The sequence below is a fragment of the Paraburkholderia sp. J41 genome (assembly GCF_905220235.1).
Classification (GTDB): Bacteria; Pseudomonadota; Gammaproteobacteria; order Burkholderiales; family Burkholderiaceae; genus Paraburkholderia.
Genome location: NZ_CAJMZE010000003.1, coordinates 229,984 through 334,006 on the forward strand (window position 1 = coordinate 229,984; position 104,023 = coordinate 334,006).

At 64.3% G+C, this 104,023-nt stretch carries 92 protein-coding genes and 2 pseudogenes (1 of these 94 cut by a window edge); 68 read left to right on the top strand and 26 right to left on the bottom strand.

The features are described from left to right. The 7 genes from U5805_RS04630 to U5805_RS04660 form a co-directional block, all read right to left on the bottom strand. Positions 1-602: the 5' portion of a HAMP domain-containing sensor histidine kinase gene (locus tag U5805_RS04630; protein WP_322102260.1), read on the bottom strand. It extends 883 nt beyond the left edge of the window; 602 of the gene's 1,485 nt are visible here — the first part of the coding sequence; the start codon lies at positions 600-602; its stop codon lies off the left edge, out of view. Between the two features lie 206 nt (positions 603-808). After that, positions 809-1,828 (bottom strand): phytanoyl-CoA dioxygenase family protein, encoded by a 1,020-nt coding sequence (locus U5805_RS04635; protein WP_322102261.1) that lies wholly within the window; start codon positions 1,826-1,828, stop codon positions 809-811. A gap of 108 nt (positions 1,829-1,936) precedes the next feature. Beyond that, positions 1,937-3,019, bottom strand: a complete 1,083-nt coding sequence (locus U5805_RS04640; RefSeq protein ID WP_322102262.1) for a porin — start codon at positions 3,017-3,019, stop codon at positions 1,937-1,939. Between the two features lie 45 nt (positions 3,020-3,064). Continuing rightward, positions 3,065-4,141: a porin gene (locus tag U5805_RS04645; RefSeq protein WP_415914535.1), complete on the bottom strand. Its 1,077-nt coding sequence runs from the start codon at positions 4,139-4,141 to the stop codon at positions 3,065-3,067. Between the two features lie 145 nt (positions 4,142-4,286). Further along, complete coding sequence (locus tag U5805_RS04650) at positions 4,287-5,594, bottom strand: MFS transporter (protein WP_322102264.1); 1,308 nt, start codon at positions 5,592-5,594, stop codon at positions 4,287-4,289. 253 nt (positions 5,595-5,847) lie between these two features. Further along, the gene (locus tag U5805_RS04655; protein WP_322102265.1) at positions 5,848-6,486 is read right to left on the bottom strand and encodes a TetR/AcrR family transcriptional regulator; all 639 of its coding nucleotides are present in this window, start codon (positions 6,484-6,486) and stop codon (positions 5,848-5,850) included. Positions 6,487-6,490: 4 nt separating this feature from the next. Continuing rightward, positions 6,491-7,096, bottom strand: a complete 606-nt coding sequence (locus U5805_RS04660; protein WP_322102266.1) for a TetR/AcrR family transcriptional regulator — start codon at positions 7,094-7,096, stop codon at positions 6,491-6,493. Between the two features lie 137 nt (positions 7,097-7,233). Between U5805_RS04660 and U5805_RS04665 the strand changes: the two genes are divergently transcribed. From U5805_RS04665 to U5805_RS04725, 13 genes are all read left to right on the top strand, one after another. Then, positions 7,234-8,538: an aromatic ring-hydroxylating dioxygenase subunit alpha gene (locus U5805_RS04665; protein ID WP_322102267.1), complete on the top strand. Its 1,305-nt coding sequence runs from the start codon at positions 7,234-7,236 to the stop codon at positions 8,536-8,538. A 23-nt stretch (positions 8,539-8,561) separates the two neighbouring features. Then, complete coding sequence (locus tag U5805_RS04670; RefSeq protein WP_322102268.1) at positions 8,562-8,969, top strand: hypothetical protein; 408 nt, start codon at positions 8,562-8,564, stop codon at positions 8,967-8,969. 29 nt (positions 8,970-8,998) lie between these two features. Further along, positions 8,999-9,406, top strand: a complete 408-nt coding sequence (locus tag U5805_RS04675) for a cupin (protein WP_322102269.1) — start codon at positions 8,999-9,001, stop codon at positions 9,404-9,406. A 9-nt stretch (positions 9,407-9,415) separates the two neighbouring features. Beyond that, complete coding sequence (locus tag U5805_RS04680; RefSeq protein WP_322102270.1) at positions 9,416-9,766, top strand: cupin domain-containing protein; 351 nt, start codon at positions 9,416-9,418, stop codon at positions 9,764-9,766. A gap of 8 nt (positions 9,767-9,774) precedes the next feature. Further along, positions 9,775-11,076: an NAD(P)/FAD-dependent oxidoreductase gene (locus tag U5805_RS04685; protein ID WP_322102271.1), complete on the top strand. Its 1,302-nt coding sequence runs from the start codon at positions 9,775-9,777 to the stop codon at positions 11,074-11,076. After that, a complete protein-coding gene (locus U5805_RS04690) occupies positions 11,073-11,696 on the top strand; it encodes a nuclear transport factor 2 family protein (protein WP_322102272.1) in 624 nt (207 codons plus the stop codon). Before U5805_RS04685 ends, U5805_RS04690 begins: the two co-directional genes overlap by 4 nt. Beyond that, positions 11,693-12,562 carry a dihydroorotate dehydrogenase electron transfer subunit gene (locus tag U5805_RS04695; RefSeq protein WP_322102273.1) on the top strand — a complete coding sequence of 290 codons (870 nt, stop codon included), beginning with the start codon at positions 11,693-11,695 and terminating at the stop codon, positions 12,560-12,562. The genes U5805_RS04690 and U5805_RS04695 overlap by 4 nt, the downstream gene beginning before the upstream one ends. Further along, positions 12,556-13,494, top strand: coding sequence for a dihydroorotate dehydrogenase (locus U5805_RS04700; RefSeq protein ID WP_322102274.1), 939 nt, complete (start codon positions 12,556-12,558; stop codon positions 13,492-13,494). Before U5805_RS04695 ends, U5805_RS04700 begins: the two co-directional genes overlap by 7 nt. Further along, a complete protein-coding gene (locus tag U5805_RS04705) occupies positions 13,491-13,904 on the top strand; it encodes a non-heme iron oxygenase ferredoxin subunit (RefSeq protein ID WP_322102275.1) in 414 nt (137 codons plus the stop codon). Before U5805_RS04700 ends, U5805_RS04705 begins: the two co-directional genes overlap by 4 nt. A gap of 41 nt (positions 13,905-13,945) precedes the next feature. Continuing rightward, entirely contained in the window at positions 13,946-14,986 is a 1,041-nt protein-coding gene (locus U5805_RS04710) for an asparaginase (protein ID WP_322102276.1), read from the top strand. 32 nt (positions 14,987-15,018) lie between these two features. Then, on the top strand, positions 15,019-15,720 hold the full coding sequence (locus U5805_RS04715) for a hypothetical protein (RefSeq protein ID WP_322102277.1): 702 nt from the start codon (positions 15,019-15,021) through the stop codon (positions 15,718-15,720). 36 nt (positions 15,721-15,756) lie between these two features. Further along, entirely contained in the window at positions 15,757-16,461 is a 705-nt protein-coding gene (locus U5805_RS04720) for an aspartate/glutamate racemase family protein (protein ID WP_322102278.1), read from the top strand. A gap of 810 nt (positions 16,462-17,271) precedes the next feature. Next, positions 17,272-19,047: an IlvD/Edd family dehydratase gene (locus tag U5805_RS04725; protein WP_322102279.1), complete on the top strand. Its 1,776-nt coding sequence runs from the start codon at positions 17,272-17,274 to the stop codon at positions 19,045-19,047. 185 nt (positions 19,048-19,232) lie between these two features. Here U5805_RS04725 and U5805_RS04730 read toward each other — a convergent pair whose 3' ends face one another. Next, the gene (locus U5805_RS04730; protein ID WP_322102280.1) at positions 19,233-20,132 is read right to left on the bottom strand and encodes a LysR family transcriptional regulator; all 900 of its coding nucleotides are present in this window, start codon (positions 20,130-20,132) and stop codon (positions 19,233-19,235) included. 102 nt (positions 20,133-20,234) lie between these two features. Between U5805_RS04730 and U5805_RS04735 the strand changes: the two genes are divergently transcribed. Further along, positions 20,235-21,215, top strand: a complete 981-nt coding sequence (locus tag U5805_RS04735) for an NmrA/HSCARG family protein (RefSeq protein WP_322102281.1) — start codon at positions 20,235-20,237, stop codon at positions 21,213-21,215. Positions 21,216-21,531: 316 nt separating this feature from the next. Beyond that, the gene (locus tag U5805_RS04740; protein WP_322102282.1) at positions 21,532-22,233 is read left to right on the top strand and encodes a DUF1223 domain-containing protein; all 702 of its coding nucleotides are present in this window, start codon (positions 21,532-21,534) and stop codon (positions 22,231-22,233) included. Between the two features lie 370 nt (positions 22,234-22,603). Here the strand turns inward: U5805_RS04740 and U5805_RS04745 are convergent, their stop codons facing one another. Then, complete coding sequence (locus tag U5805_RS04745) at positions 22,604-23,203, bottom strand: TetR/AcrR family transcriptional regulator (protein WP_322102283.1); 600 nt, start codon at positions 23,201-23,203, stop codon at positions 22,604-22,606. 146 nt (positions 23,204-23,349) lie between these two features. On the opposite strand from U5805_RS04745, the gene U5805_RS04750 reads away from it, so the two are divergent. From U5805_RS04750 to U5805_RS04795, 10 genes are all read left to right on the top strand, one after another. After that, positions 23,350-24,054, top strand: coding sequence for a glutathione S-transferase family protein (locus U5805_RS04750; RefSeq protein ID WP_322102284.1), 705 nt, complete (start codon positions 23,350-23,352; stop codon positions 24,052-24,054). Positions 24,055-24,083: 29 nt separating this feature from the next. Further along, positions 24,084-24,959, top strand: coding sequence for a glutathione-dependent disulfide-bond oxidoreductase (gene yghU / locus U5805_RS04755; protein ID WP_322102360.1), 876 nt, complete (start codon positions 24,084-24,086; stop codon positions 24,957-24,959). Positions 24,960-25,318: 359 nt separating this feature from the next. Then, on the top strand, positions 25,319-26,635 hold the full coding sequence (locus tag U5805_RS04760) for a quinone oxidoreductase family protein (RefSeq protein ID WP_322102285.1): 1,317 nt from the start codon (positions 25,319-25,321) through the stop codon (positions 26,633-26,635). Beyond that, complete coding sequence (locus U5805_RS04765; RefSeq protein ID WP_322102286.1) at positions 26,632-28,179, top strand: class I adenylate-forming enzyme family protein; 1,548 nt, start codon at positions 26,632-26,634, stop codon at positions 28,177-28,179. The genes U5805_RS04760 and U5805_RS04765 overlap by 4 nt, the downstream gene beginning before the upstream one ends. Further along, a complete protein-coding gene (locus tag U5805_RS04770; RefSeq protein ID WP_322102287.1) occupies positions 28,176-28,583 on the top strand; it encodes a PaaI family thioesterase in 408 nt (135 codons plus the stop codon). The genes U5805_RS04765 and U5805_RS04770 overlap by 4 nt, the downstream gene beginning before the upstream one ends. Before the next feature lie 64 nt (positions 28,584-28,647). Beyond that, the gene (locus tag U5805_RS04775) at positions 28,648-29,127 is read left to right on the top strand and encodes a tripartite tricarboxylate transporter TctB family protein (protein ID WP_322102288.1); all 480 of its coding nucleotides are present in this window, start codon (positions 28,648-28,650) and stop codon (positions 29,125-29,127) included. Between the two features lie 4 nt (positions 29,128-29,131). Then, positions 29,132-30,763, top strand: coding sequence for a tripartite tricarboxylate transporter permease (locus U5805_RS04780; RefSeq protein WP_322102289.1), 1,632 nt, complete (start codon positions 29,132-29,134; stop codon positions 30,761-30,763). 133 nt (positions 30,764-30,896) lie between these two features. Next, on the top strand, positions 30,897-31,880 hold the full coding sequence (locus U5805_RS04785) for an ABC transporter substrate-binding protein (protein ID WP_322102290.1): 984 nt from the start codon (positions 30,897-30,899) through the stop codon (positions 31,878-31,880). 435 nt (positions 31,881-32,315) lie between these two features. Beyond that, positions 32,316-33,509 carry a porin gene (locus tag U5805_RS04790; protein WP_322102291.1) on the top strand — a complete coding sequence of 398 codons (1,194 nt, stop codon included), beginning with the start codon at positions 32,316-32,318 and terminating at the stop codon, positions 33,507-33,509. Between the two features lie 145 nt (positions 33,510-33,654). Continuing rightward, on the top strand, positions 33,655-34,671 hold the full coding sequence (locus tag U5805_RS04795; protein WP_322102292.1) for an XdhC family protein: 1,017 nt from the start codon (positions 33,655-33,657) through the stop codon (positions 34,669-34,671). A 72-nt stretch (positions 34,672-34,743) separates the two neighbouring features. Here the strand turns inward: U5805_RS04795 and U5805_RS04800 are convergent, their stop codons facing one another. Then, the gene (locus tag U5805_RS04800) at positions 34,744-35,757 is read right to left on the bottom strand and encodes a LysR family transcriptional regulator (RefSeq protein ID WP_322102293.1); all 1,014 of its coding nucleotides are present in this window, start codon (positions 35,755-35,757) and stop codon (positions 34,744-34,746) included. A gap of 595 nt (positions 35,758-36,352) precedes the next feature. Here U5805_RS04800 and U5805_RS04805 point away from each other — a divergent pair. The 5 genes from U5805_RS04805 to U5805_RS04825 all read left to right on the top strand — a co-directional run bounded on the left by U5805_RS04805 (position 36,353) and on the right by U5805_RS04825 (position 42,043). After that, positions 36,353-37,423 (top strand): tripartite tricarboxylate transporter substrate binding protein, encoded by a 1,071-nt coding sequence (locus U5805_RS04805; protein WP_322102294.1) that lies wholly within the window; start codon positions 36,353-36,355, stop codon positions 37,421-37,423. 116 nt (positions 37,424-37,539) lie between these two features. Then, positions 37,540-38,070, top strand: a complete 531-nt coding sequence (locus tag U5805_RS04810) for a (2Fe-2S)-binding protein (RefSeq protein WP_322102295.1) — start codon at positions 37,540-37,542, stop codon at positions 38,068-38,070. A gap of 9 nt (positions 38,071-38,079) precedes the next feature. Next, on the top strand, positions 38,080-40,341 hold the full coding sequence (locus U5805_RS04815) for a xanthine dehydrogenase family protein molybdopterin-binding subunit (RefSeq protein WP_322102296.1): 2,262 nt from the start codon (positions 38,080-38,082) through the stop codon (positions 40,339-40,341). A gap of 103 nt (positions 40,342-40,444) precedes the next feature. After that, positions 40,445-41,794, top strand: coding sequence for a cytochrome c (locus tag U5805_RS04820; protein WP_322102297.1), 1,350 nt, complete (start codon positions 40,445-40,447; stop codon positions 41,792-41,794). Between the two features lie 84 nt (positions 41,795-41,878). Then, entirely contained in the window at positions 41,879-42,043 is a 165-nt protein-coding gene (locus U5805_RS04825) for a hypothetical protein (protein WP_322102298.1), read from the top strand. Between the two features lie 217 nt (positions 42,044-42,260). Here the strand turns inward: U5805_RS04825 and tcuB are convergent, their stop codons facing one another. The 3 genes from tcuB to U5805_RS04840 all read right to left on the bottom strand — a co-directional run bounded on the left by tcuB (position 42,261) and on the right by U5805_RS04840 (position 45,900). Next, the gene (gene tcuB, locus U5805_RS04830) at positions 42,261-43,466 is read right to left on the bottom strand and encodes a tricarballylate utilization 4Fe-4S protein TcuB (protein ID WP_322102299.1); all 1,206 of its coding nucleotides are present in this window, start codon (positions 43,464-43,466) and stop codon (positions 42,261-42,263) included. Further along, positions 43,453-44,892 carry an FAD-dependent tricarballylate dehydrogenase TcuA gene (gene tcuA, locus U5805_RS04835; RefSeq protein WP_322102300.1) on the bottom strand — a complete coding sequence of 480 codons (1,440 nt, stop codon included), beginning with the start codon at positions 44,890-44,892 and terminating at the stop codon, positions 43,453-43,455. Before tcuA ends, tcuB begins: the two co-directional genes overlap by 14 nt. 84 nt (positions 44,893-44,976) lie before the next feature. Continuing rightward, entirely contained in the window at positions 44,977-45,900 is a 924-nt protein-coding gene (locus U5805_RS04840; protein ID WP_322102301.1) for a LysR substrate-binding domain-containing protein, read from the bottom strand. Positions 45,901-46,173: 273 nt separating this feature from the next. Between U5805_RS04840 and U5805_RS04845 the strand changes: the two genes are divergently transcribed. The 9 genes from U5805_RS04845 to U5805_RS04885 all read left to right on the top strand — a co-directional run bounded on the left by U5805_RS04845 (position 46,174) and on the right by U5805_RS04885 (position 56,591). Continuing rightward, positions 46,174-46,707 (top strand): thiamine pyrophosphate-binding protein, encoded by a 534-nt coding sequence (locus U5805_RS04845; RefSeq protein ID WP_322102302.1) that lies wholly within the window; start codon positions 46,174-46,176, stop codon positions 46,705-46,707. Positions 46,708-46,719: 12 nt separating this feature from the next. After that, positions 46,720-47,328, top strand: a complete 609-nt coding sequence (locus U5805_RS04850) for a thiamine pyrophosphate-dependent enzyme (RefSeq protein WP_322102303.1) — start codon at positions 46,720-46,722, stop codon at positions 47,326-47,328. A 39-nt stretch (positions 47,329-47,367) separates the two neighbouring features. Next, the gene (locus tag U5805_RS04855; protein WP_322102304.1) at positions 47,368-48,780 is read left to right on the top strand and encodes an aldehyde dehydrogenase family protein; all 1,413 of its coding nucleotides are present in this window, start codon (positions 47,368-47,370) and stop codon (positions 48,778-48,780) included. A gap of 58 nt (positions 48,781-48,838) precedes the next feature. After that, complete coding sequence (locus tag U5805_RS04860; protein ID WP_322102305.1) at positions 48,839-50,965, top strand: hydantoinase/oxoprolinase family protein; 2,127 nt, start codon at positions 48,839-48,841, stop codon at positions 50,963-50,965. Beyond that, positions 50,966-52,546 carry a hydantoinase B/oxoprolinase family protein gene (locus tag U5805_RS04865; RefSeq protein WP_322102306.1) on the top strand — a complete coding sequence of 527 codons (1,581 nt, stop codon included), beginning with the start codon at positions 50,966-50,968 and terminating at the stop codon, positions 52,544-52,546. It begins immediately after the preceding gene. Between the two features lie 69 nt (positions 52,547-52,615). Then, positions 52,616-52,969 carry a RidA family protein gene (locus tag U5805_RS04870; protein WP_322102307.1) on the top strand — a complete coding sequence of 118 codons (354 nt, stop codon included), beginning with the start codon at positions 52,616-52,618 and terminating at the stop codon, positions 52,967-52,969. A gap of 42 nt (positions 52,970-53,011) precedes the next feature. Further along, complete coding sequence (locus U5805_RS04875; protein WP_322102308.1) at positions 53,012-53,422, top strand: antibiotic biosynthesis monooxygenase; 411 nt, start codon at positions 53,012-53,014, stop codon at positions 53,420-53,422. Between the two features lie 16 nt (positions 53,423-53,438). Next, a complete protein-coding gene (locus U5805_RS04880) occupies positions 53,439-54,983 on the top strand; it encodes a methyl-accepting chemotaxis protein (protein ID WP_322102309.1) in 1,545 nt (514 codons plus the stop codon). Positions 54,984-55,271: 288 nt separating this feature from the next. Further along, positions 55,272-56,591, top strand: a complete 1,320-nt coding sequence (locus tag U5805_RS04885) for a hypothetical protein (protein WP_322102310.1) — start codon at positions 55,272-55,274, stop codon at positions 56,589-56,591. Between the two features lie 132 nt (positions 56,592-56,723). Here the strand turns inward: U5805_RS04885 and U5805_RS04890 are convergent, their stop codons facing one another. After that, positions 56,724-57,998, bottom strand: coding sequence for a helix-turn-helix transcriptional regulator (locus U5805_RS04890; RefSeq protein ID WP_322102311.1), 1,275 nt, complete (start codon positions 57,996-57,998; stop codon positions 56,724-56,726). Between U5805_RS04890 and U5805_RS04895 the strand changes: the two genes are divergently transcribed. Both U5805_RS04895 and U5805_RS04900 read left to right on the top strand, forming a co-directional pair. Continuing rightward, positions 57,997-60,456, top strand: coding sequence for a multicopper oxidase family protein (locus tag U5805_RS04895; RefSeq protein WP_322102312.1), 2,460 nt, complete (start codon positions 57,997-57,999; stop codon positions 60,454-60,456). The two genes, U5805_RS04890 and U5805_RS04895, sit on opposite strands and share 2 nt — an antisense overlap. A 99-nt stretch (positions 60,457-60,555) precedes the next feature. Then, entirely contained in the window at positions 60,556-60,960 is a 405-nt protein-coding gene (locus tag U5805_RS04900) for a hypothetical protein (protein WP_322102313.1), read from the top strand. Positions 60,961-61,438: 478 nt separating this feature from the next. On the opposite strand, the gene U5805_RS04905 is transcribed toward U5805_RS04900, so the two are convergent. Together U5805_RS04905 and U5805_RS04910 are read right to left on the bottom strand one after the other, a co-directional pair. Next, positions 61,439-61,612: a hypothetical protein gene (locus tag U5805_RS04905; protein WP_322102314.1), complete on the bottom strand. Its 174-nt coding sequence runs from the start codon at positions 61,610-61,612 to the stop codon at positions 61,439-61,441. 77 nt (positions 61,613-61,689) lie between these two features. Continuing rightward, the gene (locus U5805_RS04910; protein WP_322102315.1) at positions 61,690-62,109 is read right to left on the bottom strand and encodes a carboxypeptidase-like regulatory domain-containing protein; all 420 of its coding nucleotides are present in this window, start codon (positions 62,107-62,109) and stop codon (positions 61,690-61,692) included. 475 nt (positions 62,110-62,584) lie between these two features. Between U5805_RS04910 and U5805_RS04915 the strand changes: the two genes are divergently transcribed. From U5805_RS04915 to U5805_RS04935, 5 genes are all read left to right on the top strand, one after another. Then, on the top strand, positions 62,585-63,424 hold the full coding sequence (locus U5805_RS04915; RefSeq protein ID WP_322102316.1) for an HpcH/HpaI aldolase family protein: 840 nt from the start codon (positions 62,585-62,587) through the stop codon (positions 63,422-63,424). Between the two features lie 51 nt (positions 63,425-63,475). After that, positions 63,476-64,012, top strand: a complete 537-nt coding sequence (locus U5805_RS04920; protein ID WP_322102317.1) for a cupin domain-containing protein — start codon at positions 63,476-63,478, stop codon at positions 64,010-64,012. A 104-nt stretch (positions 64,013-64,116) separates the two neighbouring features. Next, entirely contained in the window at positions 64,117-65,049 is a 933-nt protein-coding gene (locus U5805_RS04925; protein ID WP_322102318.1) for a transporter, read from the top strand. A gap of 15 nt (positions 65,050-65,064) precedes the next feature. Continuing rightward, positions 65,065-66,480, top strand: a complete 1,416-nt coding sequence (locus tag U5805_RS04930; protein ID WP_322102319.1) for an MFS transporter — start codon at positions 65,065-65,067, stop codon at positions 66,478-66,480. A gap of 32 nt (positions 66,481-66,512) precedes the next feature. Next, a complete protein-coding gene (locus U5805_RS04935; RefSeq protein WP_322102320.1) occupies positions 66,513-66,944 on the top strand; it encodes a heme-binding protein in 432 nt (143 codons plus the stop codon). Between the two features lie 56 nt (positions 66,945-67,000). Here U5805_RS04935 and U5805_RS04940 read toward each other — a convergent pair whose 3' ends face one another. Next, complete coding sequence (locus U5805_RS04940; RefSeq protein ID WP_322102321.1) at positions 67,001-67,408, bottom strand: nuclear transport factor 2 family protein; 408 nt, start codon at positions 67,406-67,408, stop codon at positions 67,001-67,003. Between the two features lie 114 nt (positions 67,409-67,522). On the opposite strand from U5805_RS04940, the gene U5805_RS04945 reads away from it, so the two are divergent. Together U5805_RS04945 and U5805_RS04950 are read left to right on the top strand one after the other, a co-directional pair. Next, positions 67,523-68,323: a FadR/GntR family transcriptional regulator gene (locus U5805_RS04945; RefSeq protein ID WP_322102322.1), complete on the top strand. Its 801-nt coding sequence runs from the start codon at positions 67,523-67,525 to the stop codon at positions 68,321-68,323. Positions 68,324-68,452: 129 nt separating this feature from the next. Further along, positions 68,453-68,806, top strand: a complete 354-nt coding sequence (locus U5805_RS04950) for a hypothetical protein (RefSeq protein WP_322102323.1) — start codon at positions 68,453-68,455, stop codon at positions 68,804-68,806. A 177-nt stretch (positions 68,807-68,983) separates the two neighbouring features. On the opposite strand, the gene U5805_RS04955 is transcribed toward U5805_RS04950, so the two are convergent. Continuing rightward, on the bottom strand, positions 68,984-69,853 hold the full coding sequence (locus U5805_RS04955) for a helix-turn-helix transcriptional regulator (RefSeq protein ID WP_322102324.1): 870 nt from the start codon (positions 69,851-69,853) through the stop codon (positions 68,984-68,986). 136 nt (positions 69,854-69,989) lie between these two features. Between U5805_RS04955 and U5805_RS04960 the strand changes: the two genes are divergently transcribed. From U5805_RS04960 to U5805_RS05040, 17 genes are all read left to right on the top strand, one after another. Beyond that, on the top strand, positions 69,990-70,688 hold the full coding sequence (locus U5805_RS04960) for an O-methyltransferase (protein ID WP_322102325.1): 699 nt from the start codon (positions 69,990-69,992) through the stop codon (positions 70,686-70,688). Between the two features lie 823 nt (positions 70,689-71,511). Then, positions 71,512-72,243, top strand: a complete 732-nt coding sequence (locus U5805_RS04965) for an energy transducer TonB (protein ID WP_322102326.1) — start codon at positions 71,512-71,514, stop codon at positions 72,241-72,243. Between the two features lie 74 nt (positions 72,244-72,317). Beyond that, positions 72,318-73,238, top strand: coding sequence for a MotA/TolQ/ExbB proton channel family protein (locus U5805_RS04970; RefSeq protein WP_322102327.1), 921 nt, complete (start codon positions 72,318-72,320; stop codon positions 73,236-73,238). Between the two features lie 21 nt (positions 73,239-73,259). Beyond that, the gene (locus tag U5805_RS04975) at positions 73,260-73,685 is read left to right on the top strand and encodes a biopolymer transporter ExbD (RefSeq protein WP_322102328.1); all 426 of its coding nucleotides are present in this window, start codon (positions 73,260-73,262) and stop codon (positions 73,683-73,685) included. Positions 73,686-73,748: 63 nt separating this feature from the next. Continuing rightward, positions 73,749-74,177, top strand: coding sequence for a biopolymer transporter ExbD (locus U5805_RS04980; RefSeq protein ID WP_322102329.1), 429 nt, complete (start codon positions 73,749-73,751; stop codon positions 74,175-74,177). A gap of 8 nt (positions 74,178-74,185) precedes the next feature. Then, on the top strand, positions 74,186-75,424 hold the full coding sequence (locus U5805_RS04985; protein ID WP_322102330.1) for a hypothetical protein: 1,239 nt from the start codon (positions 74,186-74,188) through the stop codon (positions 75,422-75,424). A gap of 239 nt (positions 75,425-75,663) precedes the next feature. Next, positions 75,664-76,239 carry an XRE family transcriptional regulator gene (locus tag U5805_RS04990; protein ID WP_322102331.1) on the top strand — a complete coding sequence of 192 codons (576 nt, stop codon included), beginning with the start codon at positions 75,664-75,666 and terminating at the stop codon, positions 76,237-76,239. A gap of 381 nt (positions 76,240-76,620) precedes the next feature. Continuing rightward, the gene (locus U5805_RS04995) at positions 76,621-79,323 is read left to right on the top strand and encodes a TonB-dependent receptor (RefSeq protein WP_322102332.1); all 2,703 of its coding nucleotides are present in this window, start codon (positions 76,621-76,623) and stop codon (positions 79,321-79,323) included. A 112-nt stretch (positions 79,324-79,435) separates the two neighbouring features. After that, positions 79,436-81,343, top strand: a complete 1,908-nt coding sequence (locus U5805_RS05000) for an extracellular solute-binding protein (RefSeq protein WP_415914536.1) — start codon at positions 79,436-79,438, stop codon at positions 81,341-81,343. Between the two features lie 8 nt (positions 81,344-81,351). Continuing rightward, a complete protein-coding gene (locus tag U5805_RS05005) occupies positions 81,352-82,407 on the top strand; it encodes a microcin C ABC transporter permease YejB (protein ID WP_322102334.1) in 1,056 nt (351 codons plus the stop codon). After that, positions 82,361-83,473 carry an ABC transporter permease gene (locus U5805_RS05010; RefSeq protein ID WP_322102335.1) on the top strand — a complete coding sequence of 371 codons (1,113 nt, stop codon included), beginning with the start codon at positions 82,361-82,363 and terminating at the stop codon, positions 83,471-83,473. The genes U5805_RS05005 and U5805_RS05010 overlap by 47 nt, the downstream gene beginning before the upstream one ends. After that, positions 83,473-85,116, top strand: a complete 1,644-nt coding sequence (locus tag U5805_RS05015) for a dipeptide ABC transporter ATP-binding protein (protein WP_322102336.1) — start codon at positions 83,473-83,475, stop codon at positions 85,114-85,116. The genes U5805_RS05010 and U5805_RS05015 overlap by 1 nt, the downstream gene beginning before the upstream one ends. Next, a complete protein-coding gene (locus tag U5805_RS05020; protein ID WP_322102337.1) occupies positions 85,113-86,549 on the top strand; it encodes a TldD/PmbA family protein in 1,437 nt (478 codons plus the stop codon). The genes U5805_RS05015 and U5805_RS05020 overlap by 4 nt, the downstream gene beginning before the upstream one ends. A gap of 104 nt (positions 86,550-86,653) precedes the next feature. Next, a complete protein-coding gene (locus U5805_RS05025) occupies positions 86,654-87,955 on the top strand; it encodes a TldD/PmbA family protein (protein ID WP_322102361.1) in 1,302 nt (433 codons plus the stop codon). Positions 87,956-88,069: 114 nt separating this feature from the next. Continuing rightward, a complete protein-coding gene (locus U5805_RS05030) occupies positions 88,070-88,630 on the top strand; it encodes a GNAT family N-acetyltransferase (protein WP_322102338.1) in 561 nt (186 codons plus the stop codon). Next, positions 88,627-89,211: a GNAT family N-acetyltransferase gene (locus tag U5805_RS05035; protein WP_322102339.1), complete on the top strand. Its 585-nt coding sequence runs from the start codon at positions 88,627-88,629 to the stop codon at positions 89,209-89,211. Before U5805_RS05030 ends, U5805_RS05035 begins: the two co-directional genes overlap by 4 nt. Before the next feature lie 15 nt (positions 89,212-89,226). Continuing rightward, positions 89,227-92,358: a multidrug efflux RND transporter permease subunit gene (locus U5805_RS05040; RefSeq protein WP_322102340.1), complete on the top strand. Its 3,132-nt coding sequence runs from the start codon at positions 89,227-89,229 to the stop codon at positions 92,356-92,358. A gap of 67 nt (positions 92,359-92,425) precedes the next feature. On the opposite strand, the gene U5805_RS05045 is transcribed toward U5805_RS05040, so the two are convergent. Then, positions 92,426-92,998 (bottom strand): cupin domain-containing protein, encoded by a 573-nt coding sequence (locus tag U5805_RS05045; protein WP_322102341.1) that lies wholly within the window; start codon positions 92,996-92,998, stop codon positions 92,426-92,428. Positions 92,999-93,918: 920 nt separating this feature from the next. On the opposite strand from U5805_RS05045, the gene U5805_RS05050 reads away from it, so the two are divergent. Continuing rightward, complete coding sequence (locus U5805_RS05050) at positions 93,919-94,140, top strand: hypothetical protein (RefSeq protein ID WP_322102342.1); 222 nt, start codon at positions 93,919-93,921, stop codon at positions 94,138-94,140. 187 nt (positions 94,141-94,327) lie between these two features. On the opposite strand, the gene yegQ is transcribed toward U5805_RS05050, so the two are convergent. Then, positions 94,328-95,623 (bottom strand): tRNA 5-hydroxyuridine modification protein YegQ, encoded by a 1,296-nt coding sequence (gene yegQ, locus U5805_RS05055; protein WP_322102362.1) that lies wholly within the window; start codon positions 95,621-95,623, stop codon positions 94,328-94,330. Positions 95,624-95,900: 277 nt separating this feature from the next. Continuing rightward, the gene (locus tag U5805_RS05060; RefSeq protein WP_322102343.1) at positions 95,901-96,047 is read right to left on the bottom strand and encodes a hypothetical protein; all 147 of its coding nucleotides are present in this window, start codon (positions 96,045-96,047) and stop codon (positions 95,901-95,903) included. Between the two features lie 68 nt (positions 96,048-96,115). Here U5805_RS05060 and U5805_RS05065 point away from each other — a divergent pair, with 68 nt between their 5' ends. Continuing rightward, complete coding sequence (locus U5805_RS05065; RefSeq protein ID WP_322102344.1) at positions 96,116-96,991, top strand: LysR family transcriptional regulator; 876 nt, start codon at positions 96,116-96,118, stop codon at positions 96,989-96,991. A 22-nt stretch (positions 96,992-97,013) separates the two neighbouring features. Here U5805_RS05065 and U5805_RS05070 read toward each other — a convergent pair whose 3' ends face one another. Both U5805_RS05070 and U5805_RS05075 read right to left on the bottom strand, forming a co-directional pair. Further along, positions 97,014-98,207, bottom strand: a complete 1,194-nt coding sequence (locus U5805_RS05070) for an iron-containing alcohol dehydrogenase (RefSeq protein ID WP_322102345.1) — start codon at positions 98,205-98,207, stop codon at positions 97,014-97,016. Positions 98,208-98,286: 79 nt separating this feature from the next. Next, on the bottom strand, positions 98,287-99,753 hold the full coding sequence (locus tag U5805_RS05075; RefSeq protein WP_322102346.1) for an APC family permease: 1,467 nt from the start codon (positions 99,751-99,753) through the stop codon (positions 98,287-98,289). A gap of 495 nt (positions 99,754-100,248) precedes the next feature. Between U5805_RS05075 and U5805_RS05080 the strand changes: the two are divergent. After that, a pseudogene (locus U5805_RS05080) lies at positions 100,249-100,952 on the top strand (IS3 family transposase); the annotation flags it as partial. Positions 100,953-101,448: 496 nt separating this feature from the next. On the opposite strand, the gene U5805_RS05085 reads toward U5805_RS05080, so the two are convergent. From U5805_RS05085 to U5805_RS05095, 3 genes and pseudogenes are all read right to left on the bottom strand, one after another. After that, positions 101,449-102,474, bottom strand: a complete 1,026-nt coding sequence (locus U5805_RS05085; RefSeq protein ID WP_322102347.1) for a type VI immunity family protein — start codon at positions 102,472-102,474, stop codon at positions 101,449-101,451. A gap of 15 nt (positions 102,475-102,489) precedes the next feature. After that, positions 102,490-103,455, bottom strand: coding sequence for a hypothetical protein (locus U5805_RS05090; protein WP_322102348.1), 966 nt, complete (start codon positions 103,453-103,455; stop codon positions 102,490-102,492). 198 nt (positions 103,456-103,653) lie between these two features. Further along, positions 103,654-104,023, bottom strand: a pseudogene (locus U5805_RS05095) (hypothetical protein); the annotation flags it as partial.

The window sequence follows — 104,023 nt, forward strand, 5'->3', positions numbered from 1 at the left end:
GCGAGCGTCACGATAATGGCGAGCACCGCCGCGAGGAAGGCCGCGGCGCGCTCGCCGTATGGCCCAAGCGGCGGGCGCGCGCGCGTGAGCATCCACGTGAGCAGCCCGGCGTGACGCGGGACCGGGCAGGCGACGGCCACCACCGCATCGGTGCCGCTCGGCACGACGTCGGCGCGTACCTGGCCCGTGCGGGCCACATGGCTCAGCGTGCGAAGCAGGAGCGGAGTTTCGGCCTCGGGGATGTCGCGTTTGACGCCGCTGCCTTCGTAGGTGGGAAACGCGTAGGCGAGAAAGCCGCCCGGCGCGCCGGGCGTGGCCGCCGCTGTCCAGAAACCGCCCTCGATCCCTTCCGTGCGGATCAGCACGAGGTCGAGCACGGCGTGCATCAGATCGACATCGGCTCCGCCCGGCCGCTGCGCCGAGAGATCGTAGCGCGACGCGACGGCGGTGCAGGCCGCCACTGCCTGCTGCTTCGCATCGGCAATGCGTTCCCCGAGCGCCGACGACAACATCAGCCAGACCGCCGCGATCAGCAGGATGCAAAGACCGGCGACGAGAATCCAGAGCGCGTAGAGCTGGGTGGAGAACGAAGGTCTCGGCATGAAGATCCTGCAAGGGACGAGGCGTGAAACCCGAAGCAAAATGCTTGCCCGTTGCATCGCCGGCCCGACCGCGCCGCCTTCACAGTACCGCGGCGCGTGAAGCCGTGCGCGCGTGCCGACGCAATTCCCGGCGACTGTCCTCCGCCACGGCGTTTCCGGCGACGAATGTGCCGCCGGGGTTCCCGCTCCGCACGGCGCGAAGCCGCCTATTCCTTATAGGCGAAGTCGACGTACTGCTCGCCGGCGGCCTGCGAATCGGCAACGCCTGACCTGGGCATATGCCGAAGCAGCCGCTTCGCACGATTGCCGAGCCTGTCAAACACGTTCTGCGGAACGTCGATATGCACTTCGGGCCGGAAATACCAGCTACGGCTGTAGCCGATAACGACCATGGGCCGCGGCGCATCGGTCGTGTTCGGCGTGCCTCGATGCAGCGCCCGGACGTCACGGATCATCACGTCGCCCAGTTCCATCGGGATGGCGCGCAGCGGCGCCTCACCGGCTTCGAACGCCTTCATCGCCTCGTCTCCGCGCATGCGATGAGTGCCGATGGTGGTTTCGAACGGACCGTTTTGCGCGGTCACGTCGCACAGCGGAAAATTGACGGCAAGCTGAAATGACGGGGTCTCGGGATAGTCGTCGAAGAGGGCCGGGGTATCGCGGTGTACGTCCTGGTAGGTCGAGCCTTTTAGCGGCGTATCCGTGGCCAACTGGCACATTACCGGGTCGCTGCCCGCGACGCGCTCGACCACGCCGAGTATGTCGGCATTGCAGAAGATGCGCTCGTCGGCGAAAGTCGCGTCGAACGGCAACGTGATGTAATGCCGGTTTTGGCCGCGAACCGCCGTTGCGCCCGCTGAAATGCGAGCGTTCAGCAGCGGTTCGAACGCAACGCGCCATGCTTGCAGAATTTCCTTCGGCAACAGTTGCTTCAATATCACCAGGCCGTCGCGCTCGAAGGTCCGGGCGAAATCGTCCAACTGTTCGGGTGCGTATCTCTGCATCTGCGTCCCCTGCGAATGTCGAAAAGGGGTTAGCCGAAACCGTCTTTTCGCAAGATGGATGTCTGGAAGCGACCGAGCGTCAGATAAAACCTGTCCTTCTGACTTAAGCGATAGTACCGGCAATACTCGTCGCGTTCCAGGCTCCGCCGGACGATCCCACCATTCGGGCGCTCTGGTTCTTCGACACGCCTGGCGCGGCGGCGCGTCATGGTCGGATTGCATCGACTCCGCTTGGGGACGGAGCGGCGCCTAATCGTTTAAGAAGCGCTTAACAAGCATTTAACAAGCATTTAACAAGCGCGGGTCGCCGTGTCCAGCCGGGTTGTCCAATCAGAAAAAGTGCTGCACGCCAACGCGCACCGACGCCTGATTGCTGCTCGACGAGGGAGACAAGGAAAGCAGCGCCGCCTGTGCGCCGCCGCCCGCATGCTCGTAAGTCAGTTCGGCGTAGAGCATGGTGCGCACGGACAAATGATAGAGGTTCGAGAGACCCGCTGTCGTATAGTTCTTGCCCGCGAACCACGTGCGATAACCGCCGAGCAACACGGTGTCGAAGGGCGTGATGTTCCAGTCCACACCCAGCTCCGTGGTCGTCGCGCGTGCGGAGTCGGTATCGCTTGCGATTTTCACCGTATCGACGACGGCGTGAAAAGCCCATTGGCGATTCGGCGTATAGGTGCCGGCCACGCCGAAGATCTGCGTATCGCGCGCCTTGAACGTCGCGCCGCCCGCGAGATTTTGCCCGAGAAAACTTGCGTAACCGAGCGAGGTGTTGAATGCGTACGACTTGTTGCGCGTGTCGCTGTACACGGCGCCCAGTTGCAACGCAGACGACTTGTAGAGCAGCGCGCCGCCCACATAGCGGCCTTGTCCCGTCGAGGCATCGGTGAAGCCGTACATCGCGCGGGCCGAGACGCCGTGCCACGGATTGCTTGCATATTTCACCGTGTTGTTGACGGTCGTCACGGCATCGTTGTCGATGTTGGCGGGATGGTAGAGGAAGTAGTTGTACTGGACCGCGCCATTGGCATTCGGCAGCAGCACGTCGTCAGTCAAGTCCCATTGCTTGCCGAGCGTGAGCGTGCCCCAACGGTTATCGGAAAGTCCGACGAACGCCTTGCGGCTGAACAGCGTGCCCGCCGAGGCAAGCGCGCCCGTGTTCGAAAAGAAGCCGTTCTCGAGCTGGAAGATGGCTTTCGTTCCGCCGCCCAGGTCTTCCACGCCCTTGAAGCCGAACTGGTCGGGAACGCTGATCGGTCCCATGACGGTTTGAGCGCTGCCTTTCGCATTCGTGACGTAGCCGACGCCTTCGTCGATGCTGCCATAAAGCGTCACGCTGGACTGCGCGAAGGCAGTCGAGGCAGATGAGCCGATCAGAAAGATAGTAAGGAATCCTGCGTAGAATTTTTTCATGTTGGAAAAGTCGTGGTGTGGCAAAACCGGTGCGGGTGCGTGCGATCAGAATTTGGTGCGAATACCGGCGATGACTTGCGTTTCGGATTGCGTGCTCGAAGCCGGAGTCGTCACGATCTGGGCGTAACGGGCGCTGCCGCCCGCGCGCTGGATCAGGCCAACCAGGTAAAGATCGGTGCGCTTGCTGAGGAAGTAGTCGATACCCAGGTTCACCTGGTTGTAATGCGGCTTCTGCGCGGCGGACGACTTGCCGAAGGTATAGATATAGGCGGCGCCTACCTGCAATACGGGCGTGATCCAGTGCGTGACGGACACCTCGGCGTTGTTGAGCCGCAAGCCGGTACGGTCGAGATAATCGAACAGCACGTTGGTGTACGAAAGCGTGGCCTGCGCGAAGCCGAAGTCATAGCCCACGCCGGCGCCGAGAATGCGCTGCTTTTCGGCCGTCGCGCCGCCCGCGCTGGTCGCGAAGGGCGACGTGAAAGCATACGAATCGCCGATCGCGCCCGACGTGTTCGTCGATGCGGGCCGGTTGAATTGCGACATCGCCGCGGAGAAGCGGAACGGGCCGCGCCGGTACGACAGGCCGCCGCTGAATGCGCTGTTGTCGCTGAATGCGCCGGCTTCGTTCGAGAATGCGTACTGGCCCGCGAAGGAGAGCCCGGAAAATTCCGGCGACGCGTAGCGCACGGCATTCTGCAACCGGAGCACGTTGAACACGTTGTCGTTGTCGCCCACGTGCGCGCCGTAAGTCGCGAACTGCACCGCCGACGAAGTCCAGTTCAGTTGCTGGGTCATCTCGTCGTACTGACGCCCGAGCGTGAGCGTGCCGTACTTCGGATCGGTCAGTCCAACCCACGCCTGGCGGCCGAAAAGCCGGCCGCCCTGCGATGCGCTGCCCGTGGTGATGGAGAAACCGTTTTCCAGGTCGAAGATCGCCGCAAGCCCGCCGCCCAGGTCCTCGCGGCCCTTCAGGCCCCAGCGCGACGGCTGCTGCGGTCCGCTCGACATTTGCGTGAGCGCCTTGCCGCCTGCATTGGAGGAATAGCTGATGCCAACCGAAATCAGCCCGTACAAGGTGACGCTGCTCTGCGCGTGAGCGGGCGCGGCGACCCCGCTCAAGCTCAACGCCGTGGCGCCCGCAATAAAGTATGGATTCCTTATTGAATTGCCGAAACAAAAAGATAGTGGTCTCATGCCGGACAGGAGTAGGGAGAGGAAAGAGGGGATCAGGCCGCGAGCCGGCGGGCGCCGGCCGGGCCGCGAGTCATGCGTTGCGGGGCCGGCAGGCGGCAATGGCGAGCGCGGCGACGAGTCCCGAGCAGGCGAACGCAACGAAGTTCAGCCGGACGTCGAGATGCGAAGCGGCAAACCACGCGCCGAGCATCGGACCGGCCATCGCGCCCAGACGGCCGATACCCACGGCCCAGCCCGTGGCGCTCGCTCGCGCGAACGGCCGGTAGAAGCTCGCGATATAACCGAGCTGCACCATGGCCACGCCGATGCTGCCCAACCCGGCAAGCGCCACGAGCGCGTAGTTCGTGACGACGCCGCCTTTCACCGTCAGTCCGCAAATAGCCAGCGCGCCGATCACATAGCCGCCGACAATCGTCTTGCGCGGTCCGAGCCGGTCTCCCACGCGCCCGATCAAAATGCCGCCGATCGCGGAGGAGAGCATGAAGATCGCGAGAAACGACAGGCTCGAGCCGAGATCGTAGCCAAGCTTGCGCATCAATTGCGGCAGCCAGGTGCCGAGTCCGTAGATGACGAGCACGGCCGCGACCTGCGCCACCCAGAGACACAGTGTCGACCACCAGTTGCCGTGCGAGAACACTTCGCGGAACACGACGCCCAACGACGGCTTGGCGGCCGCTTCGCCGGGTGCCCGGTCGAGCGACGAAATCGAGAGGCCGAGGCGCTGCGCGAGTCGGTCGGCTTCGGCTCGCTTGCCGCTCGCCATGAGGTAAGCGAGCGACTCCGGCAACAGCTTGATCAGCACAGGCAGGCCGAGCAGCGGCAGCGCGCCCAACGCGACCACGAAGCGCCATCCCTGCGAGGCGAGAAAGGCCATGCCGATCACGGCGGAAACGAGCGCCCCGATCGCATAGCCCGAGTACATGATCGCGAAATTGAGGTTGCGTTTGGCGGGCGGGGAATATTCGACGGTGAGCGCCGCCGCCGCGGAGATCACGCCGCCAAGCCCGAGCCCGCCGATAAAGCGCATGACGCTGAAGATGAACGGCGAATGCGCGACGGCCGCGCCGAGCATCGAGAGCGAGAACAGCGTGACGCACGCGATCAGCAGACGTTTTCGGCCGATCAGGTCGGTGAGCACGCTGATGAAATACGAACCGAACAGCGTGCCGAACAGCGCCGCGCTGCTCATCGCGCCCACTTCGATGGGCGTGAGCTTCCATACGGGGTCGGCGAGCATGGAGGGAACGATCGTGCCCATGACGCCGATGTCATAGCCTTCGGTCACGATCGTGAGAAAACAAAGGGCCAGCACGCGGCGCGTGGTGCGCGCGGGCGGGTCGAGTGCGAGAACGTGAGGACTTTCGGAAATGGCCGCCATGACGAGGACTTTATTCGAACGAACTACCGGAAAAATCAGGCAAGCGCGATGCCAGCTCTCTTGCGCAACCGTGCCAGGAAGGCGCGAATGAGTTATCGGTTCGCACTTCCTGCGGCTTGCCAGCCCGGCGCGGACAAGAAGCGATTGTCCGCGCTCGAATAAAGAATGTCATTCCATTTTCGCTACGTCAAAGATTTCAAAATAAATTTGTGCGTAGTGCGGGAAAGTCCTGGGCGGGTGCGTGGCGCCGCCGTCACGCGGCTTCGCCCAGCAGCAGCGTGGTGGTGAGCGCGGTGATGCGCTGGATGTCGCGATGGTCGCCAATGCGCTGATTGATGACGAAACCGTCGAACGCCATCCAGATCACGTGCGCGAAGAGGTCGCCGCCCAGCGCCGCGATGCGCTCGGCGGGCAGCGCGTCCTTGAGCAGTTGGGTGAGGAAATTTTCGACCGACACGAGCAGGTTGTTCGGTTTCGCGAGCCCGGCCGGCGCGCTCGCGAGCGCGTCGATCAGCGAGTTGGCGAAGGCGTTGTCGGCGGCGGGAATGTCGCCCCAAATGCCGGCCAGGATGCGCTCGATTTTTTTGCGCGCGCCGTTGAGCAGCGCCACTTCGCTGCGCAGCCGGTGCAATTGCTCGATCAGCCACGGCTCGTAGATTTCGTAAAGGATCACGAGCTTGGAGTCGAAGTACACATACAGATTGGCGACGGTGGTGCCCGCGCGACGGGCGATTTCCGTCATCGTCGTGGCGGAGTACCCTTTTTCGCTAAAAGCGGCGAATGCGGCCGTCAATATGGCTTCCCGTTTGACGGCTTTCTTGATTTGCGGCACTTGAAGGCTCTCTAATGGAGGGGCGGAAATCGGGAGGGGCGGAAATCGATTGCGGCCCATTCTATCAAGCCGCCAGGCCGACGCCGGCGTGCTTCGGGCGCGCGTCGGCGTCCGCGCCCAGCACCAGTTCGACCATCAGCGCGACGATGGCTTCGATGTCGCGCGCGCCGCCGAGCCGCCGGTTGATCACGAAGCCGTCGAACGCCATCCAGATCAGGCGCGAAAGCATCGCGTCGTCCACGCACGCGGCGCCTTGCAGGCCGACGCACTCGCGCAGCAGCGCGCCCACGGCGACTTCCACTTCGTTGAGAAAGGCGCTTGAAGGTTCGGCGCGCGCGCGCCGCTGCGCCAGGGCGTCGATGAGCGCATTGGCGAAGTTCGCGTCCGCGCCCGGAATCTCCTGCCAAAGCCCGACGAGCAAGCGGCGCAGCCGCTGTTCGCGATCGGTTTGCGCGCGAACGTGCGCGCTCAAGGCGTCGAGCTGCGTACGCAGCCACGGCCGATACACCTCGTAAAGAATGGCGAGCTTCGAATCGAAATACACATACAGATTCGCGGCAGTCATGTCGGTTGCCGCGGCGATCTGCGCCATCTTCGTGGCCGTAAAGCCCTGCCGCTGAAAGAGCGCGAGCGCGGCCTGCGCGATCTGCTCCCGTTTTCCGCATTTCATTGCATCGCTCCCTTTTCGCCTCGCCAGGCCAACCCGCGCGCGATCACGAAATCGACAAAAAGTCTTGACGGACAAATTTTTCCAAAACAGAATACCATTCATTATTAAACGATGTTCGTTTTTGAGGTGATGCCATCGTGTCCACGACCTTGCTGTCTTCCGAAGTCCCCGCACCGGCCGGCACGCTGACCGGCCGCTACCCCGAGCTGGGCTCGGGCCCGATCCCGGTCGAGCCGTATATTTCGCCCGGGTATTACGAGCGCGAGAAGGAACATATCTTCAAGAAGACCTGGCTGCATGTGGGCCGCGTGGAAGAAATTCCGAAGCCGGGCGATTACTTCGTGAAAGACCTTGCCGCGTGCGATACGTCGATCATCGTGGTGCGTAACCGCCAGGGCGAGATCCGCGCCATGCACAACGTCTGCGCGCATCGCATGAACGAGATCGTGTACGACAAGTGCGGCAACACGCGCAAATTTTTCTGCAAGTTCCACGGCTGGGCCTACGACCTCGACGGCAAGCTCACGGGCGTGCCCGACGAAAAATGCTTCTTCGGCCTCGACCGCGAGCAGTTCGGCTTGTCGCGAGTGGCATGCGAAGTCTGGCAAGGCTTCATCTTCGTGAACATGGACCCGAATCCGGCCGTCTCGCTCGCCGATTACATGAAGCCGATGTTCGGCGGCATCGAAGGCTATCCGTTCGACAAGCTCACCGCGGGGTTCGGCTGGCAGACGGTGGTGAATTGCAACTGGAAGCTCGCGCTCGATGCGTTCCAGGAGGCGTATCACGTTGCTTATGTACACGGCAATTCGATCGCCGATGCCATCGACAAAGCGGACAACGAAAGCATGCCGCCGCTCGACGCGCTGTGCGGCGAGTTCCACCGGCGGCTTTCGCTCGCCGGCAACCAGAAGTCGGTTTACGGCAATCCGAAGGCCGTGACCGAGGGTGGCGCGGCCGCGCAGAACGCGTTGTCGGAACAAGGGCAAAAGCGTCCCATCGCGGCTGCGGCGCTGCGCGCGGGCATCGGCAGCGCAAAGCACGCGTTCCCGATGGATGCGCTGCCCGCCGGCGTGAACTGGACCCAGAGCCCGAACTGGCTGTTCGACATGAACATCGTGTTCCCGGACTTCTACGTTTCGCTGCGCCCGAACTATTGCCAGGCGTACAACTTCCGCCCGATCTCGCATAACCAGACGCTCGTGGACGCGCGCGTCTATTACCCCGAAATGACGACGCCGGGCGGCCGCTTCTTTCTGGAGTACATGAAGGTCGCGCTGCGCGACGTGCTGCTCGAGGACTTCAGCACGCTCGAACGCACGCAGCGCGCGGCCGAAACCGGCGCGAAGAAGGTGATGGTATTGCAGGACAACGAACTGCTGGTGCGCCATGCGTACCACGTGGTCGAACGCATGCTGACGCAAGGCGCGGCGGCGGCCTGACGGAACGAATCGAGGAAGCGAACATGAATAACGGTATTTCCACGCAGCCGGTGACGTTCGTCGGCAAGAAAGCGGCTGCGCCGCGCACGCTGCCCGCGGGCTTCGAGTCGCTCGCGCCGTTCGTGCCGACGTGGGCGCTTGCCACCGAGACCGAACGCAACGCGCAGCGCCACGCCGTGGGCATGGAGGCGATTCTCGCGTTTCGCGACGCGATCCTGCCGCAGGTGGACGATGTGGTCGGTTATCTCAACGGCCATGCGCTCGCGACGCTCGATGAGCACCCCGAAGCGATGACGCTGATGTATCTGCTGCTCTCGCTGGCCGAGATCGCACCGGCAATCGAGTTCTACAACCAGCCGGCCGTGATCGACGGTTACGATTCCGCGCGCTTTCGCGCCGACGAATCGTTCGTGATGCGTCCGCTGCCTTGAGCGGCGGCACCGGCGCGAAGGAGAGAAAAATGGCGAAATGCCGCGTATTTGGCATCGACCACGGACTCAAGACCGTGGTCGAAAACGGCCTCTACATGAAGACGATGATCGGCGAGACGATGAGCGTGGCCGTCATCAAATTCGTCGAGCAGGAAGGCACGAACCTGCCCGCGAAGGCGCACGATCACGGCGAGGAAGCCTCGTTGCAGGTGCTCGGCTCGTGCTCCATTTTCGAGGTGCGCCCCGGTACGCCCGACGTCGAGCGCACGCTGGGTCAAGGCGACGCGATGATCATTCCCGCCGGGCTCAGCCACTACGGCAAGAACCGGTACGGCGCGCAGGGCGTGAGCATGAGGTTGAACGTGGTCTCGCCGCCGCGCGCGGAATACGGCGCGCAGGACGACACCCCGTATTATCCGCTCGCCGCTCGATCATAAGGAATGCAGATGAATTCACAAGCTGAAACGGTGACGGGCGAGACCGCGCAATGCACGAGTGTGAACGCGGCCGAACGCTGGCGCGATCCGCAGGCCGCGAGTCAGACGCTGCGTGCCGAAGGCGCGTGTCTGACGACGGAGTTTGCCGTATTCGCGCCGCGCGAAACGCGCGATGAAGCGGCGCAAACGCGCGGCGAGGAGGTTGTCGCGATTCTCGAAGGCGAGTTCGATATCGACGCGGCGGGCGAGCATTATCGGCTCGTCGCGGGCGAGGCGATCCTGATTCCGCCGCGCGAGCCGCGCCGCTTTACGTGCCTTGGCGCGAAAGGCGTGCTGTATCGCGCCGGCACGGCGGTGTGAGCGCGAACATGAGTCACGAGCAATCGCAAACCGACGACGCGCTGCATGTCGTGGTGGCGGGCGCGGGTCATGCCGGCGGCCGCGTGGTGCAGCAACTCGTTTCGCTGAATTTCGCGGGACGTATCACGTTGATCGGCGACGAACGTCATGCGCCGTACGAGCGGCCCGCGTTGTCGAAGGAATGGCTGACGAGCGAACACGAACCGCGCATCGACGATTCGCCGATCGTGCTCGCGCCCGCTGCGTTCTGGGAGCCTTCGGCGTTGCGCGCGGCGCGCGTCGAGCGTGTGTACGATCGTGTCGTCGCGCTCGATGCCGCGCAGCGTGTGCTCACGCTCGCGAAAGGCGTTGAAGTGCCATTCGATCGCCTCGTCGTGGCCACGGGCGGCTCGCCGCGCGACGGCGCGATTCCCGGTGCAAATTTGCCGGGCGTGCATCTGCTGCGTACCGTCGACGACAGTCTGGCGTTGCGCCGCGCGCTGCGCCAAAGCCGCGGTCTCGCGATTGTGGGCGCGGGCGTGATCGGCATGGAAGTGGCGTCGTCGGCGCTCGATCTGGGCGTGCCGGTCACGGTGCTCGAAGCGGGGGAGCGCGTGCTTTCGCGCTGCTTGCCGCCCGTGATGTCCGAATGGCTGCTGCGCGAACATCGTGCGCGCGGCGTGCGTGTCGAACTGGGCGTGGGCGTCGAGGCGATTACCGAAGCCGCGGAATGCGCCGCCGGCCGTTACGTCGTGCGCTGCCGGCCGCGCGCGGGTCAAGACGCGTTCGACGTTGCGGCGGACACGGTCCTGATCGCGATCGGCGTGGATTGCGCGCCGGCGTTTCTCGCGGGCACGGGGCTCGCGGCACGCCAGGGCGTCGACGTCGACGAAACCTGCCGCAGTCCCAATGCGCCGTGGCTCTACGCCGTCGGCGACGTTGCGCACGTGCTCGACGGCGCGGGCGGGCGCGGCGGTCTGCGTCAGGAAACGTGGCGCAACGCCGAGAACCAGGCGCTCGCGGTCGCGCAGGCGATCGTGGGCTGCGCGCAGCCGTATCGCGAAACGCCGTGGATGTGGACCGATCAGCTCGGCAACAACATCCAGGTCGTCGGGCAGCCCGATCCGCGCGACGAAGTCGTGCTGCGCGGCGAGCCGGGTGCGGGACCGTGCGCCGCGCTGGGCGTGCGCGACGGCCGCGTCGTGTCGGGCGTGCTGGTGAACGCGGGCCGCGAGCGGCGCTTCCTCGAAAAGCTCGTGGCGAGCGCGGCTCGCGTCGATCCGGCGCGCCTTGCCGATCCGCGCGCGACGCTCAAGGAGCTTGCCGCATGAGCGTCCTGTCGATGGGAATGGCGCACGCGCGCGCCGGCAACGAAACGCTGGAGGCGCGCGTCGGGCGTCTCGAAGCGATCGAAGCCATTCGCGCGCTCAAGGCGCATTACGGCGCGCTCGCCGATGCCAAGTACGACGGCTACCGCAAGCGCGACGGCGCGGCGCTCGCGGAAATCGCGCGCCGCCAGGCCGCTTGTTTCACCGCCGACGCCGTGTGGGCGGGCGGCAACGGATTTGGAGGCGATCTCGTCGGGCGCGAAGCCATCGAGCGCTGGTTTCTCGCTTCGCCGTGGCGTTTCGCAATGCACTACTACGTGAGCGAAACGCTGTGCGTGGACGTGCAAGGCGGCGAGGCGCGGGCCAACTGGCGGCTCATGCAGATCGCCCTGCGCGAAGGCGCGGATGCCGATGCCGATGCGGACCCCGGCGCGGTATGGCTCGGGGCCGTAACGACCGAGCATTACCGGCGCGACGAAACGAGCGGTCTCTGGCTGATCCGTTACATGAAGTTCGAAGCGCTCCACATGATGACCCTGGCCGACGGCCCGCTGCCGATCGCCGGAAATTTCGCGGATCTCGACGCCACGCGCGTCGCCCGCACCGAGGACACCCAGTCATGACCGAAGTCATTGCGTCGCCGTGCGCAACCCACACGGAATCGTGCCGCGGCGGCGCCGCGCTCGATATCGCCGAACATGCGTGCGAGGTGCTGCAAAATTCGCCCATCAACGCCGAATACCGGCACATGATCGTCGCCGCGCCCGCGGGCGCCGCGTGCGCGCGGCCGGGCCAGTTCTTTCATCTCGCGTGCCCGCCGGGCGCGTCCGGTACGTCGTTCCTGCGCAGGCCGATGAGCGTCTACGGCGCCGACCCGCTGCTGCGCACCGTCGAGTTTCTCTACAAGGTGCAGGGCACCGGCACGCAAGGGCTCGCCACGCTGCAACCCGGCGACACGCTCGACGCGCTCGGGCCGCTCGGGCGCGGATTCGAGCTGCCGGAAGGCACGCGCCACGTGCTGCTGGTCGCGCGCGGCGTGGGGCTCGCGACGCTTTCGCCGCTGGCCGCGTTCGCGATCGCGCAGGGCGCGCGCGTGACGGCCGTGCTGAGCGCGCGCAGCCCGGCGCTGGTGATGTCCGCCGAGCGCTTGCGCGAGGCGGGCGCGACCGTGCATGTGGTCACCGACGAAGACGGCAGCAGCGATCCCGTGCGCCTCGAGGCGCAACTCGAAGCGCTGCACGCGCAGGCGCCGTTCGACTTTCTCTCGACGTGCGGCTCGAATCGTCTGCTCAAGCTGCTTCAGAAACTCGGCAAAGCGTGGGACGTGGCCGGGCAAACCGCCATCGAGCAGCACATGGGTTGCGGCATCGGCTCGTGCTACGCGTGCGTGCGCCCGTTCCGCGAGCATGCGGACTCCGACCGCCTGACCTTCCGGCGCGTGTGCTGGGAAGGCCCCGTATTCGACTTGCAGGAAACGACATCATGGTAGATCTGAGCGTCAAGGTGGGCGGGCTCACGCTCGCCAATCCCGTCATGCCCGCCTCGGGCACGTTCGCGGACGGCAACGCGCGCGTGTTCGATCTCAACTGCCTCGGCGCGATCGTCACCAAGACCATCACCGCCGATATCCGCGAAGGGGTGCCGCCGCCGCGCGTCGCCGAATTCAAGGACGCCACGCTGTTTTCGATCGGCATTCCGAGCAAGGGCGCGGACTACTACATCAACACGACGGTGCCGTTCTACCAGCGCTATACGCCGCCCATCGTGGGCAGCATTTCCGCGAATTCGGCGGGCGAATTCGGCGAACTCGCCGCGCGCCTCGGCACGAGCGGCATCGCCGCGATCGAGGCGAACGTGTCGTGCCCGAACCTGAAAAAGAACGGCCAGGCGTTCGGCATGGACCCGGAAGCCACGTATCAGGTGGTGAGCGCGATGAAGGCGAGCACGCGCATTCCGGTGTGGGTCAAGATGACGCCGAACGCCGGCAACATGGTGGAAGTCGCGCTGGCCGCCCAAGCCGCCGGCGCCGACGCCCTCGTGTGCAGCAACGCGATTCTTGCCATGGCGATCGACGTGCGCACCTTCAAGCCGCGCGTGGCCAACGTCATGGGCGGCCTGACCGGCGCGGCCACCAAGCCGATCTTGCTGCGCATGGCGTATCAGTGCGCCGAAGCCGTGGAGATTCCCGTGATCGGTTGCGGCGGCATCAGTACGGCCGAAGACGCGATCGAGTTCATGCTCGCGGGCTGCGCGGCCGTGCAGGTCGGCACGGCCAACTTCGTCACGCCGAATGCCATGCCGCGCATGATCGAAGCCATGCGCACGTTTTGCGAGCAGCGCGGCATTGCGCGCGTGGCGGAGTTGACCGGGGCGATGCAGCGTCACGACGTCGTCAATCTGCAAAAGGACTACGCGCTATGAAAGTCATTCCGATTGCCGCCGTGTGCGGCCGCACGGTTCAGGCCGCCGAAGCCGCCGTGGCGAGCGGGGGCGCGGCGGCCGCGACGGCAAGCGCCGACGGATGGCACCGGATCGGCGCGCTCGATGCCTGCTTCGGCGACAACGATTGCCTGGGCGTGACGATCGGGGCCGTGAAAGTGGGCCTTTTTCGCGTCGACGGCGAGATTCACGCGCTCGACGATATCTGCACGCACGGCAATGCGCTGCTGAGCGAAGGCTTTCTCGACGGTCACGAAATCGAATGCCCGCTGCACGCCGGTCTCGTGGACGTGCGCACGGGCAAGGGCGTGTCCGCGCCGATCGTGCGCGACACGCGCCGCCACGAGGTGCGTATCGACGACGGCCAACTCCATGTTCGCCTGAGCCGCTAAAAACGATGGCTTCCTTATCGACTGAAACGAAAAGCAGCCGCATGCCGAAGATCGCCGTGATCGGCACGGGCGGCACGTTCGCGATGCAGGCGCGCGGGCCGTTCGACTGGATCGAATATTCCGAAAGCGGCGTGGTGCATCCGATCGGCACGCTGCTTGCGACGCTCGGCGAACTCGCGCCCGACGTCGAGTTGGTGCCGGTGACGTTTCGCAGTCTAGGCAGCGTGGCGATTCAGCCCGCGGACTGGCTCGAACTCGCGCGTCTGATCCGCCGCACGGCGCTCGCCGATCCGTCCATTACGGGCTTTATCGTCACGCACGGCACGGCCACGCTCGAAGAGACGGCGTGGTTTCTGCAACTCGCGCTCGATATCGCGCAGCCCGTGATCGTGACGGGCGCGCAGCGTCCCGCGAACACCGCGGGCAGCGACGTGCTCGCGAATCTGCGCGGTGCGATCGCGGCGTCGCGCGACCCGCGCAGCGCCGAACACGGCGTGCTCGTGGCGATGGACGGGTGGCTGTTCTCGCCGCGCGACGTCACCAAGGCCGCGAGCTTCGAGTTGAACGCGTTCGAAGCGCCGGGCTATGGGCCGCTTGCCCGCATCGAGCCCGACGCTCGCATCAGTTGGCGGCGCGGCGCGGCCGGAACGCGCCGCGCCGGCGCTACGGCATGGTTTTCGCGCGCGCTGCTCGAATCGGACGCGCCGTGCGCGTTGCCGCGCGTGGATATCGCAATCTCCTACGCGGGCGCGGACGGCGCCGCCATCGACGCGCTGGTGGCGGCGGGCAGCGCGGGCATCGTCAGCGCGGGACTCGTGCCGGGCCGGCCCGCGGCGGGCGAGGCGGCGGCGTACCGCAAGGCCGTGGAGGCGGGCGTGGTGGTCGTGCAGTCGAGCCGTGCGCCGCGCGGCGTGGTGCCGCCGCAAGCATTTCTCGCACGCGACGGCGTGATCGCGGGCGGCGATCTCGCGCCGCATAAGCTGCGCATCGCGCTGATGCTCGCGCTCACGTCGGGCGACGCCCAGTGCGCCGACCGAGCGCAGCGGCGCGCGCACATTCAAACCGTCCTGCTGGGATTGTGAACGTCACGGCACGCAAAGAGGAGCTTCGACTCATGCAGTTCTCGTATCTCGTTACCTGGGTGCATCCGGACCCGGCGGCGCGCATCGCCGTTGCCGACCTCGAACGCATCGCCGCCATCGTCGACACGACGCCGGCGCTGCGCCGCTCGCGCCTGTATACGCCCGAATCCGCCGACGATTACTACACGCAGGACGGTCCGTCGCCGATCTTCGCGATGCAGCTCGACTACGGCACGGTGTTCGATCTCGAAGCGCCGATTGCGGCGGGCGGCCATCTGGAGGCGCTGGCCACCGCGCCTTTGCCGAGTCTCGCCGGGTGCCGCGTGGAGCAGCAGGCGATGCTGCGCCGTCCGTTCCCGGTGGCCGACGCCGATGCGCGCGTGCCCGCCGGCGCGCTGCCTTGCCAGTTTCACGTGCATTATCCCGGCCGCGCGCTCGACTTCGACGCGTGGATCAACTACTACCTCACGCATCATCCGCAGATCATGTTCGACTTTCCGGGCGTGCGCGAGATCGAGATTTTCACGCGCATCGACTGGCTCGACGCCATGCCGTGGAGCCGCGTGCATTACATGCAGCGCAACAAGCTCATGTTCGACAGCGCGCAGGCGATTACCGAGGCGATGCACTCGCCGGTGCGTCACGCCATGCGTCAGGACTTCGAAGCGTTTCCGCCGTTCGAGGGCAGCAACATCCATCATCCGATGGCGGCGCGCACGAAGCTGTTCGCCTAGCGCGAAACCCGGAGAGCGCTTTTAAGGGAGCGAGGCATGAGCATCGGATTCGGCCATCTCGCGCGCATCGGTCATCTGTATCCGTCGGGCGGCCTGTGCGACTTCGAGATTCAGGCAATGGCGCCCGAAGGGGTGCAGTTCGTCACGACGCGTCTGCCGTTTCGCGACACGTCCATCGCATCGGACCGCACGTTGATCGACGATATCGAAGCCCACGCGCAACTGCTCGCCGACGCCAAAGTCGATCTGATCGCGACGAATTGCACGGCGGCGGGCGTCGTGAACGGCCCGGATGCGATCAACGTCCGGGTGAAAGCCGCGACGAACATCGCGGCGGTCACGACAATCGAAGCCGTGCTGGCGGCGTGCGAGGCGTTGGGCGTGAAGAAGCTGGGACTCGTGACGGCCTACGGCGAGCATGTCGTGGCGGCGGAGCGCACGTTCTTGGCGCAGCACGGCTTGAAGGTCGAAGCCGAGGCGAGTCGTGCATGCCGCACGCCGTTCGAGCAGGGTACGTTGCCGCCCGAAGTGTGGTTCGACATTGCCACGCGCTTGCCGCGCGAATTCGACGCCGTGCTGATCAGTTGCGCGGGCATCCGCGTGAGCGGCGTGATCGCGGCCATCGAAAAGGAAGTGGGGCGCCCCGTGATTGCGAGCAACGCCGCGTTGCTCTGGCACTGCCTCCGAAAACTGGAGTTGCGCGTGCGGTCGCCGGGCTACGGCGTTTTACTCGACGGATGAGGAAGGCGTCGAGTTGATACGCGCCCCGAGTGTGGATGGCGATGTGCGGGCGCGTCGCCTCTAACCTGAATCGCGGCAGCCAGAGAACCCCGCTTCGCTTCGATAGCGCTTTTCGATAGCGCCGCATCGTCACGAGCACGAGCGTCCGTGCCGATGCTCAGTTGCGGCATAGCACGCACGGCGGCGAGGTAGGTGTCGGGCGAAGGCCCCAGATGATTGCGGCGCGGCGCAACGCGTTCGCCGCGGCGGCCGCTTGCGATTGCTTCGACTATGGCCGCATGCTCGTCGCGCGCCGGCGAAAGACGGTATCGTTCGCCGACGTGTAGAAGCGCGCACCGTGTACTTTCTGCGCCGAATTTGCGCCGAATTACGGATCGCTTCAGCCAGAGAGGGATTGCCGCACGCCGAAACGAGGCCGTTGTGGAACGCCCCGCGTGAGTCAAGTTCCCGGCCGCGTACCGGACAAGCGGCGAAGCGTTACCCTATCGCGATACGATTCCCTGCGCCCGCGCGCTCGTGGCAGCGGCGTGGGGGCATTGCGTGCGGTTCCGACTGGCCGCACGTCGCGAACTGGCGCACCATGTGGGGCAACGGCTGGACACACTCGCGCTTTGAGTGCCCGATGACGCGACGCGGAACGCGATCCCCACGACGAATGCACACGCGCTACGCCGCTATGCGCTTTGCCGCTTTGCCGCTTTGCCGCTTTGCCGCTTTGCCGCTTTGTCGCTTTGCCGCTTTGTCGTGTCGTGTCGTTTCGCGCTCCGGGGCGCTCCGAACTCCGAACCTCTTTCGTACGGAAGGCGATCCATGGCTGACAAAACCGAACGACGCCGCGACTGCGCAGTCGACGCTTCCTCCGCCGATAAGACCGGCCTGCGCCGCGGCCTCACCCACTACGGCGACAACGGCTTTTCGTTATTCCTGCGCAAGGCGTTCATCAAGGGCGCGGGCTATACGGACGGCGCGCTCGACCGCCCCGTGGTGGGTATCGTCAACACCGGCAGCGCCTACAATCCGTGCCACGGAAACGCGCCGCAGCTCATCGAGGCCCTCAAGCGCGGCGTGATGCTAGCGGGCGGCCTGCCGATGGATTTCCCGACGATCTCGATTCACGAGAGCTTCGCCGCGCCGACGAGCATGTATCTGCGCAACCTCATGTCGATGGACACCGAGGAAATGCTGCGCGCTCAGCCGATGGACGCGGTCGTGCTCATCGGCGGCTGCGACAAGACGGTGCCCGCGCAGCTCATGGGCGCGGCCTCGGCCGGTCTGCCCGCGATCCAGCTCATCACGGGGTCGATGTTGACGGGCTCGCACCGCTCGGAGCGTGTCGGCGCATGCACCGATTGCCGCCGCTACTGGGGACGCTTTCGCGCCGAGGAGATCGACGCCGCCGAAATCGACGACGTGAACAACCAGCTCGTCGCGAGCGTGGGCACCTGCTCGGTGATGGGCACCGCGAGCACGATGGCCTGCATCGCCGAAGCACTGGGAATGACGGTGCCGGGCGGCGCGTCGCCGCCCGCCGTGACCGCCGACCGCATGCGCGTGGCCGAGCGCACCGGCGAACAGGCGGTGCGCATTGCGCGCGATCGCCTCACCATCGACAGGATTCTCACGCCCGAGGCATTCGAAAACGCCATGCGCGTGTTGCTCGCCATCGGCGGCTCGACCAACGGCATCATCCATCTGGCGGCGATCGCGGGCCGCTGCGGCCTCGATATCGACCTCAAGGCGCTCGACCGCATGGGACGCGGAACGCCCGTGCTCGTCGACCTGAAGCCTTCCGGGCAGCACTACATGGAAGATTTTCACCATGCGGGCGGCATGGCGACATTGCTGCGCGAGCTGAGGCCATTGCTGAAGCTGAACGCGCTGACCGTGACGGGCCGCACGCTCGGCGAGGAAATCGAACGCGCGGGCGAGCGCTTTGCTCAAGATGTGGTGCGGCCGTTCGATCAGCCCATCTATCCGCAAGGCGGCATCGCCGTGCTCGAAGGCAATCTCGCGCCGGCCGGCGCGATCATCAAGCAGTCGGCGGCGAACCCGCAGCTCATGGAGCATACGGGGCGCGCGGTGGTGTTCGAAAACATGGAGGACATGGCCGAGCGCATCGACCGCGACGATCTCGACGTGAACGCCGACGATATTCTCGTGCTCAAGAACATCGGCCCGAAAGGCGCGCCCGGCATGCCGGAGGCGGGCTACATTCCCATTCCGCGCAAGCTCGCGCGGGCGGGCGTCAAGGACATCGTGCGCATTTCGGACGGCCGCATGAGCGGCACGGCGTTCGGCACCATCGTGCTGCACGTCACGCCCGAAGCGGCCATCGGCGGCCCGCTCGCCTACGTGGAAACCGGGGACCGCATTCGCCTGAGCGTCGAACAGCGCGCGCTCGAACTGCTTGTGTCCGCTGACGAACTGGCGCGCCGCGCCGCGGCCCGCCCGGTCACGATACCGGCGGCGGGACGCGGATACCGCAAGCTGTTCCTCGAAACGGTCATGCAGGCCGATAAAGGTGTCGATTTCGACTTTCTTCGGGCAGAGGAGCGGCGCGGGACGGTCCCGAATTCCGACGCTTAAGGCGTTGCGTGGCGCGAGCTACCCCGGCGCTGCGCGTGGCGCGCATGACACGAATGGCGCGAATGACGCGCATGACGCGAATGGCGCGAATGGCGCGAATGGCGCGAATGGCGCGCACGATGGCCGCGTTTTCTTCCACGACGTCGGGGAGCCGCGCCTCGCGCTTGAGCCCTTCCACGCGCGCTTCAGCCGTCAGCCAGCGCCCCGAGCGTCTCCCGCACCCAACGGTGGCCCGCGTGCGCATGACTGCGCTCGTGCCACAGCATGCTCACCGCGAAACCCGCCACCGGCACCGGGCATTCGACGATCCGCAACGTCTCCTGTTGATCGCGCACGAGCCGCCACGGCACCAACGCCACGAGATTTGAACGCGCCACCATATTCGGCACGAACAGGAATGAAGTCGCGGAGAGCACCACGTTGCGTCGCAGGCCGAGCGTCGTCAACGCGCCGTCGACGGGCGTCGTGAAGTCCCCGCCGCGCAGCGACACGATGACATGTTCGAGCTGCGCGAACTGCGCAGCCGTGAGCTTGCGGCGCAGCTTGGGATGATCGCGGCGGCCGATCAACACGTAGCGCTCGTCGAACAGGTGGCGGCTGCGCAGGCCGGGCGGGGCATCGCCGGGCGTCATCAGGGCGAGATCGACCTCGCCGTGGGCCATGTGCGTGCCCAGACGCGGCATGTCCAGGGTGCGCAGCGCGATTCGCACGCCGGGCGCGTGTTGCCGCAATTGCAGCACGAGCGGCTGAACGAGCGCGGCCTGAAGATAGTCGGTGCAGGCGATCGCCACCGTAAGCGGCGTTCGCGCGGGATCGAATCGACCATGCCGGGACACGGTGCCGCGCACCTGGTCGAGCGCGTCGCGCAACGGCGCCAGAAGCGAGTCGGCGAGCGCCGTGGTGGTCATGCCGCGTTGCGCGGGAATCAGCAAAGCGTCGCCGAACAGGTCTCGCAGGCGTGCCAGTTGGGCGCTCACCGCCGGCTGGCTCAGGTGCAGCCGGCGGGCGGCGCGCGTCACGTTCTTTTCCACCAGCAGGGCTTCGAGCGTGACGAGCAGATTCAGGTCGAGTCGTTTGGTATCCATGGATTGGATAGCAGGCAATAAAAACGATGATTTCACTCTATAGCAGCTTTTGCCCACACTAGGCGTGTCGGCGCGTGTCGAGCGCCTTTATGGAGAAGCTTCATGTCGTGGTCGGATTCCTTGCCCCTCGTCACGGTCGCTGGCGCTTCCAGCAAGCAGGGCCGCAGCGTGGCGCGCGCGCTGCTGGATAGCGGCCGCTATCGCGTGCGCGCGCTTACGCGCAGCGCGGACAGCGCGCCAATCCGCGCGTTGGCGCAGCGCGGCGCCGAGATTGTCGTCGCGCCATTGGAGGCTGGCCGTCAGGCCGAACTCGTCGCGGCGATGCGCGGCTCGCAGGGCGCTTTTCTGATGACGCCGCCCATCGCCCCGGTGCCGCCGCCGGGCCAACCGGAACTGGCGCTGGGAATGGAACTGGCCGATGCGGCGTGCGCCGCCGGTGTGGAGCATATCGTCTGGAGCAGCCTCGAAAACGTCGAAGCTCGCACGGGCGGCACGTTGTGGGTGCCGCACTTCACCGAAAAGGCGCGGGTGGAGGATTACCTGCGCACGCTGCCGCTGCGCACTTCCTTCGTTCAGCTCGCTTTCTTCTACAGCAACTTTCTCGAATACTACGTGCCGCGGCCAGAGCCGGACGGCAGCCTCAGTTTCGCCGTTTATCTGCCTCCCGATGCGCCCATGCCGTTTGTCGATCCGCTGACCGCAACCGGTCCGGCCGTGCTGGCGCAGTTTGACGCGCCAGAGACTTACTCGGGCCGAACCTTGCCGGTGATCGGAGAGATCCTGACGCCGCGCGAGATCGTCGAGACCTTCGTGCGCGTGAGCGGCCGAAGGGCGCACTATGCCTCGGCTTATACGCGGGAAGAACTGCTCGATCACTTCCCCGCATTCGCCGCCGACGAGTGGCTGGTGCAGGAACTGGTGGGAATGGTCACCTACGCGGTCGAATACGGGTACTACGCGCCGGAACGAGACCTGGCATGGAGCCGGCAAAACGACCCGAGCGCCCTGACGTGGGAAGGTTTCCTCCGGCGCAACGGCTGGCGCGGAGAGCGCGCCGGCTTCGGGCTCGCGGCGGGCGAATGAGCGGGAGTGGACGTAGCCGGTACGGCTTGCTGCTTTTGAAAGACGAAGGCCGTGGGGTCGCGCCTTGCATCGGGGCTGGCGCCCGTTTTGATACGCGCGATCTCGCAGCGCCTGCGAGCAGCGTCTTCCACGAAGATCGCCAAAAAAACGACGTCGACTGTAACCCGCCCGGCGCGCCGAACGAATAAGCAAGGAACGATGCGAAGAGATTTCGCTGCCGGTTGCGCCGTCGCGCCGCCAAGCCCTGCGCGCGCGGCCGTCGTCGCCGGGCGTGCCGCATCGCGTTCAGGCGTAATGCGCTTATTCGAGGTTCGTCATGCTTGCACGCTCCCTTGCTGTCGCGCTGCTTCTGCCGCTCTTTTTCGCCGCACCGGCCGCGGCGCGGGCACGGCCTGTCGTCGTCGAGCTGTTCACGTCGGAAGGCTGTTCTTCGTGCCCTCCGGCTGACGCCTATTTGTCGGAACTCGCGCATGACGGCCCGGAGGTGTTTCCGCTCGCGTTTCACGTCACGTATTGGGACAGCCTCGGCTGGAAGGACCCGTGGTCGCTGGAGGCGGCGACGCAGCGGCAGGCCGCCTATGCCGCCCGTTTTCGCGAGTTTTCCTACACGCCCGAAATGGTGATCGACGGGCGCCAGGCGCTGGTCGGTTCGGATCGCCGCGCGGTCGGGGCGGCGATCGCGGCGGCGCGCGACGCGGATCGGACCCATGTGGAGGTGAGCGGCGCGCGCGCGGGCACGACGCTTTCGGTCAAGGTGGGCGCGGGCGCCGGCAGGGGAACGGTTCTGCTGATCGGATACGACCCGGGGCATGTGACAAAGGTCGGGCGCGGCGAGAATGCCGGCCGCGCGCTCGGCGAATCCAATATCGTGCGGTCGATCGAACCGATCGGCGAATGGCGGGGCGCGCCGTTGACGCTCGAATCAACGCTGCCCGCCGGTGAACGGGCCGCCGTCCTGATCCAGTCGCCGGATGGCGCGATTGTCGGCGCGGCGCGGGTGGACGATGGCGCGCGCTGAGCGTGCGTTTGCAACGTCGAGTCCGTTGGCCGCGTAACGGCGCGCAACCCGCGCGTCCGTTGCGGTGCGCATTGGCGACGTATCCAGCTTGAATCAGCGGAAAGCGCGAGGGTTGGCGGGAATGTCGGCGTGCTCGCGTAGCTAATCGTCGCATCGGCGTGGCATCGGCGCGGCATCGGCCTGATGCTGCTCAAGGACGCGCGCTCGACGGACGCGCAGGCGAGGTCGCTGCGCGACTTTCCGTGCTTCGAAAAAAGCCCCGGAGGCAGGTCGGTAGTTCGCCGGAGCGTGCGCTTCGGTGACAGCGCAGTTTGCGCGATCTGCCATTTTCCATGCGCGTCGCACGAAGGGCGCGTTGGCGTCGCGCGCATCAGATCGAAACTTCTTTCGATGGTTCGAGCTGCGCGAGCGCCGGGGCGACAGTGCCTTGCAGCAACGCTTTTTGTGGACGAACCCGGGCCAGAACGCGTACGCCCATCAGAACGCCCAGCAAATGCCGCGAGAAAACCTCGGCGGTTTGTGCGCGCGAAATGGTGCCGTCGGCTTGACCGGCACGCAGACGCCCGAGGAAAAAGCGCTCGATACGGCCGAGCACGCCGGCGATGATCTTCTGGAACTCCGCATCGTGCGGCGCGACCTCCAGCGCGGAGTTCACGAGCATGCAGCCCTTGTGCTGGCGGTCGTGCAAGGAGCGGTGCAGGATCTCGTCGAAGAACGCGTGAATGGCTTCGAGGGGCGGCAGCGCTTCGCAGCGGCGGATGCGCTTGCCGATACTTTCGTTCACGTAGCGGTCGAGCGCCGCCTGGAAGAGGCCGCGCTTGTCGCCGTAAGCGTTGTAAAGGCTGGCGGCGGTGAGCCCCGTTCTTGCCGAGAGGTCTTTCACCGACGTCGCTTCGTAGCCGAATTGCCAGAAGCATTGCATCGTTGCGTCCAGCACGGCCTCTTCGTCGAATTCCCTGGGTCTCGCCATTTTCTGTCACCTGTTCCGTCGTCGCGCAATGCGCTTGCCAGTTTTACGGCAATGGGCGATTATAGAATGGCTGTTCTAAAACGAGAAGACGCGGCATGCGTCGACGGTTTCCTTCGAGGGTTTCCTTTCACCACTGAGATACCGCCATGATTCGCTTTTATTTTCATCCAACGCCGAACCCGGCCAAGGTCGCGCTTTTTCTCGAGGAGACGGGACTGCCCTACGAGATGATCCCGGTCGATACGAGCAAGGGAGAGCAGCACCGGCCGGAATTCCGCGCCGTCAATCCCAATGGCAAGGTGCCGGCCATCGTCGACACGGAAGCGCCGGGCGGCAAGGCGGCGCGCGTGTTCGATTCCACGGCTATTCTGCTTTATCTCGCGGAAAAGACCGGCAAGCTGCTCGGCGCGCCGGAAGATAAACCCGAACTGCTTTCGTGGCTCCTGTTTCTCGCATCGGGCCTCGGTCCCTTTTCGGGGCAGGCGGTGCATTTTCAGTTCGCCGCGCCCGAAGGGCTCGGTTATGCGGTGAACCGTTACCGGCGCGAAGCGGAGCGCCACTACCAGGTTCTGAACGATCATCTGGAAGGGCGGGACTACCTCGTTGGCGAGACGTACACCATTGCGGATATCTCGGCCTGGGGTTGGCTCGACCGCGCCTCGCGGGTGCTTAGGGGTACGGAAGATCCGCTGGGAGCTTTTCCGAACCTCAAGCGGCTGTTCGAAACGATTGATGCGCGGCCGGCGGCGGCGCGTGCGAGGGCGCTCGCCGCGCAGCACGAGTTCAAGAAGGTCAACGACGAGGAAACCCGGCGCGCGCTGTTTCCGTCCAACTATCCCCCGGCTGCATGAGCGCGGGCCACATGAACCTGGAGACGAGCATGGCGGACTCTGACGACTATCTTCCCCCCAGAATCTGGGCCTGGAACAAGCCCAGCGGCGGCGCTTTCGCGAACATCAATCGGCCCGTCGCCGGGGCGACGCACGAGAAGACCTTGCCGGTCGGCCGTCACCCGTTGCAGCTTTATTCGCTGGGCACGCCGAACGGCGTGAAGGTCACGATCCTGCTCGAGGAGCTGCTTGCGGCCGGACATGCCGGCGCGGAATATGACGCGTGGCTGATCCGTATCGGCGAAGGGGATCAGTTCGGCAGCGGCTTCGTGGACATCAATCCGAACTCCAAGATTCCGGCGCTGCTCGATCGCAGCGGCCCCGAGCCGGTTCGCGTGTTCGAATCGGGCTCGATCCTGCTGTATCTGTCCGAAAAGTTCGGCGCCTTCCTTCCTCGCGAGGCCCCAGCGCGTACCGAGGCGTTGAACTGGCTGTTCTGGCAGATGGGCAGCGCGCCGTATCTGGGCGGCGGCTTCGGCCATTTCTACGCCTATGCGCCCGCGAAGATCGAATACGCGATCGATCGCTTCACGATGGAGGTGAAGCGCCAGCTCGACGTGCTCGATCGCCGGCTCGCCCACCACGAATACCTTGCCGGCGACGCCTACACCATTGCCGACATGGCCGTGTTTCCCTGGTACGGCGGGCTCGTCAAGGGCTGGCTGTACGGCGCGGCGGAATTCCTCTCGGTGCAGGACTACCGCCACGTTCAACGCTGGGCCGACAGGCTGCTCGCACGGCCGGCGGTGCGCCGGGGGCGCATGGTCAACAGAACGAGCGGCGAGCTGTCGGAACAGCTTCGCGAGCGGCACGACGCCCGCGATTTCGAAACCTCGACGCAAGACAAGCTGGAAGGGAAGCGTTGAGGTTCGCAAGCCTGCGCGGTTTCACGATGGCGGGCATTACCGGCTCGGCGCAGCCGGTTGACGTCGTTTATCCACGGCGTACTCGCAAGGCTTCTTTCCAAATCTACGGACTACGAACTATCTCGTGGGGCTTTCGGCATGCGCGTCCGTAACCGGACTATCCGTTCCGCCCGCTAGACCACAACAGTCCTGTGCCTTGAGCGTCCCTCCGCCTTCGGAGGCGCGCTCTCTTGGCGCTTTGCCGCAAGAACGGCAGGAAAGCGCACAGCACCCAAACTAAATAGCGATGCGGATCGGCAGGCAAGCCGATCGCCTCGCCGCGTCACCAGCGCTTTCAGGACTCGCCTCGTCCTCCGGGTTTGCCGCCGATTCTTCTTCGCGCGCCCGCAAAGCAATCCCTGCCACGGCCGCGTGTCGCAGATGCTCTCCCGCAACGCACGTTCCGGGGATCAAGACCACGTTGGGGCAGAGCGCGCGGGGCTGATCGGACGGCCGCTGCCGCGCTTCTCCTGAGCCTTCCGGCGCGGCCCGGAGCCTCGGTGAATTCCCGGTTTCCGCTCCAGAACGCGCGCCATTATTTATCGCCGCAGACGATCAATCCTCGTTATTTCCTTGTTTGTCATAAAAAAATCAGTCGCATAACATCGTTTCGACTGACCCAACGTACAGCGGAGGAATTTGTGAGTTCGACGATGAAGGTCATGGCCCTTCAGGAGCATGGCGGGGTTGACAAGCTTAAGCACGACACCTGGGCCGTCCCGCTTCCGACCGCCAATCAGGCGTTGGTCGAGGTAGCCGCCTGCGGGCTGAACTACATGGACGTCTTTGTCATGCACGGCATGCCGGACGTCAAAACGCAGATGCCGCGCATTCCGGGCGGCGATATCGCAGGCGTGGTCCGGCAAGTGGGCGCGGACGTCTCGAAGGAGTGGATCGGCAAGCGGGTGGTGCTGTTTCCTCGCTTTCCCGAGGGCGGCGTGCTTGGCGAAAACGGCAATGGCGGCCTCTGTGAATTCATTGCGGCGGACCAGCGGCAATTGATCGAAATCCCGGACGGCGTCAGTTTCGACGACGCGGCCGCGCTGCCCATTGCCTACGGCACGGCGCACCGCATGCTGTTCACGCGCGGCAAGCTCAAGGCCGGCGAGAAGATCCTCATTCTCGGCGCCAGCGGCGGGGTTGGCGTGGCCTGCCTCCAGTTCGCGAAACTCACGGGCGCCGAGGTTTTCGTGTGTACGAGCACCGAAGAAAAGGCGCGCAAGCTGCGCGAGCTGGGCGCCGATCACACGATCAACTATTCGGAGAACCCGGACTTCTCCAAAGCCGTCTGGGCGGCGAGCGGCAAGAAAGGTGTGGACGTCGCGGTCAATTTCACCGGCGGCGACACGTGGATTCCAACCCAGCGCTGCATGGCAACGGGCGGCCGGATTCTCACCTGCGGCTCGACGATCGGGCACATCAGCGAAATCGACGTGCGTTACGTCTGGCATCGGGAAGTGGACATCATCGGCTCGCGTGCCTACGTGCCCGACGACATTCGCGCCTGTCTCGACTTCGTCGCCTCGGGCAAGCTGCAACCCGTGATCGAATCGAAGTTCCCGCTGGAGCAGGCCGGCGAGGGTATCCGCCTGCTCGAAGATCGACGCATTTTTGGAAAGGTGATTGTCAAGCCATGAGTCAGGTTCTGAAAAATCTGGGCAGCATCGGCGACGAATACCGCAACGAGGCCCGGCCCGCCATCATCGACCTGTGGGACAGCGAGAATCCGCGCGAGGTCGACTATCCGACGTTTCACGCCTCGTGCGATGCGATCGCACGCGGGTTCGTCGCGCGCGGGTTCGTGAAGGGCGACCGCGTCGGCATCTTTTGCTCGAACCGTCTCGAGTTTCTGGAGACGTTCTATGGCGCGATGCGCGCGGGCGTTATTCCGGTGCCGATGGGCATTTTGCTGCCGAAGGATACGATCGAATGGATCGTGAACGACGCGGCGCTCAAGCTGGTGTTCTGCGACGCGGAGCTGAGCGCGAAGCTGCCCGGCGACACGCCGCGCATCGTCGTCGACAGTGCGGACTATGCGGCGTTCAAGGAGCCGGGACCGTTCGAGGCCATCGTGCCTCAGGGCGATGACGTGGCTTTCCAGCCGTACACGTCGGGATCGACCGGCCGGCCCAAAGGCGTGGTGCTGTCGCACCGCGCGCACGTCTGGGTTGCCGAGACGATTTCGCGTGACCGCGGCTTTAGCCGCGAGGACCGCATGATCGTCGCCGCGCCGCTTTACCACAAGCATGCGATGAACGCGATCAAGTCGGTGTTCGTCGGCGGCTCGACGGTCGTGCTGATGAAGAAGTTCGAGCCGCGCGCGTATCTGGAAGCGGTAAGCCGTTACAAGGTGTCGGTTCTCTCGGGCGTGCCGACCATCTTCGCGATGATCCTCCAGCAGCGCGATCTGCTCGAAGGCAAGGACTTCTCGTTTGTGCGGCTCGCGACGATGGGCGGTGCGCCGGCGTCGGACGAACTGATCGACGCGGTGGCCAAGCTGTTGCCGAACGCGGAGATCATCTGCATTTTCGGCATTACGGAGACGAGCGCCGCATTGTTCGGCTCGCATCCGCGCAAGCTTTCCCGTCCCCGTCACTCGATCGGCTATCCGATCTCGGGCAACGAGTTCCGGCTCGTGGGCGGCCCCGACGAGAGCTTCGGAGTGTTGCACGTGCGCGGGCCTGGCATGATGAACGGCTATCACAACAATCCGGCGGAGATGGAGCGCCGGTTGAAGGACGGCTGGTTCAACACGGGCGACGTGCTGCGACGCGACGCCGACGGCTGGTACTACTTCATCGGCCGCTCGGACGACATGTTCGTGTGCAGCGGAAACAACATCTATCCGGCCGAAGTCGAGCTGATGCTCGAACGTCATCCCGACATCGACCAGGCGGTGGTGGTGCCCGTGCCCGACGAGGTCAAGCACCAGATTCCCTATGCGTACGTGGTGAAGCGCAAAGGATCGACGCTCACGGAGAAGGACGTGAAGGACCACGCGCTGAAGAACGCGCCGCCGTATCAGTACCCGCGCCGGGTGATTTTCGTCGAGCAGTTGTTGCTCAACGGCGTGGGCAAGATCGACCGCAAGACGATCACGGCGCAGGCGCTCGAATTCAGCCGGGCCGAACCCGAGGCGCAATCCGGCGCCGTGGCCGTGGCACGCGCGGAGAGAGCATGACACTCGAAGAGGCTCAGGCGCTGGTCTCGCGCGGTCCCTATCTGCGCTGGCTCGGCCTTCAGGTGCTGGAACTGGGACCGGACACCATTACGGCGAAGGCGATCTGGCGCGAGGAATGGGTGGCCAATCCCGTGCTCGGCCAGACGCACGGCGGCATTCTCGCGGCGCTGATCGATTTTGCCGCCGACTTCGCCCTGCTCGGCAGCATCGGGCATCCGGTGCCGACGATCGACATGCGCGTCGATTACCACCGCTTGACGAAACAATGCGACCTCGTGGTGAAAGGGCGCGTGATCAAGCTGGGCAAGCAATTTTCGGTGTGCGAGGCTGAGGTTTTCGACGACAGCCGGCGCATCGTCGCCAGTGGCCGCGGTGCCTACGTCACCGCGCCGAAAGGGGGCTGATGCACGGGCAGGGAGCCGGCTCGCGCTGGACCGGCTCCTTCCTCCCACCCTATCGAGGTAATCCATGTCAGAGAGCGGGGACAGACGTTTCGTGACGGAGTACACGCGCGACTATTACGGCGGCGCGTTGATGTTGCTGATCGGCCTCGGCGCAGTCGTGCAGGGAATGCAGTACGGCGTCGGCACGGTGACGCACATGCAAAGCGGCTTTTTTCCGGTCGCACTGGGCTGCGTCCTTGCGCTCCTCGGGCTGGTCATCGCGGCCGGCGCAAGGAAAAACGCGGCCGGGCCGCAAGAGGAGGTGCTCCCGCCCGAGTGGCGCGGATGGATCTGCATCACGCTGGGCATCCTGGCGTTCCTCGTTCTGGGGCGTTACGGCGGGCTGGTGCCCGCGACTTTCGCGATCGTCTTTGTTTCCGCGCTGGGCGACCGCGACAACACCGTGCGCTCCGCATTCCTGCTCGCGATCGCGATCTGCGCGATCGCGGTCGTGTTGTTCTGGTGGGCGCTGAAACTTCCGTTCCCGTTATTCAGCTGGGGCTAAACCGATGGCTTTGCAATCTCTGACTGACCTGTGGCATGGGTTCGGCGTCGCATTCGAATGGCACAATTTCATGTGGTCGTTCTTTGGCGTCGTGATCGGCAACCTGATCGGGGTGTTGCCGGGCATGGGACCGTTGTCGGCGATTTCCCTTCTGCTGCCGCTGACCTATTCGATGCATCCGGTCGCCGCCATCCTGATGCTGGCCGGGGTGTTCTACGGTTCTCAATACGGCGGCGCGATCGGTGCGATCCTGCTGAATCTGCCGTGCCATCCGCCCCACGCCGTCACCTGTCTCGACGGTTACCCGATGACGCGCAAGGGGCGCGGCGGCGCGGCGCTCGGCATCACCATGATGTCGTCGTTCTTCGCGGCCTCGGTGGGCATCGTGGTCATGATCTTTCTGTCGCCGCTTCTGGTGCGGCTCGCGTTCAGCTTCGGTCCGAGCGAGCTGTTCTCCATCATGCTGCTCGGCCTGCTGGCCGGCGGCACCATGTCCACCGGCTCGCCGGTCAAGGGTGTCGCCATGACCGTGCTGGGGCTCTTGATCGGCGCGGCGGGTATCGACATCAATTCCGGGACGATCCGGTTTACCTTCGGGTTTCCGGAGCTGGCCGACGGCATTCAGCTCGTGGCACTGGCGCTGGGACTGTTCGGCGTGGCGGAGTTCCTGCGCAACGTGAACCGCATGCACGTCGTGGGGTCCGGCATGAAGGTGCGGCTGCGCGACATGCGGCCGACGCGCCGCGAGATGAAGCAGGCGTTGTGGCCCATGATGCGCGGAACGGCGGTGGGCACGGTTTTCGGTGCGATGCCGGGCACGGGGCCGACGATCACCACGTTCATTGCCTACGCGCTGGAGAAGCGGATTTCGAAGTCGCCCGAGCGGTTCGGCACGGGCGCGCTCGAAGGCGTGGCCGCCCCCGAGGCGTCGTCGCATTCGAAAACCCAGGTGGACTTCATTCCGACGATGAGCCTCGGCATTCCGGGCGATCCCATCATGGCCCTGCTGCTGGGCGCGCTCCTCATTCATGGGGTGCAGCCCGGCCCGCTGCTCATCAGCCGGCACGCCGACATTTTCTGGGGACTCGTGGCCAGCTTCTGGATCGGCAACGTGCTGCTCGTGCTGCTGAACGTGCCGCTGATCCAGATATGGGTCAAGGTGCTTCAGGTGCCCTACCGGTTTCTTTATCCCACGGCGCTTCTCTTTATCGCGGTGGGCGTGTATTCCACCAACAACAGCCTGTTCGAGGTTGGCGAGGTGCTTCTCTTCGGCCTCTTGGGCGCGGTGCTGCTCGCACTGAAGTTCCCGGTTGCGCCGATTCTTCTCGGATATGTTCTCGGGCCGATGCTGGAAGAAAATTTCCGCAGGGCGCTTCTGCTTTCTCACGGCCAGCTTTCCGTTTTCGTGTTGCATCCCGTGAGCGCGGGCTTTCTTGCCGCGAGCGCCATTCTCGTGCTTGCGCAGATGTATTTCGCGGCTTTCGGGCGAAGCCGGCGCAAGCGCGGCCCGTCGACGCCGGCATCGACACCTGCATCGTCGCCGGCATCGACGCCGGCATCGACACCGGCATCGGCACCCGCGCAGGCCGAAAATCCTGCCGAGCGCGAGGGCAACCGCTTTCTGAACGCGCGGTAATGCGGGGCACGGTCGAGCATGATTTCTTTTTAGCAGACGGGCACAGCCGCGAAGCGGCATGGCGAGAATGAATGGCCTGCAACGTCGCGTGGTGCGACTGCATTCCGTGTAGATAAAACAAGAGGCATCGAGCATGAAGAAGATACAACTGACACTGGCCGTTGGCGATTACGAGATCACGCGCCCGCTCAGGGACGGCACAGTACAGGCCGAAGGCATCGACTTGACGGTGCTAACCGGGATGGACTCGATTACCCGGCACTGGCGCTTTCTGCGCAACAACGAGTTCGACGCCGCGGAGATTTCCGCCTCGTCCTATATCGTTTCGCGCGACCGCGATCTGCCGTTCCGCGCGATTCCGGTATTTCCCCACCGTCGTTTCCGGCATGGGTTCATCTACATCAACCGTAACAAAGGCATCGAAAAACCGGCTGACCTGATCGGCAAGAAGATCGGCGTGAAGGCGTACCAGGTCACTGCCGTGCTGTGGCTGCGCGGGATGCTCGAGCACGAGTACGGGGTGCCGCACCGGTCGATCGACTGGTATTCGGACCTGGACGAAGACCTGGATTTCCGGCCGCCCGAAGGCGTGAGACTCACGCGCGTGCGCGATGACCAGTCCGTCGAGACGATGCTGGCCGAAGGCGAACTCGACGCCTTGCTGCACCCGGATATCATCGAGCCGATCGTGAGAAAGGACCCGCGCGTGGGACGGCTCTTCGAAAATCCGAAGGCCGCCGAGATCGAGTATTACGAGCGCACCGGAATCTTTCCGATCATGCATTTCGTCGGACTGAAGCAGGAAGTGGTGGAGCGGCATCCGTGGGTGCCCCGCAGCCTTGCCAAGGCTTTCGAGCAGGCCAAGGCCATCGGGATGAAGCGCATGCGCAATCCTCGCGTCGCGCCGCTCGCCTGGTATCAGGAAGCGCTCGAGGAACAGGATGCGCTGCTCGGCGACGACCCCTGGGAATATGGCCTGAGCGCCGCGAACGTGAAAAACATCGAGACGCTGATGGGCTATTCACACGAACAGGGGCTGATCCGGCGAATGATCGCGATGAACGAACTGTTCCTCGATCTCTCGGAAGGAACGAAGCGGGGCACTTTCCGCACCTGATTGTCTGCTTGATTGTCCGTACCTGAGTTCGTACCTTGCCCGGAGCTGTCGGTTCAGTCGCGGATCGACAGCTCTGTTCATTTGAAAAAGCATAGGGCTGATTGCCACGCGGGCGCTTCGCGGCGCACAGCTTCAACGATCTCCCGCCTGCCGCCTGGCGCACCGTCCGCCGTGCCGTGGAGAAAGAGACGGCGCGATTCATCTATCGGTAAAAGATAACAATAAGCGGATATTAGTTGTGTTTATTTTTCGCCGATTGTCGAACCTATAATCGACCCGTAGTTGCCGTCCCGCAGATGAATTGTGCGAGTTCAACGGAGTTATCGAGTCAATCGTTCGCGCATTTAAATAAGTACAACGAATTAATTAATTCGCGGAAATCCAGTCTTTCGCGCCGGGAAATCCGCAGGTGAATACGGGAAAGGAGAGTAACGGATGAAAAAGCGTGTTCTTGCCATTGCCGCGCTGGGCAGTGCCGCGGCTATGCCGGTGTATGCCCAAAGCACGGTGACGTTATATGGCGTCATTGACGAAGGCCTTCAGTTCAATACGAACAACAAGAATGTGGTCGGTGGCCGCAATGTCGGAGGCCGGTTGTGGAATCTCGATTCGCTCGCCGGTCCTTCGGGCAGCCGCTGGGGCATGAAGGGGGCGGAAGACCTGGGCGGTGGCCTGAAAGCGGTGTTCACGCTCGAGTCCGGCATCAACCTCAATTCCGGAAGCTTCGGGCAGGGCGGCACGGCTTTCGGCCGCCAGGCGTTCGTGGGGCTGAGCAGCCAGCAGTTGGGTAGCGTGCTGCTCGGCCGCCAGTACGACAGCGTGAACGACTACATCGGTTACATGACTTTTGGTCTTGCCGGTTATGGCAGCGGGCTCGCGCACCCCGGCGACCTCGACAACACCACGCACGAGTCCCGCGCGAACAATACGATCAAGTACATCTCGCCGAACTTCGGCGGCCTGACGTTCGGCGGGACGGTGACGCTGGGCGGGGTCGCGGGTGCCGTGTCGCGGAACAGCGGGTTTTCCGGCGGTGTCGGATACCGTGCAGGCCCGGTTTCGCTTGGCGTCGTGTACGAGCTATTCAAGAATCCTTCGAATGCCGGGGCCATCCTGAACGGCAACGCGAATGCCGTCGCGCCGGCGACCACCACGGCGTTCGGCTCCCTGAATTCGGGCTATCTGAGCGGCGCCAATCCGGCAACCTCGTGGCAGGTCATCGGCGCGGCGGGTTCGTACAACTTCGGCGCGGTCACGGTCGCCGGCGCGTGGACCAACGTTCGCTACGGCAACATCGGGCGCTACAACGGCGCAACGGCGACCTTCAACGACGCCGAAGTCAACGGAATGTATCAGCTCAATCCGGCGGTCTTTTTCTCGCTTGCGTACAACTATCTGAAGGGTAATGCGGTGCGCGGGGATATCGGCGATCAGACGTATCACCAGCTTTCCGCGATGGCCGACTACACGGTATCCAAGCGAACCGACGTCTATCTGACCGCGACCTATCAGATCGCGAGCGGCACGAACTCCACGGGTGCGCCCGCGGTTGCCGACATCTCGCTCGTCGGCGACTCGTCCAATAACCATCAGGCGCTTTTCCGCCTTGGCATGCGGCATCGCTTCTAGGATACGTTCGCGGCGCGGCGGCGCGGCGGCGCGAGTCGTGCATTGCCGTCGAGCGACGTCGCGTTGCCGCGTCCGGTCGACCGCCGGCCTGCGGGTTCTACGTTCCCGCGCAGGACGAACAGCAGCCGAAATGCTGGAGCACCCCATGGACAACGCCGATCACGATGTACTGCACGCCGCCGCAACATGGGCGCGCGGAGCGCACCGCGTGCTGCTGGTGACGGTGGTCAGAACGTGGGGATCGTCGCCGCGCCCGCCGGGGTCGATGCTTGCCATCCGCGACGATGGCCTCGTGGTGGGTTCGGTTTCAGGCGGCTGCATCGAAGACGATCTGATCGCCGGGGTACGCTCGCAAGGCATCCGGAACCCACGCCCGGCACTCGTCACCTATGGCGTGACGGCCGAAGAGGCGCATCGCTTTGGACTGCCGTGCGGCGGCACGATGGAACTCGTGCTCGAACCGCTCGGCCCCCGCAGTTTGCTCGATGCGTTGTGCGAAGCGCTGCAACGCGGTGAACTCGTTGCGCGCGCACTCGATATGGTTACGGGCAACGTTCGTCTGGAGCCTGCGGGAGCGGCTGACGAACTGCGGTTCGACGGCGCAAGCCTCGTGACCGTGCTCGGTCCCCGGCACCGCATGCTCGTGATAGGCGCGGGGCAGTTGTCGCGCTACCTTTGCGAGATCGCGACGGGTCTGGGTTATGCGGTCACGGTCTGCGATCCACGGGAGGAATACGTGGAGGCGTGGCCCATATCGCACGTCAAGCTCGTGCAGAGCATGCCCGACGATGCCGTCGTCGATATGCGTCTGGACGCGAGGTCCGCGGTCGTTGCTCTGACACACGATCCGAAGCTGGACGATCTCGCCTTGATGGAGGCACTGCGCTCACCCGCTTTCTATGTGGGCGCGCTCGGCTCGCGCCGCAACAACGCCCTGCGTCGTGAAAGACTGAAGCTTTTCGATCTCGACGATCGGCAGATCGCACGTCTGAGAGGGCCTGCCGGAATCTATATCGGCAGCCGCACGCCGCCCGAAATTGCGTTGTCGATTCTTGCGGAAGTGACGGCCGAAAAAAACGGCGTGCGGATTGCGGATGTCCGGCGTGTAAGCGGTGCGAAGTCGGCAATCGCGGCGGCGGCGCAAACCAGCGTCTGCGCCTGATTGCCCGCGTTTCAGCCGGAGTCCCGCACGAGGCTCAGGGCGGCCGTGATGAGGCGGCCGTGATGAACGCTGTCATGCCGCCTCGGTGGACCGGTGCTCTTTGCGGGCACCGGTTGCCGCGTCTTTCCAGCGGTAGTCCGGCGGAATGGTTTCGATCAACGCGTCGACGAGCCGCTGCGTATTGGGCGAGAACGATCGCAACTGCCGGGTGATGAGACACACCTCGCGCGTGACCACGGGGTCCGTCAATTCCCGGAACGAGAACTTCTTGAGCGGCCCCGATTGCATCGCGAGTTCGGGCAACACCGAAATGCGGCCTCCCAGGGTGAGCATGGCGAATAGCGATGTCGTGCTCGACGCGCGGTCGGTCAGGCTGGCATGGTGCATTCCCAGTGACGGATGAGTATCGAGGAATGCGCCGATTCCCGTGTCGTTGGCCAGCGAAATCGTCTTGAACTCGACGAGATCGGCCCATTTGAGCGGACGTTCTATGGTGCCCAGCGGGTGATCCGCAGGAAAGAGCACGCCAAAGCGGTCGCCGACGATCGGCAGGTACGAGAGATCGGGAAAATTGTTCAGGCGGCTGGCGATGCCGAAATCCACTTCTCCCGACAATACCGCGCGCTCGACCTTGTCGGAGCTGCCGTCGCTGACGGAAATCGTGATGTCCGGATACGAACGCTGAAAGGCTGCCAGCGCAGGGGTGAGGACGTGCTCGACCATCGAGGACACGGCTGCGATGCGTGCATGGCCGCGGTGACTCAGCGATATCGCCTGGAGATCGCCCACGGCCGTGTCGAAGTCCTGGAGTACGCGGTCCGCCACCGGTTTGAACCGCGCGGCGTCGGCCGTCATGACGACCCGGCGCGTTGTGCGGTCGAACAGCTTTAGCCCGACCTCCTCCTCGAACTGCTGGATGGTAGCGGTCAACGAGGACTGGGTCTGGTAAAGCCGCGCCGCCGCGAGCGTGAATGAGCCGGTGTCGGCGACCGCCACGAAACAGCGAAGGTGGCGAAGCGATATTTTTCTCGTTGCCATGGTTTCAGATACCTCGTCTGAATGGGTCGCCTTGACTCTGGTGCTCATGCGGCGCCGATGCGGGGCATCGTCGTCGTGACATGGCTATCGGCGGCCGCAGGTAAGCCTTGCCTCGCAACGGCAGCGATAGCGGCAATCTTCAGCGCATCGTGAATGCGTGCGCCTGTTTTTTATCGCACCAAGATATGCCTGGTTTTTTATGGTCGCAAGTAATCAAAAAAACGGGATTGTTACTGCCAGACGATGAATCGTGGCAGTCCAGCGAGAAGGCAGCGCAGGAGCGAGAGAGAGCGTGGCGGACGAGGTCGATCACCGATGAGCCGGCGTTTTCGCGCGGCCCTTTGGTCAGGACAAACTGTCTGAATGATTTCAAAAGGCATTCATCGGAAAACTATAACAATGAGCAAAAATTAATTGTGTTTTTTTCTCGTTCGGCGCCGAACCTATAATCAATTTCAACACGGGCTCACGGTTTGCCATCCGGGTTTCCCATAGCGCCCGCGCGGGCGAAGCGCGACGAAATCGCGTATAGGGCCGCCGTTTTTGCGGCGGCGCGCAGAGGCTGCGCAATCGCCCGAAGGCAGTCGACGCATGCAAGTCCGTTGCACAGGTTGAATTACCGACAAGCAAGGAGGCAATTGCGATGGCAGGTACGCTGGGCCCGGTCAGCACCGGGCGTGAGACCCGTCCCGAAGAGGGCAGTCGCGCAGGCATCCCGCGCGGGCGGAGTCTGCGCTGGTTCGGCGCTGCACTGCTGGCGTGCGCGGCCTGGATGCCGGTTTCCCGCGCGCACGCTGCCGACGCGGCAGGGTATCCCGACAAGCCGATCCGCCTCGTGGTCGCATATGGCGTGGGCGGTGTCGCCGACAATATCGGCCGCGTGATCGCCGCCGGGCTCACGCAGGTGCTCGGCCAGTCGGTGTACGTCGACAACCGGGGCGGCGGCGGCGGAACCATCGGCGCGACGCTGGTTGCGAAGGCGGCGCCCGACGGTTATACGCTTCTGCTGACCAGTCCGCCGATGATTGCCGTGGCGCCCCTGCTGATCCCCGGTCTCTACTACAACCCGAGAAAGGACTTCACGCCGGTCGGCACGTTTGTGACGACGCCGAATATTCTCGTTGCCAATACGTCGCTGCCGGTCCGTAGCCTGGCCGATCTGATTGCTTACGCCAAGGGGCCAGGCAAAAACGACGTGAGCTTTGCCTCGGGCGGAACGGGCAGTACGGGCGATATCTCGGGGCAGATTCTCAACCGGACCGCCGGGATCGACATGACGCCCATTCCGTATCGCTCGTCCGCGCTCGGTTTTCCCGACGTCATCGCGGGGCGCGTGTCGTTCATGTTCGATTCGATCCCCTCGACGCTCGGGTTCATCCGCGCGAAGCAGGTCCGGCCGATCGTGGTGATGTCGGACCAGCGCTCGCCGCTGCTGCCGGACGTGCCCACTGCGGGCGAGGAGGGTTATCCGTCCGCCACGATGCAGTTCTGGATGGGCATTGTCGGTCCGTCCGGCTTGCCCGCTGCAATCGTGCAAAAGCTCAATGCGGCACTGCGCACGGCGATGGCGTCCCCCGCGATGATTCACAGTCTTGCGAACCTGGGTGCGCAACCCTTCCTCACGTCGCCCCAGGAGTTCAGTGCATTGCAGGAGCGCGACATCGCACGTTACAAGCCGCTCGTGCAGCAGATCGGGCTGCATGCGGCCAACTAGCGGGGCGTCGTACTGAAAGTCCGGACGAAGCGCCGCTGCCGGCGCGTTCCGGTGCCGCGATCTCGACCGGCTGGATGGAATCGGCCGATGCTGTCAAATAATATGGAGTCCAAAGTATGTCCGTGGGGATGACCATTACCGTGAATGGCAGGCAGCACGAGGTGCAGGCGGACGCCGAAACGCCGCTTGTCTATGTGCTGCGCAACGAGATCGGCCTGCACGGAACGAAGTTCGGCTGCGGGGTGGCGCAGTGCGGCGTGTGCTCGGTCCTGCTGGACGGGCAGGAAATACGCTCGTGCATCATGCCGGTCGGGATGACCGTCGGGCACGAGATCACCACGCTAGAAGGCCTGGGCGACGTCTGGGCGCAGCGCAAGAAGGCGTCCGCGGCCACGCCGGCGAAGGGCGCTGCCGACGGCAATCTGCACCCGGTCCAGCAGGCGTGGATCGACCATCAGGTGCCTCAGTGCGGTTATTGCCAGAGCGGCATGATGGTCCAGGCCGTGAGCCTGCTCAACACCAACCCGCGACCCACGCGCGCCGACATCGTGGCGGCCATGCAGGGCCACATCTGCCGGTGCGGCACGCATATGCGAATCATTGCCGCCGTCGAGCAGGCCGCCGAGCAGATGGGCAGGGAAGGATAAGCCATGGCCATGAACGAACTTCACTCCTCGCCGGACGCTATCGCTTCGCTTCGGCGTCGAGGATTTCTCAAGGCCGGCGGCGCGCTCGTGGTGGCGTTCTGCCTGCCGTCGGCGGGCTCGTGCGCGCAGACCGGCGAGACATTTGCGAAAGTGCCGCCGGAGCAGCTCGACTCGTGGCTCGCGATCGCCCAGGACGGCTCGGTGACGGCCTTCACGGGCCGCATCGACATGGGCACGGGTGTGCAGACGGTATTCGTCCAGGCGGTGGCGGAAGAACTGGACGTGCCGGTGAGCGCGGTCACGTTCATTCTCGGAGACACCGCACGCACGCCGGAGCAGGGCAAATCGACCGCGAGCAACAACATCGCGCGCAATCTGCCGCCGTTACGCCAGGCCGCAGCGGAAGCCCGGCTGAAACTGCTCGAACTGGCCTCGGCGAAATTCGGCGTTCCTGTGGGGGCGCTGACCGCGCGCGATGGCGTCATCAGCGTGCGCGGCGGCAACCGCAGTATCGGTTACGGCGAACTCATCGGCGGCGGCCGTTTCGACGTGACGCTCGGCGTCAAGGGAACCGGCAATCAGACGAAGCTGATCGGCCGCGCGCCGCTGAAAAAGCCGAAGGATTTTCGCGTGCTGGGCAAACCGGTTCAACGCGTGGACATTCCCGCCAAGGTGCGCGGCGAATGGCAATACGTGCATGACGTGGTCGTCGACGGCATGCTGCATGGCACGGTCGTGCTGCCGCCCGCGCGGGGGATGAAGCTGGTCTCGGTCGACGGGTTTCCGCAACCTGTAGCGGGCGTGGTGCAGGTGGTGACGCGCGGCAATTTCGTCGGCATCGTGGCGCAGACCGAGCAGGCGGCGGTGCGCGCGCGCAATTCGCTGCGCGTGACATGGGCGCCGGTCACGCACGAGAACTACGATGACATGTACGCCACGGTTCGACGGACGCGGATCATCAAGCAACACGTGGAGGGCACCGTCGGCGACGTGAAAACTGCCTTTGCCGGTGCGACGAGCGTGGTCGAAGGCACGTATCTGCTGCCGGTCAACTCGCACGGCATGATGGGGCCGTCGTGCGCCGTGGCGGATTTCCGGGACGGCGCGCTGACGATCTGGTCCGGCACGCAGTGGCCGGACGGCACGCGCCGCGACGTGGCCGCGATGCTCGGGCTGCCGGTCGACAAGGTGCATCTGATCTGGGCGCAGGGATCGGGCTCGTATGGCCGCCTGGGCGTCGACGATGCGGCGGGTGACGCCGCGCTGCTCTCGCAGGCCGTGGGCCGGCCGGTACGCGTGCAGTGGCAACGCGCCGACGAGAACCAGTGGTCTCCGTTCTGTCCGGCTGCCGTGATCGAGGTGAAGGGCGGCCTGGACGCGCACGGCAATATCGTCGCGTGGCAGTTCGAGAACCGCACGCCGGGCCATTCCACTGCGGAGCGCGGCAACATCCTCGCCTGGCGGGCGCTCGGGACCAATCCGGGACATGACCGCCTGAGCGGCGGCGCGGATAACCCGAGCTACGACATTCCGAACCTGCACGTCGTCACTCACTACACCGACGAGATCGTGCGGGCGATCTACATGCGCTCCGTGGCGGGCATCCAGAACGCGTTCGCGATCGAAAGCCATATGGACGATCTCGCGGCGAAGGCGGGCATCGACCCGGTCGAGTTCCGGCTGCGCCACACGAAGAACGCCCGGTCGAGAAAGGTGATCGAGGCGGTGGCGCACAAGGCGGGCTGGAAAGCGTCGCAGAAGCCGGTCGTGAACGGCGACCTGATCGAGAGCCGCGGCATTGCCGCGATGTGCGCGGGCGACGGCAAGCTCGAAAATCATGGCGCCTGGGGCAATCTTGCAACGGTCGTCGACATCGTGCTGGACCGGCGCACCGGCATGATCCGCGTGAAGCGCGCATTCGTGGCCTTCGACGCGGGCCGTATCGCCAACCCGGACGGGCTGCGCGCGCAGGCCGAAGGCGGCACGCTCATGGGCATCAGCCGGGCGCTGAAGGAGCAGGTGCTGTTTCGCGGCGGCGCCGTGGCGTCGGCCGACTGGCTGACCTACCCGGTCCTGCAATTCAGCGACGTACCGGAGACGCTCGACGTCGTGCTGCTCGACACGGACAACCCGCCGCTCGGTGCGGGCGAAGTGCCCAATGTGACGCCCGCCTGCGCCATCGGCAACGCGGTTTTCGCGGCGACGGGCGTGCGCATTCGCGAGCTGCCGATGACGCCCGAAAAAGTCAGGGCGGCGCTCGCCGAAACGTGAGCACGCGCGCTCCCGCGTCGGATCGCGCCGCCTCCGGAGCACAGAGCGGCCGATGCCGGCGCGCAGGCATGGTGCGCCCGAGTACAAGAACCCAAAGGCAGGCATGAAACCCCAGAGACTGATGCACGTGGCCGCGCTGGGCGCGGCGATCGTTTTTGCAATGAAACCTGGCCTCGCCGGTGCGCAGGCGTCCGCGCCGGTTTCCGCGCAGTTGTCCACACAGCCGGCCGCGCAGATCGCCGGAGAATCCAGGGGCGCGTACCTCGCGCGGGCGGCCGACTGCATAGCGTGCCATTCGACTCCGGAGGGCAAGCCGTTCGCCGGCGGACTGAAAATGGGCACGCCGCTCGGCAACATTTTCAGCACCAACATCACGCCCGACACGCAGACGGGCATCGGCCGCTACAGCCTTGCCGATTTCGATCGGGCCGTGCGCCAGGGCGTGGCGAAGGACGGGCATCATCTGTATCCGGCGATGCCCTATCCGTCGTACGCCCGCATCAGCGACGCCGATCTTGCCGCGCTCTACGGCTACTTCATGCACGAGGTGGCGCCCGTTCGCCAGCAGAACCGTGCGAGCGAGATCCGCTGGCCGCTGAACATGCGCTGGCCGCTTGCCATCTGGAACGGGCTATTCGTCGATACGCAGCCGTACCGGACCGACCCGGCGCACGATGCGCAGTGGAACCGCGGCGCTTACCTCGTGCAGGGCCTCGGCCACTGCGGCGCGTGCCACACGCCGCGCGGCGCGGCCTTCGAAGAAAAGACGACGGGCGGCGACGACAGCGCGTTTCTGGGCGGCGCAACGCTCGATGGCTGGACGGCAAGCGATCTTCGCGGCGATCAGGCGACGGGGCTTGGCCGCTGGAGCAAGGCTGACATCGTCGCTTTCCTGAAAGACGGCGGCAATGCGCACGCATCCGTGTTCGGCTCCATGATCGACGTCTACAACAACAGCTCGCAGTTCCTTACTGACAGCGATCGCGATGCCATTGCGACCTATCTCAAATCGCTGCCGCCGGGGCATCCCGCGCAGACCTGGACCTACGACCCCGCCACCGCGCAGACGCTGAAACAGGGCGACCTCAGGATGCCCGGCGCGCAAACGTTCCGCACGCAATGCGCAAGCTGTCATGGGATCGACGGCAAGGGGCTCGGGCAGCGCCTGCCTTCGCTCGCGGGGAATCCGAACGTGCTGGCGGCAGACCCCTCGTCGGTCGTCAACCTGATTCTCAATGGCTCGCAGCGCGTCGTGCGCCACGGCGTACCGGACAGCTACCGGATGGCTCCGTTCAGGCTCCAGTTGAGCGACCAGGAGATTGCGGACGTGACCACCTGGGTCCGTCAGGCGTGGGGCAATCATGCCGGCGCCGTTACGCCCTCGGACGTCGCAAAGCTGCGCGCTTCGACCGACATGAGCAGTGAACGGGTCATTGTCCTCAAGATGCGATAAGGCCTTGCGCCAATGGATTGCGGATCGAACCGGTTCGCAGTCCGACTCAAACGCTCAAGGTCGGCCGCGCCGGGATGGATCGCGATGCGGTTGAACCTGCGCGGCAGCAGTGTGTGTGCCGCCCGGGTACGCCGTAACGGCTTCTTCCAGCAGGTCGCGATCGCGGGGAATCAGCGCGTTGTTTTCGCCAGGGTTTCCATCGGCGATTCGCGCTCGCAGGGATCGAACATGACGCCGCCGCAATCGTGATCGCCGGCAGCCGGCGCGTTTGATTCCGTAATCGGCTTCGACGAATTTCGACGAATTGCGGGCCGCCCAGGGTGTCGCCGTTACGGCCACGTCGCGGGCGAACACCGTCGCGGGCGAACACGGTACGGCTTGCGCCCACGGAAACAGGCAAGGCCGGCAGCACGCATCGAGCTTGTTGCCCGAGCTTGCTACCGGCCGGCTTCACGGGTGAGGCGGTTCAGTCCGACTTGAGCTGAAGATTGCTGGGCTGACGCTTCTCGATCGAAGACTTGAGCAGCGCGGCCGACCGGAAGATGCCGTGCGCGAACTTGCCGTAGGGCAGCGTCAGGAACAGTCCCATCACGACACCCAGGTGAACGGCGAGCAGCAGGCTCATCGCGGCGCTGTCGCGTAGCGCGAGCAGCAGCAGGCCCGTTGCGGCCACGAGCAGAAGCAGGACGATGAAGCCACGGTCCATCGGACGCTGGGCCGGATCGCCCTGGCGCGGATCGCGCCGCAGGTTCAGCCACAGAAGCCCGGCGGGTCCGGCGAGCAGGCCCGCGCCGCCGAGCGACCCCAGCACGACGGGCAGGCTCAGGAGCGGATAGGGCGCCGCATAGTTCAACAGATAGTCGTAGATCGTCCCCACGCAGGTTGCCGCGAAGCACAGCATGAATCCGTAGAAGGTCAGGTGATGAAAGCGCCGGCGCGCAAGCGAGAATGCATCGTCCTCGTTGTTGCAGCCCTTGCCGTGGCCACCGCCCAGGTAGCGCAGGCGCAGCGCGTCGTGGGCCGCTTCCGCCAGCGCGGGACCGGTGGCCGCGCCGGGCGTGACGCCGCGCCAGAAGCGCGACACGCCGATGCCCAGTGCCAGCAATGCGTAAAGGAACACGAGACCGAATAGCCACGCGAGCAGACCATGCGGGAATACCGCGTAGAAGTTGCCCGCGAGCGGCCCGCGCAACAGGCCGCCGCCCATGCCCGCCGCCAGCGCGAGGAACAGTGCGAGGCCGCCCGCCAGCGCGAGCGAAACCGTGAGCCCGCTGCGCTCGTACAAGCGTCCCAGCGCCGCGGGCCAGGCAAAGTCGGTGTAGGTGTCGAGCCGCACCTTCGCCATGGCCTGCGGCACGTTCACCGCGAACTCATGCGGCGGCGCGTACTGGCATGCGTGCAGGCACGCACCACAGTTGTGGCACAGGTTCGCGAGGTAATGCACGTCGGCCTTGCTGAACGCGAGCCGCCGGTTCATCGCGGGAAACACGGCGCAGAAGCCTTCGCAGTAACGGCAGGCGTTGCAGATCTGCATGATGCGCGCGACTTCGCCTTCGGTTTCGGTGCATTGGCCTTGCAGGAGGCCGGCTTTCGAGCGGAACAGGATGGGCTGTTCGCGCACGCCCGCAGCCGTGAGTGTCGCGTCGTGAATCAGGTCGTCAAGCGGCTGCATGTTCGGTTTCCTCTTTCTGCTGTGCGTGTCCTGCATGGGAAAGCTGCTGCGCGGCCTTTGCCGCCTGCGCGCCGGCAATCCTGCCGAACGCGGTGCCGATGGACATGCCCACGCCCGCCGTGTAGCCCTTGCCGAGCACGTTGCCGGCCATCATCTCGCCGGCCACGAAAAGGTTCTCGCTCGGCTGGTCGTCAAAGCGCACGGCGGCGGTTTCGTCGACCTTGAGACCGAGGTAGGTGAAGGTAATGCCGGGGCGCACCGCGTACGCGTAGAACGGTGCGGTATCGATCGGACGGGCCCAGTGGGTCTTGGCAGGCAGGAGTCCTTCCGTATGGCAGTCGTCGAGCACCGTATGATCGAACGTTCCGCCCCGGCAGGCCGCGTTGTATTCGCCGACGGTGTGCAGGAAGCGGGTTTCGTCCAGACCGATCGCGCGCGCGAGCCCGGAGAGCGTGTCCGACTGGATGCCGGGAAAGACCGGCGGCATGAAACGCCCGACGGCCTTCGCGTCGATGACCGAGTAGGCGATCTGGCCCGGCTGCATCGCGGTCAGGCGCCCCCAGATCGCGTAGCGCTTGGGCCAGAAGTCCTCGCCTTCGTCGTAAAAGCGCTGCGCGTCGCGATTGACGACGATGCCGAGCGACACGCAGTCGATGCGCGTGCAGATGCCGCCGTCGTAGAGCGGCGCGCGGGCGTCGATCGCCACGCAATGCCCCTGCGAGGGATCGCCGATGATGTCCGCGCCCGCGTTCATCATGAACTTGAGCAGTACGCCCTGATTGAAACGCGTGCCGCGAATCAGGATCTGCTCGCCCGGCCACTCGCCGCGCTCGTTTTGCCCCCATGCCTCACGGAGCCACTCGCGGTTTGACTCGAAACCGCCGCAGGCCAGCACGCAGCTACGCGCTTCGATACGCTCGCCTTTGCAGTACGCGGCGATGAAACGGCCGCCGTCGCCCAGTTGCAGCGAGTCGACCGGACTCTCGTAGCGAATCTCGACGCCCAATTGCTCGGCGCTTCGGTAATAGGCGTTGACGAGCGCCTTGCCGCCGCCCATGAAAAACGCATTGGTGCGCGAGAGGTGCAGCGTGCCCGACAGCGGCGGCTGGAAGTTCACGCCGTGCCGGCGCATCCAGTCGCGGCACGACGACGAATGACGGATGACGAGCCGCGCCAGATGTTCGTTGGTGACGCCGCCCGTGACCTTGAGCAGATCCTGCCAGAACTCTTCTTCGGGGTACGCATCGAGCAGCACGTCCTGCGGTTCGTCATGCATGCATCGCAGGTTGCGCGTGTGCTGTGAATTGCCGCCGCGCCATTCGCGCGGTGACGCTTCGAGGAGCAGGACGCTTGCGCCCGCTTCGCGTGCGGTCAGTGCCGCACACAGGGCAGCATTGCCGCCGCCGATTACCAGTACGTCGATCATGGGGAGGGGTGTCTTCGTTGCCAGTGTTGCACTGTAGACACCCTCCGCCGGCAGGGCCATCGGGCGGCGCGCAAGGGGTCTTCACTATTCGTGAAGGGTCGCTCCCGGCCACAGCCCGCCCTTGACGAGGCCGGCCGCGACTTGCGCGAGCAGCACGCGCACCGCGAGCGCCGCCGGGGAAAGCTCGTCGTCGGACAGGCTCGCCAGCAGGTTGGGGCGATGCAGGAAGTCGTCGCGCACGAGGCGGATGTCGAAAGGCTGATCGCCTAGCCGTGCCGTTGCCGCGCCCGGCTGGATGGTCGCGCCGAAGCCGTGCTGAACGAGGTCCATCAGCACGGTGAGGCCGTCGACCTCCGCGGCGAGCGGCGGCGCGACGCGCGCGCGGGCGAACGCCGTGTCCAGCAATGCCCTGAGTCCGTGGCTGCTGCTGGGCAGCACGAGCGGCGTCTGCCCCAGTTCGCGCAGGCGCACCGCGCCGCGCGGCGGCAGGCCGGCCGTTCCGGAGCGCGTGATCAGGAACAGACGCTCATCGAGCAGGGGCAGGACGCTCCAGCGATGCCCCGCGTCGGAACGAAACATGACCGCGAGATCGAGTTGTCGGGCATTGAGCATGTTGCCCAGGTGCCCCGACAGCGCTTCCACGAGATGCACCCTCACTTCGGGATAACGCTCGCGCATGGCATCAAGGAGCGGCCGCGCGAGGACCGATGCGGTCGTGGGCGGCAGGCCGACGCTCACGTGGCCGGTCAGGCGCGCCTGACCGGCGCTCTGTATCGCATTGTCGGCGTGCCGCACGGCCAGTTGCGCCTGGCGCAGGAAGGCGATTCCCGCGTCGGTGGGTACGACACCGGTCGCGGTGCGGGTGAGAAGCCGGGTGGCGAGTTCGCTTTCGAGACGGCTGATCTGCTGGCTGAGCGCGGACGTGACCATGCCGAGTTCGGCAGCGGCGCGGCCGAGTCCCCCGTGCTCGACGACCTTGATGAAATAACGCAACTGCCTCAGTTCCATGAGCGGTTTCCGTGCGGCCTTATTCGTGGGGACGACTAGTTTCGCACGCGGCGCACGGTGCGTCGAAGGGGCCGCCCCCGGCGCCCGCCGCCGCGCGCACCGATGACCCGGCATCGCCGGCCGGCATCGCCGGCTTCCTCGCGAACTTATCGTTCGGACCGATTAATGGGCAAAAACTACTTGTTTGTGCCCATTAAATGGCGGACTTAGCATGCGTACAACGCACTGGCAGCCGTTGCCGTGCAATACGAGGCATCCAGAAGAGGAAACCGAATGTCCGTTCAAGCACCCGCCCGGACCTGGGCCGAGATCGTCGTCCAGGCATTGAAGTTCAACGAAGTGCGGCTCGTGACCTACGTGCCCGACAACGTGCTGCGGCCGCTGATCGAAGCCGTCGAAGCCGATCCGTACTTCACGGTGATTTGCCCGGCGCGCGAAGAGGAGGCGGTCGGGATCACGGTCGGCGCCCATATGGCCGGCATGCGCGGCATCACGCTGATGCAGACGAGCGGCTTCGCGACCCTGCCCAACGCGCTGGCCTCGCTCGTGCGTCCCTACCAGTTGCCGCTCGTGATGCTGATTTCCGAGCGCGGCACGCTGGGCGATTTCCAGCTTGGGCAAGCGGTCGTGTGCCGCACGATGCGCCCCGTGCTCACGTCGCTCGGCATCGAGCATTTCGCCATCGAGCGGCTCGACGACGTCGAGTTCGTGGTCGACCGCATGATCAAGCAGGCGTTTTCGACGCTGGAGCCGGCCGCGATCATTCTTTCTCCGCTGCTCACGAAAAAGAGCAACACGTCCCACTGAAGGCGACTCTCCATGACCGCAACCGAAAACAGCACGGTGGCCCGCAGCGCCGCCAGGGTGATGAACCGCTCGGCGCTGACGCGCAGGCTTGTCGCGAAACTCAGGTCGAACGAAGCCGTGATCGGCGGCATCGGCAACACCAACTTCGACCTGTGGGCAAGCGGCCAGCGCCCCCAGAACTTCTACATGCTCGGCAGCATGGGGCTCGCCATTCCCATCGCGCTCGGCGTCGCCACCGCGCAGCCCGGGCGCCGCGTGGTCGCGCTCGAAGGCGACGGCTCACTGCTCATGCAACTGGGCGCGCTCGGCACGGTCGCGACCCGCGCGCCGAAAAATCTGCTGATCGTGGTCTGGGACAACGGCATCTACCAGATCACCGGTTCGCAAAAGACGCTGACGTCGGGCACCGTCGACCTGGTGGCGATCGCGCGTGGCGCGGGTCTGCGCCAAAGCGCGTGGGCCGCGGACGAGGCGCACTTCGACGCGCTGATCGAAAGCGCACTGGCCGGCGACGAGCCTGCGTTCATCGCGGTGCGCATCGACGACGCGAAGCCGGCCGGCGTGACCGAGCGCGACCCCGCGAGAATTCGCCAGCGTTTCATGGAAGGTATCGCCGCGTAACTGCGCGCCAGGCAATCCCACGCATTTGAGGAGTCCCCGATGTCACAACTGCTGATTGGCGGCAGATGGGTTGACGGTGAGTCGACCCAGCCGCTCACGGACAAGTATCACGGCAGGGAATACGCGCGCATGGCCGTTGCGTCGCCCGCGCAAGTCGACCAGGCGGTGGAGGGCGCCCTCGCGGGCTTCCGCGAATCGACGCTCTCGCCGTACGAACGGTATCGCATCTTGCTGGAGGCGGCACGCGTGATCGAGAGCCGCCGCAACAGGCTGATCGAACTGATGCGCGACGAAGCCGGCTTCACGCACGCGGACGGTGACAACGAGGTGCGCCGCTGCGTGCAGACGCTCGAGCTTTCCGCCGAGGAGGGCAAGCATCTGGCCGGCGAGCTGGTGCCCATGCAGGCCGCCGCCGGCGTGAAGAACCGGCTCGGGTACACCCTGCGCGTGCCTCGCGGCGTGGTGTGCGCGATCACGCCGTTCAATTCGCCGCTCAATACGCTCGCGCACAAGGTCGGCCCCGCCATCGCGGGCGGCAATGCGGTCGTCATCAAGCCGTCGAACGTCACGCCGCTGTCCGCGGTGGAGCTGTGCAAGGCGCTCATCGACGCGGGCCTGCCCGCGAACCTGCTGGCGCTCGTTCACGGTTCGGGCAGCGCCATCGGCCGCCAGTTGCTGGCCGACGCGCGCATTGCGTTCTATGCGTTCACCGGCAGCACCCAGGTGGGGCGCGAGATCCAGCAGGCGGCGGGCCTGCGCGGCATGCAACTGGAGCTGGGCAGTATCGCGAGCACAATCGTTTGCGCGGACGCCGATGTCGACATGGCGATTCCGAAGATCGTCAACGCCGGGTTCCGCAAGGCCGGTCAGGTCTGCACTTCCGTACAGCGGCTGTTCGTGGCGCGCGCGATCGCCGATACCTTCATTCCGAAGTTCGTCGAAGCCGTGAAGGCGACGCCGTGCGGCGATCCGGCCGATTCGCGAACCGTCATCGGGCCGATGATCTCGCTCCAGCATGCGCAGCGCGCCGAATCGTGGGTGCGCGAGGCGGTGGAGAACGGCGCCCGCGTTCTGACGGGCGGCAAGCGCGAGGGCACGGTGTTCGAACCCACGGTGCTGCACGGCGTTCGCGACAGCATGAAGGTCGTGTGCCAGGAAATCTTCGCGCCGGTCGTGTCGATCATCGAATTCGACCGGATCGAGGAAGCGGTCGCGGGCGCCAACGCAAGCGACTTCGGCCTCGCGGCGGGCCTCTTCACGTCGGACCTGAAAACCGCCTTGCGCACGGCGCAGCAGCTTGCGTTCGGCGGCGTGCATATCAACGAGGCGTCCAGCGCCCGCATCGACGCAATGCCCTTCGGCGGCGTGAAGGACAGCGGCTTCGGTCGCGAGGGCCCGGCCTGGGCCATTCGTGAAATGACCGAGGAGCGTCTCGTCACCGTCGCGTACTGACGCACCGCACGAGCCGCCTGCGAGCCATCTGACTGACTGAATGAACGGAACCCCTATCTTGGAAACATCCCTTTCGACGAACCCTGTCCTGCGCATTGCCGTGGACATCGGCGGAACCTTCACCGACGGCGTGGCCACGCTCTCGCCGTCGGGGCGCATCTGGGTCGGCAAGACTCCAACCACGCCGGACGATCCGGGCGAGGCGGTCTCCACGGTCGCGCTCAACCTGCTCAAGCAGGTGGCGGACTCGATGGGACCGTCGGCCCCGAAGCTCGCGGAAGTGGTACACGGCACGACGCTCATCACGAACACGCTGATCGAGCGTAAGGGCGTGAAAACCGGCCTCGTCACCACGCAGGGCATGCGCGACATGCTCGACATCGGCCGCGAATGGCGCTACGACATCTACGATCTGGACATCGTGATACCCACGCCGCTCGTGCCGCCCGCGTTGCGCCTCGCGGTGGACGAACGGCTCGATGCGCGCGGCGAGATCCTGACGCCGCTCACGGACGCGCAACTGGACAAGCTGATCGACGGGGTAATCAGCAAGCTCGGCGCGGCCGGCGTCGAATCCGTGGCGGTATCGCTGCTGCATTCGTACATCAACGATACGCACGAGAAGCGCATCGAGGCGCGCCTCAAACAGGCGCTCCCGAACCTCTCGGTGTCGGTGTCGTCGGACCTTGCGCGCGAGATCAAGGAGTTCGAGCGCACCTCGACCACGGTGGCGAATGCCTACGTGAAGCCGATCGTCGCGAAGTATCTCCATGAACTCGAAAACCGCATCGCGCGCATTCAGGAAGGCATTCCGCTGCGCGTGATGGTGTCGAGCGGCGGGTTCACGTCGGCGAAGGCGGGCGCGGAGTCGCCCATCCTGCTGCTGGAGTCGGGGCCGGCCGCCGGCGTGCTGTCGGCGCTCAATACGGCGTACCAGAACGAGGTCAAGCGCGTGCTCGCATTCGACATGGGCGGCACCACGGCGAAGGCCTGCGTGGCCGTCGACGGCGAGCCGCCCGTGGCGCACAGTTTCGAATGCGCGCGCGTGGAACGCTTCAAGCGCGGCTCGGGGCTGCCCATCCTCATTCCGAGCATCGAGCTGATCGAGATCGGTGCGGGCGGCGGTTCCATCGCGTACTGCAATCGCCTCGGCCTTCTCAACATCGGACCCGAATCGTCGGGCTCCGTGCCGGGCCCGGCCTGCTATGCGCGCGGCGGCACCGACGCAACCGTCACCGACGCGGACCTGCTGCTGGGCTACCTGAACCCGTCGAACTTTCTCGGCGGCGAAATGGAGCTCGACACCGGCCTTGCCTCGGCGGCGATGGAGCGGCTCGCGAAGCGGCTGGGCATGGCCGCGACCGACGTTGCTTGGGGCATCTACAACATGGTCAACGAGAACATGGCGAGCGCCGCGCGCATTCACATCGCCGAGAACGGCCACGATCCGCGCGAGTTCGCGATGGTGGCAACGGGCGGCGCGGGCCCGGTCCACGCGGTCGAAGTGGCGCGCAAGCTGCGCATTCCGCGCGTGCTGATTCCGATCGCGGCGGGTGCGGGATCCTGCCTCGGGATGCTGGCCGCTCCCGCGCGCGTCGACCGTTCGTTCTCGAGCCCGCAACTGCTCGCGGATACGGACTGGGCGCAAGTGGCCGACAGTCTCAAGTCGCTCAAACGTGAAGGCGAAGCCGAACTGGAGTCGGCCGGCGCTGCCGACGTGGAATGGCGCATCGGCGCCGAGATGCGCTATTTCGGCCAGGGCGCGGACGTGTCGGTGTCGATTCCTTACGAAGCGGTCACCGAAGAGACGGGCGCGAAGGTGCTGGCTTCGTTCGAAGCGCAGTACGAAAAGCTTTACGGCCGGCTTGTGCCCAATGCGCGGCCGCAGGTCGTGACGTGGCGGCTCACGGGCCGCGAGCGCACCTCGGGCCAGCATTTCGAGTGGGGCGACAACCGTGTCAAGGCGACGGACGCGCTGCGCGGCAAGCGCCCGGTCTATCTGCCGCTGCGCGGCGAATACGCCGAGGTGCCCGTGTACGACCGCTATTCGGTGCGGCCGGGGCAGACCTTGCAGGGGCCGCTGATTCTCGAGGAGCGCGAGTCGACCATCGTCGTCGCCGTGAAGTCGGACGTCACGGTGCTGCCCGACCTCACCACTTCCGTCACTATCAAGGAGTTCGAATAAATGACTCAGCTCTCCACTGCGCCGTCCACGACGTCCCGGAAGCGGGCTGCCACGTTCGACCCGATCGAGCTGGAAATCCTCTGGAAACGGTTGATCAGCGTGGTCGACGAAGCGTCCGCCGCTTTCGTGCGCACCTGCTTTTCCACGCTCGTGCGCGACGGCAACGATTTCGCGATCGTGCTGACCGATGCGCAAGGGCGCTCGCTCGCCCAGTCGACCATGAGCCTGCCCGGTTTCATCGGCTGCCTGCCGGCGACCGTGCGGCACGTGCTGGACAAATATCCGGCGCCGACGATGCAGGAAGGCGACGTCTTCATCACCAACGACCCGTGGAAGGGCTCGGGGCACATTCACGACGTGACGACCGTCACGCCGATCTTTCGGGACGGCGGCGTTGTGGCGTTCGCGGCGGTGGTCTCGCACCTGGTCGACATCGGCGGGAAATTGCGCAGCAACAGCAGCCGCGAGATCTACGAGGAAGGCCTGCAAATCCCGATGATGAAGCTGCTCGACGCGGGCAAGCCCAACGAGGTGCTGATCGAGATGATCATGCAGAACGTGCGCGCGCCGGAGCAGGGCATGGGCGATATCTGGGCGCAGGTGTCCGCCTGCCGGAAGATGGGCGAGCGCCTGCAAGGACTGCTCGACACGGTCGACCTGGAAGCGCTCGGCGCCGAGGTGCGGCGTCGTTCCGAGCAGGCAATGCGCGATGCGATCTCGAAGATTCCCGACGGGATTTACGAGTCCACCGTGCTGCACGACGGCTTCGAAAAGCCGATCGAGCTGAAATGCAAACTCACCGTGACGGGCGACCGGATCGACATCGACTATGCGGGCAGCAGCGCGCAACTGGCGCGCGCGGTCAACGTCGTGCCGATCTACACGTTCGCGTACACCGTCTACGGCATCAAGACCCTGCTGTGCCCCGACATTCCCAACAACGAAGGCAGCTTCGTGCCGATCACGACCACCGCGCCGCTCGGCTCGCTGCTGAACCCCACGTACCCGGCGGCGTCGGGCGGCCGCAGCGCGATCGGCCATCTGCTGCCGGCGTGCGTGTTCCGCGCGCTGGGCAACGTGCTGCCGGAAAAAGTGTGGGCCGGCGGCTCGCCCAATTCGTCGATGACGATGTCGGGCGAATACCAGGGGCGGCGTTTCGCGGTGGTCAATTTCGTCAACGCCGGCCAGGGCGCGAACGCGCGTCGCGACGGTTTTTCCGCGATGAGCTTTCCGGCCAATCTCGGCAATACGCCGGTCGAGATGATGGAGTCGCTCGCCCCGATCAGGGTGCTGCGGCGTGAAGTGCGCCGCGGCAGCGGTGGCGCGGGCCGGCATCCGGGCGGCTGCGGGATCAGCTTCGAATACGAACTGCTGCCCGACGCGTCGAACGTGAGCGCCTCGTTCCTGATGACGCAGCTCAAGTCCTCGCCGCCGGGACTCGCGGGCGGCGGCGCAGGCAAGCCCGGCCAGTTGCTCATCAACGGTGAAGTGGTCGACCCGACCGAGCCGCGCGTGCTGAACGGGGGCGATCGCGTGCTGATGGAAACGGCGGGCGGCGGCGCCTACGGAACGCCCGCCTGAGGCGCGCCTCGCGCGCACTCGCACTCGCACTCGCACTTATCGAGAACAAAACGAAACAAGGGAAAACGCATGACCGATATTGTCCGGATTGACCAGAACGCCCGCCGTAGCCGCGCCCTGATTCACGAAGGGCTGCTTTATATCTCCGGCCAGGTGCCCGACGACCGCACCGGCGACGTTGCGGACCAGACGCGTCAGGTGCTGGCGAAGATCGACGCGCTGCTTGCCGAGGCGGGCACCTCGAAGGAACGGCTGCTCAGTACGCAGATCTGGCTGAAAACGATGGACGACTTTGCCGCCATGAATGCGGTGTGGGACGCGTGGGTGACGCCGGGCCAGACGCCCACGCGCTGCTGCGGCAAGGTGGAACTCAACGACCCGAATTGCCGCGTGGAAATCGTTGCCGTAGCGGCCTGCCGTTAGGGCCGTCACGACGCAGCGACGATGCAGGGGGAGCGGCTGCCGGTGAAGCAGCCGTTCGTTTGCGAAGGCAGCGGCGGGCAGCGAACGGCGGGCAGGTTGCGCCCGCTCGCGCACGAAAAACTGCGCCATCGCCGTATTGCGAGGGGAGTCATTACCATGAAAATTGTCATCATCAGGCATCGCCTTCTGCCCGATGCCGAAGAACGGGCGCTCGCACGCATCAACGCGCTAACGGAGCGAATCCGCACGCAGCCAGGCTTTTGCTTTCGCCACGTTGGGAGAGAGTCGGGCGATCCTGCCTGCATCGTCAGCGTGACGGCCTGGAATACGGCGGAAGATTGCGCGCGCTGGGAGGCGCTCCTGGCGGCGTCGCCGTTGCCGCCGGTCGACCGCTCGCGTCTTTATAGTTCGGTGGAGCATAGCGTCGTGAACACCCTCAGTTACCCTAACTAAATCATTCAGGGGTGCCATGTTCTCTCGTCTTTCAATTTCCACCCGGCTATGGGCGACCGTCGGGCTGCTGGCGCTGCTGATCGTGGTCGTGGGAGCGCTCGGGCAGATCGGCATGAAGCGTTCGAATGATGCGCTCGAATACGCCTATTCGAACCAGTTGGCGGCGTCGATCCAGCTAGGGAGCGCGAACCTCGCGTTGACGATCGCGCGCGTCGGCCTGGACCGGACGCTGATGCATCCCGAAGAACCGGGGCTGCCCGCCGCCATTGCCAAGGCGCTTGGGCACCTCGACGATTCCAATCGTGCCTGGCATGCCTTTCGGGCGCTCCCGCACGAACACGAGGAACAGGCTCTGGCGGATCGTGTGGATGCGGCTCGCACGGCGCTGGTGCAGCAAGGCATCGTGCCGATGGCGGATGCGCTGAAGCGTGGTGATCGCGACACCGCAGACCGGATCGCGATGAAAACGATGTCACCGCTCTCGCTGGCATTGACGAGCAGCACCGATGCGCTGGACCGCTGGCAGGATGCGCATGGACAGCACGAATTCGACGAAGCCCAGCAGTTCTACAGGCGGCTGAGTCTCGCCGGCATGCTGCTCACCGTGGCTGGGCTGATGGTATCGGGGGCTTGCGCATATGGACTGCGCCGCTCCATTGCCGTTCCGCTCGCGGAGGTGCTCTCGGCGCTGCAACGTATCGCGCGCGGCGATCTGACCGCGGCGCTCGAGGTGCGCTCCTGGGACGAGATGGGTCGCCTCGTGGAAGGGCTCAAGACGATGCAGGGCGGCTTGGACGGCACCGTGAGGCAGGTGACGCGAAGCTCGGAGGCCATCGCCGCCGCGACCAGGCAGATTGCGGCGGGCAACGGCGACCTGTCGCAACGCACCGAGGAACAGGCGGCGTCGTTGCAGGAAACCGCGGCCAGCATGGAAGAACTGACTGCGACGGTGAGGCAGAACGCGGACAATGCCCGCACGGCGCAGAGCCTGACCGATTCCGCGCACGACGTCACGACACGCGGTTCGCAGGTCGTCGCCGGCGTGGTGCAGACGATGGGCGAGATCGACCGTAGTTCGCAGAAAATCGCCGACATCACGGGTGTGATCGAGGGCATCGCGTTCCAGACCAACATTCTCGCCCTCAACGCGGCGGTTGAAGCCGCGCGCGCGGGCGATCAGGGGCGCGGCTTCGCGGTGGTTGCCGGCGAGGTGCGCTCCCTGGCCCAGCGCGCCGGGGCCGCCGCGAAGGAGATCAAGACGCTGATCGACGATTCGGTCGGCCGCGTGGCATCGGGGGCAAGGCAGGTTCACGTCGCAGGCGAGACGATGCAGGAAATCAGCGAGTCGATCACGCGGGTAGCGACCATCATGCGAGAGATCTCGCATGCCTCGGACGAGCAGCGCGATCGCATCGAACAGGTTGGGGTTGCGGTGTCGCAGATGGACGAGGTATCGCAGCAGAATGCGGCGCTGGTCGAGCAGGCGGCGGCTGCGGCGGCCTCGCTCGACGATCAGGCGGCGGCGCTGCGCGAGGCCGTTGCGGTTTTCAGGCTGAAGTAAGCGAACGACATCTGCAAGGCGGACGCTACGTGGATGCGCACGCTGTCGTGCCGCTGTTCGCCGCTGTTCGCCGCTGTCGCGTGAACGACTATTTCGGCATCCGAAATTGATAATCTGCGTCGATCAATCGAAATATTGTCCTTGTTTGTGCGTGGGAAACAAGCCATCTACCATCGCGGCAAAAGCGTTCCCATCCACCTCGCCTGTGCATGGCGGCGGCAAAAGATTCCAAAAAAGAGGAAACCATCCATGATTCCATTCGTAGTCCGAAGCAGAGGCAAATCCAGTTTGGCGAGATATTGTCTGCTGGCGATCGGCATCGGTTTTTCGATGCATGCCGCGGCGTGGGATCTGCCCGCCGACAATTCGACGGTCCCGCAAGCCGAAGTCGAGCAGATTCTCGGTGGCAAGGATTACCCGGAAACGACCGGCTTTACGCGGCACCTCGATTACATCGACTACACGGCGAACGGCAGGACGTTCACCCAGGTCGTCATGCGGCTCGACCCGAACACGCCGCTGATGCACGACGGCCGCAAGGTGGTTCTCGCGGCCACCGAGGAAGGCAGTTCGAGCGCAAACGGTTTCGTCGAAACCGACGAAGGCAAGGAGGGCATTGGCGTTTGGCTGGCCAAGCGAGGCGTGACGTTCATTGCGTTGAACCGTGTCGGGCGCTGGAACTTCTTCGCGCCCAACCGCAGCGGAACGTGGGAGACTATTCCGCTCGACGAGCGCATGCCGATCTTCTCGCAGCATCAAAAGGCGTACTGGTCGAAAGACGACTACGTCGTCGAACCGGCGGGCAAGACCTCCAGTTCGAGCGGCAGCGAATACGTTCGCTTTCCCAAGCCCGGCACGGAGCTATACGATGACATGGTCGCCTGCACGCCGGTCGCAATGGTCGACGGACTCGAGACGGGCTTGCGGCATGCATTGCCCGATGCCGAGCGTAAAAAGTCGCTGCTTCTTTACTGGGGTTTCTCGACCGGCGGCGCACTGATGTGGCCGCTTGCCGAACGCATCCGTCCTGACGGCTACCTGAATTGGGGCTCGTCGCCGCCGGGTGTCGTGTACTACTATGGAGCCGCGCTCGGTGGGCGTTGGGACTGGCCTTATGAGCATTCGGCGCTGCGTGTGCGCGGGCGCGGCCGCTCCGACTTCGAGTTCTATAACAAGCGCGCCGATCCGGCAACGAAGGATGAACGCTGGCAACGCGATTTGCGCGAGCCGCGCTTCAAGGCGGTCGAAGATCCCACCATGTTCGCCAACACGGCCGCGCTGACCGAAGACGCGATGCGCCTCTACACTGCCGATTTCGTGCCGGCCGACGTTAAAGCCGCGGGTTTCAACAAGATTTTCACCGACATCATCGCAACCACGATGCCGGGCCCCGCGTTGCATGGCCTGCCCGTGTGGGATATGAACGGCACTTTCGACGAAGTCTATTCGGTGCCGACGATGCAGGCCGCGCGCAACATGATGCAGCCCTACGTCGGCAAGCACGTGCTCATCCGTATCGACGGTTTCAATCACAGCATTGTCAATCGGCAGGTGCGCGTCATTGGCCCGATATGGTTGCGCGCAATCGAAAGCGGATATTTCGACTGACGTCGATTCCGCATTCGTTGGGTCATGTCGATACGTTCCTTGTTTGCAGCGCGGGCTGCTTCATCGAATGCGAGGCCGAATACGAGGCCGAATACGAGGCCCGGATCGCGCCGGGTGCAGGGCGGCAAGCACTCAGCGTTCTTCCGGGTGACTCGCCACTTGATTGCCGAAGGGCGGGCGGCTGGCGCTCGCCGCCTGCATCGTCGAACCCAGCGCGACGATACGTTCGAAGTCTCGCAGACTCGACGCCCCCGTTTTCTTCAGTATTGCGCGAATCTGGCTGCGAACCGTATCGAGAGAAACGTTTCTCGCGCGCGCGACATCTTCGGCCGACACCCCGCCCGCCAAAATCGCCGCAACTTCGGCTTCCGAGCGCGTGAGTCGAAACAGATCAGTAAGCAGTGCGCTGGAAGGGGCGGACGGTGCGAGCAGACGGCGCACGAGGACGGTCGCTGCGCCGCGAATGACCCCGGTGCCCATGTTCGGCTGTCCTGGTGACGAAAGATGGCGCAACGCAGGGCATATCAGGGTCCAGAGCGTGACGGGTTCGCTTGGCAGTGCGCCAGGACGAGCGCGTATGCGCATGCCGCCCCCGGCAGCGCCGCGCGAGGCGGCACCGACCAGGCGCCGCAGTTGCGCGTCGTCCTCCGGATGACGCGCACGCAGCCCGGATTCGTTCGTGCCGGTGCCGGGTCCGCGTCCGTGGCGGGTGGCGAACAGTCCGAAGCGCGGTTCTTCCAGCAAGGCAGCGGCTTCCGCGTTGCAATAAAGAAGCTTCATCTCCTGACTGACGACGATGACGCCGAGCGGCAGCACGTCCAGCGCGCCCGCACCGAGAGCCGATGCAGTGGGCGTTAGCTGCGCGCGCATTTGAAGCGCGCGTTTCAGATGCGGAATGAGCAGGGCAAGCGTGCGCTTGTCATCGTCTGCAAACGGCCGTGACGCGGCATCCCGGTGAAGCCCGAGCGGAATCACCTCCGATGTCCCGATCAGACCGCCGATCAGGTAGCGACGCGAGCTTTTGCGGCCGAAATCCGTATAAAACTCGCTTCTCACGTAGCTGCTGTCGGCAACGATCTCGTGACCGAGCCGGACATCTCCCCGCAGGCGCTGCGCTTCCTCAAGGCCGATCTTCCCGGCCGCCTGGCGGTAGGGGTCCAGCACGACGTATCGGGACGCGTACTCGTCGTCATACGAATCGCGGCGCATCAACAGATTGCCCGTCTTACCGAACTCGTTCGCGAGCCACAACGTGGCGCGCTGAGCGTCCATAAGGGACATCAATCGGTCGCCGAGATCCCGCCAGCTCGCGCCCTCGCCGAGCGCCGCCGCATAGATCAGATCGGCAACTTCTGGAAGTTCGAAGCCTTGCAAAGGAAGTATCCGCGCGATGTGACGGTCGGGCATGACCATCACCAGTTCTGGGGATGACGGGCGTGCGCTCCATGTTACAGACTTCAATGGCTTGCCCGCGCGGTTCCCGCTCGCGGCCATCTTGGGCTTGGGGAAGGGCGCATGGGCATTGGACGTATGTTCGCACGCCTCGGATGGCAAGGCGAGGCAATTCCATGTCGAATCGGACGGTCGGGAGGCGTCGCGCGCGCCCCGGCATTCGAGCCATGCCAACGCGGCCAACAGCCTGCGAAGGAGAGATATCATGTCGCGGGATCGGGCAAGGCAACGCGCTCGTCCGGCACTCCCGATAGGGCGTCCGGTCGCGGTGACAGTGGCGACGTTGTTGCTGGCGCTGCTGGGTCATGGGTGTCACGGCGGCGATATAGGCGAAGCGCCGACCGTCGTCACGAGGGCGAAACTGGACGGAAACTGCTTTACGAAGTTTGCGATCCCCTTGCCGGTGTTCGGGCCTGCCGGAGCGCTTGCGCGCGTTGATGCAGCCGCTCATCCCGATCTGACCGTGACCATGTCCGAGACCAGTCAGCAGGTGCTGCCGCCCGGTTCCTACCCCCAATGCGGCGCGGGCGTGACGCTGGGTCCGACGCGCGTATGGACGTACCGGACAACAGACTCCAATACCGGCGCGGTGCTGGGGCCGGCTCACTGGCCGGCCGTGACCATCGCCGCGCAGCGCGGAATCGCGACACGCGCCACCTACGTCAACAGGTTGCCGAGCTTCAACCCGGACGACCCCTCCGGTCCCGGCATGGTCCAGGGAGAATTGCCGTTCGATCAGACCGTGCATTGGGCCGATCCTCTGAAGACCGGCTGCGGCATGGCCGGGCAGGCCGCCGCGGCCGGTTCGGCCTGCAAGACGAACTATATTGGCCCGGTCCCGGCGGTCGTGCATCTCCACGGCGCCGAATTAGCCGCCGCCGACGACGGCGATCCGGAGTCGTGGTTCACGCCGGACGGTTTGAAAGGCGCCGATTACCACACGATCGGAAACCCCGGCCCCGGTGCGGCGACACTGGAGTATCCCAACTCGCAGGAACCGGGCACGCTCTGGTTCCACGATCATTCGCTGGGAACGACTCGCCTGAACGTCTACGCGGGGCTCGCGGGATTCTATTTCCTCAAGGACCCGGACAGCGAGCCAAAGGGTTATCCCAGCGGGCAGTACGAGATAGAAATGGCGGTGCAGGACCACATGTTCGACACCAGCGGCCAACTGTATATGCCGATACAGCAGCCGTCCCTGAATCATCCGTTCTGGAGCCCGATCTTCGAAGGCGACGTTGCGGTCGTGAATGGAGCGGCTTTTCCTTACCTGAACGTGGAGCCGCGACGCTATCGGCTACACATTCTGAACGGAAGCCTGAATCGGGGATACACCTTTGTGTTTGGCAACGCGCCCGTCTATCTGGTCGGAAGCGACGACAACTATTTCGACAAGCCGGTGCCGCTTCCCATTTCCTCGGCCGGCGCGTCCGAGGGACTGCCGGTCTCGCCGGGCGAGCGCGCCGACATCATCGTCGATTTTTCCCCCTTTGCGGGCCAGACGATCGAACTCACCAATTCGCAGCCCGGCCAGGATGTTCAGTTACCCGACATCATGCAGTTCAGGGTGGCCGCTTCCGCTTCCGGCCCCGACACGAGTTGCGATCCGGCAAATCCGGACTCATCCAGCGGCCTTTGCGCACGACCGCATCCGATGGTTCACCTGACGGACGGCAAGGGCAACGTATTGCCCGGCGTGAAAATTGACCGCGTGAGACAGATGGTTCTCTACGATCGCGTCGAGACGTCGGGCGGTCCGGTGCCCACCGACATCAAGGAGTACGTCAACAACACCACGTGGAACGGACTGGAGTCGGCAAGCATTGCTCGCGAGTTCCCGGCCGACGGCATAAGCGAACTGCCGCGCGTTGGATCGACGGAGATGTGGGAGATTCTCTATCTCTCGACGTTACACGGGGCAAGCCACCCGGTTCATATTCACCTCTCGCAGTTTCAGGTGCTCAATCGCCAGTCGATCAACGTGAGTCAGTACCTGTCGGACTGGACAAAGGCATTCGGCACGACGGGAAGCAGTCCAGCAGCACTGCCCGCGGGATGCACGGCGGGCGCCTATTGCACCGACTACGGGCCGCCGCTGAGCTACCTGACGCCCAACAAGGACGGTGCGCTCGGCGGCAATCTCCCTTTCAGCGGCTATCTGCAAGGTGCCTTCGAAGCGCCAGCGGCGGGCGAATCGGGATGGAAAGACACGGCCGACGCGCACGCCGGCCAAGTCCTGAGAATCCTCGTGCGATGGACGCCTTCGAGTGTTCCCGTCCAACCCGGCCAATCGTACGCGGGGCAGAACCTCTACGCGTTCGATCCCACGCAGGGGTATTACATCTGGCACTGTCATGTCCTCACCCATGAGGATAACGAAATGATGCGGCCATATCGCGTGACGAACTGACCTCGAAACATGCTTCGGCTATTGGGTTGCCTTCTGATCAGCATCGGCGTTTCGACGCTTCCGAACGCGTGGACGGCGTGGGCTTCGTTCGAGAACGGAATGACGGTCTACATGGTGTCCTGCGACGGGGCGCGAATAGGCGGCATCTGTCACGGCGACGAGCGAGCCGGCGTGCCTTTTACTTATCAGGTGTCACTGGACGAGCATTCGGTGACGTATCGGACGATGAACGATCCTGGGTTGCCCCGAACGCTTCCGTTCTGCGTAATTCGTGACGTGCGTAGCTGGCTGTGCCAGTGGAACCGTGACGAGGTTCCAAAGATCCGGTTCGGCATGGTAGGCGGAAATTATGTGGAAATCTCGGTCTGCACGACCGATGCGCCGGGTCCGATGTTTTATCAGGTCAGTCAGTGGCATTGGTGGCGCGTACGCTTGCGGGAAACATTTTCCCGCACTGAGGCGAATTCGCGTTCCGCGGCCGCCATGATACGCACGCGGATGTGAATTGCCTCGCCGCGTAATTGCTTTATCAAAGCGCGGAGGTCGCGCTCGGCGCCGCACGCTGCACTCGCCGTACCTCTTCGACAACGCGGCCTTCATGGCAGCACGCCGCAGCAGTTCCTTCAGCGGCATCGAAAGGCCTGACGCGCGCGTGGGGTAGCGGGTTGGGGCGTGTTTTCATGACATCGAGTTTACTTCGAAGATAGACGCCTTGTGATAAGGATACTTATCTTTATAGCGATGTTGTACGCAGATTCCACACTATTCGACATAGCAGCGCGAGGCGACCATCCTCCGCCGTACGCGTCACGCGTACAGGCGATGAACGCGCCTTGAACCGTTTTGGCCCGGACGGAACGAGATGCCCACGCCGCGACCAGCAAATGCGAAAGCAGCCTCGCAAAACGACGCGATGCATAAGCAGGTTTGTTTTTGCCAAAGAGAGAAAAAAAGAACCCGGCCTCCGTCACGCCCGTCGGTTTCAGACGAAGCGCGCGATCAGCCCCAGCACTTCGAGCGCGCCAATCAGCACCACGATCAGCGCCGGCAGCACGAGCACGACGACCCAGCCGGTCGCGCCACGCTGCGAGCGGCGCACGGTACGTTCAGTTTCGTCGAGATGGAGTTGGTTTTCGGCCATCCGAAGTCGATCCATGCCAACACTCCGTTTTGATCGTGCGCGGCCGCCGGGCGGCGGCCATGCGCGCTTGCATGTTGTATTCACGCATCGCGTCAGGTCGGCCACACGAACAGGTCGTGAGCGTGCGTGCCGCTGTCGATGTTCACGTTGCGGCGCACCGTGCTGCCGTCATAGCTTGCCGTCACCTCATAGCGGCCATCAGGCAGCCGCAACAGCATGAACGGTCCATCCGATTGCGCGTCGAGCACCGTGTTGCCATGCATGTCGGCAATGCGCACCGGTACGTCGGCGAGATAGTCGCCGTGTCGGCCGACGAACTCAAGCGTCAGCGGATAACGGTGCATCAAGTTTTTGAGCGCGGATGACTGGTCACTACCGATGCCGCCCGACAGATACGTGATGTCGCCCGAATGATGCGTGGCGGGCAGCGCTACGTCGGCGAAAGCCGTCTGCACGCTGAATGCCGTGGAGAGTGCCGCCGCTCCGAGAAAAGCGAGTGAACGTCCTTGCATGTCGAACCTCCGTGAGTGCGCTCGTACCGGCGACGGCATGGTTCGCGCGCATTCCATGTCGTACGGAGAAAGCGTAGGAGCCGCGACTTAAGCGTCACTTAAATGCGCGTCACTTAAATGCGGCTCAATAAAGCCGGATTAAAAAGCGCACCATGACGGCGCCTTCAACCCGATACCGCGAAGTCAACGCGATCCGTTCCTCGCGCACCGCGTCGCTTCTTTCATGAAGCCGACGATCGGCCCCGCTTCGTTCATCGACGTTGCATCGTCCTCTATGCGCGGCAAAGCGCGGCGCCTGTCTGCCGCCGGAGCCATGCGCCGTCCCGTTTCCTCGCGGCAATGCCCGCACTTGCCGCCGTTCGCGGTTTCGTGAGCTGCGAATTTCAAGCTTGCCGACCTCATCGTTAACCCGCTGTCTCGACATTTTCGATACAGTCGGTGATAAAGTCACTAGGTGACTTGGAGAGGAGAGGATATGTTCGAGAAAAACCGGCTACTGCAAATGCTTGCGAGCAACCAGATTCCGTTGGGCATGCAGTGCTTCACGGGGCACCCGGCGCTCATTGAAATCATGGGCCTGACGGGATTCGACTTCGTCATGCTCGATGGCGAGCATTCCGGCAACGACGTTCGCGCCATGGAGGACAGCGTGCGCGTCGCGCAGCGTGCGGGCCTCGCGCCCTATGTGCGGGTGCCCGACCGCGCCGACGAAACCGGCATCCGCCGCGCGCTCGAAGCCGGCGCGGAGGGCATTTTCCTGCCGATGATCCGCAGCGCGGCCGACGTGCGCCATGCGGCGAAATTCGCGTTTTTTCCACCGCTCGGCGAACGCGGCATTTGCCCGGCCACGCGCGCGGCAGGCTACGCGTTCCGCCATTTCGACCGCTACACCAGCTGGAACAACGCGCAAATCGCACTCGTGCCGATGATCGAACACCCGGAAGGCGTGGCGAACATCGACGAAATCTGCGCGCTCGACGAAGTGAAGATGATCGTTTTCGGTGCGGGTGATCTGGCTTACGCCATGGGCGAAGGCACGCAGATGATGAAAAGTCCGCGCGTGCAGCAGGCGTATCGAACGGTGCTCGACGCGGCGCAGCGCCACGGCGTGGCCGTGATCGGCGGCCCCGTGCTCGATCCCACACCGGCCGCGTGCCGCAAATCGCTCGACGACGGCGTGCGCGTCTTTTGTCTCGGACTCGACATGCTCGGCTTCCGGCGCTTCTGCGAGCAGACCGTCACGGCGTTGAACGCGGGCGTGGAGGGCAGCGCGTTTTCCCGCGCGCCCGCGCCCGAAAGTGCATTTCCCGAGTAAGCCCGCATCGCGCAACGCGCGTGAACTTCTTTCATAAACATAGGAATCCGAATGACTAAATGGAACTGGAAGCGCTACGTGGTGGGTCCGGATGCGAACGGCAAGTCGGCCGTGCTGATGGACGAAGCCACCAACGTGCAGCGCAATCCCGGTATTTTCTATCGCGCGACCTTGTGGAGCGCGGCCGAAGTGCCCGTCGACAACGCCATCGAGGACGATCGCACGAACGCCATCGAGACGCGCGAACCCTTGCCTGGCGGCTTGCTGTTCCGCGCGCTGGAAATCCCGCCCGATACCGCCGACAAGCAGCATCACGTCGAAGCGCTGCGCCAACTCAACACCGAGGTCAAGCAAAAGCATCTGCCCACGGAAGCGGACCTTGCGCGCCACCCGAGCATGCATCGCACGGACACGCTCGATTGCATCACCTGCATCAAGGGAGAAATCTGGCTCGTGACCGACGTCGACGAAGTGCTCATGCGACCCGGCGACACCGTTGTCATTCGCGGCACCAATCACGCGTGGAGTAATCGCTCCAGCGAGCCGTGCCTGCTGTGCGGCTGCATGATCGACGCCACGCCGCGCTAACTTCGCCGCCCCGTGCCGGCGCCTGGCGGCCCGCCGCGGCGGCCGGCAACGGGCGGCATCGTAAAAGGCTGCGCCCAAGAGCCAGCCGGTCACGAGGAGACACAATGAACGTCAAGAGGATGCGCGCGGCCGCGCTGGTTGCGTTGGCCGCGGCAGCCGGTTCGCGGGGCGCAAGCGCTTACGAACTGGGCTATCCCGGCTGGTCGATTCCACCGGGCGCGATGATGACGATGACGGCGGCGTCGCCCGCGCCGGGCGTCTACAGCTTCAACGAAATCTATACGGCGCAGGGGCACCGCAGCGGTCCCGGCGATCCCACGGGCGAGACGGCGTTGCATGTGGCGTCGGCCGTGACCGGCGTGCTGTGGTCGCCGGGCTGGACGTTTCTGGGTGCGCGCTACGAGGCGCTCATCGTACAGCCGTTCACGATGAACGACGCGGGCGCGCCGCTCAATCAGCAAGGATCGGGGATTCACAACACGCTGATCGCACCGGGCCAGTTGAGCTGGAAGCTCGGCGATACGGGGCTCTACGTGAAAGCGGGACTCGCCATTACGGTGCCGGACGGCACGATTTCCGGCGCGAACGGTCTCGCCGATCCGGGCGCGCCGTGGTGGATCGTGCAACCTTTGCTCAGTGCGTCGTACATCAAGAACGGCTGGAATCTCACGAGCAATGTCTCGCTGGAAATGAACACACCGAACACGAAAACGCACTATCGCACCGGCGACATTCTGCACGCCGATTTCACGGCCACGAGAAAGTTCGGCAAGTGGACGGTCGGCCCCGTGGCTTCGTACATCGGCCAGGTGAGCGGCGACACATCGAGCGCGTTCTATCACAACGCCATCAACGTGGATCGCTACAACCTGCTCGCGCTCGGCGCGCTGGTCGGCTACGACTTCGGCGGCGCGACCGTGAACCTGTGGGCGACGCAGGACGTGATCGCCAGTGCGTCGGGTGGTTCGAGCGGCGCGGACAAGGCGACCATCATCAAGGGCTACAAGGTGTTCGCCAATCTCAACTTCCGTTTCTAGCAGGCGGATTCAACGATGGAGATTCATATGGAAGCGACGCGCGAGCTGGACCTCGAAGCGGTCATCGACGAAGGCGGCGTGAGAGGCTTGCAGATAGCCGTGTTCGTGCTGTGCGGACTGATCGCGATGATCGACGGTTTCGACACCCAGGCGATCGCGTTCGTCGCACCGCCGATCATCGCGGCATGGCACGTCGAGCCCGCCGGGTTCGGCCGCGTATTCGGCGCGGGCCTGTTCGGCGGCCTGGTGGGCGCGATGGTGCTTGGCGCGGCGGGCGACCGCTTCGGCCGAAAGACGACCATGGCCTGCGCGGTGCTGATGTTCGCGGTGGCGTCGCTGTGTACGCCGCTGGCCACGACCATCGGCTCGCTAACGTTGCTGCGCTTCGCCACCGGCATCGGCTTGGGCGGCGCGTTGCCGGCGTTCATCTCGCTCACGTCCGAATACGCGCCGAAGCGCCTGCGCGGCACGCTGGTGGGCGCGATGTTTTGCGGCTTCCCGCTCGGCGCGGTGGTGGGCGGAGTGGCCTCGGCCGCGCTGATTCCGAAGTTCGGCTGGGCTTCCGTGTTTCTGCTGGGCGGTGCGTTGCCGCTGTGCATTCTGCCCGTGTTTCTCGCTGTCGCGCCGGAGTCGATTCGCTATCTCGCGCTGCGTGGCGATCGCGAGGCCATCGCACGCATCCTGCGCCGACTGCGGGTGCAGGCGCAATGGAACGGCCGCACGGCGGCAGTCGCCGCCCGCGCGACGGGCACGCGTCATTCTCCCGTGTCGAGTCTCTTTCGCAATGGCCGCGCGCCCGTCACCACGCTGCTCTGGATCGCTTTCTTTCTGAGCTTGCTGCTCACGTACTTTCTCATCAACTGGATTCCGGTTGTCGCGCGCAGCAACGGGCTCGACATCGGCAAGGCGGTCCTGGCCGTGTCGATGCTGAACCTCGGTGCGGTGGCCGGGTGCATCTCGCTTGGCCGTTTATCGGACCGTTTCGGGCCGCCCGTGGTGATCGGCTGCGCGTATCTCGCGGGGGCGCTCGCGATCGCGGGCATCGGCTTCGTGTCGTGGTCGCCGGCCTTGCTTTACGCGATGACTTTTGTAGCGGGCGCACTGAGCGTGGGCGCGCAAATGTGTACGGTCGCGCTTTGCGCGGTCTATTACGACACCTTCTTGCGTGCCACGGGCGTCGGCTGGGCGATGGGCGTGGGCCGTACGGGCGCGATTGCCGGTCCCGTGCTCGGCGGCATGCTGATCGGTGCGGGCGTGACGGCTGGCACGCTTTTTCTCGTTGCGGGCGCAACGTCGGCTGGCGCGGCGCTCGCGGTGCTGGCGCTCGGGCGTGCCGTTCGCGGGCAGGGCGGCCAGGGGCGTGATGAACACGATGCGCACGTCGCGTCGCGCACCGAACCCGGCTCGCTCACGCGCATCGCTAACGTCTGACGCTTCCCCGTAAATATTGAGGATCACGAAACATGAATACGTTGACTCTCCCGCAGGCTGCTCGCATCGTCGATGCGGCGCTCGACAAGGCGCGCGAAACCGCATGTGCGCCGATGACGGTGGCCGTGCTCGACGCAGGCGGTCATCTCGTGGCGTTCAAGCGCGAAGACGCGAGCGGCATCTTGCGCCCGCAGATCGCGCAGGCAAAAGCGTGGGGCGTGCTCGGCATGGGCGTGGGTGGACGGGCGCTTGCGCAGCGCGCGAACGCCGCGCCCGCTTTTTTCGCGGCCTTGACGGATATTGCTGCGGGGCGCATCGCGCCGGTCGCGGGCGGCGTGCTGATTCGCGACGCGACGGGCGCGGTGATCGGCGCGGTCGGCGTGAGCGGCGATCACCCCGAGAAGGACGAAGCATGCGCGCTGCACGGCATCGAATGTGCGGGCTTGAGCGCTGACGCCGGCTGACCGCGCCGATTCCCTCTTGCACAAGCGCGCCGGTCAACAGACCGGCGCGCTTGCGTTTAAAACGTCACGGCCATTTCGCAAATAATCCGCCGACGCGCGAATTGCCAGACGCCGCTTGCATCCTTGTGCAGTTCGTCGAGCACATCGTTGACGCGCAGGCGCACCGGCATGTCGTTGCCGGGCACTTCAAACGTGAGTTGCAGCGCCGTCGCCGACGCCTTGTCGCCGGTAAGAGCCGTGATGCGCAGATTCGACCAGACGTGCCGCGTCTTGCGATCGGAAATATCGAAGCGCGCCTGGCAGTCCGAAACGATTTGCGCACGGCCGATCGACTCGCGACCGCCCACGCTCAACACGCCGTCCTCGATAAACAGCCGCCCAAGTCCGGCCGCGTCGCCATGATCGGCGCAAAAAGCGAAATCGCTTAGCAATCGCTCGATCGACTGCTGCTCGGTAGGTGTCATGTTCGTCTCTCGTTAGTTTATGTCGACCGCGTCTATGGTAAACAACAAGTCACCAAGTGTCTTGTGAAATATAGTAGTATTCGACCCACGCAGACCGGTAACAGGAGAGACAGAATGCAGGGTTCAACCGAAGTGGCGTGGCAACCTTCGCGGCGCCTTGAGCGGGGCAACGCAGCCGAGCAGATTCTCGACGATCTGCGCGGCCGCATTCTCCATGGTCAGTTGCCGCGCGGGAGCAAGCTGCCGACGGAGAAGCAGCTTGCCGAGGCGTATGGCGTGAGCGGTCCTACCGTTCGGGAAGCCATTCGCGGGTTGTCCACGGCGCGGCTGGTCGAGGTTCGGCACGGCAGCGGCGCGTATGTCACGGCGGACAGCGACCAGTTGATCGGTACGTCGCTCAGTTCGATGATGCAGCTCGAACGCGTCGGTTTCGCGGACGTGCTCAGCGTGCTTGCCGTGCTGATGACGCACGCGGCGGAACTCGCGGCGGCCGAGGCGAGCGAACAGGACATCAATGCGCTTCATGCGGCGCTCGACCGCGTGGACCAAGGCGCGGACGCCGAGACGATAGCCGGCGGCCTGCGTGCGTTCGTGGACGCGTTGGCGAAGGCGTCGGGCAATGCCTTGCTGGCCGTGCTGTGCCGTTTTCTCGCCAGCGTGCAGGTCTCGCTGGCCAAGGAGTTGAGCGGCGATTCGTTCGACGTGTGGAAAAAGACCACAAGCAAGCTTGCGCGCGAGCGCCGCCGCCTTGTCGACGCCATTGGCACGCGGGACGCTTCGGCGGCTCGCGAAGCCGCGCATCTTTACAGCAAGCGCTCGGCGAAGGTCATCATGTCGATGCCGGCCGCACTCGACGCCACGCTCTCCGATCGCGCGATGGCGGGCTTGCTCGGCTCGTTGTTGCAGAACCGATAGGACAGGGGCCGTGTGCAGGTAGCGGCTGACTGATCGCGCTTTTTCGGCACGGTAATAACGGTTCGGCAGATTCGTAACGCACCCGTTTGACGCCTTCCGTAACGACTTCTTCGCTATTTCTCCAATTCCATGAAGAAACCATTGGCATGGTATGTCTGTGCGGTTGTCACCTGTGCGAACGCCGTGACGAGCCTGGCGTTTTCTTTGGTCTTGCTCGCGCACGGCCGCGGCGAGGCGGGCGACCTTTATAGCGCGGCACGCACTTTTTGCCTTGCCATCGCGGCGATTCTCGGCGCAGGGGCAGCGTCGCTTGACGTTCTATTCGTGCTTTCACCGCTGCTTGGCGCAATCCAGGCGTGCGATGCAATCGTCGGCTGGCTGTTACACGACATCGTTAAAACCATTGGGCCGGCCGTTTTTTCGGCGCTGACATTTGCATCCGTGATCTGGCTTGCCCGACATAAGCGGGCTGAGCCCGACTGAGCGGCCACGCCGTTCAGTCGGGAGCGCTCGTTCGCGGTCCGCAAGTACGTGTACCGGTCCGCTTACGAGGGAACGCTGCTGAAGCCTCCGCGCAGGAATAGTCTCTGCCAGGATTCGCCATCCACTGTTGTCCGGCTAATAAAAAACAATTAGCCGCGTGAATTCAGTCGTCGGCAATCACGCACGCCCGGCCATATATCGCGCGGGCGACGCACCCAGTTGCTTGCGAAACATCGACACGAAGCTACTCGCGCTTTGATACCCGAGATCGTCAGCGACCTGCTGCACCGACGCGCCTGCGCCCAGCCATTGGACGGCCAGCATCAGATGAAGCCGCTGTCGCCAGCGACCGAAGCTCATGCCCGTTTGATTGCTCAGTGCGCGCGCCAGCGTGCGCTCGCTCATACCGATTCGCCGCGCCCACGTGCGCATCGTGCTCCGGTCGGCAGGATTGCTTTTCATCATGTCCACCATCTTGCGCAGCCGTGTGTCCGTGGGCATCGGCAGATGGAGATTGCCCAGCGGCGCTTTGGCGATTTCATCCAGCAGCAAGGCGACAAGATGGGACTCGACGCCGCCGCGCTCGTACATCGTTGGCAGGCGGGCAGAGCGAATCAGCAGTTCGCGTAGAAGCGGTGTGGCAGCAAGCGCGCAACATGTCGCCGGCAGCGCCGACGCAACATCGGGTTCGATGAAGGTGACATAACACTCGAGCGGGCCGGAGGCCATGAACTTGTGAACAACGCCGCCCGGCACCCAGATCGCGCTTTGCGGCGGCACGATCCACAAGCCGCCGTCGACTTCGCAAGTCAGCACGCCTCGAATGGCGAGCATGAGTTCGGCTTTGCGATGCTGATGAAAACCCATTTCCTTGCGCTCGCGAAGAACGGCCGCGGCCTTCTTGTCGAGCGCTTGCATGTCGAAGCCGAGCGTACCGACCGTCACCACTGGACGAGGAACTTCATCGGGGTCCAGCCATTCGGCCAGGTCTGATGTCGGGCTTAGGACGGGCATGGGCGAACCGATATCGTTTGGCAGGAATTCCACATATTTTGGCCAAACTTCCTGATGTTGCCAAGCGCGAGGTTCTTTAGCATTGCCAGGGACGTCGATAGCGCACTGCCTTAAGAGGTGCGCCCGGACGACGTTGCCGATTCCGAACCTTTACCGATGGGACCCAACCATGAACTCACTCAGTACCACGCGCGTCGCCCAGACCTTGCAGCAGCTATTTGCGGAAGCGGAACAGGCGGACCGTGCATTAATGGCGCAATTTCAGGACGTCGATACCGCTGGGCCACAGTTGGCAGACGTGATCGCCGATCATTTCGCCGGAGAGCAGAGGGATGTTCGCGGCTTTTACCACGGCTATGTCGATAACTTTCTGAACGTGACGCAAGAATACGGACAGTTTCTCTACCAATGCGCGCGCGCCATCAAGGCAACCCGCATCGTCGAGTTCGGAACGTCGATGGGTATATCCACGGTCTATCTCGCAGCGGCACTGCGCGACAATGGCGGCGGGCATCTGACTGGCACCGAACTCGAACCCAGTAAAGCGGCACGCGCTCACGCCAACCTCGAAGTTGCGGGACTCGCCGATATCGTGGACATCCGCGTGGGCGATGCGCGTCAAACGCTCGCCGACCTTCGCGAGGAAGTCGACCTCGTTTTGCTCGACGGCGCGTTCAGCCTCTATCTGCCGGTACTGAAGTTGCTCGAACCATGTCTGAGAACCGGGGCGATGATTCTGGCGGAAAACGCGTTCGATCTGGAAAATCCCTATCTGGACTACGTGCGCAATCCTGCGAACGGCTATCTGTCGCAATCCATCCCGATCAGCCCCGGCCGTGGGAATGAATTTACTATCGTCACCCGGTAAAACGTTCATCCGCTTTCGAGTGGGTCAAGCGCTTCGCCGCTGTCTCCGCTGTTCTCCTGTTCCAGCTCTTTCAGACGCTGTGCCGTGCTTGCGGCACAGCGCCGCCGGCTTCCGTTCGGCGGCGCGCCGCTCGCTCGACGTGCGGCGTCATCAATACGGAATCCTGACTAAAAAAAGAAATCGAAGGGACCAGAAATCCGTTCGCGCTGAGGAAAGGCTCGGCAACTTCAATTCGCCTAACCACAGCCGTTAATTACAAATTCTTTACGAAACGAATGAGCAATCGGCAATAGTGTCTTAATGCACCAACATGCCGCATTTTAAATGTCGCGCATCAATTCGATGCATGGCTCTTAAATTGAAATGCAATAGAAATGTACATTCACGCTTTGTAATTTATTCGGCTTCCTGCATTTAAATTTAACGCCGGTCAATATCCAGGACCGCTGCCAGACGGCAATTTCGACGATTTAGAGCGATTTTTCTAATTTAGGTAATCTCCCATCAAAAAAAGTTTACTGCGCGTTTTTTTACTTGCTATCGTTCAGTCCGCCACACGCGTTACGAGCTTCGACACACGATTGTCACCGCGCCATGCGGGGCAAGGCTGCCGGAGTGACGGAAATGACGCGATGCTGTAGACCGCTTCCGTGCCAGTGTATGAATCGGGTTTGCCGCGAAGGTTCCCGACGTCATATAGGCCATTCGGTTCGGACTACGAAAGAAATAGCTGACTTGATGTGACGCGGCACGCCCGAGCGGCGGGCCGCGTCGCCGCATAGCGGAAAGTGGGCGCAAGGCGCCCGAGGGAGCGAAGGTGGTGATGAAAGGGGAAGTCGGTTTGCAATCGGTGCAATCGGCGCGATCGGTGCAATCGGCGGGCGCCGCGCTGCAACGGCCTGCGCGGCCCCGCGAGTTCGGCCGCAAGCAGCAGAATCCGGTGCGCCGTTTCGGCGGCATTGCGATAGTCCTGCTGCTGCACGTCGTGCTGATCTACGCGTTGATCAACGGCCTCGCGACCAAGGTCGTGCAGGTCATTCAGCATCCCATCTCCACGAAGATCATCGAGCCGGTGAAGCCGCCGCCTCCGCCGCCATTGCCGACCGTGCAGTTGCCGCCGCCGAAGTTCACGCCGCCTCCGCCGCCGTTCGTGCCGCCGCCCGAGGTGCCGGTGCAGGCGCCGCCGCAGCCGACCATCACGCATGCGCCAACGCCGGTGCAGAGCGCGCCGGTGACGGCGCCGCCCGCACCGCCTGCGCCGCCCGCGCCGGCCAAGCCGGTCAGCCACGAGGTGGGCGTGGTGTGCCCGAACTCGGATCAGATCCGTTCGTCGATCAAGTATCCGCAGGAGGCGCAGGAAAACAACGCGACCGGCGACGTGCTGATCGAGTTCGTCGTCGACCCGCAAGGCCATGTCACGAACGAGCGCGTGGCGAAGTCCGCCGACGACGACAGCCTCGATCGTGCGGCGTTCAACGCGGTGAAGCAGTTCAATTGCATTTCGCAGGGGCAGCCGGTCCGCGTGCAGGTGCCGTTCTCGTTCAACCTCAACTGAGGCGCGAGCGGCCGCATTCGGGTGGCGATTCATTAGTCACGATTCACAAGTTCAACGATTGAACTGGAGCAGGCATGAAGAAGCGTTCTTTCGCCGCACTGGCGGCCAGCATGTTGTTCGCCGTAGCCACGGTCGACACCTTTGTTGCACCTACGCTCGCCAATGCGCAAGCAAGCGATGCGAGCGCCACGGCTTCGGCCGACGCCGCCGCGAGTACGACGGCCACCGCCGCCACGGCGCCCGCGCCGGTTACGGCAGCCGACCAGCCTCCGCCGCCGCCCGCGACCTCGGAAACGGTGAGCAACCCCTATGGCCTCGGCGCCTTGTGGAAGAACGGCGACTTCGTCGCGCGCTTCGTGCTGTTGCTGCTCGTGATCATGTCCATGGGTAGCTGGTACATCATGATCACCAAGTTCGTCGAGCAGGCCCGCGCGAACCGGCGCGCCAAGTCGGCCGACGACCAGATCTGGAGCGCGCCCACGCTCGCCGACGGCGCAAAGCAACTGGAAGAAGCCTCGCCGTTCCGCTTCATCGCCGAAACGGCCATCGAAGCGGGCGAGCATCACGACGAAGCGCTGCTCGAAGCCGTCGACCGCAACACGTGGATCGACGTCTCGGTCGAGCGCGCCATCACCAACGTGTCGAACCGTCTGCAAGACGGCCTGGCGTTCCTCGGCACGGTCGGCTCCACGGCGCCGTTCGTGGGCCTGTTCGGCACGGTCTGGGGCATCTACCACGCGCTGACCGCCATCGGCATCGCGGGCCAGGCGTCCATCGACAAGGTCGCGGGCCCGGTGGGCGAAGCGCTGATCATGACGGCCATCGGCCTCGCGGTCGCGGTGCCCGCAGTGCTCGGCTACAACTTCCTCGTGCGCCGCAACAAGGCCGTGATGGAGCGCGTGCGCGCGTTCGGCGCCCAGTTGCATTCGGTGCTGCTCGCCGGCGGCAAGCGTGGCGCGCGCGCCGCGTCGCGCGCCGTCGCGATGGCCGAATAATCCCGACGAGCGAGGTACGCCATGGCCATGAGCGTGGGGCAGGAGGACGGCGAAGACGAAGTCATCTCCGCCATCAATACGACGCCGCTCGTCGACGTGATGCTGGTCTTGCTGATCATCTTCCTGATCACGATTCCGGTGGTGACGCACACCGTGCCTGTGCAACTGCCCAGGCAAACGGTGCAGCCGTTGCAGACCACGCCGAAAAGCGTCGAGATCGCAATCAACCGCGACGGCAACTTCTTCTGGAACGAGTCGCTCGTCGACGCGCCCACGCTGCTCGAACGTCTCAAGACGGCCTCGCAGCAGACGCCGCAGCCGGAAGTACACGTGCGCGGCGATCAGGGCACGCGCTACGAGTTCATCGGCCGGGTGCTGACCGCGTGCGAGCGCGCGGGCATCGCCAAGGTGTCGTTCATCACCGAGCCGCCCGCGCGCGGCGGCTGAGCGCGACGTGCGGTTTCCATCCGCCAGTGCGATGCCGGCGGTTTCATTGAGCAGGGGAAAGTCATGGGTATGAACGTGGGATCGGGCAGGGGCGGCGAGCCGGAAGTGATGGTGGACATCAACACCACGCCGCTCATCGACGTGATGCTGGTGCTGCTGATCATGCTGATCATCACCATTCCGATCCAGATGCACTCGATCAAGATGAATCTGCCGGTGGGCAATCCGCCGCCGCCCGCCACGCAGCCGCAGATCGTGCAGATCGACATCGACTTCGACGGCACCACGACGTGGAACGGCCAGCCCGTGCCCACCGAGGCCGACCTCGAATCGCGGCTCGCGCAGGCGGCCGCGCAGCCCGAGCAGCCGGAGATTCACTTGCGGCCGAACCGGCTCGTGCCGTATCGCGACGTGGCGGCCGTGATGGCCGCGGCGCAGCGCGAGGGCGCGACGAAGATCGGCTTGATCGGCAACGAACAGTACATGCAGTGAGGAACGACGTGGCGCGTATTTCCCGACGATTCAGACAGGCGTTGCTGGCCGCGGCGCTCGGTGGCGCCGGCGTGCTCGGCGCCGTGCCGTTCGCGATGCAGGTGGCTTGGGCAGCTCAAGCGGGCCAAGCGGCCCAAGCGGCGCAGACCTTGCGTCCCGAAGTGGCGAAGCCGCTCAACGACGCCCAGACGCTTTATCGCGCGCACCGCTACAGCGAGGCGCTCGCGAAGATTGCGCAGGCCGCGGCCGTGCCGAACCGCACCGGCTACGAGACCTTGATGGTCGAGGAGATGCGCGGCGCGGCAGCGGCGGCGGCGGGCGACAACGCCACCGCCGAGCGCGCGTACGAAACGCTGCTCGCGGGCGGCCAGGTGAAGGGCGAGGACGAGCAGCGCACGGCGGCGGCGCTCGCCGGGCTGTATTTCCAGCAGAAGGATTACGCGAAGGCGATCAAGACGGCGCAGCGCTACGAGAAGGCCGGCGGCAGCGATCCGCAGATGCAGACGCTGCTGATCGAGGCGTATTACCTCTCGGGCGACAACGCGGGCGCGCTCGCACTGTTGCGCGCGAACGTCGACGCGCAGGTGCGCGCCGGTCGCGCGCCCGACGAAGCACAGTTGCAACTGCTCGGCACGGTCGCGCAGAAGGCCAACGATCAGGCGGCGTATCGCGGCGCGCTCGAAAAGCTCGTGGCGTATCACCCGAAACCCGCTTACTGGGACGATCTGATTCACGCAATCCGCGCGAAGCCCGGTTATCTCCCGGCGCTCGACGTCGACGTGTACCGGCTGCGCCGCGCGGCGGGTTCGCTGACCACGGCGAACGACTATATGGAAATGACGCAGCTCGCGATCGTGTCCGGTTCGACGGCGGAAGGCAAGCAGATCGTCGATCAGGGCTTTGCGAGCGGCGCGCTGGGCCACGACGCGCAAGCGGACCGCGAACGCCGTTTGCAGGCGCTCGCCGCGAAGCGCGCGAGTGCGCCCGCCGATCCGCAGAATCCGCTCGCGCCGTTCGACGCGGGTTTCAATCAGGTGTTCGCGGGCCAGCAGCAGGCCGGTTTCGCGGCGATGGAGGCGGCGCTCGCGAAGGGCGTCGATCATCCGGACCTCGCGCGTTTGCGCCTTGGCGAAGCGTATTACTTCGCGGGCCAGAAGGCGCGCGCGGCGGCGGCGTTCAAGGCGGTGAAGGGCGGCGACGGTTCAGCCGATCTCGCGCAGCTCTGGTTGCTGATCGCGGCGAAGTAATTTCGATGGTGCTGTCGCGGTCGAGTGAGAACGTAATCGCAATGTAATTGCGAATTACAAATTACGAATTGCGGTATGCACCAAGGCCGCACCAAAGCCGCACCACGTATTTCTCTTTGTGCATTCAAACCGGTCGAAAAGAAAAGGCTCGCTTTTTTCGGCGAACCGATGGAGGTGTCGCGCCATAAAAATAGGTTCGATCTAATCAAACAAATTTTGACGCGTTATTTTGTCTTGCTATGGTTTCGCCACTCAATGAGAAGGCCTACGTTGCCGCAACCACCGGTCGCCGCATCCGCGCCTTGCGACAACGCCTCAGGCGCACGTTGCAGGAAACCGCGGAGCAGGCGGGAATTTCCAAGCCTTATCTCTCGCAGGTGGAACGCGGGCGCGCCATGCCGTCGTTGCGCTCGCTGATCGGCATCGCGCGGGCATTGGGCGTGACCTTGCAGTACTTCATCGAAACACCGGCGGAAGAACAGGTCGTGCGCCGCGCCGAGCGCCTGAAGTTCTTTGGCTTCACCGGGTCTGCGAATCAGTACGGACGGCTCGCGTCGCCGGGTGGCGATCGCAAGCTCGACGCGCAGCTCGTGAAGATGCCGGCGGGCGCGCAACGCTTCGACGTGGTTGCGCAGGCCACGGAAGAGTTTCTGTACGTCATGAGCGGGGAAGTCTCGCTCACGCTGGAAAACACGACGTTCGTGCTGCGCGCGGGCGACACCGCGCATTTCGAATCGGCGGTGCCGCATGCGTGGGCCAATCCCTCCGATACGGAAAGCGTATTCGTCTGGGTGGGAACGCCGAAACTGATTTGAACGATTCACTGCATTGAGAAACGCCGTTGCAACAGAAAAATGCGCTTCACGGCGAACACAGAAATATTAGCACTCCAGATGTAAGGTGAAGACTTCACCCGCGCGGCGCGCAAGCATAAACAGGGGTTGCCGCGCGGGACCGAAGGCGTCCGCAAGAACTGTCGTAGTTCGAGACCGCGTGGCGCGCATGCTTTGAAAGCCGTTAGTAGTCCGATTTAAAAAAATGGTTTGGGTGAGTCGCCGCGCCGGACGCAACCGCGCCGTCGGGGAGATTCACGCAATGGGCGCGACGCGACAGCGTCGTCAATCGACGGCGAGGTTCACAAGACCTCGCTCCGCGTGACGCAAGTGGGCGTGACTGACGAGTGAGAAGGGGAAAAAGTGAAACAGAGGGTTTTGGCGCTAGCCATCAAAAGGATAATCTGGGCTGAGTTCGCACTATCGGCGGCCATCGCGGCGCCGGCGTTCGCGCAAAGCCAGCCTGCCGCCACGAGCGGCGCGACCGCTGCCGCGCCCGTGGGCGCGTCGGATGCCTCGGCGGCGGCGCCGTCTTCGTCGTCCACGACGGCCAAGGCGAACGGCGACAACGTCGCGCAGCTCAAGAAGTTCGAGGTGACCGGCTCGCTGATCCGCCAGTCCGACAAGACCGGCTATCAGGCGGTGCAGACGATCACGCCGCAGCAGATCCAGAACTCGGGTGCGACGAGCGTCTCGGACTACATGCGCACGATCTCGGCGAACTCCGCGAATAGCTGGGGCGAGTCGAACGACGACAGCTTCGCGGCCGGCGGCGCCGGCATCGCGCTGCGCGGCCTGAGCGAAAAGTACACGCTCGTGCTCGTGGACGGTCAGCGTGTCGCGCCTTACGGCTTCGCCGTGAACGGCACCGACACCTTCTTCGACCTCAACGCCATTCCCCTGAACGCCGTCGACCGCATCGAAGTGGTCAAGACCGGCGCGGTCTCGCAGTACGGCTCGGACGCCATCGCGGGCGTCGTGAACATCATCACGAAGCACGATTTCCAGGGCCTGCAACTCGACGGCAGCTACGGCGGCGCCACGCAAGGCGGCGCGGGCACGACCAAGTTCGGCATCCTGGGCGGCTTCGGCAATCTCACGAGCGACCGCTTCAACGTGACCGCCACGGCGAGCTACTACAAGTCGAACGGCTTCACGCTCGCGGACCGCGACACGACCGAAAACCAGGACTTCAGCAACAAGGGCTTCGGCGGCTCGGTCCTGTCGCCGTCGTACTGGCTGAACCCGACCTCGGGCCTCGCGCAAGCCGTCGGTCCCTGCGGCGGCGTGGTCCAGCCGTACGGCAGCAACATCATCGCGTCGAACACAGGCGCCGCTTCCGGCGGTACGGTGTGCGGCCGCAACACGGCGGAACAGGCCTCGATCGACCCGTGGACGGAGCGCTGGAACGCCAAGGTTCACGCCGACTTCAAGGTCAACGACAACACCACCGCCTGGGCCGACCTCTGGGAAAGCAACATCAAGACGGTCACCAACGACTTCTCGTCGTACCTCGGCAACAAGACGGTCTACGACCCGGCCACCGGCACGCTCTCCGCGTGGCAGGCCGTGGTGCCGGGCAGCAATCCGTATAACCCGTACGGCACCGACGCGACGATCTTCACCTGGCTGCCGAACACGGTTTCCGACACCACCGAGGCGAACTTCTATCGCGCGGCAATGGGGATCAAGGGCAACTTCTCGGTCTCGAAGGAGGACTGGGACTGGGCGCTGTCGTACGGCCACTCGCAGAGCACGGTGACGAACACCACGACGGGCCAGTTGAGCGTGGCGGGCGTGGAGAACATGCTCGCGAACGGCACCTACGACTTCGCGAATCCGTCGGCGACGCCCAACGGCCTGAACGGCGTGTTCACCGACACCAACAACATCGCGGTGTCGAAGCTCGACGTGGTGGACGCCACGCTGTCCACGCCGAACCTGTTCCACATCCCGACCGGCGACGTGGGCCTCGGTCTCGGCAGCCAGTTCACGCACCAGAGCGAGCGCATCGACCAGGGCGCCAGCACGATGGGCGGCTCGGTGCTGAGCCCGGCGCTGCAAACTGTCGACGGCGAGCGCAACGTCGCGGCCGTGTACTACCAGGTGGATATTCCGCTCTGGCAGCACGTCCTGACCTTCAGCCAGTCGGGCCGCTACGACCATTACAGCGACTTCGGCGGCGCGTTCTCGCCGCGCTTCGCGCTGCGCTTCCAGCCGATCCAGCAGTTCACGATGTACGGTTCGTACAACCGCGGCTTCCGTGCGCCGAGCTTCGTCGAGAACACCAATTCGACCAGCACGGGCATCTCGCCGGTCGGTCCGAACGGCGCGGACGAAACCGTCGTCACGACCGGCAATACCCAGTTGCAGCCGGAACGCACGAAGAACTACAACATCGGCTTCCAGCTTTCGCCCGCGCGCGGCACCGATGTGGGCTTCGACTTCTACAAGATTCACGTGGACAACGCGATCGGCGCGGTGGTGGACCCGACCAAGACGGTCTACAACGCGGACGGTTCGATCGCCTACATGGTCGAGCCGTACCAGAACCTCGGTTCGTTCGACACGTCGGGCTTCGAAACCACCTTCAGCCAGTCGATCAACACGCAGATCGGCCGCTTCACGCTGTCGGCGGACTGGGCCTACGTGTGGCACTTCAAGATGGATGGCATCGGCGGCAGCACGGGCACGATCGACGGCGCGGGCAACGACGCGACGCTCGCACAGCCGTTCGGCGGCTCGTTCCCGCGCTGGAAGGGCACGACCGATCTGGCGTGGAACTGGCACAAGTGGAATGCGACGCTCGACTGGCAGTACGTCGGCCCGTATTCGGACGCGCTGGGCTACAACTACTCGACGGGCTCGTACAGCCAGTTCAACCTGAACGTCGCGTACTCGGGCTTCAAGCACTGGACCATCTACGGCGGCATCAACAACATCTTCAACAAGGCGCCGCCGTTCGATCCGCTCTGGCTCGGCTCGATCGACCAGACCGGCTACGACCAGTCGCTGTACAACTACGTGGGCCGTTACCTCCAGATCGGCGCGACGTACAAGTTCTAAACGCAGTGGGCCGGCAGCAAGGGGGCCGGGCGACCGGCCCCGTCCTCACGAAGGACGCACCAGGGCCGCGGCGCGCACGTCATCTGCGCGCCGCGCGCCGCCAACGCAAACCATGCGGACAGAAAGACCGAAGATGAGACTGACGAAGTGTGCGCGCGTCGTGGCGGCAGCCCGCGCAGCGCTTGCAGCATGCACGCTGGGGGCGGCGTTCGCCGGCGCCGCGCAGGCGGCCACGGCCATCGCGCAGTACGACTCGCCCAAGTATCCGCCCGGCTTCACGCATTTCGATTACGCCGATCCCGACGCGCCCGCGGACGGCACGCTGAGCTTCCAGAATTTCAACGAGGCGCAGAGCTACGACTCGCTCAATCCGTTTCTCGTGCGCGGCTCGCCCGCGCCGGACATCAAGAGCCTGATGTTCGACACGCTCATGCAGCGCAGCTGGGACGAACTCGCGTCCGAATATCCGCTGATCGCGCAGAGCGTGGACGTCGCGCCCGACCTCACGTCGGCCACCTTCCATATCGACCCGCGCGCGCGCTTTTCGAACGGCGACCCCATCACGGCCGCCGACGTCAAGTATTCGTTCGACACGCTCACGAGCCCCCAGGCCTCGCCGCTGTTCAACGCGCAGTTCGAGGTGATCCGCCGCGCCGTGGTGGTCGATCCGCACACGATCCGCTTCGAATTCCGCCGCGCCGAACGCGACGCGCCGCTGATCGCGGGCGACCTGCCGGTGTTTTCGCCGAAGTGGGCGAAGAAGGCCGACGGCACCGCGATTGCCTTCAATCAGCTCTCGAACGTGCCGCCGGTGGCGAGCGGCGCGTATCTGATCGAGTCGCGCAAGAACGACAAGCAGATCGTCTACCGCCGCAATCCGGACTACTGGGCCGCCGACCTGCCCACGCGGCGCGGCATGTACCGCTTCCAGCGCATCGTATTCAACCTGTATCTCGACCTCTACACGCAGCTCGAAGCTTTCAAGGCCGGCGACGCCGACGTACACGTGGAGTACAGCGCGACGCAATGGGCGCGCAAATACGTGGGCAAGAATTTCCGCAACGGCATGCTGGAGAAGCGCGACTTCGCCAACAGTCCCGCGCAGTTCCAGGGCATGCTGATCAACACGCGCAAGGACCGCTTCAAGGACGTGCGCGTGCGCCACGCGCTCTCGCTCGCGTTCGACTACGACTGGATGAACCGCATGATGTTCTACGGTCAGTACACGCGCCTGAAGAGTTATTTCGACGTGAGCCCGTTCGCGGCCACGGGTCTGCCGTCGCCGCAGGAACTCGCGCTGCTCGAACCGTATCGCGCGAGCCTGCCGCCCGAGGTGTTCGGCCCGATGATGCAGTTGCCGAACACGCTGCCGCCCAGGTCGCTGCGCGGCAATCTGCGCGAGGCGCGCGATCTGCTCGCGCAGGCGGGCTGGCACTATCGCGACGGCGCGCTGCGCGACGCGGCCGGCGAGCCCATGACCGTCGAGATCCTCGACGACGAGCCCGGCATGGACCGCCTGATCCTGCCGTACACCCAGGCGCTCGGCATGCTCGGCATCCAGGCGCATCTGCGCGAGATCGACAGCGCGCTGTATCAGAAGCGCATCGACAATTTCGACTACGACATGACCACCTATATCTACGCGCCCACCACGATCCCGGGCGCGGAACTGGCGCGCCGCTTCGGCAGCGCGGCGGCCACCCAGGTGGGCTCGGAAAACTACGCGGGCGTGCGGATGAAAGTGGTCGACAAGCTCATCGACGCGGTGCAGAAAGCCAACACGCTCGCCGACCTCGAAACGGCCACGCACGCGCTCGACCGCGTGCTGATGAACGAGTATTTCCTCGTGCCCGAGTATTACGCGCCGAACGAGCGCATCGCGTTCAAAACCACGATCGGCCAGCCGAAGGTCGCGCCGCTCACCTACGTGCCGGAGGAGTGGGCCATCGACTACTGGTTCCGCAAACCCGGCGCCCCCGACCCCGCGCGCGTGGCCGCCCACACCGCCGCCGCGCAGTAAGGAGCCGCATGTACGCCTATATTCTCAGACGTCTTTTGCTGATGGTGCCGACGCTCATCGGCGTGGTCACGGTCACCTTCATCGTCACGCAGTTCGTGCCGGGCGGTCCGGTCGAACAGGTCCTCACGCAACTGCGCCACGGCAGCGGCGCGCGCGGCGGCGAAGTGGGCGCGGGCGGCGGCGGTTATCACGGCAGCCAGGGCGTGGACCCGCAGCAGATCGAGCAGATCAAGAAGCAGTTCGGCTTCGACAAGCCGCCGCTCGCGCGCTACGCGATGATGCTCAAGGACTACGCGACCTTCGATCTCGGCCAGTCGTACTATCAGCACGCGAGCGTGTGGCAGGTGATCCGCTCGAAGCTGCCGGTCTCGATCTCGCTGGGCTTGTGGACCGTGGTGCTCACGTACCTGATATCGGTGCCGCTCGGCATCGCGAAGGCGGTGCGCAACGGCTCGCGCTTCGACACCGTCACGAGCGTGCTGGTGCTCGCGGGCTACGCGATTCCCGGCTTCGTGCTCGGCGTGCTGCTGCTGATGCTGTTCGGCGGCGGCACCTTCTGGCAGGTGTTCCCGATGCGCGGCCTCACCTCGGACAACTTCGACGATCTCAGCACGATCGGCAAGGTGCTCGACTATCTGTGGCACATGGTGCTGCCGGTGACGGCGTCGGTGGTCGGCAACTTCGCGATCGTCACGATCCTCACGAAGAACACCTTCCTCGAGGAAATCGGCCGCCAATACGTGCTCACCGCGCGCGCGAAGGGTGCGCCCGAGCGCGACGTGCTCTGGAAACACGTGCTGCGCAACGCGGCGATTCCGCTCGTCACGGGCTTGCCCGCCGCCTTCGTGGGTGCGTTCCTCAACGGCAACCTGCTGATCGAAACGCTCTTTTCGCTCGACGGCATGGGGCAGCTTTCGTACGACTCGGTCATCCGCCGCGATTACCCCGTCGTGCTCGGCTCGCTCTTTCTGTTCACGCTGATCGCCCTCGTCACCAAACTCATTGCCGATGTCTGCTATGTCCTCGTCGACCCCCGCATCCAGTTCCACCGGCTGGACCGCTGATTCCGCCACGCTCGCGCACGCGCAGCCGGTCTCGCCGTGGCGGCGCACGTGGCTGCGCTTTCGCGCGCAGCGGCTCGGCTACTGGAGCCTCGTGATCTTCATGGTGCTGTTCGTGGTGAGCCTGTTCGGCGAAGTGCTCTCGAACGACCGGCCGCTCGTGGTGCGCTATGGCGGCCACTACTATTTCCCGATCGTGAAGGACTATCCCGAGACCTTGTTCGGCGGCGATTTCCCGGCGCGGACCAATTATCTCGATCCGTTCATCCGCTCGAAGCTCACCTCGCACGGCAATTTCGCGGTCTATCCGCCCAATCCTTACCGCTACGACACGATCGACTATTTCGCGGCGCGTCCGTATCCGGCGCCGCCGTCGTCGAGCAACTGGCTCGGCACCGACCAGTTCGGCCGCGACGTGGTCGCGCGCCTGCTGTATGGCTTCCGGCTTTCCGTGCTGATGGCGTTCGCGCTCACCGTCTCGGGCGTGCTGCTCGGCGTGCTCACGGGCGCGGTGCAGGGCTTCTACGGCGGGCGCACCGACTTGATCGGCCAGCGCCTGATCGAAATCTGGAGCTCGATGCCGGATCTCTATCTGCTGATCATCTTCGCGTCGATCTTCGAGCCCACGCTGTGGCTGCTGTTCATCCTGCTCTCGATGTTCGGCTGGCTCGTGCTGTCCGACTACGTGCGCGCCGAATTCCTGCGCAACCGCTCGCTGGATTACGTGAAAGCCGCGCGCACGATGGGGCTCACGAACTGGCAGATCATGTGGCGTCACGTGCTGCCCAACAGTCTCACGCCGGTCATCACGTTCCTGCCGTTCCGCATGAGCGCCGCGATTCTTTCGCTCACGAGCCTCGACTTTCTCGGCCTGGGCGTGCCGCCGCCGACGCCGAGCCTCGGCGAGCTGTTGCAGGAAGGCAAGAACAATCTCGACGCGTGGTGGATTTCCGTTTCCGCGTTCGCGGCGCTCGTCGTCACGCTGCTGCTGCTGACCTTCATGGGCGACGCGCTGCGCAACGCGCTCGATACGCGCGCACGCGGCTCGGCATTCGGCGGAGGCAAATAATGAGCGCACCGCTGCTGGATATTCAGGATTTTTCGGTGCGCTTCGGCGACAAGCTGGCCGTGCGCGATCTGAGTCTCGCGATCGGGCGCGGCGAGCGCGTCGCGCTGGTGGGCGAGTCGGGTTCGGGCAAGAGCGTGACGGCGCTGTCGATTCTCGGCCTCGTCGCGCATGCGCAACTGGGCGGGCGCATGCTGCTCGACGGCGTGGACCTGCTGCAACAAAGCGAGCGCCAGATGCGCGGCATTCGCGGCGGCGACATCGCCATGGTGTTTCAGGAGCCGATGACGGCGCTCAATCCGCTGTTCACGATCGGCAAGCAGATCGCCGAAAGCCTGCGCCTGCACGAAGGCCTGCGCCCGAACGCGGCGCGCGCGCGCGGCATCGAACTGCTGCGGCGCACCGGCATTCCCGAGCCGGAGCGCCGCATCGACAGCTTCCCGCACCAGCTTTCGGGCGGCCAGCGCCAGCGCGCGATGATCGCGATGGCGCTCGCGTGCCGCCCGCGTCTGTTGCTCGCCGATGAACCGACCACGGCGCTCGACGTGACCGTGCGCCAGCAGATCGTCGATCTGCTGCTCGAATTGCAGGAGCAGGAAGCGGCCGCGCGGGGCATGGCCGTGCTGCTGATCACGCACGACCTGAATCTCGTGCGCCGCTTCGCGCAGCGCGTGGCCGTGATGGAAAAGGGCGTGCTGGTGGAAACCGGCACGACCGAGGCGCTGTTCTCGAATCCGCAGCATCCGTACACGCAGCGCCTGCTCGACAGCGAGCCCGCGCGCGCGGTGCCGCCGGTCGCGCCCGGCGCGCCGGTGATTCTCGACGTGAAGGAGCTGGCCGTGGATTACCGCACCTCGGCCAAGGGCTGGCGCTCGCTGTTCGGCAGTTCGGCGTTTCGCGCCGTACACGATGCGAGCTTCACGCTCCAGCGCGGCGAAACGCTCGGCGTGGTCGGCGAATCGGGGTCCGGCAAGTCCACGCTGGCCTCGACGGTGCTGGGCTTGCAGGGCGCGGTGGCGGGCGAGATCCGCATCGACGGGCAGCCGCTCGCTTCGCTGCGCGGCGCGAACGCGCGGCTGTCGCTCTACAAGCGCATGCAGGTGGTGTTTCAGGACCCTTTCGGTTCGCTCTCGCCGCGCATGACGATCGAGCAGATCGTCGGCGAAGGGCTCACGGTACACCAGCCGCGGTTGAAGGGCGAGGCGAAGCGCCGCCGCATCGGCGGGCTGCTGGAGGAAGTGGGGCTGCCGGCCGAATCCATGCTGCGCTATCCGCACGAATTCTCGGGCGGCCAGCGTCAGCGCATTGCGATCGCGCGCGCGCTCGCGGTCGAACCCGAGATGATCGTGCTCGACGAACCGACCAGCGCGCTGGACGTATCCATCCAGAAACAGGTGCTGGCGTTGCTCACCGACCTGCAAAAGCGGTATCGTCTGAGCTATCTGTTCATTACTCACGATCTCGCGGTGATGCGCGCCATGGCGCATCGCGTGATCGTGATGAAGGCGGGACGCATCGTCGAGCAAGGCGACACGCTCGCGGTGCTCGACGCGCCCACGCATCCCTACACGCAGGCATTGCTCGCGGCGTCCATGTTGCAGAATCCCGCGTCGAATCCCGCCGCGCTCAAGGAGAACATCGCATGATTGACGAAAGTTGGACGTTGGCCGCGCGCGAACTGCGCAGCGCGGCCGACTTCTGGTCGGTGCGTTTCGTCGACGAACGCAAGGACGATCACGTCGTGCGCAACGACGTGGCGCTGCCGCTGCGCGTCGCGCGCGAACGCGGCGCGATGGTGACGGCGTGGGCCGGCGCGGGCGCGGGTTACGCGGCCACGGCGGACCTCACGGCGAGCGGCCTGCAACGCGCGCTACAGGTCGCCACGGCACGCGCGCAGGCGAGCGCCGCGCATGCGCTGATCGATCATCGCGAGATCGCGCGGCCCGCGCGGAGCGGCGAGTACGTTTCGCCGAACGCGCAGGCGGCTTTGCCTTCGCGCCGCGAATGGCTCGACCGGCTCGCGCACGAATGCGCGGGCGCGAAGCTCGACGCGCGCATCGTCGAGCGCGTCGCGGGCATGCAGGTCACGCAATGCGACCAGCTTTACGTGACGAGCGACGGCGTGCGCATCGACCAGCGCTTCCGCTTTCTGATGCCGAGCCTGGCCGTGGTCGCGCACGACGACGGCGACACCCAGGAGCGCACGCTCGGCGGTCATTACGGCACGCTCGCGCAGGGCGGCATGGAAATTCTCGCGCGCCATGGTTTCGACGGCGCGGGCGTGCGCGTCGCGAACGAGGCGCTGCAACTGCTCGCCGCGCCCAACTGCCCCACGGGCAAGCGCGACCTGCTGCTGATGCCCGACCAGATGATGTTGCAGATTCACGAGTCGATCGGCCATCCGCTCGAACTCGACCGCATTCTCGGCGACGAGCGCAATTTCGCGGGCTGGAGCTTCGTGAAGCCGGAGATGTTCGGCAGCTACCGGTACGGCTCCGATCTGCTCAACGTGACGTTCGACCCGGACACGCGCGAGGAAGCCGCCGCCTATGCCTTCGACGACGACGGCAGCACGGCCAGCAAGGAATACCTGATTCGCAAGGGCGTGCTGGAGCGGCCGCTCGGCGGCGCGCTCTCGCAGCAGCGCGCGGGCCTGCCCGGCGTGGCGAACTCGCGCGCGGCGAACTGGAACCGCCCGCCGATCGACCGTATGGCGAATCTCAACATCGAGCCCGGCGACCAGCCGCTCGACGCGCTGATCGCGGGCATCGAGCACGGCATCCTGATGAGCACGAACACGTCGTGGTCCATCGACGACCATCGCAACAAGTTCCAGTTCGGCTGCGAATTCGGCCAGTTGATCGAGAACGGCAAGCTCACGGAGATCGTCAAGCGGCCGAGCTATCGCGGCATTTCCGCGAGTTTCTGGCGCAGCCTCGCCGCCGTCGGCGACGCCTCCACGCGCGCGGTCTACGGCACGCCGATGTGCGGCAAGGGCGAGCCCGCCCAGGTCATCCGCGTGGGCCATGCGTCGCCGGCCTGCGTGTTTTCCAACGTCGAAGTGTTCGGAGGCGCGTGATGACCGACATGCTTTTTGCAGGCGGGCGCGAAGGTGCGCAAGAAAGTACGCGTGAAGATACGCGAAAAGCGGGCGCGCCGATCGACTGGCACGCGCACTTCGCCATGCTCGCCGATGCGATCGAGCGCTTGCGCCAGCCCGGCGAAACCGTGCTCAGCGCGTTCGCGGGCGAGCAGTCCGACTTCATCCGCTTCAACGCGGGCAAGGTGCGCCAGAGCGGCCAGGTGGAGCAGGGGCGTCTGACGCTGCGGCTCGTGAACGGCGCGCGTCAGGCGTATTCCACGTTCGACCTGAGCGGCGACGCGAACGCCGACGTGCGCCAAACGGGCGACGCGCTCGCGGCGCTGCGCGAAAGCCTGCTCGACGCACCCGACGATCCGCACCTGTTGTTCGACACCACGTCGTGGTCGCGCAGCACGCGCCGCAACGGCAAGCTGCCCGCGCCGCAAGCGCTCGTCGAACTCGTCGCGCAATGCGCCCAAGGGCTCGATTTCGTCGGCTTCTACGCGGGCGGCACGCTCTCGCGCGGCTTCGCGTCCACCACGGGCAGCCGCGGCTGGTACGAAGTGGAGAACTTCAATTTCAGCTGGTCGCTGTATCAGCCGAACGGCCGCGCGATCAAGACGCACTACGCGGGCGACGCCTGGGACGACGCCGTGTTCGCGGCCAAGGTGAGCGAGGCCGCCGCGCGTTTGCCGGTGCTGCTGCGCGCGCCGCGCGTGCTCGCGCCAGGCGGCTATCGCGCGTGGCTCGCGCCGGCGGCGCTGGCCGAATTCGTGGAATCGATGGCGTGGGGCGGCTTTTCGGCGCGCGCTCAGGCGTCGTCCACGAGTCCGCTCTACAAGCTCAACACGGGCGCGGCCGCGTTCGACGCGCGTGTGTCGCTCGCGGAGTCGCTCGAACTGGGCATCTCGCCCGCCTTCAACGACGACGGCTATCTGCGCGCGAGCGTGCCGCTGATCGAGGCGGGGCGCAGCGTCGGCCAGTTGACGAGCGCGCGTTCGGCGCGCGAGTACGGGCTCGAGCCGAACGGCGCGCTGCCGCAGGAAATGGCGACGTCCGTGGCCATGGCGGCCGGCGATCTCGCGCCCGCCGACGTGCTCGCGCGTCTTGGCACGGGGCTGTACGTCGGCAACCTCTGGTACGTGAACTTCTCGGACCGCATGAATTGCCGCCTGACCGGCATGACGCGTTTCGCGACCTTTTGGGTGGAGGACGGCGAGATCGTCGCGCCGGTGGACGCCATGCGCTTCGACGACAGCCTCTACGGCCTGCTCGGCGAACGCCTGGAAGCGCTGGGCGCGCAGCCCGAACTGCTGCTTTCCGATTCCACCTGGGGACAGCGCGCGACCGGCGGTCTGCAACTGCCGGGCGCGCTCGTGAAGTCGTTCGAGCTGGTGCTGTAAGCGCGCCGACGCCCAAGGCGGCGCGCGGCGCGCACGAGGGCGCGCGCCGCGAAAAAGAAGCCGCCAATCGCAGTACGGAAGTGCAGCAAAACGTAAAACAACAAGGATGCACAGATGTCGAATCACGCGTCGAATCACGCAAATCCGCAGACGAGCGGGCCGCTCGTGCTGCGCGGCATAAGAGACCGGGACGCCGAGCAACTCCACGCGCTCATTTACGCGCCGTCGATGGCGCACGGCGACCCGCAAACGCCGTATCGCACCCTGGAATCCACGCGCGAGTGGCTCGCCAAACGCACGCCGCAACTGATCCTGATCGGCGCCTGGATGGGCGAGGAACTCGTGGGCGAGGGCCAGTTGGAGGTCGGCCGGATGCGCCGCGCGCACGTGGCGGAAATCGGCATTGGCGTGCGCGGCGACTGGCTGCGGCGAGGCGTGGGCACGCGGCTCATGGCGGAAATGCTCGATCTCGCCGACAACTGGCTCGGCCTGCGCCGGCTCGAACTCAACGTGTTCGTCGACAACGAAGCCGCCATTGCGCTTTACCGGAAGTTCGGCTTCGAGGTCGAAGGGCGGCTGCGCGGCCCGATGCTGCGCGACGGCGCCTATGTCGATTCGTTTCTGATGGGGCGTCTGCGCGCGCCGCTGCCCTACGTCGAGAGCGAGGCATCATGAATCTTCCCCACGATGCCGCGGCGGACCGCGCCGCCTTCGCGAAAGCCGTGCGCGTGCGCGCCGCCGAAGCCGACGACGCCGAGGCCATGGCCGCGCTCATGAACCATCCCAGCGTGCGTCCCGGCACGCTGTCGCACGGCTACCGCACGGGCGAAGCCGTGCGCGCGTGGCTCGCGAGCCAGAAGGCCGGTTCGATGACCGTGGTGGCCGAATACGCAGGGCAGCTCGTCGGCCAGTCCGAACTTCGTGCGCACGACGGGCGGCGCGCGCATTGCGGCTCGCTCGGCATTTCGGTGGACGAGGCGTATCATGGCCGCGGCGTGGGCTCGCTGCTGCTCGCCGCGCTGCTCGATGCCGCCGACAATGCGCTCGGCTTGCGCCGCGTCGAGTTGCAGGTGTTTGCGAACAACACGCGCGCGCTCGCGCTTTATCACAAGTTCGGCTTCGTGGTGGAAGCGCGCGCCCGCGCTGGCGCGATCGCCGACGGCGCGCTGCGCGACGTGCTGCACATGGCGCGTCTCGTCGACGCGCCCGCGTTCGCGCCGCCTGTCAACGCCGCGCATTCCACGACCGCTCTCTAAGCCAGGACGCCTCGCGTGCCTTTCTTCTTCATCGACCGGCCGGTCTTCGCGTGGGTGATCGCGCTCGCCGTGATGGTGGCGGGCGCGCTCGCCATCGCGCAACTGCCCATCGCGCAGTACCCGCGCCTCTCGCCGCCGCGCATCGTGATCGTCGCGCAGTATCCGGGCGCGTCGGCGCAAACCGTCGACGACAACGTCGCGAGCATCATCGAGGAAAGCCTCGACGGCGCGGACGGCATGCTCTACTACCAAACCACCAGCGACGGCCTCGGCAATCTCGAGATCGACGTGACCTTCGCGCCCGCCACGAATCCCGACATCGCGCTCGTGGACGTGCAGAACCGCATCAAGCAGATCGAGGCGCGCCTGCCGCAAGCGGTCGTGCAGCAGGGCGTGAACGTGGTGAAAGCGTCCAACACGTTCCTGATGCTGGTGGCGCTCACGTCGACGGACGGCTCGCGCGACTCCGCGCAGCTCGCCGACTATCTGAACCGCTACGTGCTGCGCGAACTCAAGCGCGCGCCCGGCGTGGGCTCGGCGGAACTGTGGGACGCCGACGAAGCCATGCGCATCTGGCTCGATCCGTACCGGCTGCGCGAGTTCGGGCTTTCCGCGAGCGACGTGACCACGGCGATCAGCGCGCAGAACGCGCCGGTCACGGCGGGCACGATCGGCGACGCGCCGTTCGCGGCGGGCCAGCAGACCAACGCCTCGGTGGACGTGACGGGCCAGCTCGAAACGCCCGAACAGTTCGGCGAAATCGTGCTCAAGGCCAAAACCGACGGCTCGATCGTGCGCCTGCACGACATCGCGCGCGTGGAGATCGGCCGCAGCGACTATTCTTTCTTCTCGCGACTGAACGGACGGCCCGCCGCGACCGTCGGCATCCAGCTCGGTCCGCGCGGCAACGCGCTCGAAACCTCGGACGCGATCCGCGCGAAACTCGCCGAACTCTCGAAGCGCATGCCGCCCGGCATCGCCGTGGAGATTCCGTTCGACTCCGCGCATTTCGTGCGCGTGGCGATCCGCGAAGTCGTCATCACGCTGCTCGAAGCCATCGTGCTGGTGTTCTGCGTGATGTGGCTGTTCCTGCGCGATCTGCGCGCCACGCTCGTGCCCACGGTCGTGATTCCCGTCACGCTGATGGGCGCGTTTCTCGCGCTCTACATGGGCGGCATGTCGATCAACGTGTTCACGCTGTTCGGCCTCGTGCTGGCGATCGGCATTCTGGTGGACGACGCGATCGTGGTGGTGGAGAGCGTGCATCGCGCGATGCACGAGGAAGGGCTCGCGCCGCGCGAGGCCACGCGCCGCGCAATGTCGCGCATCGGCGGCGCGATCGTCGGCGTGACGGCGGTGCTCACGGCCGTGTTCGTGCCGATGGCGTTCTTCACCGGCAACGTGGGCGGCATCTATCGCCAGTTCGCGGTCGCGATGATTGCCTCGATGCTGGTGTCGTCGTTCATGGCGCTTTCGCTCACGCCCGCGTTGTGCGCGAGCATGCTAAGGAAACCGAAGCATATCGAGGCGCACGGCACTTCGCGCGTCGCGCGCGTGTCGCGCGGCTATCGCGGCCTCGTGCTCAAGCTGCTGCGCCGCGGCCGCCGCGTGCTCGCAATCTACGCGGCGCTGCTCGTCGCGGGCGCGTGGCTCTACTGGCACATGCCGGAAGGCTTTCTGCCGGCCGAGGACGAAGGCCAGTTGCAGGTCATGATCCAGTTGCCGGCGGGCGCGAACCAGGCGCGCACGCTCGCCGTGCTGCAACGCACGGAGCAGATCCTGCGCGGCGAAAGCGCGGTGGAGAACGTCACGGGCGTGGTGGGCTGGAGCTTCGCGGGCAGCGGGCAGAACGTGGGCATGGCCTTCGTCGATCTCAAGGACTGGGATCGCCGCTCGATCAGCGCGCAGGCGCTGCGCGACCGCCTCAACGGCCAATTCGCAACCATCCTCGACGGCGACGTGGAAGCCACCTTGCCCTCGCCCGTGCCCGGCATCGGCCACTCGGAGGGCTTCACGTTCCGGCTCGAAGATCGCGGCGGCGTGGGCATGGACGCGCTCAAGGCGGCGCGCGGCCAGTTGATCGACGCGGCCACCAAAAGCCCTGTGCTGGCGGGCGTGCGTTCGGAGGATCTGCCCGATGCGCCGCGCGTCGATCTCGACATCGACCGCGCCAAGGCCTACGCGTTCGGCGTGCCGTTCGACCGCATTGCCGATGTGTTGAGCACGACCTTCGGTTCGACCTATGTCGACGACTTTCCGGCGGGCGGGCGCATGCGCCGCGTGATCGTGTCCGCCGACGCGAGCGCACGCATGGCCGACCGCCAGTTGCTCGATCTGCCGGTGCAGACGAGCACGGGCGCGACGGTGGCGCTCTCGTCGCTGGCAAGCACGCACTGGACGCGCGGCCCCGTGATGCTCGCGCGCTACAACGGCTATCCGTCGCTCGACGTGAGCGGGCGCGAGTCGGGCGGCCACAGTTCGGGCGAGGCGATGGCGGAAATGGAACGGCTCGCGCAGGCGTTGCCCGAGGGCGTGGGTTACGAATGGACCGACACGGCGTTCGAGCAGATCGAGGCGGCGCGCGATACGCCGCTGCTGCTCGGGCTTTCGGTGCTGGCCGTGTTCATGGTGCTGGCGGTGCTCTACGAAAGCTGGATCACGCCGCTCGCGGTGTTGCTGGTCGTGCCGCTCGGCACGCTCGGCGCGGTGCTGGCGATGCTGATGCGCGGGCTGCCCAACGACATCTATTTCAAGGTGGGGCTCGTGACCGTGGTCGGCCTCACGGCGAAGAACGCAATCCTGATCGTGCAGGCCGCGAACGCGCGGCGCGAGCGCGGCATGCGCGTGGGCGCCGCCGTGGCGGCCGGCTGCGCGGAGCGTCTGCGGCCGATCGTGATGACTTCGGCGGCTTTCGTGCTCGGCGTGGTGCCGCTCGCGTTCTCGCACAGCGCGGGCGCGGAGAGCCGTCACTCGATCGGCACCGGCGTTCTCGGCGGCGTGCTGGCCGCGACGGCGCTCGGTCTCGTGTTCGCGCCGGTGCTTTATTGCGCGGTGGCGGCGCGCTCGCCGGTGCGTGCCGTGGGGCGCACGCGGCGCGGCCGCGGTCCGGCGCGCGGCGAAACCATGTTGGAGGAAAACGCGCAGTAAGTGTGCGGCGATGCGGGGCATGCGGTCCCGCGAAAGCCGACGCGTCCATGTGCGCGCCGCGCGCCGATCAGAACAGCCGCGGCGTGCCGACCCAGACCAGCACGGCTTCGTCGTCGCGCATGTTGGTCCAGCTATGCGGCAACGTCGATTCGTAATGCGCACTGTCGCCCGCGCCGAGCACGAACGATTTGCCTTCGAGCGTGATCGTCACTTCGCCGCTGAGCACGTGCACGAATTCCTCGCCCGCGTGCGTGGTCACTTCGCTTGGCCGCTCGCCGGGCGGCATGCGCACGAGAATCGCCTCGAGCTGGCGGCCGCCCGACTGATTCGACAGGCGCGCGAACAGATCGGCGGAATCGGCGAAGGCGAAGTACTGCAAATCCTTGCGGCGGCGCACGCAGCCTTCCTCGGTCGGCGTATCGACGAAATAGCTGACGGGCACGCCCAGCGCCTTCGCGATGCTTACGAGCGAAGTGATGGACGGGCTGGCGTGATCGCGCTCGACTTGCGAAAGAAAGGGCTTGGAAAGCTGCGAGACGGTCGCGATGTCGTCCAGCGTGCGGCCCTGGCGCTGGCGCAGCGAGCGGATCTTGCTGCCGACGGACACGACGTTCTGGGTTTCGACGGTTTTCGATGCCATGTTGAGGGCGAGTCGTTGGAATGGGATGCGAGAAGTGGGCTTTCGGAGGCGGGCGCGATGGCGGCGATTATTCGTCTAACGAATGCGAATGCCGGAGCGCTCGATGCGGATTGTTGCGCGAGCATTGAAAATTCAACGTATTCAAGCCGGATTTCCCCGCTGCGAATCGCAATTCGCTTCTCCATTGATTTCGTTTTAGTCACTGTGCGCGTGAAAAAACCGCCACGGCGTATTTAGCGAAAATAGCCGATGTCGTGTGCGTCGGATCGTTTCGCTGTGTGCCAAGCATAACATCGCCATTTTTCCGGTGGTATCGGTGGTTTACTTATTCTTTCCTTTTGCTTTGTGAACGATGCGTGCAAATGCGCGTCAACGCCTGCGATACGAAGGCGACGCGGCAAGCGGGCGCTGCAAGGCGCGCCGCGCATTAATTCGGTTCTGGCGGGATCGGAAGGCGGCACTGCGCGTAGTAAATCGGCGATTCGTCGGAAACGCAATCGCGCCTATTTCCGCATACTGGGTTCCGGCGAACGCCAATCTGTAATTCGTTGTGATATTGCGTGCTGCAATATTCAGATTTTTATCGGCGACGGAGGTGAAAATGGCCGCGCGTTGCCGCTCGTGCTGTTACCGAACGCGCTCTCGATTTCCGAATCGGCTTGCTTCGCACGCGAAGCTTTTCTTTCTTGCTCCTCGTTAAGACAGCCGCAATTCGCGGGCGACGCAGAACTCTCGCGCCGAGGCCCGCGCTCCGTGCGTTGCGCATTGCGCGGGCTGGCTGCGGCGGCATTCATGGATCAGTCAAACATTGTCAATCGCCGCGCAATGTATTTGATTCGCCGCCGCACGTCGCCGAAAATCAGTTGGCGCAGGCACCAGCGCCTGTGCAGAACACCGGAATGTGATAACGGGAGGTAAAGATGGGTCTTCTGAACGAACTGGGCGAAGTCGCGGGCGCACTGGCAGCCGTCGAGGCAGCGGAAAAGCTCGACCCGAATGCGGGTTTCCTCACGAAAGCCGCGGCTGCCGTGGCGGGTTTCAAGGGCGTAGGCGCGGTTGAGGGCATGGTGGAAAACAGGGACGAGCAAACGCCGGCCGATGGCGGCACGCAGCAGGCCGACAACCCGGATTTGCAGGCCTGATCCCTGAAGGTCCGGGTCGCTATTGGCGATAACGGCGGCACAGCCGCTCGATACCGGCTGTTTGCCGCGATGCCGGCCGCAAGTCAGTCTCTGCCGGCCCGAAAGCACTGAGGGAAGTGTGGCGCGCATCCTGGATGCGCGCCCAAAAAGGCCGGGCTAAACGCCTCTAAACGCCTCTAGACGCCTGTTAGTCATCCGTGGCATATCGGGCTGCCAGCGTCATCGGCCCGGTTTCCCCGATTTCGACCCGGACCGTGTGACCGCTGCCGGGCGCGACTTCGCAGGCCAGCCCTTCCATGGTTTCCATGTGAGCTAGGGTCACGTCGCGCGGACCGTCCGGGGTAATGATCTCCAGCACGTCGCCCACAGCAAAGCGATTCTTCACCTCGAGTGTCGTCAGGCCGGTCACGGCATCGTAAGCCAGCCATTCGCCGACGAATTGCTGACGCGCGTTACCCGAAGATCCGCTGGCATAGTTCTGGTAATCCTCGGAGCGGTGCCGCTGGAGGAAGCCGTCGGTGTAGCCACGGTTGGCGAGGCCATCAAGGCGACCCATGAGCCCCGCGTCGAACGGGCGCCCGGCGACCGCGTCGTCGATGGCGCGTGCATAGAGCTGTGCCGTACGTGCGACATAGTAATGCGACTTGGTGCGTCCTTCGATCTTCAGGCAATCGACGCCGATATCGACCAGCCGCTGCACATGCTCGATCGCACGCAGGTCACGCGAATTCATCAGATACGTGCCGTGTTCGTCTTCGGACAGTTCCATCCATTCGCCGCCGCGGCGCGCTTCTTCTTCCAGCAGATACACGCGATCCGCTGCCTTGTGGCGCGGCACGTGTTCGCCTTCGGCCGTAAGTGCCGAGTCGCTCATGCGATAGCTCCAGCGGCAGGCGTTGGTGCAGGTGCCCTGATTCGAGTCGCGATGATTGAAGTAGCCGGAAAGCAGGCAGCGGCCGGAGTACGCAATGCATAACGCTCCGTGTACAAAGACCTCGAGTTCGGTGTCGGGGCAGCGTTGGCGGATATCGGCGATCTCGTCAAGCGAGAGTTCGCGCGACAGGATCACCCGCGATACGCCGAGCGAATTCCAGAAGCGGACGCTGGCGTAATTGACGGTGTTGGCCTGTACGGAAAGGTGGACCGGCATGTCCGGCCAGGTCTGCCTGACCATCATGATCAGTCCTGGGTCCGCCATGATCAGTGCATCCGGGCCAAGGGCCACCGCATCGCTCAGATCCCTGATGAAGGTGTCGACCTTGCGGTTGTGCGCCATCAGATTGACGGTCAGATAGAAGCGCTTGCCGGCGGCCCGGCAGGCTGCAATGCCTTCGGCGAGGAATCCCGTGTTGCGGAATTCGTTGTTGCGCGCACGCAGGCTGTAGCGTGGCAGGCCGGCGTACACCGCGTCGGCGCCGTATGCGAGCGCGTAGTTCAGGGCGCGCAGCGAACCGGCGGGGCTGAGAAGTGTTGGGCGTTTCATGGCGTCGGCCTTGAGAAAAGTCCGTAAAAATACCAGTGTTTTCCTGGACGCCCTTTGTGCCAGATCCAGCCGGCGCGTTGTTTTCAGATCGCAAGTGCGTACTCGTCGGACGATCATCGGCCGAACGCGTTATAGATATCGGGAGACAGACTGCAATGTGCAATGCGGGTGCCGGGAAATCTTGTTTCCGGAATGGGCGATTTCATTCAGACTAAGGCCTCGCGTCACGGGGCATTGTCAGGAATTGACAAATGTCCCGTAAATCAAGGCACTTTTTTTACACGATCTGCAACACAAAAATTTCGCCGTCGGCAATAAGGGAACCGACCCGGAGCACCCGGTTCGGGTCAGACCGAGCCATGATGACGACGGTCGTCGGTCCCAATTGACAGCGCATACTGCTGTCGATGAACATCGGCTTCATGTGCGGCCGGATAGCCTGTTCTGTTTGAGTTTATGTCGAGAAATCCAGTGCTGAGAAATGTTACGGATATGGATCTGCGCTTGCTGCGCATTTTTTCCACTGTTGTGGAGTGTGGTGGATTCACGGCCGCGCAAGCCGAGTTGAACAAGAGTCAGTCGAGTATCAGCACGCAAATTTCCGCGCTGGAATTGCGGCTGGGGTACCGGCTCTGTGAGCGAGGCAGGGGCGGATTCCGGTTGACGGAGAAAGGTCAACACATCCTCAAGGCCTCAAAGATTCTGTTCGGCGCGCTGGACGCATTTCGCGACGAGGCGCAGGGTCTATCCGCTCGCCTGGTGGGGGATCTGTATCTTGGTTTGGCCGACAATATCGCGACCTTGCCCGCCGCGCACATTGACGCGGCAATCGCACGGTTTTATCGCCGCGAGCACGACATGCGCCTGCATATCGTGGTGAACTCGCCCACCGAGCTGGAACTGGCGGTGATCGACGGACAACTGGATATGGCGGTCGCCTATTTCAGCCGTCCGTTGCCGACCCTGGCCTACCATCCGCTCTACACGGAAGAAATTGGCATTTTCTGCGGTCGCAGGCATCCGCTGTTTGCCGTGGACCGGCCGAGTGTCGAACAACTCAAAGCCAGCGACTGGATCAAACATGGCTTCCTGCCGGCCGATCAGGTGCTGCCGGTCACGCCCGATCGAACCTCAGCCATAGCGCACCATATGGAGGCGGTGGTGCATGGCGTGCTCGCCGGCACCCATCTGGGGTATCTTCCCGCTCACTATGCCCGGTCATGGCTCGAGAATGGACAGATGCGGGCGATACATCCCGCGACACTGCGATATGAGGTGCAACACAGCATGATCACCCATGCCGGTCGCCCTCAAAGCGAAGCAGTCCGTGCCTTCATCGACGACTTGCTGGCCGAACATCAGCATTGACCAACGATGTCGCGCGATGCATTCATCGTTGTGCTACCGGCAGAACACCGTCGACGGCGTTGCGGAATATCTGGCTGTACGCCGCGGCATCAAGCACGCACGCATTGGTATCGGACGAGGAGATGTCGGCGAGGGCCTGCTCCCCGACCCACTCCGCCGCTTTGGCATCGAGCCCGATCGCACCGAGGGAGTGCGGAATGCCGAGCCGCTCGCGCAACCCGAGTACCCAGTCGAGAAAGCCGGCGAAATCGGGTCGCTCCAGTTCCAGATAGCGGGCGAGCCGGGCGATATCTTCGCTGATCGCATGCTGGTTCGCAATCAGGACGTACGGCAGCAGGATCGCGTTCAACAAGCCGTGATGCTTGTGATAACGGGCGCCCAGCGGATGAGCAAGGGCATGCACACCGCCCAGCCCTTTCTGGAAGGCTACGGCGGCCATGGCCGATGCCACCAGCATTCCCTCGCGCGCGACGATGTTCTGGCCATCCGCGCAGGCGTCGGTCAGATGCTGCCGGATCAGGCGGATGCCCTCCACCGCGATACCGGAGGACATCGGGTGATAAAGCGGCGAGCAAAAGGCTTCGACGTGATGCGTCAGCGCATCCATGCCGGTTGCGGCTGTCAGCGAGGGCGGCAGGCCGCGGGTCAGCACCGGGTCGAGGATCACCGTTGCCGGGAGCAGTTCCGGGTGGCTGATTACGCGCTTGACGTTCAGCTCGCTCTGGGTGAGTACGGCTTCGCGTCCCAGCTCCGAACCGGTACCGGCCGTCGTCGGCAGCGCGATCAGCCTGGGCAGCCCGAGGCGTGGGTAGTCCGCGAGGCTCGGATAGTGCGCAATGACCTTCGACCACTCGAAACTCTCCAGCCCCTGCGGATCGACGGCCGACAGGCTGATGCCCTTGGCGGCGTCCATGGCGCTGCCGCCGCCCAGGGCGATCAGCGAGTCATGCTGGCCGGCCTTGAATGCGGCAACCCCGCGGGCAACGTCAGTCAGGCTCGGATTGTTGGCAACATCGCTGAACACGGCGAGTTCGATATCCGCGTTCTGCAAGTGTGTCTTCAACAAGGCGAAGGGTTCCAGGGCCAGCATGCCCGGGTCCGTCACCACCAAGGGCTTGCGCATGCCGAGCAATCGGCAGCGTTGGGCCAGCGTGTCGAGCGCACCCGCTCCACAGAAAATCTCCGTGGGGTAATTCCAGTAGTGAAGAGAAGCCATCTGTTATTCCAAAAGTTCAGCGAGGCGTTTGCTTCATTTGCCTCGCCCGCCAGGACGGTGGCGTAAGGATGCGACGCAATCAGGCAACGGCGGCGCGTTGATAAGGCTTGGCCCAGAACATGTAGATCAGGCCCAGTACGGCCAGTACCGAGAACACCACGATCACCGCCCATACCTGGATCCACGATGCCCCAGGCGGGGCAAGAGATTCCCGCGGCCAGGCAACGTTGACGCTTTCGAACACCAGCCAGACGAAGGCGGCGAGGTTGACCGGCAAACCCCAGCGGCCCAGGCTGAACGCCCCCGGTTCGACCTTCCATCTTCCGCGCAGACGAACGATCAGGGCGCACGTGATCACGATCAGGAACACCACGAAGAAACCGCCGCTGCCAAACGCAATCAGGGTGCCGACCGCCGTTGCGTTCATGCCGAGGGCGAGGCCAAAGCTCGCGAACAGGGTGCTGAATACCATGGCCGCGAACGGCACCTTGCGTTTGTCGACCTTGCGCAGCAGCGCCGAGGCCGGCAGGATCGAGTCCCGCGCCATACCGAACACGGCCCGGCCGATGTAGGTTTGCACCGAGACCACGCACGCGATGAACGCCACCAGCACGACGCCTACAAACGGGCGCTGCGTCCACGCGCCAAACGCATTGACGACGGCAGGCGTGACTGGATCGACGGTTTGACCCGAGACCAGGGCGGCGGTGTTGGTATAGGAAAGCGTGACGGCAAACACGGTGAGCATCACGGTCAACCCAACGAGGATCATCGAACGCAGGATGGCGCGCGGGGTAGACGTGCGTGCGTCGGCCGTTTCTTCCGAGACCTGCGAGCAGGCGTCGAAGCCCAGGAACGCCCAACCACCTACCGCCATGGCCGTCAGAAAGCCTGAGAGATAGGAGCCGTTAGCGCCCTGAGCAGGCGTCAGTCCTTCAAACAGCAAGGAAAATGGATGGTTGCGGAAAAACAGTAACAACACCACGCCTATGCCGATCGAAGCGATGGCTTCGGCAACGATGCCGGCGTTGACGAAATACTTGAGCGGGTTGATCCCGAACAGGTTCACACCGAGGCCCAGCAGCAACAGCGCTGCGCCGCAGAACACCTGTGCGTTCGCGCCCGGCGGTTGGCCGGTGAAAAACAGCCAGAGCCAAAACCCGCCCAGATAGGCCACGGTAGTCAGCGACGCCAGGGCCGATGCCAGGTACATGAAGCCGGTGAACCATGCCCAGCGGTCGCCTGCCAGACGCTTGACCCACTGGTAACAACCGCCTGCAAGCGGGTACTGCGACGACAGCTCGGCATAGATCAGCGCCACCAGCAATTGCAACGCCAGGCAAAGGGGAACGATCCAGACCCAGGAAGGCCCTACGCTTGTTGCGCCCAGTGACATTACCGAATAGATCCCGACCACGGGGGACACTGTGGCGAAACCAACCGAAAAGGAGGACCAGAGGGACAACCCGCGGTGCAGTTCCTGCTTGTAGCCCTGGCTTTGCAGCAGATGTTCATCGGCGCCTTGCCGATGGGAGGAAGGGGTCATCGCACACCTCCGCAAGAAGTGTGTGCGATGGCGGGTACGTCACGATCGACGCGGCTGCGTGCGAACGCATGCGACATAGGGTGTCTCCTTGAGTCGACAGGCAGATTATTTTTAAGATCGCCGTTTATTGATTCGGGCGTACTGACGACACGGCTTCTGGGCTCCTTGAATCGGAGTTGCAGCGAGCTTAAGGTAGCCGCGCCTCGATATAAATGCATATCTCCTTAGCCTGACATCGTGTTTTTTTGATGTATGGGAGAACCGGCTTTCGCTCGTGTTGCCTGTGTTTAAACGCTTTCGCGTTGTGGGCGCGGGAGCAGCCCCCTGAAACACCGGACACAGCGACCCACTTAAAATAACGGGTAGGCATAAGACTGTGTTTTGACTAAGAGCGGCTAACACAAGTCATCAACGAAGCGGGAACAGATAACGGCAGCAGCCAGAGAGCAACGCAACATGAATGTCGAGATGACGCTCGAAACGAATGCGCAGTTTTGGGGCACGTTGCGGGCCGAACGTGAAAGCGTCGGGCTGGCGCCGTTCAATGCTGACGCGTCTATCGAGTCATGAGCACACGCGGGCCGTTGATGGAGTGCCGTCCGGCACCACCGCGTCCGCAACGACGACACGACAGCAAGGTCGCAGTGGCGCGAAGCAATCAGCTGTTGGGGCTCGGATGGCTTCGAGTTCCGGAGCGACAACGGAGAGCCGCTGCGTGTGACGTTCGCGCTGATGAGGCTGGGCCGCTACGATGGCGGGCCATAGCGGCGGCATCGTGCGCGACGTGATGCTTCGACAGTGGAAAATCACTTCGGTGACGCGTCGCATACCCCATCCGAAATCGAGCGGTTAAGCGACAACGGCTCGGGGCTACACGGCAGACGATACCGCGCCGGTGCAGCCAAAATCGGGCTGAAGCCATTGACCGCGCCGGTGTGCAGCCCACAAAGTAATGGCATGGCCGAGAGCTTCGTAAAGACGATGAAGTACGATTACGTTGCCTTTATGCCGAAACCGAATGCGGCGACGCAACAAGTAACCTAGCCATCGCATTCCGAGCATTACAACGCGAGAAGTGTCCCCAAAACGCGTTAAAGTACCGCTCACCACGAGCATTCCGGCGCGCGACGGGACCCCGCAACCTTAGTGTGAATCTGTGTCCGGGATTACAGGAGCAAATCCAGCAATCATTATCATGAATCACATTATTTTTATTTTATAGCGCAATAAAAATTACAATTATAAATGTTTTAATCCAGATAAAAATATTGCAAATGAAACAAAGAAAAGTGAAAGCACATCATCGCAATCGTCTGCGTATCGACCAAAGTTGTGCATGCATTCAAAACCCGGAGAAAACAGAAAAAATGCAGTTCCGACCAATTTAACTATGGATGTAAAAATTAGAAGTGGCTTACGATTTTTCTGGGTGATCATTGAAATACCCTTGGTGGATTGAGTGGATTCATGTTCAGGGAGTCTCCAAGATTCTGCTACGACAAGGCTGAAGCGGGGCAACGGCAGCGAGACAGCATAGGGGCGCAGGGAGTACTCCCTGCGCCCCTATGCTGTTTCCCCCTTGCATGTTGTTGTGGGAAACGACGAATAGTATCTTATTTACGACTTAGCTTTTGACGACTATCACAATGAACGAAAATGTCCTTTCGCGAGGCCAGTCAATGTAGTGGGTGGCAGTCAGGGAAGTGCAGGTGGCCAGATGCCCGGAGCATCAAAACGGCGCAGCCACAGGTCCGTGAGTCGAAGGTTGAATCGAAGTTCGCCAGCGTTTGAACCGAGTCCCATCGAGCGTATCCTGTTTGTTCTGACTGGGAGGACCACCTTGTTGATAGCGGCATACAAAGAGGGGATACCTTTCTCGACGGGGGCCATTTCAGGCTCGCATCCCGATCGGATCACGAGACCTCCGCTATCCAGGTGATAAAAACGAAATTCCGGATCGGTGAGCGCGGTACGGATAGATTCGGGACCACCGAGTTGCCTAGTGTAATGTTCCCCCAGCACTGTGTACCAATTGACTCCGGTGATTCCTTCCCATCCGTTGGTCATCAGGATAACTGAGATAGGCTTGTCAATTTGAAGGCCGTAGTAACGTTCTGCCAGTTCGAGTTCATATGGTTCCCATCGGGCGTATTCGTGCGGCAACGCAAGCGCGAAGCCAGCATAACCGTGTGTTGCGTTCAGTTTGTTGCAGCATGAGATGAGGAAGTCGTGCATTGGAAATGCGCCGGCGTCCCACGCTCCTTTCTGAACACAGTCGGGCGCGACCCAAAAGCTGAGATATGAGATATCCCTTCCAATTGCCTGCTCCCAATCGGGAGCCGTCAAGCATTTGATTCCATAGTCGCCAACATACTTTTGATTAAAGCTGTCCATAAAGCCAAGCTCGATACCATTGCCTGGTTTGGCATTGATAATTGCGGTCTGGGTGTCTTCTGCCAAGCGCTCGTCGAAGTGCCATGGCGTCGGTTTTCCGCTTGAAGGTTCAGGGTCCCAACCCCATTGGAGATATTTTCCGAACGCCTTGAAGTAGTCATCAAAGCAATCCCATAGCGCATTGTGCGATGACGCCAGATGGGCATCGCGGAAGAACAACGTTACACGCAGTACAAGTTTGACTACATACCGATAGTTTGGTTCGGGGCTATCCGGGGCGATGTGATCGCAGTCGTAGATGTAGTCGGAAAGTTGTTTCGGTGTCATTGTGATAGGTGTTAGTTAGAGAGCGAGGAGCACAAGCGAAGCGCCGCCTGTTTCTGGTGCGGCGACGACTGCAAGTACTCTTACGAGAATGAGACCACCAATTACTACGACTGCCCATCCGCCCACGTTTGTCGTGGGGGTGTCTTGAAGCGCCTCTTGAATCGGGCGCGCCGATTGCAGGTTCGGCGAACGGATAGGAACTCGTGCTGGAGCAGGAACTGGAGCGGGCTCAGGTTGGGGCGCCGGTTTAGGTTTCGGGGCTGGTACAGGCTCACCTTCAGGGACTGGAACAGGCTCAGCTTCAGGGACTGGAACAGGAATATTTTTTCTGGATGACTTACGCGAGGGAGCCCTGTCTGGAACTGTGACAGGTTTCTCTTGGGGCTGCTTCCGCTTTTCTTTGCACCTGCAACTCAGGGCTGGGTCAGGATGCTCTGGTTCAAGGATGTTGAATTCCGCGGGGCCAGCAATGTATCGGTAAGCTAACTCCTGGCCTTCGCTATAAGTATCGTTCTCAAATTTAACCTCAACGATCCGTTCGATATTTGCCTGTACTGGGATAAATGGCCCGATTCCAGGTCGGCCAGATTCGAGGTATTCCGGCCTGTCTGGGTCTCCTGCCGCCTTCAAAGCCTCGTACAATGGACTCGCCTGGTGTCCGGTAGATTTGAGCACAACCACGTCCGGGATTCGCAACATCTTTCCGCCAGCCTGTTCGAGATTATTACGTGACATGACGACGATCGGCGACGTCTCAGCTACTTTTTCGGCAACGTCTTGCGAATTTATATCCGGTTGTCTGCGTAGTCCCGGCAACGCGGAGAGCGGAAAACTGCTCGGCCTGTTTACGTCTTTGGCTGACATCAGAGGTGCCGGCGGTTCTTTGCTCATGTCATAGCCAACTTCCCCTTTGTAGCGCCAATACTGATATGCCCTTTTGTTGTCCGCCCATATGGAACGCGTTACAGTGCGCTGATACATCGGGTGCCCTGCTGCATTCAAGTCTGGAGCTGGCAGGGCGACGCAACACTTGGCACAAAGGTAGCCTTTGTCAAGCGGTTGTGCGAGTGGGGCGGTCGGAGTCGTGGCGCCAAGTCGGGTTTGGTCGCCACCATATTTTGGCTCTGTGCTTGCGCGTTTTGGGCGAGGAGGGGCCATATTTTTCCTATAGAAAGATCTTTAATCCAGGCGATTTATACTGTTATCGCCGTCGCATATAACGTTTCCATGCGAATCGCAGTAGTGCAGATGATACTGATCGTCGGTAGTTTGAATCGCACGAACCTTCACATGTTCTGCGGGACTGGTTACAGCAAGGTCGGTGATTGCCGTATCAGAGGAAGTCCCAAAAAATTGAAGGCCGCTCGCGGATGTGATGTTGTACGGGGTATTCGTAAGCAATGTTCCGTCAGCTTGATTGACGAGTTTGAAGTTTTGCTCATAGAGCTTGCCATCCGGCATCGCTGGGAAAGCCGGATTTCGCGATTCTTTGCCTTTTTTTTGAACCGTGATGGTCTTCAGGAACAGGTCACCGGGGCCGCCGAGCGTG

Excerpts from the sequence above, each read along its gene's own strand:
- U5805_RS04920 (WP_322102317.1), top strand. The coding sequence starts at position 63,476 with ATGACTAAATGGAACTGGAAGCGCTACGTGGTGGGTCCGGATGCGAAC.
- yghU (WP_322102360.1), top strand. The coding sequence starts at position 24,084 with ATGGCGGACTCTGACGACTATCTTCCCCCCAGAATCTGGGCCTGGAAC.
- U5805_RS04670 (WP_322102268.1), top strand. The coding sequence starts at position 8,562 with ATGAATAACGGTATTTCCACGCAGCCGGTGACGTTCGTCGGCAAGAAA.
- U5805_RS04740 (WP_322102282.1), top strand. The coding sequence starts at position 21,532 with ATGCTTGCACGCTCCCTTGCTGTCGCGCTGCTTCTGCCGCTCTTTTTC.
- U5805_RS04780 (WP_322102289.1), top strand. The coding sequence starts at position 29,132 with ATGGCTTTGCAATCTCTGACTGACCTGTGGCATGGGTTCGGCGTCGCA.
- U5805_RS04650 (WP_322102264.1), bottom strand. The coding sequence starts at position 5,594 with ATGGCGGCCATTTCCGAAAGTCCTCACGTTCTCGCACTCGACCCGCCC.
- U5805_RS04790 (WP_322102291.1), top strand. The coding sequence starts at position 32,316 with ATGAAAAAGCGTGTTCTTGCCATTGCCGCGCTGGGCAGTGCCGCGGCT.
- U5805_RS04900 (WP_322102313.1), top strand. The coding sequence starts at position 60,556 with ATGACGGTCTACATGGTGTCCTGCGACGGGGCGCGAATAGGCGGCATC.
- U5805_RS05020 (WP_322102337.1), top strand. The coding sequence starts at position 85,113 with ATGATTGACGAAAGTTGGACGTTGGCCGCGCGCGAACTGCGCAGCGCG.
- U5805_RS04905 (WP_322102314.1), bottom strand. The coding sequence starts at position 61,612 with ATGGATCGACTTCGGATGGCCGAAAACCAACTCCATCTCGACGAAACT.
- U5805_RS05090 (WP_322102348.1), bottom strand. The coding sequence starts at position 103,455 with ATGTATCAGCGCACTGTAACGCGTTCCATATGGGCGGACAACAAAAGG.
- U5805_RS04725 (WP_322102279.1), top strand. The coding sequence starts at position 17,272 with ATGGCTGACAAAACCGAACGACGCCGCGACTGCGCAGTCGACGCTTCC.
- U5805_RS04930 (WP_322102319.1), top strand. The coding sequence starts at position 65,065 with ATGGAGATTCATATGGAAGCGACGCGCGAGCTGGACCTCGAAGCGGTC.
- U5805_RS05045 (WP_322102341.1), bottom strand. The coding sequence starts at position 92,998 with ATGGCATCGAAAACCGTCGAAACCCAGAACGTCGTGTCCGTCGGCAGC.
- U5805_RS04660 (WP_322102266.1), bottom strand. The coding sequence starts at position 7,096 with ATGAAATGCGGAAAACGGGAGCAGATCGCGCAGGCCGCGCTCGCGCTC.
- U5805_RS04770 (WP_322102287.1), top strand. The coding sequence starts at position 28,176 with ATGACACTCGAAGAGGCTCAGGCGCTGGTCTCGCGCGGTCCCTATCTG.
- U5805_RS05050 (WP_322102342.1), top strand. The coding sequence starts at position 93,919 with ATGGGTCTTCTGAACGAACTGGGCGAAGTCGCGGGCGCACTGGCAGCC.
- U5805_RS04710 (WP_322102276.1), top strand. The coding sequence starts at position 13,946 with ATGCCGAAGATCGCCGTGATCGGCACGGGCGGCACGTTCGCGATGCAG.
- U5805_RS04700 (WP_322102274.1), top strand. The coding sequence starts at position 12,556 with ATGGTAGATCTGAGCGTCAAGGTGGGCGGGCTCACGCTCGCCAATCCC.
- U5805_RS05035 (WP_322102339.1), top strand. The coding sequence starts at position 88,627 with ATGAATCTTCCCCACGATGCCGCGGCGGACCGCGCCGCCTTCGCGAAA.
- U5805_RS04945 (WP_322102322.1), top strand. The coding sequence starts at position 67,523 with ATGCAGGGTTCAACCGAAGTGGCGTGGCAACCTTCGCGGCGCCTTGAG.
- U5805_RS04705 (WP_322102275.1), top strand. The coding sequence starts at position 13,491 with ATGAAAGTCATTCCGATTGCCGCCGTGTGCGGCCGCACGGTTCAGGCC.
- U5805_RS05070 (WP_322102345.1), bottom strand. The coding sequence starts at position 98,207 with ATGGCTTCTCTTCACTACTGGAATTACCCCACGGAGATTTTCTGTGGA.
- U5805_RS05085 (WP_322102347.1), bottom strand. The coding sequence starts at position 102,474 with ATGACACCGAAACAACTTTCCGACTACATCTACGACTGCGATCACATC.
- U5805_RS04685 (WP_322102271.1), top strand. The coding sequence starts at position 9,775 with ATGAGTCACGAGCAATCGCAAACCGACGACGCGCTGCATGTCGTGGTG.
- U5805_RS04890 (WP_322102311.1), bottom strand. The coding sequence starts at position 57,998 with ATGCCCGACCGTCACATCGCGCGGATACTTCCTTTGCAAGGCTTCGAA.
- U5805_RS04840 (WP_322102301.1), bottom strand. The coding sequence starts at position 45,900 with ATGGAACTGAGGCAGTTGCGTTATTTCATCAAGGTCGTCGAGCACGGG.
- U5805_RS04950 (WP_322102323.1), top strand. The coding sequence starts at position 68,453 with ATGAAGAAACCATTGGCATGGTATGTCTGTGCGGTTGTCACCTGTGCG.
- U5805_RS04750 (WP_322102284.1), top strand. The coding sequence starts at position 23,350 with ATGATTCGCTTTTATTTTCATCCAACGCCGAACCCGGCCAAGGTCGCG.
- U5805_RS04720 (WP_322102278.1), top strand. The coding sequence starts at position 15,757 with ATGAGCATCGGATTCGGCCATCTCGCGCGCATCGGTCATCTGTATCCG.
- U5805_RS04975 (WP_322102328.1), top strand. The coding sequence starts at position 73,260 with ATGGCCATGAGCGTGGGGCAGGAGGACGGCGAAGACGAAGTCATCTCC.
- U5805_RS04990 (WP_322102331.1), top strand. The coding sequence starts at position 75,664 with ATGGTTTCGCCACTCAATGAGAAGGCCTACGTTGCCGCAACCACCGGT.
- U5805_RS05030 (WP_322102338.1), top strand. The coding sequence starts at position 88,070 with ATGTCGAATCACGCGTCGAATCACGCAAATCCGCAGACGAGCGGGCCG.
- U5805_RS04870 (WP_322102307.1), top strand. The coding sequence starts at position 52,616 with ATGACCGATATTGTCCGGATTGACCAGAACGCCCGCCGTAGCCGCGCC.
- U5805_RS04795 (WP_322102292.1), top strand. The coding sequence starts at position 33,655 with ATGGACAACGCCGATCACGATGTACTGCACGCCGCCGCAACATGGGCG.
- U5805_RS04730 (WP_322102280.1), bottom strand. The coding sequence starts at position 20,132 with ATGGATACCAAACGACTCGACCTGAATCTGCTCGTCACGCTCGAAGCC.
- tcuB (WP_322102299.1), bottom strand. The coding sequence starts at position 43,466 with ATGCAGCCGCTTGACGACCTGATTCACGACGCGACACTCACGGCTGCG.
- U5805_RS04960 (WP_322102325.1), top strand. The coding sequence starts at position 69,990 with ATGAACTCACTCAGTACCACGCGCGTCGCCCAGACCTTGCAGCAGCTA.
- U5805_RS04785 (WP_322102290.1), top strand. The coding sequence starts at position 30,897 with ATGAAGAAGATACAACTGACACTGGCCGTTGGCGATTACGAGATCACG.
- U5805_RS04655 (WP_322102265.1), bottom strand. The coding sequence starts at position 6,486 with ATGGGCCGCAATCGATTTCCGCCCCTCCCGATTTCCGCCCCTCCATTA.
- U5805_RS04880 (WP_322102309.1), top strand. The coding sequence starts at position 53,439 with ATGTTCTCTCGTCTTTCAATTTCCACCCGGCTATGGGCGACCGTCGGG.
- U5805_RS04745 (WP_322102283.1), bottom strand. The coding sequence starts at position 23,203 with ATGGCGAGACCCAGGGAATTCGACGAAGAGGCCGTGCTGGACGCAACG.
- U5805_RS04925 (WP_322102318.1), top strand. The coding sequence starts at position 64,117 with ATGAACGTCAAGAGGATGCGCGCGGCCGCGCTGGTTGCGTTGGCCGCG.
- U5805_RS05025 (WP_322102361.1), top strand. The coding sequence starts at position 86,654 with ATGCTCGCCGATGCGATCGAGCGCTTGCGCCAGCCCGGCGAAACCGTG.
- U5805_RS05065 (WP_322102344.1), top strand. The coding sequence starts at position 96,116 with ATGGATCTGCGCTTGCTGCGCATTTTTTCCACTGTTGTGGAGTGTGGT.
- U5805_RS04765 (WP_322102286.1), top strand. The coding sequence starts at position 26,632 with ATGAGTCAGGTTCTGAAAAATCTGGGCAGCATCGGCGACGAATACCGC.
- U5805_RS04690 (WP_322102272.1), top strand. The coding sequence starts at position 11,073 with ATGAGCGTCCTGTCGATGGGAATGGCGCACGCGCGCGCCGGCAACGAA.
- U5805_RS04850 (WP_322102303.1), top strand. The coding sequence starts at position 46,720 with ATGACCGCAACCGAAAACAGCACGGTGGCCCGCAGCGCCGCCAGGGTG.
- U5805_RS05060 (WP_322102343.1), bottom strand. The coding sequence starts at position 96,047 with ATGAAGCCGATGTTCATCGACAGCAGTATGCGCTGTCAATTGGGACCG.
- U5805_RS04825 (WP_322102298.1), top strand. The coding sequence starts at position 41,879 with ATGCGGTTGAACCTGCGCGGCAGCAGTGTGTGTGCCGCCCGGGTACGC.
- U5805_RS04680 (WP_322102270.1), top strand. The coding sequence starts at position 9,416 with ATGAATTCACAAGCTGAAACGGTGACGGGCGAGACCGCGCAATGCACG.
- U5805_RS04845 (WP_322102302.1), top strand. The coding sequence starts at position 46,174 with ATGTCCGTTCAAGCACCCGCCCGGACCTGGGCCGAGATCGTCGTCCAG.
- U5805_RS05075 (WP_322102346.1), bottom strand. The coding sequence starts at position 99,753 with ATGACCCCTTCCTCCCATCGGCAAGGCGCCGATGAACATCTGCTGCAA.
- U5805_RS04965 (WP_322102326.1), top strand. The coding sequence starts at position 71,512 with ATGAAAGGGGAAGTCGGTTTGCAATCGGTGCAATCGGCGCGATCGGTG.
- U5805_RS04715 (WP_322102277.1), top strand. The coding sequence starts at position 15,019 with ATGCAGTTCTCGTATCTCGTTACCTGGGTGCATCCGGACCCGGCGGCG.
- U5805_RS04915 (WP_322102316.1), top strand. The coding sequence starts at position 62,585 with ATGTTCGAGAAAAACCGGCTACTGCAAATGCTTGCGAGCAACCAGATT.
- U5805_RS04935 (WP_322102320.1), top strand. The coding sequence starts at position 66,513 with ATGAATACGTTGACTCTCCCGCAGGCTGCTCGCATCGTCGATGCGGCG.
- U5805_RS04895 (WP_322102312.1), top strand. The coding sequence starts at position 57,997 with ATGACCATCACCAGTTCTGGGGATGACGGGCGTGCGCTCCATGTTACA.
- U5805_RS04640 (WP_322102262.1), bottom strand. The coding sequence starts at position 3,019 with ATGAAAAAATTCTACGCAGGATTCCTTACTATCTTTCTGATCGGCTCA.
- tcuA (WP_322102300.1), bottom strand. The coding sequence starts at position 44,892 with ATGATCGACGTACTGGTAATCGGCGGCGGCAATGCTGCCCTGTGTGCG.
- U5805_RS04815 (WP_322102296.1), top strand. The coding sequence starts at position 38,080 with ATGAACGAACTTCACTCCTCGCCGGACGCTATCGCTTCGCTTCGGCGT.
- U5805_RS04980 (WP_322102329.1), top strand. The coding sequence starts at position 73,749 with ATGGGTATGAACGTGGGATCGGGCAGGGGCGGCGAGCCGGAAGTGATG.
- U5805_RS05000 (WP_415914536.1), top strand. The coding sequence starts at position 79,436 with ATGCGGACAGAAAGACCGAAGATGAGACTGACGAAGTGTGCGCGCGTC.
- U5805_RS04810 (WP_322102295.1), top strand. The coding sequence starts at position 37,540 with ATGTCCGTGGGGATGACCATTACCGTGAATGGCAGGCAGCACGAGGTG.
- U5805_RS05005 (WP_322102334.1), top strand. The coding sequence starts at position 81,352 with ATGTACGCCTATATTCTCAGACGTCTTTTGCTGATGGTGCCGACGCTC.
- U5805_RS04735 (WP_322102281.1), top strand. The coding sequence starts at position 20,235 with ATGTCGTGGTCGGATTCCTTGCCCCTCGTCACGGTCGCTGGCGCTTCC.
- U5805_RS04635 (WP_322102261.1), bottom strand. The coding sequence starts at position 1,828 with ATGCAATCCGACCATGACGCGCCGCCGCGCCAGGCGTGTCGAAGAACC.
- U5805_RS04775 (WP_322102288.1), top strand. The coding sequence starts at position 28,648 with ATGTCAGAGAGCGGGGACAGACGTTTCGTGACGGAGTACACGCGCGAC.
- U5805_RS04805 (WP_322102294.1), top strand. The coding sequence starts at position 36,353 with ATGGCAGGTACGCTGGGCCCGGTCAGCACCGGGCGTGAGACCCGTCCC.
- U5805_RS04940 (WP_322102321.1), bottom strand. The coding sequence starts at position 67,408 with ATGACACCTACCGAGCAGCAGTCGATCGAGCGATTGCTAAGCGATTTC.
- U5805_RS04800 (WP_322102293.1), bottom strand. The coding sequence starts at position 35,757 with ATGAGCACCAGAGTCAAGGCGACCCATTCAGACGAGGTATCTGAAACC.
- U5805_RS05010 (WP_322102335.1), top strand. The coding sequence starts at position 82,361 with ATGTCCTCGTCGACCCCCGCATCCAGTTCCACCGGCTGGACCGCTGAT.
- U5805_RS04695 (WP_322102273.1), top strand. The coding sequence starts at position 11,693 with ATGACCGAAGTCATTGCGTCGCCGTGCGCAACCCACACGGAATCGTGC.
- U5805_RS04865 (WP_322102306.1), top strand. The coding sequence starts at position 50,966 with ATGACTCAGCTCTCCACTGCGCCGTCCACGACGTCCCGGAAGCGGGCT.
- U5805_RS04675 (WP_322102269.1), top strand. The coding sequence starts at position 8,999 with ATGGCGAAATGCCGCGTATTTGGCATCGACCACGGACTCAAGACCGTG.
- U5805_RS04820 (WP_322102297.1), top strand. The coding sequence starts at position 40,445 with ATGAAACCCCAGAGACTGATGCACGTGGCCGCGCTGGGCGCGGCGATC.
- U5805_RS04970 (WP_322102327.1), top strand. The coding sequence starts at position 72,318 with ATGAAGAAGCGTTCTTTCGCCGCACTGGCGGCCAGCATGTTGTTCGCC.
- U5805_RS04855 (WP_322102304.1), top strand. The coding sequence starts at position 47,368 with ATGTCACAACTGCTGATTGGCGGCAGATGGGTTGACGGTGAGTCGACC.
- yegQ (WP_322102362.1), bottom strand. The coding sequence starts at position 95,623 with ATGAAACGCCCAACACTTCTCAGCCCCGCCGGTTCGCTGCGCGCCCTG.
- U5805_RS04910 (WP_322102315.1), bottom strand. The coding sequence starts at position 62,109 with ATGCAAGGACGTTCACTCGCTTTTCTCGGAGCGGCGGCACTCTCCACG.
- U5805_RS05015 (WP_322102336.1), top strand. The coding sequence starts at position 83,473 with ATGAGCGCACCGCTGCTGGATATTCAGGATTTTTCGGTGCGCTTCGGC.